The sequence below is a fragment of the Nostoc sp. genome (assembly GCF_036919575.1).
In the GTDB taxonomy this organism is placed as follows: Bacteria; Cyanobacteriota; Cyanobacteriia; order Cyanobacteriales; family Nostocaceae; genus Nostoc.
Map to the genome: position 1 here is coordinate 1 of NZ_JBALBY010000026.1, position 115343 is coordinate 115343.

A 115343-nucleotide genomic window follows, 5' to 3' on the forward strand; every position below is an offset into this window, starting at 1 on the left:
GGATTGTTAAAAACCAGGCGTAAGCGTCATCGAGAGATTGACGCTTACACCCAACAAATATGGGCTTTATCGTCTTAAGTTGACACCAATGAGCAGTGCTGTGCCCCTACAGCGCGTGTCAATTATTTATCTGGAAAAGTCTGTACCTTGCCATCAGGACTGAGAACAACTCGAATTCTGACATTTTGTCCGCGTGTATTGGCGGAAACAAAAGGTTTACCAACTTCAGGTATCCCAGCGCTATCAACGAATTCTCTTGCTGCCTTATTAAGGGGAAAAATTCGTTCAATTGTGCCGTCAACACTGACTGTCAAACTGTACTCTAATGCTTGTGCTAGTCCAGTGGGTGGTTGCCAACGATTTGTGAGGTATTTTCTAGCTTCTGCTACTTGAGGTGTGTCAAATAATGTGCCTGTGGCTACTTCTGTGGATGTGGGGGTTTTGCCTCCATCCCCTAATTGATCGATAAACGGATTATTATCCGCAGTTCTAGCAGTTCTAGAGGTGGGAAGTTGTGAAGCAGGTTTCTCTCCAGCAGAAGTTGGCTGTAGGGAATTGATTTTTTCCTCTAGCTGCTGTTGTGAGTTTAGTGAGGAGGGTTGGGTAGGGGTATTGCCACCATTATTATTGGGTATTGTACCAAGAGATGGGGGGACTGCTGAGATATTAGTTGGTAAGCTGTCCGTGCTAGAAGATAGTCTGGGTGGCAAATTCCGCCGCACAGGGAGATCACCAGTTTGGGGACTGGACGCTGTAAGGTTCTGTCCCAGATTTGGTAATAGGGCTATTTCCTGGCCTGGAATTTTGCTGGATGGCGCGTTAGCGAAGCTCGCCGGAGGCATCGCTCGATTGCTGGGAAGGGCTGAAATCGTTTTCTGAGGTATAGTCAGTGCATTATTTGGAAATAGAGATGGTGGTGTAGAAAAACTAGAACTAGGGGCTGTTAGAGGTGCTTGGGGCAAACTGGATGTGGGCAGTGGAGGAGTGGAACCTAGTAAGTTATCTGATGGAGTGCTAAGTCCGGCTTCCGGCGTGGGAAAGTTTAGTGAGGCTGAAGGTTGTAAAGCCTCCTTTACTGCTGCTGGATCTGCTGTTTTGGCTGTCTGCTGTTGCTTTTCCCTAATGTTGTTAGCATATTGCCAAGTAACAGGTAACAAACCTACACCTAATACTAATACTGCGGCAACAGGCGCCCAAGTCGGGAACCTTAGAGTCGAACTCGTGCTGTTGAGAGTTGGGAGTGCCATAACATCAGTCGAGTATTCATCTAAAGCACTTGCCAAATCAAATAGTTGCAGCAGACTGAGTTTAATTACGGGGCCAGATGAGTGGTTGGCGAGAGAACCAAGAAATAAATTGTGAGTTAAATAACTGCTTGGTTCTAAATGGATATTTGCCCCGGAAATCTGGGTACTAAAGGAATTTAATGTTTTTATTGAGGACTTTAATTCCGGCTCATCCAGTGCTGTGCTTGAGTCTTGGGTACCGGAGAAACTGACCCAAAAGTTTTCTGGAGACTGTTGGAGGAATTGCTGTACGTAGCTGGTGACTGCATCACATAAAGCTTCGAGTTGATCGCGATCGCCCCGAATTGGAACTCTTTTTTCTTCTGGTAGTCGGGGATCATCAAAACGTAGCTCAAAGCTTAGGTGCTTGAGGACAGTTTTCCCCATCCAACGAGACAGAGGTGAGCTTTGCGCGAATACTTCTAGCGTGCAAGTCGGGGGTGTGTAGCAACGAATGACAGAATTTGATAGAGGCATGGCAGGAACTGCAAGGAAGACTATTTGGGATTTTGCAAAAAAAGATAAGTTGGAACGGCGGATTTCTCCACTCAGAACTTTGTCAGGTTGCTTCCGTTATCCAAACTGGCGTGCAAGGAGGAAGCAGTGCTGATAGTGCATCGCCCAACAGCTAAGGACTATCAAAAGGGAATCCTGATCTAGCAAACAAATTACAAGCGAATTTTGGTTGAGGAATTTCAAATCTAAAATCTAAAATTTTGTCGAACGGTCTATAAGTGCTAGCCAGAGACGGCGATGCCCACCAGCAGCACTATAAAAAAGTAAATCTACAAGCAGTTTTAGTGCCAGGTTGGTTAGTAAATCCGTTGAGATTTGCTCGTCCTCTTCCATCCGCTCTTGGTAGGTGTTGCAAAAAGCATCAATATAATCTCCAAGTAAAGCAGCCTGATGAGGTTCCCGGTTATTTTCTGCCATTTGTTCCAACAAGCCGACAGCGCGGCGAATTAATTCCTGGTGCTGTTTGGCTAGGTAGCAAGTGATCAGAACAAGCGATCGCGCTTCTTCGATATCTAGCTTTTTTCGCCCTCCTTGACCTTTGCGTAGGGGATTTGATTGGCGCAGTCGCCATAAAGCTACGCGATCCGGCACTCTTGACTCTAAATTCAGATCAGTTGCCGCCGAAAGCATAGCCTCTGAACCAATCCCAGTTAAGGTTTCTAGCGCCAACAGCACCAAGTCTAATTGGGTTTTGATATTATCCCATTGAACTGTGTTTGGGGCTGGAAGCTTGATTAAATCCTCCCACTGGGAATTCGGAGTGACTGAGTTGGTGGCCGAGTGCATAACTTTTAGCATAGGTGATCAAGCTGATAGGGGATGTTGCTGTTACCCATTTTGAAACCAGACTCTCAAGCGTCAAGCTTGGTTTCCTATAGCTATGAGCCAGAGGCTTCAGCTAGATTTTTTCTATGTGGTAAACAACAGGTATCTTTGTCCTACTCTAGATGAAAATTTATTTTCGACAAAGTAGAAAATTTTCAATTCCAGTTAAGGTTTACCCGACTTTCGCTGCTAGCTCCGTACAATAGTATAAATAAACAATGTTAAGAATGGTAACAGCCAATGATCGCTAAGTAATTATTTAGAATACCTCCTAATTTATTTGCAGTTTTAAATTTTGAAATTTCTTGATGTTTTATTACTTAGTCTTAATCTATACATAATTACTCTAGAGATTTTTTGCCTGTTTGCTAAAGGCGCTTCTTGCTGCTGGTCATCTTTCCTTTGTGTGCAGCCTGTTATTTCAGCACAGACTGGGCAACATCAGCACGATTGATGCCTCAATGAAAATTTGATCAAGTCAGCGTTTGAAGATGTTGGCTAATTGATTTTTTCCAACTTAGTTGGTACTATAGCTCTAAACGCAAACCACGCACATATCAGAACTCATTTATAAACACTCTATAATCATTACCAGGCTATTTCTAATGGTAAGTTGAAGACACTTTCAGGAAGAGAATTTAGAGGATTTCCATAGAGAAGTATACTGTTCTTAAGTCCAGATAAATTCCCAATACTATCTGGTAATCCGGTTAGCTGATTGTTTGTAAGCTCTAACTTTTCTAACTTAGTCAGGGCACCTATACTCTGTGGTAATTGAGTTAATTTATTGTCATTAATAATTAGTTCTCTAAGATTTCGCAATTCACCAATACTCTCTGGCAAAGAAGTTAAAAATCCCCTTTCAAGCATCATAACTGTTAATTGGTGTAATTTGCCAATAGTATCTGGTAACTGATGTAATTTGGGATTGCGTCTGATTTCTAAAAAATCTAAATTACTAAGATTGCCTATAGTATTGGGTAGTGACTCTATAGCTGTAGATGTAATTATCAGTTCTTTCAAAGAACTAAGCTGTCCAATATTCTCAGGTAAATTCTCCAAATTAGCAAGCGGTCTCATTGATTCCATTAACTCTAACCGCCTAAGATTTTTGAGTTTACCAATAGTATTTGGTATTGTTTTCAATCGTGAGCAATCAGCAATGTGTAACACTTCTAAATTTGTAAGATTACCTATATTTTCAGGTAGATATTCTAATTCATATAAATCATAAATCTGAAGTTTTCTCAATTTAGTTAGTTTTCCAATTGTTGTTGGTATTTGTTCAATTCCATAAACTATATTGAGCGATTTACTATAAATTGTTAATTCTTCTAGGCTTGATATATCGCCGATAGAATCGGGAATAACAGAATCTCTATATCTATGAGAAAAACTCAAGTCTAATCTCTTGACTTTGGCTCTAATGGCACTTTCAATTACTGCTTCAGCTTCTTGTAGAGATTCTATTTCTATGTCTATATTCATATTAACTGCTATTACTTGACTGGACGCAGAAGTGTAATTTTGCCGATACTAGTCTCTTGACTAAGTTGTGCCACGTAGAGATATCCATTAGTGGGATTCTCAACCAAATCCAAGGGACTTGGGTTAAAACCAGTGAAGCCAGTAATACCCGTTTGGGAATTTACAATATCCAAGTTTGCGCCACCTGGTGTTAGTACAATGATGTCTCTACCAGCACTGAAGCGTGTCACCAGGAGTTTGCCTTGCAACTTGCCACCTAAAACATTACTACGGTATTCAATAATCCCATTTGGGGAAAAATGTTCTCCAAAATCAAAGGCAATACCCTTCCAATTCCGGTCAGGTAGAGTACCAATGGGATATTCATTTATCTGACCTGGGTCTGTACCAGCTGTGGGATTTCCTCCATTTAACACCCACTCACAACGCTGAGGATTGGGATGACCATAATAACCATTTTTAACAACGCGAAACAGATAATCTCGCTGGGTGCCTATACTACTAAGTCCAGGCACAAATGGACTAGTATAAGCCCCATTAGTAGCTTTATCGATCCGCTTTTGGCAGGCAACAGGTAGGGGGATAGGTGTATTTGGCGTATTTCCACCTGCTGCTGAACCATTCGCTGGTGCATACAACTGACCATTGCTGTGCCAAACCAGATCGTAGGCATTACGTATACCGCTAGCAAAGATAGTTACAGGCGCTCCCTGCTTAAAGGGGTTATAAGTACCTCCATCCTCCGTCTGAACGCTTAAAGGAAGTGAGGTGATCTTAGACAGGTCAACTCGTAATATAGCAGCACTTAACAACCGCTCAGGACGATTACTCCAGACATTGTTTGGTGCGCCAGTACTACTATTACTACCCTGCGACACATACAGCACATTTGGCTCATTGGGCTTAAACTGAATGCTGTTGGTTAGATGATCCCGGCTCGAACGTGGTAAATCAACCACGTAGTCTTGTACTGTCTCTAGGTTAGAACCGCTCAATCGGGTAATTTTACCACTCCACTCCGGTGCCTTACCAGTTCCATCCCAGTAGTAGTTGTTTGTTACCCATAGAATTAGGTTGCTAGCATTTGTTGATGAGGGATCAAAGTGCATACCAATGATAGTTCGGTTGCCACCATTTGCAGTCTGCAATGAGGAAATCGTTTGTGGCTTACCCAGGGTGCCATTAGCATTGATTGGGAAGCGCAAAATCTCACCTAGTAAGGTGGCAGCATAAAGTTTATTGTCAGGCCCAATGGATACTGTGGTGTAAGGTTTGGCAGGTACATTCTTTAGTGAGATTTGCTCAAAAGTAATATTGCTTCGAGATGGGGGTTTGGTGCCTGTTGTGAAACTGATGCTATAGGGTAAGAATTTAGCACCATTGCTGTCTCTAACCCCGTCGGTGATTTGTAACAGATATTTGGTATTATTCTTGAGATGATTTATCGGGGAGACTACAATTACATCTCCACCACCCGAACTATTGTAATTGGCTTCGACTTGTGTATTAGTGCTGCTATCGATCAGCTTGATAGTTGAGGCTGAAAGGGTATTAACCGCAATCCCACTGTTGGGGAGATTCAAGTCTGCTGTAATGGAGATATCTGGTGAAACATTTGTCTGACTATCAGTAAGATTAATCGTTCTGATCGAGGGACGTTTACTCCGTGCGATCGCAATATAGTTGAGCTTGCTATTCGTACCACCTTGAGCATCAATTGTCAGCTTGCCGTCGGTAACATTAACAATTCGGGTAACTGCGGTAAACTTTTTGGTTGCCGTCGGTACAAAACCGGAAATAGCAACCGTATCTTCTATATTGATATTGTGCTTATTATCTACAACATTAGCAGCATCACCGAGGCTATAGTACGAACCATTAGACAGGGCATATTCCCAAGTGGCAGGTAGTGTATTGAGTTGGATATTAACAGCAGTGGATGTAGTATTGCCTAAGCTATCTTCACGCACCCAACCAAAGCCCCGATTATCATTGTCGGCTTGACCAATGTCTTTAATATACCCAGATGGTAGAGGAGCGTTATTTAGTTGAAAATTAATCCCCAAAACAATTAATGCGAGTATTTTGGGTTTGATCTGATAAATCATATATACCTTAATACAGTTCAGTTAAGCATTTCTTCCTTCTCTTCCTTCTCTTCCTTTGCGACGGCAGTCGCTCATGGGGGAAACCCCCAAGACCGCGCTGCCTCTTCTTTGCGTCCTTTGCGGTTCGTTAAAAAAATTGACTTTGACAAAGAGTTTTAGCCTAACTAAACCGTATTTATATATACCTTACTGTTCTAGTTGCAGTTGAATATACAGTTAATAGCTTGATTTTTACTGCCAGGGTGCGAAGCAATCAATTGATATGAGCAATAGTGACACCGGTGCCGCCGTCTGCTTGTTCTGCTGGTTCGTAGTTGTTCACTCTGGAATGCTGTTGCAAAAAGGCGTGAACTCCTTGTCGCAGTTTACCAGTGCCGTACCCGTGAATAATCCAGACTGGGCCTGTAGCTTCCGAAATGGCTTTATCTAAAATGTATTCGGCATCAGCTACCCGCTTACCGCGTAAATCAATGGTGTTTTGCGAGGTGCGTATTTCTGGGACACTTTGGGGTGGTGGCGTTACTGCTGCTGGGGCTGGTTTGGGTTTGACGACTGGTTCGGGTTTTTGACCATCTAGAGATTCGACGTCTTGTAACTTCACAGTCATCTTCATTAGCCCAAAGCGAACACTTAACTCCCCATCTTCATCAGGAGCGGTGATCACTTCTGCTACCTGCCCTAGTTTGGGAACACGGAGGCGATCGCCTACCTTGGGCATAAACCCAGCTTTTGGTTTTGCTGGCGTTGCTGGCTGATATTGCTGGCCAATTTGATTCAAAGCATTGGTGGCTTGCTGGGCTTCTTGGGCTGTGGGCGTACCTTTCTGCAAGCGGCGAATCACTTGGGCAATTTCACTTTTTGCCTGAGCGATCGCTTGTTGGACTGCTACTTCTTGTGAAGCCCGTAAACTGCTTTCCCTCTCCTCCAAACTTGCGGCTTTTGCGGATACTTCTTTGTATAAACGTTCCGCTTGCTGCAACAAACTTTGGGCTTCCGCAGCTTTGGTTTCCTGGCGGCGACGTTGTGCTTCTAAGCCAGCAATCACCTGGTTAACTTCATCTGTGGCCTGTCCCACTTGGGTTTTCGCCTCTTCTACCACTTCTGGTTTTAATCCCAAGCGCAGGGCAATAGTTAAGGCGTTAGAACGTCCGGGGATGCCCCACAACAGACGGTAAGTAGGCGAGAGAGTACTTTCGTCAAATTCTACAGAGGCATTTTCAAACCGCTCATCTTCGTATTTCAGGGCTTTGAGTTCGCCGAAGTGAGTGGTGGCGATCGTTAGCTGGGCATGGTTGGCTAAATATTGCAACAAGGCGATCGCTAAGGCGCTACCTTCAACTGGATCGGTGCCGGCGCCGACTTCATCGAGTAAGACTAGGGAGTAGGGAGTGGGGAGTGGGGAGTGGGGGACAGAAGAAGAGGGGGGGAGTGGGGGAGTGGGGATTTCTAAATTTTGTTCTTCCCCATTCCCTATTCCCCACTCCCTACTCCCTCTCCCCAATGCTTCCAAAATCCGACTAATCCGGCGGATGTGTCCAGAGAATGTGGATAAACTTTGCTGTAAGGATTGTTCATCGCCAATATCTGCTAGCACTTGATCAAACCAAGGTATTTCTACTGGTTCGCGGGCGGGGACAAATAAACCTACTTTGGCCATCAATGCTGCTAATCCCAAAGTTTTTAAGGTTACAGTTTTACCGCCAGTGTTTGGCCCGGTAATCGTCACTACCCGAATTTGCGGACTAATCAGTAAATCTACAGGAACTACTGGTTGCCCTTGTTCGTGCTGTTGCTGCCACACTAATAGAGGATGTCGTAAGTTCCGCAAGGTAATGATTTCATTGTCTTTGCGATCGATAAATCGCGGCGGATTGGCTCCTAGCCAGTAACTATACCGTGATCTAGCGGTTGCCAGATCCAAAGTGGTAGCGATCGCTAACAACCTCTCTAAATCTGGTTTGACTGCGGCTACAAGTTCTGTCAAAAGGCGGCGAACCGCTTCTTCTTCGGCTTGCTCTCTTCTGATGATCTGCCGCAGTTGGTTGCCCAGAGGCACTACTGAATTCGGTTCTACGTACAGGGTGGCACCGCTAGTAGAGGTATCGTGGACAATACCGGGGATGGCATCTTTTTGGGGTGCTTTTACGGGGATGACAAAGCGATCGCTCCGTTGCGTAATCAGCTGTTCTTGAACTGCCCCAGCTTTTGCCTGCAAAATATTTTGCAGCTTTTGAGTAATTTGAGTGCGTAATCGCCGCAAGTCTGTGCGAATTTCTCCCAGTTTTTGACTCGCGCGGTCAGTTACCTGCGCCCGTTCATCAATACATCGGTGAATTTCTTGTTCTAGTTCTGGATAAGTCCGCAAGTCGGCAACCAACTCAGTCAATATCGGCAAATCTTCCTGATTGTCAATCACACGGCGCAAATTTCTGACACCAGCGAGGGTGGTAGCGATCGCTAATAGTTCATCCCCTGTCAAAATTCCGCCGCGTTCTGCCCGTTCTAGCGAATCGCCAATATCTTGAATTCCCTCAAATGAGAGTCCTGTGGTCAGGCGAGTTTCCAGTTGGTAGACTTCTTTGGTTTGCTCTAGCAACTGTTCGCTTTCGGTCTGAGAATCGGGTATTTTCAGATGACGCGCAGCTGTCGCTCCCAGCTTCGTTGCCGCAAAGGTGGCAAGGTGCTGGCAGAGGCGATGCCATTCTAATAGTTCTAAGGTTTCAGATTGGATCAAGGTTTCAACATCTAATCTGAATTTATCGTAACAATTCTAGCTTCTAGATGGACAAATATTAAAGGAGAAAATTTTGCTTTAGTCAATAGTCGAGAGCTGTTTTGCCCTTCATCTGCCTAAGCACCTATGTATTTAATAATACTTTAATATCAATTTAGTGGACTGTCATGGCTTTAATGTTGCAAAAAAATTGCTTTGTTGGGTGGAGGCTTTGCGTAACCCAACATCTTTTTAATGAAGTCGGAAGTCGGAAGTACAGTTTTGTAACGGGGATTTAGAAACTGACTTTTCACGGCATCTGGAAAACCTCACTTCTATTTCTCTCTTCCTTTAAGGAGAGAGACTTTGAATTTTCCCCCAACGCTAGTAGGGAAGGGGGCTAGGGGGTTAGGTCAATCGTTAGCTTTTCCACATAACGTGAAAAGTCAGATTTAGAAAGAGCCACAAAACTTAAAGCCGTGCTACAAGCACGGGGTTTTAAACCCAACATCTTGATAATCAGTTGGCTTGCGCTCCGCTCCACCCAACCTACCTCTACGTCTAATGGACTATTTTGCGTAGATAATCCACTACGTGCATTTCAAAAATCAAATACTAGTCCTATTATTTTCTGACACTTCAATATTAATTTAGTTATGATCTCCCAAAAAGTTAAACACTTTTCTTGACTCATAAAATCATATCATGCGGCTGTATATCTGAAAAAAATAGAGATTTTTAGTAACAGGACTTACGCAAACAATAGGCCGAAACCCTTATTTTCAGGTAGGGGAAATTCATGAATTGCCCCGACAACGTGTATTTTTGCGTAAGTCCTAACTTTGATCGAAAACAACACAAAAACTGATTAAGCAGCGACTATTTCCTGCACCAAAACGTAAGGCTGGACGATGAGAGTATTAAACCGCTTACTGCGATCAAGATTCCATTCTCCCACCTGTACTATCGTGGGTTTAGTAATCAATAGCTCATCAATCCACTGTTGCACTGATGGAATGCGATCGCTAGCGATCGCTACTCCAACATCCAGCAAGTTTAACTCAGGTGCCACCAAAATTACTGCGTCTCGTTGTACATGAGGAATTAGCCACTCCCATTCTGCCTCATCCAAAATTTCTGTTAATTCCGCTCTTAAATCCGACATCATTCCCCAATTTGTCTTGGCTAAAAAACTATTTTACATTAATAAGCCTACGGTAATTATCACACTGCCAATAATCACAATACTGAGCAAGAAAATGACACCAACAGCTACACTGTGGGGCAAAAAATGCCGCAGCCATTCTATAGGATAGCTGAGTAAAAAGGCCAAAATTGCAGCAAATGTAAAAATAACAATGACCGCTTCAAAATAAGCTAAAAGTTGTAAGCTGTTGCGCCTTTAATTTGCACTAATATTTTTTCAACATGGTTGTGGGGTGGGCAACATGAGCGCCCTGATAATGCAAGTTGTATACATAACAGCTTACAATTGCCCAGCCAGAAGCAACCAAAAGCAAAAAGCGGACTAACGCCAGATTATTTAATCGCTCCCAAAAGTTTTTGGCTTCAAAGCCGCTCATATCAATTTTGGATTTTAGATTTTGGATTTTGGATTAAAAGCATTTACTAAGTTGACTTTAAAGATAACTTATCGCCCTAAATCATGCATCTCATTAATTACTGTGGTACACTTTTGGGTCAACGCCTCTAATTCCTCTTTCTTAGTGGAACTGGGGGCATCAATCAAGTTACCAATCCTCACGGTGATGGGAACTGCGCGAGGTATTTTCGAGCCTTTTTCTAAAATCCCCTCAGTACCCCAGACACTTACTGGTAAGATTGGGGCTTTTGCTTTCGCCGCCAGCAGCAATGCGCCTCTTTTAGGGTCTGTAATTCGACCATCTGGGGTGCGGGTACCTTGCAAGAAAACACCCACAGCCCAACCGTTATCGAGATATTCTAGGGCGGAACGGATGGCAGTGCGATCGGCGTTTCCCCGACTCACCGGGTAAGCACCGTACAATTTAATCGCTTGTGCCAAAATGGGGATATTAAATAATTCTTCCTTAGCCATATACGCCACTGGACGACGTACACAGTTGGAGACAATCGGCGGGTCAAAGTAACTAGCGTGATTACTCACTACCAGCAACGGCCCTGATGGGGGGACATTTTCCGCACCATAAATTTGGCCCCGAAAGTACGCGTGAAGCATGGGGCTGACGACCGACCATTTAAAGGCGTGGTAAAGTGCCAGACTGATAAACGGTTCGCGGTTTTTGTCCACAGAAGATAATGCAAATCAAACTGAACTTAGCATAAGCGATCGCAAGTCCCAGAGCAAACGCAAAAAAGCTGTAGAGATGAATTCCTTTACCCATCTGGGAATACTAGATATGGAAATCGTCAGGATTTAGCAGTATGGTTACTATTCCCGGATATCAAGTTAGCGAAGAACTCTACAATGGTTCGAGAACCCTAGTTTATCGTGGGTATCGAGAAACTGACTCCTTAAGAGTAGTGATAAAGCTACTGAAAAATCCTTATCCCAGTTTCAGCGAATTGGTGCAGTTTCGCAATCAGTACACCATTGCCAAAAATCTCAACTCACCTCTAATCATCCAAACCTACAGCCTAAAACCTTACCAAAATGGCTATGCGTTGGTGATGGAAGACTTTGGGGGGATTTCTCTTAAAGAATGGGTAACAGGGGAAAGTCTACGAAATATCACTGAGTTTTTACAGATAGCGATCGCACTGTGCAATACCTTAGATATACTCTATCATCAGCGCATTATTCATAAAGACATTAAACCCGCGAATATTCTAATTAATCCCGAAACCAAACAAGTTAAATTAATTGACTTTAGTATTGCATCTTTATTACCACGGGAAACTCAAACGCTCATCAATCCCAATGTGTTAGAAGGGACACTCGCTTATATTTCCCCAGAACAAACAGGAAGAATGAATCGGGGGATTGACTACCGGACTGATTTTTATTCTTTAGGTGTAACTTTCTACGAATTATTAACGGGAGAATTACCGTTTCAATCAAACGACCCAATGGAGTTAGTGCATTGTCATATTGCAAAACTTCCACCAAATATGAATACACCTCACCCGCATAAAGCACCCTCTCCTTACCAAGGAGAGGGCTGGGGTGAGGTTTCTTTTCCTATTCCCGAAGTTCTCTGTGACATCGTAATGAAATTGATGGCGAAAAATGCCGAATCCCGCTATCAAAGTGCATTAGGACTGAAATTTGATTTAGAAAATTGTTTAACTCAACTTCAAGAAACTGGTGAAATTAAGAGTTTCCCAATTGCCCAAAGGGATGTGTGCGATCGCTTTATTATCCCTGATAAACTCTATGGAAGAGAAAGCGAAGTATCAACCCTACTCCAAGCATTTGAAAGAGTTAGCCTTGGGGCAACAGAAATGATGCTAGTAGCTGGTTTTTCAGGTATTGGTAAAACCGTTGTAGTTAACGAAGTTCATAAACCGATTGTTAGACAACGCGGTTATTTTATCAAAGGGAAATTTGACCAATTTCAGCGAAATATTCCCTTCAGTGCATTTGTGCAAGCTTTCCGGGATTTAATGGGGCAATTATTAACAGAAAACGATGCTAAAATCCAGCAATTTAAAACCAATATTTTAACAGCTGTTGGGGAAAATGGACAGGTAATTATTGAAGTCATTCCCGAATTATCAAGAATTATTGGTCAACAACCACCCGCTACAGAATTATCAGGAACTGCGGCACAAAATCAATTTAATTTATTATTCCAGAAATTTACCCAAGTATTTACTAGTGCTGAACATCCATTAGTGATGTTTTTAGATGATTTGCAATGGGCTGATTCGGCATCTCTGAATTTAATGCAGTTATTAATGGCTGATACAAAACATCTTTTCTTAATTGGTGCCTATCGTGATAACGAAGTCAACCCAGTACATCCGCTAATGTTGACTTTGAGTGAGATCCAAAAAACAGCAGCCACGATTAATACGATTACTTTAGCGCCACTGAGTCAAGGGCAAGTAAATCATTTAGTTGCTGATACGCTGAAGTGTTCAGAAAATTTAGCTTTGCCTCTTTCTATATTAATATCTCAGAAAACTCAAGGGAATCCATTTTTTGCTATACAATTTCTCAAGGCATTACACCAAGATGGATTAATTGAATTTACCCCCCCAACCCCCCCTTACCAAGGGGGGGCTACGGGGGGGTGGCAATGTGATATCACACAAATAAATCAGCAAGCGGTTACAGATGATGTCGTTAAGTTCATGGTATTACAATTGCAAAGACTGCCGGAATCAACTCAAAATGTGTTGCAGTTAGCGGCTTGTATTGGCAATCAATTTGATTTAGCAACTTTGGCAATTGTTTCGGAATCATCAGAAATTGAAACAGCTGCTAGTTTATGGAAAGCTTTACAAGAAGGGTTGATTTTACCGATTAGTGATATTTATAAGCTTTATCAAAATTCGTCATTGGTCATTGGTGATTTTTCATTAGAAAATAACAAACAAATGACAAATGACAAAGCGCAAAGGACAGCTTCATATAGATTTTTACACGATCGAGTACAACAAGCTGCCTATTCCCTTATTTCCGAAAACCAAAAACAACTGACGCACCTGAAAGTTGGGCAACGGTTACTCAGTGCCACACCCGAACAGCAGCGAGACGAGAAACTGTTTGAAATTGTTAACCAGTTGAATCAGGGAGCCGCATTAATTACTACTCAAACTGAGCGGCACGAACTAGCAATGCTCAATTTTGCGGCTGGACAAAAGGCCAAATCTTCAACCGCTTACTTAGCAGCAATGCAGTATTTAAACCGAGGCATTCAACTACTAACTACAGAAGGCTGGCAACATTGTTATGAAACGACCTTGGCTTTACATGAGTTAGCTGCCGAAGTTGCTTGTCTGAGCGGTAATTTTGAGCTAATGGAGCAATTTGTGGATGCTGTGTTGCACAATGCCCGACACTTGCTAAACACCATTAAAGTCTACGAAGTAAAAATTCTGGCCTATGTGGCGCAAAGCCAGCAACCTGAAGCGATTAAAACCGCTCTCACAGTTCTGGAATTATTCCAAATTGTGTTTCCAACCCAGCCCAGCCCAGCAGAGATTAATCAAAGTTTACAAGAAACCCAGTTACTCTTAAACGGAAAGCAACTAGAAGAATTGCTGAAATTGCCTGAAATGGTCGATCCTGAAGCCCTAGCAGCGATCCGAATTCTGGCAGCAATGACAGCAGCAGTCTATCAAGCGGTTCCGCCTCTCTTGCCAATGATCGTCTGCAAACAGGTTTGCTTATCGATTCAACAAGGCAATGCGAGTGTATCGACGCTGGCTTATGCTTGGTATGGCGTGATTCTTTGTATCACTGGGGAAATTGAGTTGGGGAATCAGGCAGGTCAACTGGCATTGGATCTCCTGGCAAAATCTAAAAGTCAGGAATTCAAAGCCAGCACGATTAACATGGTGTATCCGTTTATAAAGCCGTGGAAATATCCAATTCAAGCGTCTCTCGTTCCTCTGCTGGAGGGATATCACAGTGGTCTAGAGATGGGTGCTTTAGAATATGCAGCTTACTGTGCTTACAATTACTGTTCTCTATCCTTTTTCTTAGGCAAAGAACTAACTGCTTTGTCACAAGAAATGGCAGCTTATAGTCAAGCTTTGGCTCAACTTAAACAGGAAGTTGCTTACAACTATCTTAATGTTTTCTATCAATCTACTTTAAATTTAGCGTCAACTTCAGTCGGTCAAAGTAATTTGCCGTGGCAATTTCAAGGCGTAGTCTATAATGAAGCCACAATGCTACCCTTGCACCAAACTGCCAACGATCTTTACGCCATTGGTACGCTGTACGTCAATAAATTAATGCTTTGCTACCTGTTCCAAGAATGGGATGAAGCGATCGCGGTGGCAGACTTTGCTCAACAATATTTACATGGGGTGGCTGGCTGTTTCATGGTAGCAATTTTTCATTTTTATGATTCGCTGACCCAGCTTGCTGCCTTACCTCACACTTGTGAGGCGGAACGAGAAGAATTGCAGCAGCGAGTCCTTGTCAATCAGCAAAAACTGAAACAATGGACATATCATGCTCCCATGAACTTCCAGCATAAATATTTTTTGGTCGAAGCCGAAAAATGTCGCGTTTTCGGACAGAAAACAGATGCGATGGAACTTTACGATCGCGCGATTCAACTCGCTCAAGAAAACCAATATCTCCAAGAAGAAGCCCTCGCTAACGAACTCGCTGCCAAGTTCTACCTCGATTGGGGCAAAGAAAAAGTCGCCCTTGCATACATGCAAGAAGCTTATTATTGTTATGCCCGTTGGGGAGCAAAAGCCAAAGTCGAGGATTTAGAAAAACGTTATCCTCAACTACTGCAACCAATTCTGCAACAGCGACAACTTAACTTCAATCCTCTAGAAACCATTGCTTTTCGTGGGACTTCCTCATCTACTCGCACGAATACCACTGGCAGTACTAGTATTTCCAATATTCTAGATTTTACCTCTCTCCTCAAAGCGGCTCAAGCTATTTCCAGTTCTCTAGAATTAGATCAACTTATTGCCAGTCTCACCCGGATTATCCTAGAGAACTCTGGCGCGAAAAAAGCTGCACTAATTCTTCCCCAAGAAGATAGTTGGCAAGTACGAGCAATTACCTTTATTCAGCATGAGGAAATACAAACTATCCTCTATACACAATCAATAGACAATTGTCAAGATATTCCCGTAAATATTATCCATTACGTCAAAAATACCAAGAAAACAGTTGTTATAGACAATTGCCAAACAGAGATTCCTGGGTTAATTGGGGAATATATGCACTTCTCACAACCCCAGAGTGTATTATGTACCCCGATTATTAATCAAGGGCTTATGGTAGGGATTCTTTATCTAGAAAATCGACTGACTCAAGGGGTATTTACTAGCGATCGCCTTTCTGTGATAAATTTTCTTTGCACTCAAGCTGCGATTTCTTTGGAAAATGCCCAATTATATAATCATCTTCACGAGCGAGAAAAGTTTCTCAGTAGTATTTACGAAGGTGTTGGCTGTCTCGTCTTTGTAACTGATGTCCGCGATAATGGTAGGTTTGAATATACAGGATGGAGTAAATCCTGCGAAGTAGGGGTTGGTATACCTGCTTCGGAAGTGCTGGGTAAAACTCCGCAAGAATTAATGGCTGCTGATGAAGGTGCAGCAATGGAGCAAAAATATCTGCATTGTTTCCAAACCGAAATACCCGTTACCTATGAAGAATGTCTAACATTTAATCACCAGAAAACTTGGTGGTTAACCACACTCACTCCATTAAAAGATGAGACGGGCAAAGTTTATCGCCTAGTCGGGACAACTATTAATATTAGCGATCGCAAACAAATTGAGTCAGCGCTAATAGAAAAATCTCAAGCACTGGGAACAGCCTTAGAAGATTTACAACAAGCGCAATTACAAATTGTTCAGAGTGAGAAAATGTCTGCATTGGGTAATTTAGTTGCAGGGGTAGCCCATGAAATGAATAATCCTTTGGGATTTATTTCTGCTAGCCTCAAACAAGCTAAACCCACTGTTGCAGATATTGTTGAACATTTGAAACTATATCAACAAAGTTTACCAAATCCGAGTGATGAAATTCTTGCTCATGGTGAAGAAATCGACTTGGATTATATCTTAGAAGATTTGCCCAAGGCAATTGATTCAATGGTGATGGCGTGCGATCGCCTGAAAAATATTAGCACCAGTCTCCGCACTTTCTCCCGTGCTGATAAAGATTATAAAGTGCCGTTTAATATCCACGAAGGTATCGACAGTACGATTTTAATTCTCAAACATCGCCTGAAAGCTAACGAACAACGTCCAGCTATTGAAGTGATTACCAATTATAGCAATTTACCTAAGATTGAGTGTTTTCCTGGACAATTAAATCAGGTATTTATGAATATTCTGGCTAATGCTATTGATGCCTTAGATGAATCTAATCAGGGACACTCTTTTGAGGAAATTAAAGCCAATCCTAACTGGATTACAATTACAACCTCAGTCGAAAGTAATCTAGTTAAAATTGCGATCGCTGATAATGGTAAGGGGATGAATGAAGACATCAAACAAAAGATTTTTGACCACTTATTTACTACAAAAGGTGTGGGTAAAGGCACGGGGTTAGGATTAGCGATCGCCAAGTCTATTGTTGAAGAAACCCACAGTGGTAAATTGAGTTTTAACTCTGTTTTGGGTGAGGGTACAAAATTTATAATTGAAATCCCACTGTAAAGTCTTGGTATTGTTAGTAAACAGCTGCATATATTCGGGAACACTAAACCTACAAATCTTAAGAATTTAGCAGCATGGTTAGTACTTTTGTCATTATTCCCGGATATCAAGTAAGCGAAGAACTCTACAATGGTTCGAGAACCTTAGTTTATCGTGGGTATCGAGAAACTGACTCCTTAAGAGTAGTGATTAAACTGCTGAAAAATCCTTATCCCAGTTTCAGCGAATTGGTGCAGTTTCGCAATCAATACACCATTACCAGAAATCTCAACTCACCCCTAATCATCCAAACCTACAGCCTAGAACCTTACCAAAATGGTTATGCGTTGGTGATGGAAGACTTTGGGGGGATTTCTCTTAAAGAATGGGGAGTAGAGACGCGATTAATCGCGTCTGTACAGGAGTGGGGAGTGGGGGGAAGCGTAGAATCTCTAATGGAGTTTTTACAGATAGCGATCGCACTGTGCAATACCTTAGATATACTCTACCGCGATCGCGTTATTCATAAAGATATTAAACCTGCGAATATTTTAATTAATCCCGAAACCAAGCAAGTCAAACTAATTGACTTCAGCATCGCCTCGCTGTTACCACGGGAAACCCAAGAAATTCAAAATGCCAACTGTCTAGAAGGAACTCTCGCCTATCTCTCACCGGAACAAACTGGACGGATGAACCGGGGGATTGACTACCGCAGTGACTTTTACTCATTAGGTGTCACCTTTTACGAACTACTCACAGGACAATTACCATTTATCTTCGATGATCCAATGGAATTGGTGCATTGTCACTTAGCAAAAACTCCGATTCCAGTGCATGAGATAAATCCCAAGATTCCGTTAGTTTTATCTGAAATTATCAGCAAGTTGATGGCGAAGAACGCCGAGGATCGTTATCAAAGTGCATTAGGAATCAAGCATGATTTAGAGATTTGTCTAAGTCAATTCCAAGCTACTGTAAATATCGAATATTTTACACTAGGAGAGCGAGATATTAGCGATCGCTTCCTAATTAGAGAAAAACTCTATGGTCGGGAACAAGAAGTTAAACTGCTACTGAATGCCTTTGAACGCGTAAGTCTTGGTAACACCGAAATGATGCTAGTCGCAGGTTTTTCCGGCATTGGTAAAACCGCAGTCGTCAACGAAGTTCATAAACCGATTGTGCGCCAACGTGGTTATTTTATTAAAGGTAAATATGACCAATTACAGCGCAATATTCCCTTTAGTGCCTTTGTGCAAGCCTTTCGCAATTTGATCGGGCAATTGCTCTCAGAATCAGATGCCCAACTGCAAGCCTGGAAAAGCAATATCTTATCAGCTGTTGGGCAAAATGCACAGGTAATTATTGAAGTCATTCCCGAATTAGTCAGGATAATTGGTGAGCAACCACCAGCCTCAGAACTATCAGGAACAGCAGTACAAAATAGATTTAATTTATTATTTCAGAAATTCACCCAAGTCTTTATGCAGGCTGAACATCCATTAGTGATGTTTTTGGATGACTTACAGTGGGCAGATTCCGCATCGCTGCAATTGCTGCAATTGTTGATGCAAGACACAGAGTATTTATTGATATTGGGTGCCTATCGGGATAATGAGGTGTCACCGGCTCACCCCTTCATCCTCAGCGTAGATGAGATCGTCAAAACTGGAGCAGTGGTGAATACGATTATGCTGCAATCGTTAAGTCTAGTGGATCTGAATCAGTTGGTGGCAGATACGCTGAATTGCGAATTATTCCTAGCTCTAGCCTTGACAGAATTGGTCTATCAAAAAACCAAGGGTAATCCCTTTTTTGCGACGCAATTTCTGAAAGCGTTGCATGAAGATGGACAGATTAGTTTTGACTGGGAAACACGATGTTGGCAATGTGATATTGCTGAAGTTAAAGCTTTAGCAATTACTGATGATGTGGTGGAGTTTATGGCACTGCAATTACAGAAATTGCCGCTCCCAACTCAGAATATTCTCAAACTTGCAGCTTGTATTGGGGCGCAGTTTGATTTGCATACCTTGGCGATCGTTTCCGAAAAATCTCCAGAAGATGCGGCGACAGCGTTGTGGAAAGCATTGCAAGAAGGACTGATAATTCCGAATACGGAAATCTATAAGTTCTTTATTCAGTCTGACAATGCCTCACTTTCTGATGCAGCAGCTAATCCGATTTATCGGTTTTTACACGATCGCGTTCAACAAGCTGCTTATTCCTTGATTCCTGATCAGCAAAAGCAAACAGTCCATCTCAAAATTGGACAGTTACTTCAGAAAAACTTTTCCGAAATAGAACGAGAAGAAAAACTATTCGATATTGTCGGACATTTGAATCGAGGACAGGCATTAATTAATCAACAGCAGGAACGGGAAGCCTTAGCTAAACTCAACTTAAAAGCTGGCGGTAAAGCCAGAAGTTCTACTGCATACACCGCCGCCAGAATCTATCTCCAAACTGGAATTGATCTCCTAGAAGTCGATTGTTGGCTTCTTCAGTATGATTTGACCCTAAATCTCTATGTCGCGGCTAGCGAAGCCAGCTATTTGAATGGTGACTTTCAGGGTATGGAGCAAATGTCAGCACTGGTGTTGCAGAATGCCCAGACGATTTTAGACAAAGTAAAAATTTACGAGATTCAAATTATCGCCCTGACTGGCCAAGGCCAGATGTTGGAGGCGATCGCAGTTGGCAGAGAGGCTCTAGCACAATTGGGGGTAGAACTCCCAACGGAAGTAAACGAAGCCAAGATTGGCGTAGCCTTAGAAAACCTGAACCATCAACTAAGCGGCAGACAGCTTGAAGAACTGGTTGATTTGCCATTGATGAGCGATCGCACATCTCTGGCAGCGATGCAACTGTTAGGAGTATTGTTTAACCCGATATTGCAGGGAAATCCGCGTTTACTGCCTTTTTTAAGCACAACAATGCTACGTTTATCCCTCCAGTTTGGGAATGCGCCAGCATCTATGGTAGGGTATGCGATTCACGGGATATTGCTGTGTACTGTTTTCCAAGATGTGAAAACGGGCTATAGATTTGGGGAAGTGGCATTGAATTTACTAGATCGATTCAATTTACCGAAACTCAAATCTTTAGTTCTCTTCTTGTTTGGGATATTTATTCAGCATCGGCAGGAAGCTTTCTTAGCAGTATTACCAACCCTGAAAGCTGGCTATACGGCAGGTATAGAAACTGGCGATTTTCTCAACGCTGGCTATAACATAGGCGTTTACATAAATACTAAATTTTTCGCTGGAGGAGAATTAGACACCTGTGAAATTGAAGCAGCCAATTACAGTGCTGTGATGGCGCAGGCAAAACAATATTCTTCTCAAGGGTATTTAGGGATGCAGCAGCAGATGCTGAGGAACCTTAGGGAAACCGTGAGCCAACCAGATTGCTTAGTTGGAACTGCCTACAATGAAACGGTGATGCGTCCTAAGCACCAGCAGAACAATGAATTAACTGCGATCGCGGTTGGCTACCTATATAAATTATTGCTTGCATACATCTTTGGTTATTACAAAAACGGACTAGACTACATCGCTCAAAGCAAACCCTATCTGCTTTCGGAAGCAGGCGTGATTTCTATTCCCATTTTCCATTTCTATGGCGCTTTGACGCAATTGGCAATCTTTCCCATGCAGTCAGAAACTGAGCAAGCGGAAATTTTGGCTCAGGTAGAAACCGATCAAAGCACGCTGCATCAATGGGCGCAAAATGCTCCGATGAATTATCTGCATAAATGGCATTTAGTTGAGGCAGAAAAGTGTCGGATTTTGGGCAACAAAGCAGAGGCGATCGAACAATACGATCGCGCGATCGCCCTCGCCAAAGAAAACCAATTCCTCAATGAAGAAGCCCTTGCGAACGAACTCGCCGCTAAATTCTATCTCGATTGGGGCAAAGAAAAAATTGCTCAAGTCTACATGATTGAGGCGTATTACTGTTATGCCCACTGGAGAGCAAAAGCCAAAGTTGTTGATTTAGAAACCCGCTATCCGCAACTACTCGTCACAATTTTGCAAAAACAGCAACCATCTTTCAAACCGACGGAAACGATGATTTCTGTTTTCTCTCAGACGATGCAAACTTCGACATTCAGTAATACTAGCCTCTTAGAAGCCCTCGATCTAGCAACCATTCTCAAAGCCTCTCAATCTTTGTCGAGTGAAATTGAGTTGGAGAAATTACTTAAGACTCTACTTGAGGTGATACTTAAAAGTGCGGGAGCTGATAAATGTGCGTTGCTGATGCCTTCAGGATCGCGCTGGGTAATTGAAGCCCTCTCCCAACTCGAACAGCCTACCATTATCTTGCGATCGCGTAGCGGTGCGGATGCACTCTCGCTACCCTTTGATGATAGTCAAATACTACCCGTTACCCTAATCAATCGGGTCAAAAATACCCTCTCCTTGACGGTGATTGATAATGCAGGTATCGATCCCAGCCTAGCAGCTGACCCTTATATTATTCACCACTCGCCCAAGAGTGTTCTCTGTGCGCCAATTCTCAACCAAGGCAAGTTGATTGGCATTTTATATCTAGAAAATAACCTGACAGTGGGAGCATTTACGCGCGATCGCCTAGAAGTTTTGCACCTATTAATATCCCAAGCAGCAATCTCCTTAGAGAATGCTCGGTTATACACGGAACTAGAAGACAGGGTACAAGAACGCACCCAAGCTTTAAACCAAAAAAATGACCAACTGCAAGCAACCTTAAAAGAACTAAATCGCACCCAGACACAGATGGTGCAAACTGAAAAAATGTCAGCTTTGGGACAACTGGTAGCAGGAATTGCTCACGAAATTAACAACCCAGTTAGCTTTATTCATGGAAACCTGAATTACGTTCATCAATATACACAAGACCTATTAAGCATCTTAAATTCCTACCAAAATCACTATCCAAATCCACCGAAATCCCTGGAAACAGAACTAGAAAAACTAGAATTTCACTTCTTAAAAGATGATTTAGATAACATACTGAAATCGATGAGAGTTGGTTCTGAGCGGATTCGACAAATTGTCCTATCTTTACGTAATTTTTCCCGATTAGATGAATCAGAATACAAGGCGGTAAATCTCCACGAAGGCATTGATAACACCTTAATTATTTTACAACATCGACTTAATGCACAAGAAGGTCCAGCGATTGAAATCGTGAAAAACTATGGCGAATTGCCGTTGGTAAAATGCTACGCCAGAGAAATTAATCAAGTGTTTATGAATCTGCTTATGAATGCAATTGATGCGGTAGAGGATCGCAATCGTGGTCGCAGTTTTCAGGAGATTACTACCAACCAAAATCGGATTTCAATTAGTACCATAAAGACAGAACAAAACCAAGTACAGATTATAATTACTGATAACGGAGTCGGCATTCCAGAAGAGATAAAACTGAGCTTATTCGATCCCTTTTTTACCACTAAAGCTGTGGGTAAAGGAACAGGGTTGGGATTAGCGATCGCTTGTCAAATTGTTGAATCAACCCACAGTGGTAAATTGAGTTTTAACTCTGTTCTGGGTGAGGGTACAAAATTTATAATTGAAATCCCACTGTAAAGTCTTGGTATTGTTAGTAAACAGCTGCATATATTCGGGAACACTAAACCTACAAATCTTAAGAATTTAGCAGCATGGTTAGTACTTTTGTCATTATTCCCGGATATCAAGTAAGTGAAGAACTCTACAATGGTTCCAGAACTCTGGTTTATCGAGGGTATCGAGAGACTGACTCCTTACCAGTGGTGATTAAACTGCTGAAAAATCCTTATCCGAGTTTCAGTGAACTCTTGTCGTTTCGCAATCAGTACACCATTGCCAAAAATCTCAACTCACCTCTAATCATCCAAACCTATAGCCTCCAAGCCTATCAGAATGGTTATGCGTTAGTAATGGAAGACTTTGGGGGGATTTCTCTTAAAGAATGGGGAGTAGAGACGCGATTAATCGCGTCTGTACAGGAGTGGGGAGTGGGGGAAAGTGTAGAATCTCTGATAGAGTTTTTACAGATAGCGATCGCACTCTGCAACACCTTAGATATACTCTACCGCGAGCGGATTATTCACAAAGATATCAAACCCGCCAATATTTTAATTAATCCCGAAACCAAACAAGTTAAATTAATCGACTTTAGTATTGCATCTTTACTACCACGGGAAACCCAAACACTAATCAATCCCAATGTATTAGAAGGCACACTCGCTTATATTTCTCCAGAACAAACCGGGAGAATGAATCGGGGAATTGATTATCGGACTGATTTTTATTCTCTGGGTGTGACATTCTACGAGTTACTTACTGGTGTTTTACCATTTCAATCAAACGATCCGATGGAGTTGGTGCATTGTCATATTGCGAAACTTCCACCCCTAATACATGAAATTAACCCACAAATCCCGTCTGTAGTCTCGGGGATTGTCAGTAAATTGATGGCAAAAAATGGTGAAGACCGCTATCAAAGTACCTTGGGACTGAAATTTGATTTAGAAAATTGTTTAACTCAACTCCAAGAAACTGGTAGAATCGGGGGCTTTGAAATTGCCCAAAGGGATGTGTGCGATCGCTTCATCATCCCCGATAAACTCTATGGAAGAGAAACCGAAATATCAACCCTACTCCAAGCATTTGAAAGAGTGAGCCTTGGTGCAACAGAAATGATGCTGGTAGCTGGGTTTTCGGGAATTGGTAAAACTGCGGTTGTCAACGAAGTTCATAAACCGATTGTGCAGCAACGTGGCTATTTTATCAAAGGGAAATACGACCAATTTCAGCGCAATATTCCCTTTTCGGCATTTGTGCAAGCTTTCCGGGATTTAATGGGGCAATTGTTAACAGAAAGTGATGTACAAATTCAGCAATGGAAAAGCAATATATTAGAGGCTGTGGGGGAAAATGGACAAGTAATTATTGAAGTCATCCCCGAATTATCAAGAATTATTGGTATCCAATCAGCAGTACCAGAATTATCAGGAACTGCCGCACAAAATCGATTTAATTCAATATTTCAGAAATTTATTAGCGTTTTTACAACTAAAAAACATCCCTTAGTGATGTTTTTGGATGATTTACAGTGGGCTGATTCAGCTTCTTTCAAACTGCTTGAATTATTGATGGGTGAGGATAGCGGATATTTATTATTAATTGGTGCTTACCGTGATAATGAAGTGTCTCCAACACATCCTTTGATGATGACTTTGGATGAGAAGCATAAACTTGGTGCAATTATTAATAGTATTACATTGCAAGTTCTTAGTGAAAATACTTTAAATCAACTGGTTGCAGATACTCTAAATTGTATACACGATCTAGCGACACCTTTGACGCAGTTAATTTATCAAAAAACTCAAGGAAACCCATTTTTTAGTACACAGTTCCTCAAGGCTTTGTATGAAGATAATTTGATTGTATTCAACTCTGAACTAGGATGCTGGCAGTGCGATATTACCCTAGTTAAACAAGCTGCATTGACTGATAATGTGGTAGAATTTATGGCGCAACAGTTACAAAAGCTGCCTTTTTCAACCCAATGGATTTTAAAGTTAGCGGCATGTATTGGCAATCAATTTAATTTGATGACCTTAGCAGCTGTTTCTCAACAGTCAGAAAATGAAACTGCTGCCGCACTTTGGAAAGCTTTACAGGAGGCTTTGGTTTTACCGGAAAGTGAAATTTATAAGTTTTATATTCCCGATAAAGAAGTAATTTACCAACAAGAAATGTCCCATGTTGTTAATTACAAATTCTCCCATGACCGCATTCAGCAAGCTGCTTATTCATTAATTCTTGATCAAGATAAACAAGCAACACATTTACAGATTGGACGTTTATTATTATCCAATACTTCCGATGACAAACAAACAGATAAATTATTTGATATTGCCAATCAATTGAATATGGGAATTTCCCTGATCGCCGATGATATCGAGAAAAGTAAAGTTGCCCAAATCAATCTCAATGCTGCTCAGAAAGCGAGAAGGGCAACGGCATATTCAGCGGCTTTTAGTTATGCAGAAAAAGGGATGAGTTTGTTAGATGATAATAGTTGGCAGCGGCAATATAATATTACTCTTGGTTTGCATGATATTGCCGCAGATACAGCATTTCTGACGGGTAGGTTTGCAGAAATTACTCAATTGATGCAGGTAGTAAAACTTAATTCCCAAACAGTAGTAGATAACCTTGCTGTTTATGAGGCTCAAATTCAAGCTTATAGCGCCCAGAAGAATTATCAAAAGTCGATTGATACGGGTTTAGAATTTCTCCAATTGTTAGGGATTAAATTGTCATCGCAGCCAAGTAAATTACAAGTGTTGGCAGAATTAATCAAAACTAAGGTTTTATTGCGTGGTAATTCCTTAGAAAAGCTGTTGCAATTACCTGTGATGACAAATCCAGAAACTATTGTCGTACTGCGAATTAGCAATTTAATTTCCTATCCAGCATATTTCTGTTCGCAGCCATTAATGGCACTATTGGCATTTCTGGGTGTCCAAAAATCCCTTCAACAGGGTAATTCTATCTGGTCATCTAGTTTTTATACAATCTATAGCATTATTTTATCAAATTTGCAGGAATTAGAAGCAAGTTATCAAATGGGGCAATTTTCCCTCAAGTTACTAAATAAATTACCAAACCTCTACATTGAAGGAAAAATAAAAGTAAGCATAGCAATCTTCAGCCAATTTTGGCAACAACCACTCAGCAACAGCTTACACTTGATTCAAGAAGGCAAACAGGCAGCCTTGAATTGTGGAGATTTTGCTTTCGTAGGTGTGGGATACTTCAGTGAAATTAATGTAGGTTTATTCTTAGGAAAGCCACTTATTGAGTTGTTACCAATCTCTGAACTCTACCATCAAGCATTGACAACGGAAATACCCAATGAAGTGAGTCTACAACAAATTATTATACTGCGGCAGGTAATGCTAAATCTGACGGAGGCATCTCCCCAACCCCATATATTAGTTGGCACAGAGTGCGATGAAACACAGCTAATTCCCCACTTTCAAGCCAGTAATGATGCTGTCTTTCTTTCTACTATTTATTGCTACAAAGTACTTATTGCATACTTGTTTAGTAATATCTCAGCAGCACTTGACGCAGCAGATGCTTCCCTTCCCTACGAACAAGAATTAATTGGCATCAATGGTATTATATCTACTTGGTTTTATGATGCCTTAACGCGATTGGCTGCTTATCCTAACTCCTCACCTCAACTAAAAAAGCAGTTACTCAAACGAGTTACTAAAATTCAGCACAACCTAGAACGACGGGCGAAATTAGTTCCTACCGACATTAAACACAAATGCGATTTAATTAGAGCAGAACGCGATCGCATTTTCGGCAATAAACTTCAAGCACAAGAATATTACGACCTGGCAATATCGGGGGCAAAACAAAACGGCTATATTCAAGAAGAAGCTTTAGCAAACGAACTTGCGGCTAAATTTTACCTCGAATGCGGTAAAGAAAAAATCGCTCAAGTCTATATGCAAGAAGCATACTACTGTTATGCCCGTTGGGGGGCAAAAGCCAAAGTTACCGACTTAGAAAAACGCTATCCCCAACTACTCGAATTTCTCCTGAAACAACAAAAACTTAATCTCAATCTCAATCCCTTAGAAACTATTGGCTTTGGTGGGACTTTCTCATCTACTTACACGAATACTACTGGCGGCACCAATATTTCCGACGTTTTAGATTTTACCTCTGCCCTGAAAGCCGCTAAAGCTATTTCCAGTTCTCTGGAATTAGATACACTCATCGCCAGTCTCACCCGGATTATCTTAGAAAACTCTGGCGCGATCAAAGCTGTACTGCTGCTTCCCCAAAAAAATATTTGGCAAGTACGGGCAATTACTTTTATTGATCGTGAGGAAATACAAACGAGCCTCAGCCCAGAATCACTAGACAATTGTCAAGATATTCCTGTAAAAATTATCTATTACGTCAAAAATACCCAACAAACAGTGGTTATAGACAATTGCAAAACAGATATCCCTGGTTTAATTGGGGAATATATGTTGCAACATCAACCCAAAAGTGTATTTTGTACTCCGATTATTAATCAAGGGCATTTGGTGGGGATTCTCTACCTAGAGAATCAAATGATTCAAGGGGTATTTAACAGCGATCGCCTCAGTATAATTAACTTACTGTCTTCCCAAGCAGCAGTATCCCTAGAAAATGCTGGACTTTATCAACAAGCAGGAATTGCACTACAAGACTTACAACAAGCACAGCTGCAAATTATCCAAAGTGAGAAAATGTCTGCATTGGGTAACTTAGTTGCTGGGGTAGCCCATGAAATGAATAATCCTTTGGGCTTTATTTCTGCCAGCCTTCAACAAGCTAAACCCACCCTTACTGATATTGTTGAACACTTGAAACTCTATCAAGAAAGTCTACCAAATCCAGGCGATGAAATCAAAGACCATGCCGAAAAAATTGACTTAGATTATAGCTTAGAAGATTTACCCAAGATAATTGATTCAATGGTGATGGCGTGCGATCGCCTGGAAAATATCAGCACTAGTTTAAGAACTTTCTCCCGCGCTGATAAAGATTATAAAGTGCAGTTTAATATTCACGAAGGTATCGACAGTACGATTTTAATTCTCAAACATCGCCTGAAAGCAAACGAACAACGTCCCGCAATTGAAGTTGTCACAAATTACGGTAATTTACCTCAAGTACAATGTTTCCCTGGTCAATTAAATCAGGTATTTATGAATCTTCTAGCTAATGCTATTGATGCCTTAGATGAATCTAATCAGGGAAAGTCTTTTAAGGAAATTAAAGCTAATCCTAACTGCATTACAATTACAACCTCAGTTGAAAATCATCTAGTGAAAATTGCGATCGCTGATAATGGTAAGGGGATGAGTGAATCGGTGAAACAAAAGATTTTTGACCACTTATTTACTACAAAAGCTGTGGGTAAAGGGACGGGATTAGGATTAGCGATCGCTCGTCAAATTGTTGAAGAAACCCACAGTGGGAAATTGAGTTTTAACTCAGTTCTAGGTGAGGGTACAGAATTTATCATTGAAATTCCTTTGTAAATTTTTGCTCTTTTGGTAAACAACCTCACATATCCGGGAATACTAAATCTGGAAGTCTCAAGGATTTAGCAGCATGGTTAGCACTTTTATCAGTATTCCCGGATATCGCATCAGTGAAGAACTTTACAATGGTTCCAGAACCCTAGTTTATCGAGGGTATCGAGAGACTGACTCATTAAGAGTAGTTATTAAACTGCTGAAAAATTCTTATCCGAGTTTCAGCGAACTTTTGTCATTTCGCAATCAATACACCATTGCTAAAAATCTTAACTCACCTCTGATCGTCCAAACCTATAGCCTCCAAGCCTATCAGAATGGTTATGCGTTAGTGATGGAAGACTTTGGGGGGATTTCTCTTAAAGAATGGGGAGTGCGGAGAACCTTAGAATCTCTAATGGAGTTTTTAGAAATAGCGATCGCACTGTGCAATACCTTAGATATACTCTACCGCGAGCGGATTATTCACAAAGACATAAAACCCGCCAATATTCTCATTAATCCTGAAACCAAACAAGTTAAATTAATCGACTTTAGTATTGCATCTTTATTACCACGGGAAACGCAAGCACTAATCAATCCCAATGTATTAGAAGGTACACTCGCTTATATTTCTCCAGAACAAACAGGCAGAATGAATCGGGGGATTGACTACCGTACTGACTTTTATTCTCTGGGTGTAACATTTTACGAATTACTGACTGGGGAATTACCGTTTAAGTCAAACGACCCGATGGAGTTAGTACATTCTCATATTGCAAAGCAGCCACCCTTAGTAGATAAAATTAACCCACAAATCCCGTCTGTACTCTCGGAGATTGTCAACAAATTGATGGCGAAAAATGCTGAAGACCGCTATCAGAGTGCATTGGGGCTGAAATTTGATTTAGAAAATTGTTTATCTCAACTTCAAGTTTCTGGTGAAATTAAGAGTTTCCTAATTGCAGAACGGGATGTGTGCGATCGCTTCATCATACCTGATAAACTTTATGGACGAGAAACCGAAGTTCAAACCTTACTTGATGCATTTGAGCGAGTTAGCCTTGGTGCAACAGAAATGATGCTGGTAGCTGGGTTTTCGGGAATTGGTAAAACTGCGGTTGTCAACGAAGTTCATAAACCGATTGTGCGGCAACGTGGTTATTTTATCAAAGGGAAATATGACCAATTTCAACGCAATATTCCCTTTAGTGCATTTGTGCAAGCATTTCGAGATTTAATGGGGCAACTGTTAAGCGAAAGTGATGCACAAATTCAACAATGGAGAAACCAAATATTATCAGCAGTTGGGGAAAATGGACAGGTAATTATTGAAGTCATCCCCGAACTATCAAGAATCATTGGTGAACAACCACCTGCTACAGAATTATCAGGAAATGCGGCACAAAATAGATTTAATTTCTTGTTTCAAAAATTTACCCAAGTCTTTACCAGCTTAGAACATCCATTAGTGATGTTCTTAGATGATTTGCAATGGGCTGATTCAGCATCGCTGAAATTAATGCAGCTATTAATGGCTGATACAGGTTATCTTTTTTTAATTGGTGCGTATCGTGATAACGAAGTCAATCCAGCACATCCTTTGATGTTGACTTTGAGTGAGATTCAAAAAAAACAAGCAACGATTAATACGATTACTCTAGCACCACTCAGTAAAGGGCAAGTAAATCAATTAGTTGCTGACACCCTGAAATGTTCAGAAAGTTTGGCATGGACTCTTTCTCAATTAGTATCTCAAAAAACTCAAGGTAATCCGTTTTTTGCAACCCAGTTTCTCAAAGCATTGCATCAAGATAATCTCATTCAATTTGATTTTGAATTAGCCTGTTGGCAATGTGACATTGTACAGGTGACGACTCAATCAGTTACAGATGACGTTGTTGCTTTTATGACATTTCAATTGCGAAAATTGCCACAATCAACTCAAAATGTATTGCAATTAGCTGCTTGTATTGGGAATCAGTTTGATTTAGCAACTTTGGCAATTGTTTCAGAAAAATCGTCAATTGAGACGGCTACTGATTTGTGGAAAGCATTACAAGAAGGGTTAATTTTACCGCTTGGTGATGTTTATAAGTTTTATCTTGGGCAAGAAAGTCTTGCACTTACTCAAGAAAATCAAGAGACTGTTACCTACAAATTTTTACACGATCGCGTCCAGCAAGCCGCCTATTCTTTAATTCCCACCGATCAAAAACAAGCAACCCACCTGCAAATGGGACAACTGCTTCAGCAAAAGCTCTCAGAAATAGACCGAGAAGACAAGATTTTTGATATTGTCGGGCATTTAAATTTAGGCATAGAGTTAATCGCGCAACCGCAGGAACGGCAAACTCTAGCACAACTGAACTTGAAAGCGGGAACTAAGGCCAGAAGTGCTACCGCCTATGCTGCCGCAAAAGTTTATTTGCAAAGTGGGCTGGAGTTACTTCGGCCAGACTGCTGGGAAACTCAGTACGAATTAACGCTCAATTTGTATGTAGCCGCCGCCGAAGCCAGTTACTTGAATAGTGACTTTGAGGGCATGGAGCAGCTTGCCGCATTCGTCTTGCAGCAAGCACAAACGATTCTCGACAAAGTGAAAATCTACGAAATTAAAATCGCAGCACACACAGCTCGTAACCAAACATTGCAGGCGTTCGCCGTAGGTACAGAGGCACTGAAGCAATTGGGGGTAGAGTTTCCGACAGAAGCAGACGAAGCCCAAATTAGCAGTGGTTTACAGCAGATCGAGGAGCAACTCCAAGGCAAAGAAATTGCCGAACTGGTTGATTTGCCTGCGATGAGCGACCCCAATGCCCAAGCCGCCATACAACTGTTAGGAATGTTATTTTCACCGATTCTACAGGCAATGCCCGGATTAATGCCCATACTGAGTGCAACGATGGTGAGTTTATCAATCCAGTTTGGGAATGCACCAGGATCGACGGTGGGGTATGCGATTCACAGTATGGTGTTGTGTGCCTTTTTGGGAGAAGTGAAAACAGGCTATAGCTTTGGGCGATTGGCAATCAACTTGCTTGACATATTTAATGTCAAGGAATTCGAGTCTAAAGTTCTACTTCTGTTTGCGGCTTGGGTTCAACATCATCAGGAATCTCTCAAAGCAACGATGTTGACGATGAAAGATGGCTATGCAACTGGTATAGAAACTGGTGATTTTCTCAGCGCTGGCTATAACTCTCTCGATTACCTCATTGCCAAACTTTTTGCTGGGGTAGAACTGGACATTTGGGAACCCGAAATAGCAGCTTACAGGGCTGTCTTAGTGCAGGTAAAACAACATTCTGCCCAGACTTATTTGGATATCATGCAGCAGACTGTGCATAACTTGAAGGAAGCCCGTATTCTGTCGGATTGCTTAATTGGCAGTGCCTACGATGAAACGGTGATGCTTTCTAAGCACCATCAGGACAACGATCTCTCGGCGATCGCTATTGCCTACACTTACAAACTGATGCTTGCCTACTTTTTTGGTAACTACACGGCTGCCCTAGACTATAACACCCAAGGCAAACAGTATTTAATGGCAGTATCAGGGATGATTTTTATTCCCATTTTTCATTTCTATACAGCCCTGACGCATTTGGCACTCTTGTCCACACACCCAGAGTCAGAGCAAGGCGAATTTTTGTCTTTAGCCCAAACCCATCAAACCACTTTGCAACAGTGGGCGCAAAATGCTCCCATGAATCATCTGCATAAATGGTATTTAGTTGAGGCAGAAAAACATCGGGTTTTGGGCAATAAAGCCGAAGCAATTGAACATTACGATCGCGCCATCATTGGAGCCAAAGAAAATGATTATATTCAGGAAGAAGCGCTGGCTAATGAACTAGCCGCAAAATTTTACCTCGACTGGGATAAACAGGAGATTGCCCAGGCATACATGACGAAGGCTTACTATGGCTATGCTCGTTGGGGTGCAAAAGCCAAAGTCGCTGACTTGGAAAGACGCTATCCCCAACTCCTGACTCCTATTCTCCAACAAACTCGCACTCCTTTCTCGGTTAACGAAACCGTCTTCGCATTAGGAACAGTCACCTCCACTAGTTCTTCTAGTTCTTCGTCCAGCGTCTCCGATTCTCTCGATTTAGCTGCTATTCTCAAAGCCTCTCAAACTATCTCAGGCGAAATCGAACTCGAAAAACTGCTTTCATCGTTGCTGAAGATCGTCATCGAAAATGCAGGGGCTGATAAATGCGTGTTAATGCTCTTGCGAGACGATCGCCTGCTGATCAAAGGGTCAATTATTGAGGGTTCGGAGCCGGTTGTGTTGCAGCGACTTCCCATTGAGGACAGCCAGGACATTCCCCTCAGACTGATTTACAAAGTGAAGCACGACAGGCAGACTGTTGTACTACTTGATGCGACGGCTGATCTGACCTTAGCCAATGACCCGTATATCATTCGTCAGCAGCCTAAGAGTATCTTGTGTAGACCGATTTTACATCAAGGGAAGTTTCTGGGTATTTTATATCTAGAAAATAATTTAGCGACGGGGGCGTTCACAAGCGATCGCGTCGAACTGCTAAATTTACTCTGCGCTCAAGCGGCGATTTCTTTGGAAAATGCCCGACTTTATGAGCGATCGCAGAACTATGCCCAACAGTTAGAGCAGTCATTCGCCGAATCGCAGCAAAAATCAGAAGATTTGCAACAAGCATTGCAAGATTTACAACAAGCTCAATTACAAATGGTGCAAAGTGAGAAAATGTCTGCGTTGGGTAATTTAGTTGCTGGTGTCGCTCACGAAATGAATAATCCCCTCGGTTTTATTGCTGCCAGTCTCAAACAAGCTAAACCTACCTTTGCCGATATTATTGAACACTTGAAATTATATCAAGAAAGTTTACTCAACAAGAGTGAGGAAATTATTGACCACGCCGAAGAAATCGACTTGGATTATAGTTTAGAAGACTTGCCCAAGATGCTTGATTCCATGTCGATGGCGTGCGACAGGCTGAAAAACATCAGCACCAGTTTACGTACTTTCTCCCGCGCCGATCAAGATTACAAAGTACCATTTAACATTCACGAAGGCATCGATAGCACAATTTTAATTTTGAAACATCGTTTGAAGGCGAATGAACAACGTCCCGCGATTGAAGTTGTCAGCAACTACGGTAATTTTCCTCAAGTAGAATGTTTCCCTGGTCAATTAAATCAGGTGTTTATGAATCTGATAGCTAATGCTATTGATGCCTTAGATGAATCTAATCAGGGACATTCTTTTGAGGAAATTAAAGCCAATCCTAACTGCATTACAATTACAACCTCAGCAGCAGATAATTTAGTGAAAATTGCGATCGCTGATAATGGTAAGGGGATGAATGAATCAGTAAAACAAAAGATTTTTGACCACTTATTTACTACAAAAGCTGTGGGTAAAGGGACAGGATTAGGATTAGCGATCGCCAAGTCTATTGTTGAATCAACCCACGGCGGAAAATTGAGTTTCAACTCTGTTCTGGGTGAGGGTACAGAATTTTTAATTGAAATGAAGTTCTAAATAAAACAGGAGTCAGAATACAGAATTCACCAATTGTGAATACTCCACCCATAAAGGGATAGAGTTTTAAGGCGAGAATATTTTAATTTTTTTCGCGCCACTTGCGGGCAAGGTTTTAAACCAATATTCATTACCCAGTAGTACAGAATTCAATTCTGTTAGCGGTAGCGGGGCGTTTAGCCCATTCTGACTCCTGAGTTCTGAATTCTTCTTATAAATTAAACAGGCAAATTAGCAGCACTCTGGATATTTTCTAATATTAAATCAGGGCTAGTACGTTTAATCAAGCCAGTTAGAACTTTACCAGGGCCAATTTCTACTACTCGCTGAATGCCGTTGGCTGGTAATTGCAGAGAAATTTCTCGCCAGCGTACCGAACCAGTCATTTGTTTATTCAAGCGCTGCTTTAAAATCTCGGCATCAATAGACGGAATTGGTTCGACATTAGACAACACTGGTACAATCGCTGGCTGAAATTCCACAGATTCTAGAATGTCTTGGAATTCCGCAGCTGCTGGTGCGATTAAATGTGAATGAAATGCTCCAGAAACTTTTAGGGGAATAGCACGCTTTGCTTTAACTTGAGACAGCACCGCTTGTACAGCCTCAGTCGTGCCTGAAATTACTACCTGAGTCGAGCTATTGTCATTTGCTAACACAACATCAGGCGTTTGGGCAATGACTTTTTCCAACTGTTCGCGGTCAAAGTTGATCAAAGCCGCCATCATCCCACCGACGGCACTATCCATGAGTTCCGCACGACGCTTCACCAGATATAAACCAGCCGACCACTCAAAGACACCCGCAATATAAAGGGCAGTATATTCTCCCAAACTGTGACCAGCAACTAAATCTGGCTGGTGTCCTCGTTCTCGGAGAAGGTCAGCAAGAATGCTTTCTACCACATAAAGAATTGGCTGGGTGTATAGCGTCTGTGATAACTTTTCTTCTTGGTTTTGAGAGATTTCTGTTACAGACCAGCCCAAAATTTCCTCAGCTTGGGCAAATTTGTTTTTAGCGGCAGGTATATCTAATAAGTCTATTCCCATTCCCAGCGCTTGGGAACCTTGTCCGGGAAACACCCATGCAGTTTTAGTCATTAGTCATTGGTCATTAGTCATTGGTCATTGGTCATTGGTCATTGGTCATTGGTCATTAACAAAGGACAAATGACTAATGACAAAGGACAAAATATTCACCTTCCCCATTGAAAAATTGCCGCGCCCCAGGTAAGACCGGCACCAAAGCCGGATGCAGCAACGATGTCATTGGGTTTAATTTTACCTTGCCGTACTGCTTCATCCAAAGCTAAGGGGATGGAGGCAGCAGAGGTATTGCCATACTGGGCGAGATTACTGATAACTTTATGTTCTGGGACATTCAGGCGTTGGGCAACGGCATCGATAATTCGCTGATTGGCTTGATGCAACAGCAGCCAATCTATCTGGTCAACGCTGAGGTTGGCTTGAAATAAGGCTTTGTCAATGATTTCTGGCACTTTTTGGATAGCAAAGCGATAAACTTCTTTGCCGTTCATAGTAATGGGTTGATAAGTGCCTTTAGTGATATTTACACCGGGGAGCAGTTCTTGGGAAGCGCCTGTGTATGCAAGGTTGAGGTGATGGTTTAGAGTGCCATCACTTTTAAGTGCAAATCCCAATAAGCGATCGCTTTTGGCAGCCTGCAATACTACTGCCCCTGCACCATCACCAAACAATACACAAGTGCGCCGATCTTCCCAATCTACCCAGCGAGAGAGGATGTCTGCCCCGATCAACAGTACATTCTTATATACTCCTGTTCTAATGTACTGGGCTGCTGTAACCAGACCAAACACAAAGCCGGAGCAGGCAGCTGTCAAGTCAAAGGCTACTGCGTTGGTGGCTCCCAATTGAGCTTGTACTTGACAAGCACTACCAAATAAATCATCAGGGGTGGAAGTCGCTAGCAGAATCAAGTCTAGGTCTTCTGGTTTAATTCCCGCAGATGCGATCGCCTGACTGCTGGCGGCAGTAGCGAGTACACTCAAGGACTCAGATGGCAGCGCTAATCGCCGTTGACGAATTCCCGTTCTTGTGCTAATCCACTCGTCTGATGTTTCAACTACTTCACTCAATGTCTGGTTGTGTAGGGAAGTTGCGGGTACTGCCGAGCCACTTCCGATAATTGCCACGCCTAAATTTTGCACTCCTAATCTCCCCAGCTATCAGCTTTTTGTCCTTTGTCAGTTGTCCTTTGCAAATGACCAATGACCAATGACTAATGACCAATGACTAATGACCAATGACTAACCGCTCTCGCGCTCTAGGATATATTGGGACTGAATTCGTTGGATCACCTGGTTGTCAACGGCTTCTTTTGCCATGCGAATTGCATTAAAAATTGAAGGTGCTTGTGAACTACCGTGACCAATCAAACAGACTCCTGCCACGCCTAACAGCAAAGCGCCGCCGTGTTCGGCGTGATCCATGCGCTGCTTAACCCGCTTCAGGTTTGGTTTTAAGAGTGCTGAACCGATTTGACCGTGCAATCCTTGGGGTAATTCTTCCCGCAGAATTTGCAAAATCACTTCTCCGACTGCTTCGGCAAATTTTAACAATACATTACCCACAAAGCCATCGCAGACAATCACATCAAAGCGACCGGAAAGCACATCACGCCCTTCGGCATTGCCAATAAAATTAATTTGGGAATTTTCGCGGAGCATTTGGTGGGCGCGGACGGCTGCATCATTGCCCTTAGAGTCTTCTTCACCGATATTCAGCAAACCCACCTTTGGTTCAGTTGTACCCAAAACATACTGACTGTAAGCCGATCCCATGACGCCAAACTGCTCTAAAAACTTGGGACGGCAATCTACATTCGCGCCGACATCAAGTACTAGCACTGGCTTACCAGCAATAATCGTGGGAAAAACAGTCCCGATCGCTGGGCGGTCAATTCCCGGCAATCGTCCTAAGCGGAGTAAAGCTGATGCCATAGCTGCCCCAGAGTGCCCCGCAGAAAATACGGCATCTGCTTTTTGCTGCTTGACCAAATCCATGGCCACATTAATAGAAGCCTTGGGTTTGCGTCTAACTGCGTTTAAAGGCTCCTCATCCATTGCGATCGCATCCTTTGCAGTCACGATCTCCACCTGCCCTAAACTTGTTTTTGGCGGCAAAGCAGCTTCTATTTGTTGGGGATCACCAACCAACAATATATCTACACCCAATTCTTCCCTTGCTCGCAATGCGCCAGCAACGATTTCACCGGGTGCGTGATCCCCTCCCATTGCGTCAATTGCGATCCTTACGCGAGTCGATCCCATTGCTCACAGCTTCTAGAAACCTTACAAATTTTACCAGATGGCTTTGCCGAAAAAGCTTAACTTTCTGACCGCCAAATTAATTCTGTTACTATTGCAACAATTTTTGCTGGCAAGCTCAAGATAGCACGAATTGTTCTGGAGTAGGGAGTGGGGAGTGGGGAATGGGGAGTGGGGAGTGGGGAATGGGCATTGGGCATTGGGCATTGGGCATTGGGCATTGGGCATTGGGCATTGGGCATTGGGCATTGGGCATTGGGCATTGGGCATTACTTATTCTCCTTGTCTCCTCATCTCCCTCATCTCCCTCATCCCCCTCATCTCCCCCCACTCCCTACTCCCTACTCCCTACTCCCCACTCTCCACCACCCAATTAACTAGCATCCGAACGCCGTAGCCGGTTGCCCCTGCGCCGTTGTAACCATTTTCTTTATCTGTCCACACAGGTCCTGCAATATCTAAGTGTGCCCAAGGGGTTTGTTTGACGAATTGCTTGAGGAAAAGGGCGGCGGTAATTGCACCACCTGGACGCGGCCCTGTATTCTTCATGTCCGCAATACCAGACTTTAGCCCTTCAAAATATTTTTCTTCCATTGGCATCCGCCAAATCTTTTCCCCTGAAGTTTCAGCAGCTTTCTCTAGCTGGGAAGCGACAGCATCATCGGGAGTATATAAACCAGCAATATCTTCACCCAAGGCAATGAGGTTGGCACCAGTTAGGGTGGCTAAATCCACGATCGCATCTAATCCCAATTTGTCGGCATAAACTAAGGCATCTGCTAGGGTTAAACGTCCTTCAGCATCGGTGTTGTTCACTTCGATTGTTTTGCCGTTTGATGCTGTGAGAACGTCTCCTGGGTGCATGGCGCGACCGCTAATCATGTTTTCAGTCACCGCCGAGATAAAGTGAACTTCCGAATCTGGCTTAATTTGAGCAATGGCTTTTGCTGCACCCAAGATTGCTGCTGCACCGCCCATGTCAATTTTCATGGTTTCGATGCCGCTACCAGCACCTTTAATGTTGAGTCCGCCGGAGTCGAAGGTTACACCTTTGCCAATAATTGCTAGTTTCTTTTTGGGTGTACCTTCTGGCTTGTAAGTTAAGTGAATGAATTTAGGTGGCAAATCGGAAGCTTGGGCTACTCCCAAAAACGCACCCATGCCCAACTTTTCACAGTCTTCCCGTTCCAGAATTTCTATTTGTAAACCGTACTCGTTAGCGATCGCAATAGCCGTTTCAGCTAAAGTAATTGGTGTGACTGCGTTAGCTGGCGCTGCTACTAACTGCCGTGCCAAAATTACCCCGGAAACGATTTGATGGGCGCGGTTGATGGCGGCTTCTTGTCCACCGAAACCTAGTAAATCGACGGTTTCTATTTGTGAACCTTTGTCTTCTGGTTCTGATTTAAAGCGAATATCTTGGTAAAGTGCTAATTCCACACCTTCGGCGATCGCTTGGGCGCTTGCTGCTGGATCGTTATTCCATAATGGAAAACTAAATCCCAGAATTTTGCTTTTTTGCTTGTTTCCTACTCTGGCTACAGCAGCAGCAGCGCGGCGCAAAGTGTCTAGTTTTAGTGCTTCTGGTTTTCCTAAACCTACTAAAATCAATTTACGCACTGAGCTACCAGCATTTACACGGGTAAAGATTGTACTGTTGGCTTTACCTTTAAATTCTTCTTCAGCAATCAGTTCTTTTAGGACTCCAGAAAACTTTTGATCTAAAGTTGCTAGTTCTCCGGTTAACTCTACTGCATCTTCAAATAATCCAATTGCCAAACTATCGCCTGCCCACTCTAGCAAAGGCTGATCACTAGGTTGAATTGTCATGTTGGGATTTTGTGTAAATATTCCTTCTTGTACCAGTATTGCTTAAAATTCTTGTTTCATGGAGTGGGGAGTGAGGGAGATGCAAAGCAGAGGGAGCATCTCACTTTCGTAGAAAGCCTAAACCTCACCCCAGCCCTCTCCTTAGTAAGGAGAGGGAGCAGGAATCTTCTTTCTCCTATGGTGTAGTGTATTTACAAAACTGAGATGCTCCCCAAAGCAGAGGGCAGTAGCTATCATTTAACAAATTGCAGGATTTACGCAAAGAATAGCCGAAACCCTTATTTTCTGGTAGGGGCAATTCATGAATTGCCCCTACAGTGTGTGGTTTTGCGTAAGTCCTAAAATTGGTAGAAATAGGACTCGTGAATGAGGCTTTGATACTCGTGAATGAGGCTTTGATACTCGTGAATGAAGCTCAGAACTTCGTGAATGAGGCTTTGATACTCGTGAATGAGGCTCAGAACTCCGTTCACGAAGCTTTGATACTCGTGAATGAAGCTCAGAACTCCGTTCACGAAGTTTTGATACTCGTTCGATAATAATTACAAGAGTTGGGAAAATCTACCGTGTTAACTCAAGATAAAAAACTGCTTTTGATTGGTCAGGTAACAGATTTAAGCGGAATCCCCATCAGGACAATTCGTTATTACGAGAGTTTAGGCTTAATTAAATCGTCAAGACGAACAGAGGGAGGCTTTCGCCAGTTTTCATTGGACGTGCTAACTCGTCTAGCATTCATCAAAAGGGCGCAAAATCTTGGTCTTAGCCTAGAAGAAATTGGAAATATTCTTCAGGTTTATGACCAAGGACAAACTCCCTGTGGTGAAATTAAAGAAAAGCTCGAAGATAAGGTGTTGCAGATTGATCAACAAATTGATCAGTTGTTAACTTTACGTTCTGAAATAATGGGATTACTTTCAGGCTGGAAGAATATCAGCGACCACCATGAGGATACAATTTGTCCGATTATTCAAAATAAAACTTACAGCAGGAGTCAGGTGTAAGTCATAGGTGTCAACTTAACGTGAAAGTTAGTCTAGAAACAGCTTTTAGAGATTATCTCGTTTATCTCGTTCCCAGTCTCTGACTGGGAATGCATTCCGAGAGGGCTGCCGCCTCAAGACTTGCGGCAGAGCCGCGATGAGGTGCATTTCCAGCCAGAGTCTGGAAACGAGGTTTTAAAAGGCTTTTACGTTAAGTTGACACCAATGGTTGCAGGGGTTCCAAGAATTGTAGCGACTGCCGTCGCGTAGAGGGACGCAGAGAATTTGCTAGGAATTTTTGTTCTTTATAGGACTTACGCACGAGTTACGGAATAACGAACCGCAGAGGCGCAGAGTACACCGAGGAATCAGAGTTTCAGAGATATTTTGTGTAAGTCCTACTTTATTTAGGACTCAGAACTTTTGTAGAGAAGAAACCACCACAACTCTAGTCCAATTAATGTTAAACCACCGATCGCAACACCAACTTTCAAGCCCAAAGGTTGCTCGATGCGCTGAAATTGGCTGGTTTGCTCTGACGAGTGGGCTGGCATTTCTGCTAATGTTACACCTGATGTTGCAGTGAGAAGCACTAAAGCTGTAAGGCTTCCCCAAAGCATTTTTTTACTGAACATTTGCTAAATTAACCTGCAATTATGAGATAGCTTTTGGTTGAAAGTTACGCAATCTGAGGGCGTTACTAACAACAGAGAGCGAAGAAAGAGCCATCGCAGCCCCGGCGATAATTGGATTGAGTAACCAACCAAAGATGGGGAAGAGAATCCCAGCCGCAATGGGAATACCAATGACGTTATAAATAAAGGCAAAGAAGAGATTTTGCCTGATGTTATTGATCGTGGCGCGACTAAGTTGAATAGCCGTAACAATTCCTTGTAAATCTCCAGAAATTAGGGTAATATCGCTAGCTGCGATCGCTACATCTGTTCCCGTACCAATAGCAATTCCCACATCAGCCTGTGCTAGGGCTGGTGCATCATTTATGCCATCTCCTACCATTGCGACAAGGGAGTGGGGAGTGGGGAGTGGGGAGTGGGGGGATGAGGGGGATGAGGGGGATGAGGGGGATGAGGGGGAATAATAATTGTTTGCTTGCTCCCCCTGCTTCCTCATCTCCCCCTGCTTCCTCATCTCCCCCTGCTCCCTCATCTCCCCCTGCTTCCTCATCTCTCTTTGCAGGGATTGGATAATCGCCGCTTTCTGATCTGGCCGGACTTCGGCAAAGATTCGCTGGATGCCAACTTGTCTTGCGATCGCTTCGGCAGTTTTACGATTGTCTCCAGTCAACATTACTACTTCTAAACCTAACTTCTGTAAAGCTTTCACTACTGCTGTTGATGAAGGTTTGAGGGCATCAGCGATACCCATTATTCCTTGTAGTTCGCCATCTACAGCAATCAAAATGACTGTTTTACCAGCCGCTTCCCATGCATCTTTATACTGCTGGAGACTTATGGTGTTAATTCCAAGTTCTGTTAACCAGCGTTGTGTACCAATTTGCACAAGCTGATTTGAAACAACTGCTTGCACACCACTACCTGCGTTAGCCTGAAAGTTCTTGGCCTCTGCTAAACTCACCTCTTGAGATTGGGCGTATTTCACCACAGCTTCCGCTAAAGGATGCTCAGAATTATGTTCCACCGTTGCTGCTAACTGTAAAAGCTTGATTTCATTAGCATTAGCTGTACCGTTGACTGTTACAAAGTCTGTAACTGTCGGTTTCCCCTCAGTCAAAGTGCCAGTTTTATCTAGAACGATGATTTGAATTTTGTGTGCTAGTTCTAAGCTGTCCGCACCTTTAATCAAAATGCCATTTTCTGCACCTTTGCCCGTCCCCACCATTACAGATGTGGGGGTAGCTAAACCCAAAGCACAAGGACAAGCGATAATCAGTACACCTACGGTTGTCGTTGTTGCTAGGGTGAGGTTGCCTGTGAAATTAAACCAAATAACGAAAGTGGCGATCGCGATCGCAATCACAGCTGGTACAAACCATCCTGTCACTTGATCTGCCAAGCGTTGAATAGGTGCTTTAGAACCTTGCGCTTGTTGCACTAGTTTGACGATTTGAGCTAAAAATGTATCATTTCCGACTCGTGTCACCCGAAACTGAAATGCACCCGCACCGTTAATCGTCGCCCCAATCACCTCATCTCCTGGCTGCTTTTTGACTGGCAAACTTTCACCTGTCACCATCGCTTCATCTACCGTTGAAGCGCCTGCAATCACTTCGCCATCTACGGGAATCTTTTCACCAGGACGCACCAAAATCACATCGTTAATTATGACTTGAGCGATCGGAACATCAATTTCCTTACCATCACGGATAACTCTGGCATCTCTAGCTTGCAGTCCAATGAGTTTGCGGATGGCTTCAGAAGTTTGTCCCCTAGCGCGATTTTCCAACAACCGCCCCAACAAAATTAAGGTAATGACGATCGCAGCAACTTCATAATAAACATGAGGAATCAAGCCCTGAGCAATAAAAAATTTCGGGAAAACAGTGACAAACAAAGAATATAGATAGGCTGCACTTGTACCCAAAGCAATCAGCGTGTCCATCGTCGCCGTATGGCGCTTGAGGGTTTTCCAGCCATTTCGGTAAAAAGATCCACCACACCAAAATACGACGGGCGTTGTCAGCACTAACTGTATCCAAGGATTTTGCAGGAAGCTTGGAATTAAGGGTAAGTTCAACCCAGTCATCATGGGCAACGACCCCAAAAATAGGAAAATGCTGATTACACCTCCCACCAATACTTTGAGAGAGAGTTGGCGTTGTAATGCTTGCCTACCTGCTTTCTCGGCATCATCTTCTTCAGAGAGTATTTCTTCTTGGAGTGAGTAAGAAGAGTATCCCGCAGATGCGATCGCAGTTTGGATTTTCTCTAAATTGGCTAAAGAGCGATCGTACTTGATGGCGGCTTGTTCTACTCCAAAGTTAACGTTGCAGTCAATTACACCAGGAACAGAGCGAATCGCCTTTTCGATGTTAGTGGCGCAAGCGGCACAACTCATGCCTCGAAGTTTGAGTGTGAGAGTATCCATAACTAGATGAACCGCCGTGATTGGTGTGGGAGGATCTTAAAAATTAAGCAACTGGATAGCCAGCAGCAGCCAACGCTTCCTTAATTGCTGTTTCTGATGCTTGAGTTTGTACGCTGACAAGCTTGGTTGTTGGATCAGCCTGAATGCTAGCATTGGCATCGACTGCCTGAAGTGCTTTAGTGATGGTGCTTGCACAAACAGAACAAGACATATTGGGAACTGTGAGTTGGAGAGTCATAGATTTACGGGATAAAGTGAAAAAGCTAGCCAAACCAAACTGGATAACCCAGACGTATCCCTCACACGTCAGAAATAACTGGAAAGAGAGTCGCCTTGAATTCATCCTAGACTCTCCAGCCCACTAGAGAGTCTAGAGAATTTTAAAAGTTTTTCGCTAAACTTCAAATTTCTTTACAACTTTGGTTTTGCTGAATAACCGTTGCCCATCAAAAATACAACGTACTACAAAACACTTGTCATCCGATGAAAGTGTGTGTTATTAAGGCCATATAACCTGTTGTTTTCCCCACAATTCTGGGAAAATGACCCTCCGCACCACCTGAGACGCGGCTGCTGAACCCAAGTCTCCTCATCTCTTCACAACCAAAGGTCTTTTTTAAGACTTTATTTGGAGTTTTCATGCAGCCAAAAAATCTCAAACGTCTCCTGCGTGCCTTAGAGCGGCAGGGTTTGGATGTAACTTATAACGATCGCACTTATTCAGTCCGTCTAGTTAATTCTCCTGATGCCCCTGTAGCAGAAGTGCTACTGCCGTCAGACTTTCCCGTTGAAGCTAAGGCACTCAAGCAGTTAGCGAATTTGGCAAGCGTCCGCCACCCGTCAGGTGGATGTGTTTGTCGTGCCTGTGCTACGCCTGACTTTCACCCAGGTGACGCGGGTGTTGCCATTGGTTCAGTCGTAGAAACTGTGGGTCAAGTCATCCCCGGCGCTGTCGGTTCTGACATCAATTGTGGAATGCGCCTGCATGTTGTTGATTTGACAATCGACGAATTCCTAGCAAAGCGTGACCAATTCGTAGAACGGATGAAGGGGGATTACTTCTTCGGTACGCGTGATGTGACGATGACTGCTAATGCAATGCGATCGCTATTTCAGTACGGAGTTCCCGGTTGGTTAGATGCCATGTTAGATCAGCCTACGGGGAGTGTAGTCAAGTCTGATTTATCACAACTTGCCCAAGAGAGCGAACGCATCTTCTTAGATGGTTCAATGGATGGTGACTGGAAACTAGCGCCTGAAGAATTGGTTCCCGATGCTGGACTAGTACGCGATGGCGGACTGGCAACCATTGGCGGCGGTAATCATTTTGTAGAAGTGCAACGGGTTGATAAAGTCGAAAATCGCACACTTGCCCACGCCTGGGGAGTGCGCGAGGGACAGCTAGCTTTTATGATTCACTCTGGTTCTCGAAACGTGGGTAAGTATATTGGGGGAATGTGGCGAGATAAAGCTAAGGCGACTTGGCAAAAAGGTCTGAAGTACCCTGATTCTCAGATTTTTCCTCTCTCTACTTATTCTCACCCCGAACTAGTTGCGAGTTACCTGCAAGCTGAGGCCACTGCTGCTAACTATGCCTTTGTCAATCGCCTGCTGTTAGCGGAACTGTTGCGTCTGCATTTGCGGGAAGTATATAAAGATGTGGAAGCACCTCTAGTTTATGACTTGCCTCATAACATCACCTTACCAGAAGGTCAAGGATGGGTAACACGCAAGGGTGCTTGTCCCGCCCATGTAGGGCAACCAGTGATTATACCTGGTTCAATGGGTGCTTATTCTTATCTGATGGTGGGTAGAGGCAATCCAGCATTTTGTAATTCTGCCTCACATGGGGCGGGAAGAATTCGTTCTCGCTTCGATCTCAATCGCAAAGGTGCATCTGAAAGTGAGGCGGAACTGGGATTAACTGGGGTAGACTGCATTACCCTGCGTCAAGAACGCCGAATTGAAGAAGCACCCGCCGCCTACAAACCAATTCAGTCTGTGATTGATGTGCAGGTTGAGGCAAAAATGGTGGACGTTGTGGCGCGGTTGAGTCAGGTGTTGACGTTTAAGGCGTAGCTGCTAAATAAAAAGCCCCTGGTCAACGCCAGGGGTATCCATCTTTATTCCTTCATATTAGAATCGCATTTGTGAACCGAGAGTGAATCCGTAGTAATGCAATCAACGCATAAAATTGATGATTATTTTGCAATCAGCTAGTTATATTATGTCCGGGTAATTATAGCGGTTCTCAATTGCATGGAATACAGACCACTCGCAGGGGCACAGCAATGCTCATTGGTGTCAACTTAAGGTGAAACCCTTGCCAAGACGTGATATTGAGTTCATTCACTGACCATCACTCAACGCGTTACCCCACCCTAACCCTCCCCTTGTAAAGGGGAGGGAACTGGATTTTTTCCTGGGTTTCCAAGGGGGGATTAAGGGGGGTAAAACGACTGTGGAATAAGCATTTGAGCTTAAGTTGACACGTATGAGCATTGCTGTGCCCCTACCATGTGTTGCATCCGAACGAGAACTGCTATAGTTGTGATTCTCATAGTCATTGCACCCCAAACAGCCAAGGCTGCGCTTTGTCTCCCCTCCCCGCAGGCGGGGAGGGGATTAAGGGGTGGGGTTCTTCGGGTTTAATAAGTAATCAAGCGGACATGATATGTGGCGATCGCTAATAAGTAGACTTAAGTGTTTTTAGGTAGTTGCACAGTAAACAAACTACCTTTACCTATTTCAGAGGCCACCTGGATAGTTCCGGCGTGGGCTTCTACAATCCGGTGGGATAGATGTAATCCTAAGCCACTGCCTGAGCGTTTATTTCTACCTTGGCGAAATCGCTCGAAAATTGTTGCCTGATCTTCTGGCGCAATCCCATATCCTGTATCTTGCACCTCAATTGTTACCGAATCTGGATTTCCTGGATGAGGTGATGTTTCCAAAATGCGGATTGTGATGCCTCCTGTATCTGTAAATTTGATGGCATTTGCGATCAAGTTGTTTAGCACCCGCCGTAGTTCCAAGCGATCGCCCATAATAATACCAGCGTTTTGACTCAGTGGTTCTAATTCATTGGTGTCTATTTCTAGAGTCAAGCCTTTTTCACTAGTTAGAGGACTCAGTTCGCTGACTACTTCTTGAGATATCTCACGTAAATTGCATACTTCCCAATTCAACGTTTTTTTACCTGCCTCGAAGCGATAGACTTCTAAGAGGGTATTCACCATGTCCATCAAATTTTGATTACTGCGAATCATGACTGCGATCGCCTGTTTCATTTCTGGCGAAATTTTGCAGAATGTTTCCATCTCAAACAAATTCAACATGCGATCGGCGGCTACTAGAGGAGTTCGCAAATCATGAGTCAGACGGGAAACAAAATCTTCTCGTTGGCGGGCCATTTTTTGTTGTTCGTCTAGACTTTGCTTGAGACGCATCAGCGATCGCACCCTTGCCAGTAGTTCATCAGTATCAAATGGTTTACGAATAAAATCGTCAGCACCAGCATCCAAACCTTCGACAACGCTAGATTCGTGAAAGGCAGTAATCAGCAGAATTGGAATATAAGAGATTGCTGGGTTCTTCCGAATCCGACGTGTGACTTCATAACCATCTATTCCCGGCATCATCACATCTAACAGAATCAAATCGGGTGGAGATTGTTCAATTTGCCGCAAAGCTTTTATTCCATCTGAAGCTACATCAATTTCATATCCCTCACTTTCTAAAATTGCTTGAACCAAAATGAGATTATCTTGAATATCATCAACTGCGAGGATACGATAAATTTTATTATCTTCAACTTCAGACATGATTTATCAACTTTTACCTTTTTTTGGAACTAATTTTTCAGAAGAATTCAGAACTCAGAAGCCAGAATTCAGAATTGAATTCTGTACGACACAACGACCGGCTCAGTGCATCGCTGGGTAATGAATACTGGTGTTAAAACCTTGCCGAAGGGTGGGCGAAACAAAATTAAAATATTTTTCAAGAGTTAATACTCTATCCCTTTATGGGTGGAGAATTCTGACTTCTGACTTCTGACTTCTGACTTCTGACTTCTGAATTCTGACTTCTGACTTCTGACTTCTGAATTCTGACTTCTGACTCCTTGTTTATAGTTTAAATTTAGGATATCCGATTGATGCTTTACTGGCTTGAGAAGATGACTGATGATGATTTTTAGCAGAGCAAAAAACCCCGTCAGCATCTACCGGTGAAACTGGAGCATCGGCTGCTACAGTCGATAATGTGATTTGACGTGGCAATTCAATTTTAAACATTGAACCGATGCCCAATTTGCTCTCAAGAAAAATTTTCCCGCCCATCATTCGTACCAGTGAATCTATAATTGCCAAACCCAGACCTGTACCTGGATATTTGCGAGTGATAGTTTGATCGACTTGCCGAAATGCTTCAAAAATACGTTTAAAATTTTTGGGTGCTATGCCAATACCTGTATCCCCAACCAGAATTACCACTCGATTTTCAGCTAGTTCCTTAGCCTCAACCCAAATCTCACCAGACTCGGTGAACTTAATGGCGTTGGAGAGCAAATTTATTAAAATCTGTTTGAGACGAACTGGATCATTAAATACCAAAGTATTTTGCAAATCCGTTTGCACTAATAATGATAGATTTTTGGCATCAGCTAGGGAACGCATTTCACCAACAGCGAGATTTATTACCTTTGATAGATCAAATATTTCCGCCTTTAAGTCTAATCGTCCTGCCTCCAGCTTGGAAAAGTCGAGAACTTCATTCAGCAGCATCAGCAAATGCTTCCCATTATTCAAGATGCGCTCAATCATATCTGCTTGCTGATGCGTTAGTTGAGCCAACTTGGGACGCAATAGTATTTGCGAAAAACCAATAATCGCATTCATCGGCGTTCTGAGTTCGTGGGATATAGTTGCCAAAAAATCTGATTTTAGCTGTGATGCCTCCAATAGGTTGAAGTTTTGCATTTGAATATGTTGCTGTTGTCTCTCCAATTCTTGGTTCTTACGAATGAGTTGTTCATGAGTTTCTCTGAGCTGCTGGTTTGCTAAAGCCGCCTGCATTTCAGCCCGATAAACCCGAATCGCACTCCGCAAAACTTGTGTCAAGGTTTCTGGAGATATCCTAGACTTAGAGAGATAGTCTGTAGCACCAGCTTTCAATAATTGAACAGCAATTTGTTCATCTCCTTGAGCAGTTAAGACTACTAAAGGAACTTTAATTTCTGAAGAACGTAGCTGTTGAATCAAAGTTAGTGCATCCTGGTCTAGTAAGTGATAGCTGAGGAAAACACAATCATAGGTAGTAGTGCTTAAAGCAGAAAACGCATCATTGCCATCTCTTACTTCAGACAGTTCCATTTCAACACCTGCTTTAGTCAGGGCAGAACGGACTGCTATCCGGTCTACCTCCTCAGCGTCTACAACCAAAATTTTCAGCGTCTCTTCCATTGCGTTTTATTTTCGCCGCCAAACATAGGTTGATGTATAACATTTCTTTTTTCAGATTATCCAACTAAATAATATAAGATTTTCGGACATCTAAAATCTGTAACTTGATTGACTAAGGCATTTTGCACAATATCCAATACTTGTTGAGCGTTGTCGTCATCTCCACAAACTTAGGAAAGGTCAACCCCTTCGGGGAATTCAAAATTCAAAATTCAAAATTACAATCCCCATAAATAATAAATTTAGTTGCTCTATATCCTTGTCCTCCTTCGGTCAAAGGCAAATCTAGTCTGTTGTATCCTCAATCTAGTTAATTTACCAGAGTATTGAAATTAAACTCCTAGCAAATCACCAATGGCTTTCAAAAAATTAGCAATTAACAAACCGAAAAGTATTGATCTGGATACAGTAAATAGAGATGGATATAAAGTAAAATAAAATACTTTACTAAGCTTAAAACAATTATAAATGAGTGAGCAAGCGACCGTCCTCAGCCCTTGGTGAGAGTTGCACACGGTTATCATGTACCGTAAGTTTAAGCAGTTTTAACCATTAGGTTGGTTAGACTAGATGAAAAAGAAAGTAGTGCCTATACCTATTTGTGAATAGCCAAGTAATTCTACCTCCTGGAATTTCGACAATTTTCGTAAGCGATCGCCAGACCTGTGTGACTGGACTTCTACTGTTTGGAAAATTACCAACTCAAAGCTGAACTCTAACCAAGGCGGAACAATTTGGGATTCGTTTCAATATTTCATACTTTTTGTGCAAGTATCCATATATCTCCAGCTAGATTTGTCCTCTATCGAAATATAAAAAAATCGGATATTTATTATTTCTCTCGGTGGATGCAGACTTTTGGAAAGATCATCTATCTTTGGTATGGGAATATAAGAGATAGCACTTACAAAAGGTAATACATTGAAAGAGGCAAACAGCGTAAAAGTGAGTGTAGCGATGAATGAAATTAGCATTATTTTAATTGAAGATCACGACTTAACGCGAATGGGGCTACGAGCGGCATTACAGTCTCACAGTGCATTGAAAGTAATTGGCGAAGCAGCAAATGCTACGCAAGGATTAAAACTTTTAGAAACGGCAAAGCCAGATGTAGCTGTTGTAGATATCGGCTTGCCTGATATGGATGGCATCGAACTGACCCGTAAATTCAAACGCTACCAAGCTGAAACTGGGCAATCGACTACAAAGATTCTGATTCTGACAATGGATCATACAGAGGATGCTGTACTTGCAGCCTTTGCGGCGGGTGCTGATTCTTATTATATGAAAGAAACAAGCATCAGTAAATTAACGGAGGCGATCCAAGCAACTCACGCCGGTAACTCTTGGATTGATCCGGCAATTGCCAACGTGGTATTGCGGAAGATGCGGCAAGGTATTCCTGGAGAGAGCCAAAATTCTGATAAGCCGAAGACTGTAAAAATTGAGGCGCTAGCGTCAGAATATGAGCAAGTTTTGGAAACATACCCCCTGACTCAACGGGAATTGGAAATCCTAGAGTTGATTGTAGCTGGGTGTAGCAATGGGCAAATTGCGGAGAAACTCTACATTACAGTTGGTACTGTGAAGACCCATGTTCGCAATATTCTCAATAAACTGTGTGCCGATGACCGTACTCAAGCGGCTGTGAGGGCGCTACGTTCTGGGTTGGTGGCGTGAGGGAGAAATCAATTCAAAATTCAAAATTCAAAATTCAAAATTCAAGAACTTCTGCGTTCTGCCTCCTCTTTCCCAATGCCTAATACCCCTTCAACCCAATCGTTCTTGTAAACATTCCGCAATGCGTAGTGCGGCTCCCGGTTTACCCATGCGCCGCAGACCATTTTCGGCTATAATTTGCAAAATATCAGGATCTTTGAAGAGTGACTGTACGACCTTGGCAACTTCTGCTGGCTGCTCGACTAAAATCAAAGATGAGCCTAAATGACGACTTTGAGCTTCAGCAAAGGCAGGGTTATATTGTGGTCCATTACCGGGAATCGCGATCGCAGGTTTCCCTAAACCGATAAACTGTTCTGTAGCTGTACCTGCCATTGCGATCGCTAAATCTCCCAAATGCAAGCAATCATTATAGGCTTGTTGTGTCAGCAGTAGATAGGCATTTCTTTGTTTAAATGTCAAGGCATTTGGATCAGAAATTTGGATAGGAAATGCTGATTCAGTTCGCCAGCCTTGGGATTGCACACTTTGGGATAAAATATGAGAGTCTAAACCAGGAGCGATCGCACCTAAAAATACCACCGTTTTAGAAGTGTAAAAAACCGAATCTCGCTCCTGGAAACTTGCCATCAAAGCAGATACGGCAATCATAATTATTTCCCAGTTGGTGTATGCCTCTGGCGGACGGGAACCAGGAAGAAGAGTCACCATTAAAGGCCGAACTGTCTCTTGCTGTTGGCTATCCTGACTATAAAATTGTTGGCGTGAAAAGGTCGGTTCTAGACCATCCATCATGGGATTACCCAAATTCAAAGCTGGAATTGGCCATTGTTTTAATATTTCCGTCGTCAGCGCATCTCTAGGAAACACCGCCTGACAACGGCGACGACTCATCAACCAACGTTCCCAAGGATGGTAAACTGAACCAGAAAAGTTTTCCCAACGCGCACCTTTAGATTTCCGTGGTAACAATCCAGCCTCATCCCGGACGTAATATTCAGATTTGGCCGTACCCACAAAAGCATAATTAGCGCCACTGAAAGTTGCAAACAACAGTGGGACAATATCTCCCACAGCTAAAATCGCTCTTTTATTGCCTAATTTTTTTTGAGAACTTACCCAGCGGCGGACAGCTTTAATCTGGCTGAGGGTAAGTTGCAATAAACCACCGCGTACATCCCGCACCAATTGGCGATTATCCATATAAATAAAGCCGCCAGAAGGCATAGTGCGGACTGAACCGATGAGGGGAATATCCAACTGTTGATAAGCACGTCCTTCACCCACCAGAGGTAAAGCAAAGATTTCTGGTGGGTTTGATTGTCGTTGGAGTTCTTGCAAAATCCGAACTGCAATTACATCTTCCCCGTGACCATTACTTAATACAAGTAACCGCAAAGGAGAAGTTGCAGCTTGCGAGTTAGAAGCTAGGGATAAGCGAGATAGATTACTCATAAGAAAGAAAATATCAAAATTAACAGCGATCGCTTGGGCTACACTGTAAATGGTTTTTGGAACTTTCGGAAACTTTTGATCACAAGTTTTTGGAACTTTCGGAAACTTTTGATCACAAGATTAAGCTAGCTAACGGCGACAAAGGGCGCTTGATTTATATGGTTATTTATTATCAAGTCTTAAACTAAAGTTGACAAAAATAGTTGGTAAAACTCACTGGTGTGAGATCCTAGAGACAGTGAATAAAAGCTGAACAGAATGGAACAACATCAGAAGCCAACGGTTGTAATTACGGGTGCCTCTTCGGGCGTGGGTTTGTATGCTGCAAAAGCTCTTGCTGAGAGGGGATGGTATGTAGTGTTGGCCTGTCGGGATTTAGCGAAAGCACAAAAAGCTGCCCAAGCTGTGGAAATCCCCTACAACAGTTATACCAGCATACATATCGACCTTGGCTCCTTGGAAAGCGTTCGACAGTTTGTGAAGAACTTCCGAGCAACTGGCAAGTCCCTAGATGCTTTGGTATGCAACGCCGCAATTTATATGCCCTTAATCAAGGAGCCGTTACGCAGTCCAGAAGGCTACGAGTTAAGCGTTGCCACAAATCACCTTGGACATTTCTTATTGTGCAACCTTTTGCTAGAGGATCTGAAAAAGTCATCTTCAGAGCCAAGGCTGGTCATTTTAGGAACCGTCACGCATAATCCAGACGAGTTGGGTGGGAAGATTCCCCCGCGTCCCGACTTGGGCAATTTGCAAGGCTTTGCAGAAGGATTTAAAGAGCCAATCTCGATGATTGATGGCAAAAAATTTGAACCAGTCAAAGCTTACAAAGACAGCAAGGTTTGTAACGTGCTGACTATGCGAGAACTGCATCAGCGCTATCACGAGTCAACTGGTATCATCTTCAATTCTCTCTATCCGGGATGTGTTGCAGAAACGCCGCTATTCCGAAACCACTATCCTTTGTTTCAGAAAATCTTCCCATTATTCCAGAAGTACATCACTGGAGGATACGTGTCTCAGGAGTTGGCGGGAGAACGGGTTGCTGCGGTGGTTGCCGATCCTGAGTACAATCAATCCGGTGTCTATTGGAGTTGGGGAAATCGCCAGAAGAAAGATGGCAAGTCCTTTGTGCAAAAGGTTTCTCCTCAAGCCCGCGATGATGACAAAGCCGAGCGGATGTGGGAACTCAGCGCCAAGTTGGTTGGAATTGCGTGATGATACAGGATGCAATAATTTGATTTTTACTTGATAAATGACCTCTAAAAGTGAGATGAGTGATGGCAAAGGTAAAACGCAGTAGTGGAGAAGGTTTTGGCAAACCACCTAAACCACCTCGTATTGATGATTCGTTTGACTTTGAAGAACTTGTTAACGGCAAACAAATCTTGGTAGCCAACGTAATTACAGATGTAGCCAAAGGGATTGGAGATATGTTTAGACTCACCCATGTTAATTGTAAAGATGTGCGAGAAATTAAGCTAATGTACTTTTAATTTGCATAACCAGGGCGGGCAAGATGCCCACCCCACACTAGTTTTACTTCCAGGTAATATGCAACTTTTATGTCCAACAGCTTATCTAAACATTTCCTATGGAAACTGCCATGTCTTCTCTAAAGACCCATTCCCAAACCCTATATGAGACTGATTACTTGCAATGACTAGAAACGACTGTAGAAAAATTGCAAAGTAAACCCTCATGTTAATAGTGCATTAGACGTAGACGTAGGTTGGGTGGAGCGGAGCGTAACCCAACATATATCAGGATGTTGGGTTACGCAAAGCCTCCACCCAACAAAGCAATTTTTTTGCAACATTTTAGGCAAGAGAGTCCACACAAGACTACCGATATTTTTTCAGAAATCAAATATGATTCCTATATGCGAGATATTATCTAAACATTTCTTATGGAAACTGCCATGTCTTCTCTAAAGGCGCATTCCCAAACGCTATATGAAGCTGATTACTTGCAATGGATAGAAACGACTCTAGAAAAATTGCAAAGTCAGGATTACGCGAACGTGGACTGGGAAAACCTCATCGAAGAAATTGCTGACAGGGGAAGGAGTGAGCGTCGGAGTCTCAAGAGTAATCTGATTTTGACACTCCCCGCGATAAATCGACGGGGATTCTTGGCTCAATGAGATCACTTAACTTAGAGTCCTTGCGTCATCTAAGCCAGAGGTGAGACTCTCCCCAAGCGTTAACTTTCCGAGTGCCCCTCGGTAGTTGCATTGCTGCAAGTCCTGTTTAGTTTGAAACAAATAGTCTCAAAATTCTGAGTCGTCTAGCTCCTATAAATCTTTTACCTACTGCTAGGAGGAAACTAGAACAATGCAGTAGAACCGCATAGATTTAATTGTCAAGGTTCAGACTGCCGTTAGACAACAAGGTTTTTAGGCAGGTTGATTACCTTTCCTGCTAGAATTAGCGTAGCACATACAGGCTACAAATGAATAGACCAAAAGTATACAATCTGAGATTTTCAGATGAAGAGTGGGCAAAGCTTAAAGCTTATGCAGAATCTAAGCAGATCACTCCGGCTGAAATTCTGCGTGATTATATTAAGCGATTGCCAAATACAAAGTCGTCGTAGAACGACGGGGCTTTAAACCCAATTTTTCGGTAATTCTGGTGCATTTGCTCAAATGGCAATTCCAACCGGAAAAAAGAAGCGGTAGTTGGGAAGGAAGCATTATTGAACATCGTAGACGTGTCAAAGAAGCTCTAGATGATTCGCCTAGTCTCAAATCCGATCTTGAGAGCATTTTTGGTGAGTGTTATGCAGAAGCGATTAAGCAAGCAAAAGCTGAAACTGGTTTGTCAGTGGAATCCTTTCCTGTGGTGTGTCCATACCAGCTACCAGAAGTCACAAATGATGAGTTTTTACCTCACTAAGCACTGAATCGGGCTGTATGTGCCGCTTCACTCTCTCTACAGATATATATCTTTATTCCCTACTATTGACTTCTACCTAAAGAATGATATATAATAAAATTTGCATAGAAGGGGAGTAGCTGCTGGCTAAAAAAATAAAAAGCCAGTACATCTGAATCAACATACTGGGCGATAAAGCCCTGGTTCAGGTGGCAAATAATCAATATTTGAAAGCGAGACCTTCACTAAGTTCACACCGAAAAGTGTGAAACTTGGTGAGGTCTTTTGGTTCTCATCAAGCTTCACATCGGTAAACGATTCTTCAGGAGCTTGAGAGAGTGTTAACAGCTTTTACCGCAGCTTTATTATTAATTACAGTTTCAGAACTAGGCGATAAAACATTTTTTATTGCTGTGATTTTGGCAATGCACCACCCGCGGCGGCTGGTATTTATAGGTGTGACAGCTGCTTTAGCCGCGATGACAACCCTTTCGGTGCTACTTGGACACACGGTATCTTTGTTGCCAAAAGTTTATATTCATTACGCCGAAATAGCTTTATTTATTGCCTTTGGTATCAAGCTGCTGTATGACGCTAGTAAGATGTCTGCTGCTGCTTGTGATACAGAAGTTGTAGAAGAAGCCGAAGCTGCGGTGAAAAAAGCAGATTTGCAGCTACCAAAGCAAAAGACTTCCTTGGCAATTGTAATAGAAGCCTTTATGTTGACATTTATGGCAGAGTGGGGCGATCGCACGCAAATTGCCACCATTGCCCTAGCAGCAGGTAATAATCCAATTGGAGTCACAATAGGTGCAATTTTAGGACATGCCATTTGTGCTGCGATCGCAGTTATCGGTGGCAAAATGATTGCCGGACGCATTTCTGAGCGTCAACTCACCCTGATTGGCGGCTGCCTGTTTTTAATCTTTGGTGTCGTTGCAGCCATTGAAGGAGCGTGAGGAGATGAGGGGGATGAGGGGGATGAGGGGGATGAGGGGGATGAGGAAGAATTTACTTCCCCTGCTCCCTCATCTCCCCCTGCTCCCTCATCTCCCCCCACTCCCCACTCCCCACTCCCCACTCCCCATTACTTAGGCGTACTTTCCAATGAAGGCGCGGGAGATGCAGCAGGATTAGGAATCGGGGAAACCGTTGCTGCCTTATTAATTTCGTCTTTGTATTCAGCAGGTGCTAAAGCTGCGGCACGATCAAAGAAAGGTTTTGCATCTGCGTTTTTACCCTGTTGTTTCAGGAGCATCGCTTTTGCGACAACGGGGCGAAAATCCTTCGGATCTTTCTTAATTGCCTGGTCATATGCAGAGCTAGCTTGAGCATAGCGTTTCTGGGAAGCGTGAACAGAACCTAACAGCACCTGCACGGCTACTGTATCTACACTTCCAGGCTGAATTGTATTTATTTGCGATGCCTTAGAGAGGGTTTCTTGCAGCAACCCAATGGCTGCTTCGGGGCGTTGCTGACTGATCAACAGAGCCACCATTCCTTGCAAAGCTTTCAAATCGCCTGGTTTGGTGGACAAAATCGAACGATAAGCCTGAGCGGCTCCTTCGCGATCGCCAATTTGCTGTTTGGCTTGAGCCAGTAGCACTGAATATTCTGACTGTTCGGGATTCAGCTTGGCTAGCTTTTCTAAAGGTTCAATCACAACTTCGATATCAGCTGGTTTAACCTCACTTTTTTCTTTTTGACTCAGTAGTTGCAGCCGCCCCTGTAATAAGCCCTTAAGCGCAGTCTGATTTTCTGGTTCCCTTTGCAAAACCTGTTCGTAACCCCGTACTTCGTCTTCCAGTTTTGATTTTTGGTCAGCAGAGGACAAACTGCCTCTGGTGTTAACGCTATTCTGGCTTGACGGTGGCGTATTATTAAATGCTCCAATTATGGGAATCACCGAAACACCCACAAAAGCAAGAATTGCCAGCGCCAAGACGACTTGAACTATCCAGCGATTGCGTGTTTGAGTCACAGTTTTGTCTTTCTCCTAAACTCTAATGACATTATCATTTACACAAATCGTAAAGTTAAAAATTTCCAAAACTTTGCGGAATACCGCCAATTGCCTGTGAATTTTATAACAATTAACTATCCACACTGCTAAAGTAAGTGATGACTTTAGGAGGAGCCGTCAGAATTGTAGCTATGATATGCTTCCGAAACTAGTGTTGAGGCCCTAAATTACACATTTAGTGTATAAACACTAAATTTAGCGCCTTTAGGATTGTTTTAGAGTACTCTGGTGTGACTTTGTGAAAAGTAAATATACTTTCATCAGTCGCACAAATGCTCTTTCCAGCTGCCTTTGTAAAATCCCACAATGGGATGTGTCTCCGCCGCAAGGAGTTTTTATGAATTCCGACCTGATGCCGTTGCCTGAATCCTCCAATTCTTCTGCCTCTAACCAGGGCCAAACTAACATAGAGGCAGCCGCTAATGTTCACATAGCAGCCCAGTCCTCTAAACAAGTTGAAAATTCGCCTGTCAACCCCATTGAGACTGACTCAAATGGGAACTTGGTCAATCGACAGCAACCGATTCCGCCTCCCAGTGAGCCGATGCAATATCGAGCGATCGGGTTAGTCCGGGGTCGCTATCATGCTAGCAGCGAACAATTTACTCAAGGTACGCTGCTGACCGCAGATGGTGTAGAACTCAATGCCGTCCTCCTAGGCCGGATTATGAGCTTAGTCAAGAATCACCTAGACTTAGAAAAAGAACACTTGTGGGTAGTATATCCACGTACCAGACAAGAAAATGATACCTTGCACATCCAAATCGTCGGAGTTTGGGAGCCAGAAAATCTGGCTAAAAACTCAACAGATGACGACGAGTCAGATTTGGAGTTGCAAGAGTTAGAGACACCCGATGATGGCTTATCCGAAAACTCTGAATTAAGTACAACTGCCCTAATACCTTCATCAGAAGTTGCAGATGGTGGTTTTTCTGTTCGTGGTGAAGTAGTATACCAGTCTTTTGACGCTAAAAGCTTGGTAGTCAAAATTAGGCAGGCTCCACGGAAATCAACTGACAAACCCAAGTATTTTAAGTTGAAATTGAGGGGTGTGCTGACCACCAAAGCAGTAGGAAAGTTCTGGGACTTCCAAGCCAAGCGAGAAGCTGACGTTTTGGTAGTAGAAAAAGCTGAGGCGATCGCTGACTTGCCCAAAAAACGCAAACCACCATTCAAAGGTGGCCCTCGTGCTGGCGGTCCTGGTGGTGCTGGTGGGAGAAAACCATTCCCCCCCAGACGCAGTAGTGGCGAAACCCCTCGTCCCATCAAGAAAACAGGCGCAGGCGGCGACCCCTCTGTGGTGTCAAAACCTATACCAAAAACGCCCGCTCCTAAGCCGATCAAGCGACCAAAACCGACTCAAGATTAGGCATGGGAGCAGGGGGAGATGAGGGAGCAGGGGAAGTAAATTCTTCCTCATCCCCCTCATCCCCCTCATCCCCCTCATCCCCCTCATCCCCCTCATCCCCCTCATCCCCCTCATCCCCCTCATCCCCTTAAAAATCCGTCCGCCGGTCTTGGGGTAGAAAAGATCGCTCCATCGGAATTGGGGAAACTGGTTCTGTAAGGGTAAACGTACCTGCTTCGATCCACTTTTTCAACTCTAGGGCGACTTGCCTAGAAAAAAACAAACTCGCTAAGGGGGCAACGCGTACTGCTTTGCCCTCAATGGTGATCCGCCCAGATTTGAGTTGGGCGTAACTCACTAAACCAAAGGTGGGACGGACGCGCCGGGGAATGGAAAAATCCACTATTGGGGCTACTAAGTCTTGATCTTGCACGGCACAGTGTTCAATTACTTGTTCATTTAATACAGGGAGTGGTACACCAACGCCTAACATCAATGAGGGGCCATAACTTTTGAAGTAACACCCCCGCACCCAATGAGCATCCATTTGCTTGGCATCACCAATTAAAGCTAAAGTGGCGGAAGGCCCAATCGGTGTACGATTAGCTAAACGCTTTTGTAAGGGGAAGTGCTGAGTGCCTTCCCAGGCGACATAGCCAACACCGCCGCCTAAAAAAATTCGAGTACCTATACCAACGAGTTGCAAATCGGGATCGTTGAGTAAAGGGGAAATTGCGCCGGGGTTAGAATAAACGGCATTCCCCAGACGCGGTTGTAAAGGACCCAGATAGGTGAAAAGGGGGCGATCGCCACCATTTACACCAACAATAAAATTTTGATAAAGATTGCGCGGATTGAATAGATAAAACTGATTAATTGTGTCACTGGTAATTGTAGTTTCAAAATTTGCTCTGGGGTAACAATCCGTTACTTGTCCTTGCGCTTTTACGTGTATAGGTTTACCAGCGATCAAATCTTCGATTACATGACCGCCGCCGCGTTCTCGGACTTCTTCCCCGTCCATCGCTTCCATCGCAGAACTCGCACCCAAATATAAATCTACTGCTCCAAAACCAGAGTATGCTGGCACACCATCTAACCAGCAACGGCGAATTTTTATCGGCGGGTCAGTGTGTCCCAGATTGATAATTGCACCACTTGATTCCATCGGCTCAAAGGTGCCAGTGGTAATTACATCAACTTCTTTAGCAGCTTTAGTAACACCGATTTCTACAACTCGTGCTTTTAATTCTTCAGTTGTCAATACTACCGCACGTTGGCGGCTGATTTTCTCATTAATTTCTGCAATTGTTCGCATTATATCAGTGCTAGCGCTTCCTGCTGTGCTTCAAAATACTTACCTAAACTTGCCTAAACCTGTTTAGAGATTTCTTCCCGTGTCAACCAAGGATGTCGGCATCTTCTTGTCAACAGGCGTAAATTCCGGTTAAGCCAACCGTATTTTATCAAGAGGGGCATCCCTCAAATTTATGGAGGCATTCTGATCTCGATCTTGAATACTTCCACAACCACCACAGTTATAAACCCTTTCTGATAAAGGCATTGATTGAATATGCCCACACTTACAACACATCTTCGATGATGGAAACCATCTATCAACCAATTCAACTTTAGTCCCAAAGAAGGGTTGTTTATATGTGAGCATTCGCCTGAAATCATACAATCCAATATTAGCGATCGCATTTGATAACTTATGATTAGCCATCATCCCGCGCACGTTTAGATCCTCAATCCGAATGAGGTAGTAGTTGCGGCTAATATCCGTAGTAGTTTTCTGTAAAAAATCTTGGCGAATGTTGGCAATGTGCGCGTGAATTTTAGCTATCTCACCAAAATACTGTTTAGCCCCACAAGATGCTCTAAGACAAATGCGACGGTTGCCAAATTGCTTATTACGATTATGCCACTGCTGCTTACTTAACTTGATTTTCGCTATTTTCAACTGCGGTGGTGCTGTAATCGTTCTACCGTCTGACAAAGTTGCAAAGCACTTTATGCCAAGGTCAATCCCAACTAAGTCTACAGGATGAATTCTCGGCGGAATAATCTGGGCATCAAGAGTAAATGCCACGAACCATTTATCAGCAGTTCTGGACACAGTAAATGTCTGACTAGAACAGATAAATGGCACCGGACGTTTCAGGCGGAATTCTCCTAATCCAGGTATGTTGATTTTATTTCCTGGATACAATACTTGTCTGTTAGTAAATGGCAGAAAACATTCACCCTTGGCAGGATAAATACCAGCTTTTTTCAATACCGTGAAACTATCGCCGCGCTTCTTTGACTTGTACTTGGGAAACTCAGATTCACATGAACGCCATCTCTCAAAGGCTTTTCCTAAGTTACGAAATGCTGACGAATAAATGGCTGAGGGATACTGCTGCATCCATGAGTAAGCCGGATTCCTTTTTACATAGTTGGTGAATATTTTTTCTATTGCCGAGAGTCGTTTAGAATCACTTGCTTTGATGCATTCAAAACTCCAAGACTGGGTAAGCATCGACAATCCATAGTTGTAAACAAATCTCGCAAACCCAGCACATCCACTAAGTCGAGTTTTTTCCTTGTTATTCAGTTTTAACTCTAATTTTAGTGAATACATGATGACTTGCGTTGATTGTCTATATTACAATTAGTTTAGTCTACTAAGCTGGATTTAGTCAATGAGAAAAGGCAAAAAAGCTACACGTAATCAACCACTGTTTTATGAAGAGTTGAAAAAGAAGCATGGGATATGGGTAACAAATACAGCTTGGGAGATTTTAGTTATGCAGGCTGCCATTGAAGAAATAAGTATTAGTGAATTCCTAGAGAGATACGCCAGAAGCTTTATTCGTGAGGAACTATGAGTAAGTAAAAGGCAAGTTTTTGGCTATTTAATCTAACTCTTCCTTTTTGAAGGATATCTTGATAATAGGGAATGGGGAGTGGGGAGTAGGGAAAAGAAATTTTTATTGCTCCTTGTGAGCGCAGATCATGGAGTCTCTTGTATAATTTGCTCTCGAAATAGTTAACAATTTAGTACTACTGCCCAGTAGATTTGGCACGATTTTTGCATGAGAGTATTGTGACCTCTCCATAGCCCAATATATGCTTAGGCGTATTGTTAGCTGACAAAATATTACTAAAGATTTATGCAAAAACAGCGAAGACCGAGTAAGAAGAGTTTGCGATCGCTTGATTACTTGAATGTGTTTCTCGCAGATGTGCGCGATGGTGTTGGGCCATATCTGAGTATTTACCTAAAAGCTTCAGAAAATTGGAACCCAGCCCTGATTGGAATGGCGATGTCAGTTTCGACAATTGCCACAGTTATTGTCCAAACACCAGCCGGTGCATTGGTTGACAGGCTACGTCAGAAACGGATGTTGATTGTACTGGCCTCTGTGTTTGTTTCTATCGGCTGTATCGCTATCGGCTTATTCCCCAGTTTGCCTGTTGTCATCGGCTCTCAGATCATGATCGGGATTGCAGCAGCTATTTTCCCACCTGCGATTACTGCTATTACTCTGGGACTGGTAGGACATGAGAGATTAGATCGGCGGGTAGGTCGTAATGAAACATTTAATCATGCAGGTAATCTGCTAGCTGCTGTTCTCGCTGGTTTAGCAGGTTACTTTATTGCACGCAAGGCAATATTTTTCCTGGTTGCAGCTATGGCTGTGGGCAGTATTATTTCGGTGAGGATGATTCGTGAAAGAGAGATTGACCACGAACTAGCGCGTGGAGATGGTGAAGAGGGCGAACAAGAGGATAAAGAAAAACATCAACAGCGCTATGAAGGCATATTGCAATTATTAAGCGATCGCAAAATCCTTTTCTTTACTATTGCAGTAGTTCTGTTTCACTTTGCCAATGCTGCTATGTTACCGCTAGTTGGTCAAGAATTGGCGCAGGGTAAAGGGACAAGTGACACAGTTTATATGTCTGCTTGTATCATTGTCGCTCAGTTAGTAATGATTCCAGTGTCCAACTTGGCTGGGCGTTTCGCAAATGCAGCCCGAAAACCCATATTTCTGCTGGGCTTTGCCGTCTTACCGATTCGCGGAGTGCTGTATACGCTTTCAGACAATCCCTATTTTCTCGTTTCTGTGCAAATTCTGGATGGTATTGGAGCCGGGATTTTTGGTGTGCTTTCAGTGTTGATGGTAGCTGATTTGACTAAAGGCACAGGTCGCTTTAATGTTACCCAAGGGATGCTCAACACTGCCATTGGCGTTGGTGCTGGTTTGAGCAATGTATTAGCTGGGTTTGTAGTTAAAAATGCTGGTTATAATGTTGGTTTTTTGATTTTAGCAGCGATCGCAGTTGTAGCTCTAGGAGTTTTTTGGTTCTGTGTACCTGAAACAAAAACAGGAGTTAATAGAAAGGCATAACATCAAAATATCTAGCGAAATCATGATTGTTTTCAGATACATCATCATTGGGCTGACTTATATAGGTTTGGGTTTAGGATATGTACCTGGTTTGCGGATGAACCGAGCCAGTATTGCTTTAGTTGGTGCATCTTTGCTGATGGCATTCGGGGTATTAGACCTCAAAGAAGCATGGCAAGCTATAGACTATAAAACGCTGATTTTCCTGTTTGGCATGATGGTAATCAGCACAAACTTAGCTTACGCTGGTTTTTTCCAACTAACTCTTGATACAGTTACACACTTTACCCGTAGCCCTTTGGGTTTGCTGATTGTTTTAACTTTTGGCAGTGGAATTCTCTCGGCTTTTTTTCTGAATGATACCATCGCTCTAATTTTGACTCCTTTGGTTCTTGGTTTAACCCAAACTTTGAAACTCAATCCTATTCCTTACTTACTTGCCTTGGCGGGAGCAACTAATCTAGGTTCAGTGGCTACCTTAAGTGGTAATCCGCAAAATATTCTGATTGGTTCCTTCTCTAGTATCAGCTATCTCGATTTTGCTAAAGCATTGACTCCCATCGCATTAGTAAGTTTGTTGATTCAAATTGGGTTACTGTGGTGGCTTTATCCTGATGTTCGTTCAACTAAGTCTTGTCCGAGTGTAACCCCGGTGCGTTACCGCATATTTAAACCGTTACTTACTAAAAGCCTATTAATAACCGGAGGACTATTAATTGCATTCTTAATTGGAATGCCCCCAGCCCAAGCAACACTTGTAGCTGCTAGTTTACTGTTTATTACTAGGCGAATCAAACCGCAACGAGTTTTAAATAAAGTAGATTGGGATTTACTGGTGATGTTTTCTGGACTATTTATTGTGACTGCTGGAGTCGAAAAATTAGGAATATTGAATTTATTTAGCGGTTTAGTTCATACTCCCCTGAGCATATTAGGAGTTACTGCTCTCCTTTCAAATTTAGTTTCCAATGTTCCAGCAGTATTGTTATTACAACATTTACTTCCCCATCCAGACACAAAAACTTGGTTATTATTAGCAGCCGGTTCTACTTTGGCAGGTAATCTAACTTTGTTAGGTTCAGTTGCTAATTTAATTGTTGCTGAGGCTGTGGCAAAACTTGGTTATCAGTTGTCATTCTGGGAACATTTACGTTTTGGTCTACCGCTAACTGTCCTTACTCTCATCCTGGCTTATTATTGGATTTAGTTATTTGTCATTGGTCATTTGTCATTTGTCATTTGTCACTTATACTGAGCGTTGCCGAAGTATTAGTCATTTGTCCAGAACTTACGCAGAGGACACGGAGAAATCAGAGTTGGAGAGATATTTTGACCGTTTCAGCCAATGCTTAAACCCTGAAACAACCAAACCACGTTAACCAATTGAGAATTTTCTCAACTATTTTCGAGATTCCAAAAAACTTACCCTTGAAAGCCCCCAACCCCTCCCCGCAAGGCTACCGTGTACACACAAGTCGGAAATAGCTGATTAACCAGGGTTTTACCCCACCCTAACCCTCCCCGATATATTGGGGAGGGAACTGGATTTCTTGTTTCCCCCCTTTCCAAGGGGGGATTAAGGGGGGTAATTCGACTTGTGTGTACACCGTAGCCGTGAGTTGGGAGAGGGACAGGTGAAAGCGTAGCAGAACCAGGGTGAGGTTAAGCTGTACTTCACTAGATTAGGAAACGCTATAACATCGTGATGTCCATGAGAAACATCGTGATGTTCATGAGGAACATCGTGATGTTCATGAGAAACATCGTGATGTTCATGAGAAACATCGTGATGTTCATGAGAAACATCGTGATGTTCATGAGAAACATCGTGATGTTCATGAGGAACATCGTGATGTTCATGAGAAACATCGTGATGTTCATGAGAAACATCGTGATGTTCATGAGAAACGCTGTGCTTTAAGTTGTATTAAAGGCGAACTTTATCCAACAAACACGCAAATATTGGGCTTGGTTCCTCAACACAGCCTATAAAATAGCAGAATTTCTACGACGGGCTACGCTTACACAAAAACTTTACTTGGCACATCAGAAAATTAAATATAACTTTTTTACCAGAATAACCCTAGCCATATTGACAATGCTTAGATATTCATAGAGTATTTAAGTGATTTAACGGTTATAAAGGGACTGACAAGAAATAAATTATCCACCTTGTGGGGTGGGCATCCTGCCCGCCCTGAATATCGGACGGGTGAGGACACCCATCCCACAAAAGAATTTGGGATGTTTTTTTATTTGTCAGTCCCCTAACAAAAAATGAGGGCATAGCTAACTTGTCAAGTTGCCAATACCCTCACCTTGATAAACTAAGTTTTTGCAGTAGCGTATAAGTCTAAGTTACAGCCTGAGCAACTGCTGCCGAAAGTGACTCATTTACCGCTTGCTTCAACAACTCGGCTTTATCGGTCTGTTCCCAAGGCAAGTCTAAATCAGTCCGCCCAAAATGACCGTAAGCCGCGACGTCCTGATAAAAACGTCCGCCTCGTTCACTTGGTAAGTTGCGTAAGTTGAAGGTATGGATAATCCCGGCCGGACGCAGTTCAAAGTGCTGGTTGATTAATTCCAGCAAGGTTTCTTCATCCACTTTGCCGGTGCCAAAGGTATCCACTAGAATGCTTGTTGGTCGTGCTACGCCAATCGCATAGGATAGCTGGATTTCAACTTTGTCTGCTAACCCGGCAGCGACAATATTTTTCGCCACATAACGAGCCGCATAAGCCGCAGAGCGGTCTACCTTCGTGGGGTCTTTGCCAGAAAAAGCCCCGCCACCATGCCGTGAATAACCACCGTAGGTGTCAACGATTATTTTCCGTCCTGTCAAACCAGAATCTCCCTGAGGACCACCAACGACAAATTTGCCAGTGGGGTTGACTAAAAAACGTGTTTCCTCATTAGGCTTAATCTCAATGTCGCCAAAAACAGGTTCGACGACTGCTGACCAGAGGTCTTGTTTAATTTTGGCTTGTACTGCCGCCTCATCTGTGATTTCCCCAATAGTGGCTGTATGCTGGGTGGAAATCAGGATAGTATCAATGCCTACAGGTCGTCCGTCTTCGTAAGCCACAGTTACTTGGGTTTTGCCATCAGGACGCAGGTATGGCAGTTCACCAGTTTTGCGGACTGCTGCCAATCGGCGGGCAATGCGATGAGCGAGACTGATGGGTAAGGGCATCAGTTCTGGTGTTTCGTTGCTGGCAAAGCCGAACATTATACCTTGGTCGCCCGCGCCAATTTTGTCGAATAGTTCATCACTATCTTGCTCGCGGCTTTCGTGGGCGGTGTTAACGCCTTGGGCAATATCGGGTGATTGTTCGTCTATAGCCAGCAGAACGCTGGTGCTGTTAGCAGAAAAGCCATTATCGGCATTGGTATAGCCAATTTCGGCAATTTTCTTGCGGGCGAGATTGACGAAATTCACATTGGCTTTGGTGGTTATTTCACCAGTGATTAGCACCAAACCAGTGTTAACTACTACTTCAGCAGCAACACGGCTGCTGGGGTCTTGTGTCAGTAGGGCATCCAGAATGGTATCAGAAATCTGATCGCAGATTTTATCTGGATGACCTTCGGTGACTGACTCGGAGGTAAATAAATATCGACGAGACAAAGGAAATTCCTCCTGACTTGAATTTTTTTCGCTGACTAAATGTGGTATTTAGCTGGAACCAAAAGTGCATAACAGGTTGCTGAGGCTAATGACGAACCTCTTAATTTCTTAAGAAAGCTCTTACGCTGTACAGCTTGCTGTCAGCGTGTGGAGTCGTCACTTCAACTACCTAATTTATGAAATCATAACAATATTTATACTTCAGTAGTTAGGATCTTCTTAATATTGATAAAAACCACTAATTATAAGGTAAGTATCTGTAAAGAAGATAAATGTGTGTTAATTATTTTCTAGCTAAAATGTATTTAATAACACAAAAAAATGGGGTCACTTAGAAGCGCCCCCACAAACTTTGACACAAACACTGCTGCTTTTAAACCTGAACTGCTAACTTTGCTTCCGTAGCTGTCAACCGTTCATAAGCAGCACGCATCTTCAAACCTGTAAGCACTTGGAAGAAACCAGTTCCATTATTGGAACCTGGATACTCGCGGTGCTGGAGTAACAAGTGAGTTAATTCACCTTGATATTTGGTGGATGTATTGCTGAGATGGGTTTCGATATAAATTACTTCTTCCAAGTTATCAAATTGACCATCTACCTCTAATACTGAGACATAGCGACCGTAGTACACATCTGAACCGTAGTACAGTTGCATACCAGGGTAAGAACAGGTCAGCTTACGTCCACAGGGAGTCCAATTAATTGTTGAACCTTCATCAAACAGGTAGGTTGGCTCAAAGCCTTCCTTATCTTCCCGTTGGAGCATACGTACCCTTAAGACTCGGCGCTCCGTATCGTTTTTGATCAAGTTCGTGGGTAATACCTGGAGAACCACATCGGCAAATTCTCTTTGTGGTTCGATAAACTTTTCAAAGTCAGGTTTGCGGGAATTGATTTGCGCTAAGACATCTTCGTAGCGATGACCGCGTTCAGCCATATCTCGCTGAATTTTCCAGGCAATTTTGACTTCATCGCTAATGTCAAAATAAACACTGAAGTCGATTAGCGATCGCACCCGTTCATCATATAAAGGATGCAGCCCTTCAACAACTATAATCCGATTCGGCTCCACCCGCTCTGGCGGATCAAGCAAGCCGGTTTCGTGGTTGTAAATCGGCTTATCAATGCCTTGACCACTTTTGAGCGCTTTAATTTGCTCATACATCAGGTCAAAATTGTTCGCTCTGGGGTCTAGTGCTGTTATCCCAGTTTCTTTGCGCTGTTTGCGATCGAGCGAGTGATAATCATCCAAGCAGATGACTGTCATTAAATCTTCACCAAACAAATCTATCAAACGACGCAAAAACGTAGATTTACCGCACCCAGAGTCTCCGGCTACTCCAATCAGTACCACGCGTTCCGGCTTATTTGTCATAAATCTCCTCTACAATACTAAAGTTGTGTCAATAATTTTTCACACAGCAGATTCTGAAGCCAGGAGTTTACCCCTTTGGTTTATCCTGGGTTCTTGCTACCTAGCACAGTTATAAGACACCAAACGCGTAGACAACAAAGTAAGTAAGCTGCTACTCGTCGGACTAGCCTGAATGTTGGTGCCGGTAAGTATTTAATCCTAGTGGTATATTTGATTTTAACAGATGGGGGTATCCCATACAAGATTTGCCCTCAAGAAGAATTAGCGTGGTTCATCAATGATTTTGTTGATTTAGTTGTTAATTTAAAAATGGGGATCAGTATCGCCCATAAGTGTTGCAGCGCTGTCATTCTCCTAGTTTTGACTCTATATAATCAAGTCTATAAGGTATAATTTATTCTGGCAGCGAATTCTTTGACCTTCCTAAATTGTAATTCCGGCTTGACAATGCTTCAGATATTCCAAGCTAAAATCTATCCAACGAATGAGTCAACAACTTGCATTAGTCAAATTATTGGCTGTTAAATTTATAGATATGCTCAAATAGAAGTGTCGGCGTGATGGCAAGGTACTGATAAAGGTTGACAGATTTTTCACATCAAGTAAAACTGATTATGGTAACTATCTCCTTCATGGGGGTGGTAGTTAAAACAAGTCGCAAGTCGCAAGTCGCAAGTCGCAAGTAAGTTTTGTGACGGGGATTTAAGACCCCGACCCAAAAGGGGCTGGCTTTTAAAGCAGGGGACTTAAACCCCTAAACTTAGTTAACGAAAAAAAGATTAAATTGACTCATTATTAACATTCTCCACAAGACTTATCCTTTACCTTAGAAGATGAACAGGTGTGTTTTTTGCTATGGCTGCATGTCTTTGGTGAGTGTACTTAGCAAGGCATTAATTTAATGATGCCGTTTTTCCTTCAAGGCCAGTTTTGTGAAACGAAAATCCGGTAAACTAAAGCTGGCAAGGTAGGGGAATAGTTTTTTTTTGAAAAACGGTTAAGTAAATTATCGGAGTGGTAGAACGAATGTACAATCAAGGTGCTGTTGAGGGTGCTGCCAACACAGAATTAGGTAGCCGCGTCTTCGTCTATGAAGTGGTAGGTTTGCGTCAGAGCGAAGAAACCGATCAAACTAACTACCCAATTCGTAAAAGTGGCAGTGTGTTCATCAGAGTGCCTTACAACCGCATGAATCAAGAAATGCGACGTATCACTCGTCTAGGCGGCACAATTGTTAGCATCCAGCCCGTAACTGCTCTAGAGCCAGTTAATGGTAAAGCCTCATTTGGGAATACTACAAGCGTTGTCAGCGAGTTAGCTACATCTGGGGAAACTGCTAACAGTGAAGGAAATGGTAAAGCCACACCTGTAAATGCTCATAGTGAAGCCAAAGGCTTCGCTAAACCACCAGCTGAAGAACAGCTCAAGAACAAGGACAAGAAAGGCAACACCATGACTCAAGCGAAAGCCAAAAAAGACCAAGGTGACGTTCCTGTTAACACTTACCGCCCCAATGCTCCGTTTATTGGCAAGGTAATATCTAATGAACCGCTAGTCAAAGAAGGTGGTATTGGTATTGTTCAACACCTCAAGTTTGACATTTCCGCCGGGGATTTGAAGTATATAGAAGGTCAAAGTATTGGGATTATTCCACCAGGATTAGACAAGAACGGCAAGCCGGAAAAACTCAGACTATATTCTATCGCCTCAACTCGTCATGGCGATGATGTAGATGATAAGACAGTCTCACTGTGCGTCCGCCAGTTGGAGTACAAGCACCCGGAAACTGGCGAAACAGTCTACGGTGTTTGCTCTACACACCTGTGCTTCCTAGAACCAGGGGCAGACATAAAAATTACCGGACCTGTGGGTAAGGAAATGTTGTTACCCAATGACCCTGATGCTAATGTGATTATGTTGGCAACGGGAACAGGTATTGCCCCCATGCGGGCTTATTTGTGGCGTCAGTTTAAAGATGCGGAAAAAGCAGCCAACCCAGAATACGAATTTAAAGGATTCTCTTGGCTCATATTTGGCGTACCGACAACTCCAAACCTCTTGTATAAGGAAGAACTGGAAGAAATTCAACAAAAATATCCTAATAACTTCCGCCTCACTGCTGCCATCAGCCGCGAACAAAAAAATCCCCAAGGCGGTAGGATGTACATCCAAGACCGCGTAGCGGAACATGCTGATGAATTGTGGCAGTTGATTAAAAATGAAAAAACTCACACCTACATCTGCGGTTTGCGCGGTATGGAAGAAGGTATTGATGCAGCTTTAAAAACTGCTGCTGCTAAGGAAGGCGTAACCTGGAGTGATTACCAGAAGGAACTCAAGAAAGCCCATCGCTGGCACGTAGAAACATACTAAGTTAGTCATTAGTCATTAGTCATTGGTCATTGGTCATTGGTCATTAGTCATTAGTTTTAGACAGATGACGAAGGACAAAGGACAAATGACAAAATGACAAAGGAAGCAGGATAATCAGTAGGTAGGGCAAATGCTCTACCTACAATTGTTGTTGGTGAAATTGGGTGCAAAATTTGTGGGTGTGAAACTAGGAATACTGGGATTAGGCACTGTGGGGACGGGAACAGTGCAGTTGTTGCAAGATATAACTGGGCGTCACCCGTTGTTGCAAGAGATAGAAATCTATCGGGTGGGAGTCCGATCGCTAGATAAACCCCGTGCAGTAGAATTGTCTACGGAAGTCTTAACTACAGATTTAGAAGCTATTGTCAACGATCCGGCGGTAGATATAGTTGTCGAGGTGATGGGTGGATTGGAGCCGGCGCGATCGCTCATCCTGAAAGCTTTAAGTAATAATAAGCACGTAGTCACAGCCAATAAAGCCGCGATCGCTCGCTTTGGAGCGGAAATTTTCACAGCTGCCAATCAAGCCGGCGTATACGTCATGATAGAAGCCTCTGTGGGTGGTGGGATTCCGGTAATTCAACCCCTGAAGCAGTCTTTAAGCGTTAACCGCATTCACACTATAACCGGCATCGTTAACGGTACAACTAACTACATCCTGACGCGGATGCAAACAGAAGGCAGCAACTTCAGCGATGTCTTAGCTGATGCCCAACGTCTGGGTTATGCTGAAGCTGACCCCACAGCCGATGTCGATGGCTTAGACGCAGGCGATAAAATTGCCATCCTCGCATCATTAGGCTTTGGTGGACGCATCAACTTACAAGATGTTTATACTGAGGGGATTCGGCAAGTGAGCAAGACAGATATTGCTTACGCCGAGAAATTGGGATTTGTGATTAAATTGTTAGCGATCGCTAAACGTAATACTCCCTCATCGCCCCTTTCGGTTAGAGTTCATCCTACCTTGGTGCCTAAAGCCCACCCTTTGGCTAGCATTAACGGCGTTTACAACGCCATTCTTGTCGAAGGAGAACCCATCGGGCAAGTAATGTTTTTTGGCCCCGGTGCTGGTGCTGGTGCAACCGCCAGTGCTGTCACATCAGATATTTTAAATTTAGTTGCTGTCCTCAAAACCAATACAGCAGTTGCAAATCCCTTATTAGCTTGTGGACATCAGGAATATTGCCAAATTGCGCCAATGGCAGAACTGATAACTCGGTTTTACGCCCGTTTCCTCACGAATGATCAACCTGGAGTTATCGGTAAATTGGGTACTTGCTTTGGTAACTATGGCGTTAGCTTAGAGTCAATTGTCCAAACTGGCTTTCAAGGGGAACTAGCAGAGATTGTCGTTGTTACCCATGATGTGCCAGAAGGCAACTTTCGACAAGCTTTAGCAGAAATTCGGAATTTGTCAGCGATCGAAAGCATTCCTAGCATACTGCGTGTACTTTGAGATTAGTCTTTTAGCGATCGCTCGGCATTGAACCAGAAGTTTAGGTCTATTGCTAAACTAAAAAACAACCCTTACTCCTGCAAAGGTAGTCTTATGACCTCTGCAACCGACCCATCCACCGCCCTCACTCCTTTCCCCGACCATACGCAGCTACCAGAGTCTGATGGTACATTTGTGAAAAACTGGCAAGAGCATCCCCAAAGCATCTTACTCACTGACTCGATCACACCTGTCCTCAAACAATTACATCCTGATGGTCAATATTGTATAGGTCAGGACTTAGGTATTTACTGGCGCTTGACAGACCCGCCAGAACGAGGAGCAGAAGCACCAGATTGGTTTTATGTAGGAAATGTACCGCCCTTGCTCAATGGACAAACGCGAAGGTCTTATGTACTGTGGCGAGAGTATATTGCCCCTTTGATTGCCTTGGAATTTGTTTCTGGAGATGGTAGTGATGAACGAGATAAAACTCCTTGGAAGGGGAAATTTTGGATTTATGAGCAAGTAATTCATCCGGCTTTTTACGGGATTTATGAAGTGAATAAAGCCAGTATCGAAGTTTATGAATTAATTGGTGGACAATATCAGTTATTAGCAGCAAATGAACGCGGACATTATACTATTGCACCTTTGGGAGTTGAGTTAGGTTTGTGGCAAGGAGAATATCAAAACGCCCAATTACCCTGGCTGCGCTGGTGGGATTTGCAGGGTAATTTGTTGTTGACTGGCTCAGAAATAGCGGAACAGGAACGGCAAAGAGCCGATCGCTTAACTGCTCAATTGCGATCGCTCGGTATTGAACCAGAAGCCTATTAAATGCTCACACGCGATAGTTTCAAAAAATTGAGGATATATATATAACTGAGTGAACAAACAAATGTTAATACTAAGGAGTAAGCGCTGTGACAGATTTGAGTAACTACAATGCAGAATTAGCTGATGAAGAAATTTCAGAAGAAGAAGATCAAGAAGAAAAAGTTACTTTCCAGTATGATCCTGATAAAATTAACATTGTAACTAGGGAACCAACAATAGAGTTATTGCTTAAAAGAATCAATGAAGAAGCCCTTGATTTAGCACCTGATTTCCAACGTCATGCGGATATATGGAAAGAAGACGCCCAAAGTAGGCTTATAGAATCTATTATTATCCGTATCCCCATACCAGCATTTTATATAGATGCTACTAATGAAGATAAATGGTTAGTAGTAGATGGATTACAGCGTCTATTTGCACTAAAGCGCTTTATTCTCGACAAAAAACTCAAATTATCTGGATTAGAATATCTGACAAATCTGGAAGGTAAAACCTACGAACAAATTGATCGCAGATACCAACGCCGCCTTGAAGAAACTCAACTAACGGTATATTTAATTGAAAAAGGTACACCTCCAGAAATTAAATATAATATTTTCAAACGCATTAATACAGGAGGGCTTGCTTTGTCTCCTCAAGAATTACGCCATGCTCTTAATCCTGGTAAGGGAACAAAGTTTTTAACTAAACTTGCAGCATCTCCAGAGTTTCAGCAAGTCGTTCAACTTGGTAAGGATCGGAAAATGCGTATGGATGATCGGGAATTCATACTAGGTTTCTTAGCCTTTACTTTGACTACTTATAAGGATTATGCCGACAACAGAGATACTTTTTTAACTAAAGCACTATCTAAGACAAATAAACTCTCAGAAGCCGAACTACATAAGATTGAAAATAATTTTAAAAGAACAATTATAGCTACCTCGAACATCTTTGGAAAAGATGCCTTTCGGAAAATATCTAATTCTCAGAAAAGAAAGTTTCCTATAAATAAAGCTCTCTTTGAATCTTGGTCAGTACTTCTGAGTAAATTGAGTGATGTTCAAATGCAAATTTTAATAGATAGAAAGCAAAAATTGATTGATATATTCAAGAGATATATAGACAATGACAAAGATTTTTTAGAATCTATATCTCAGGCTGCCGAGAAAGTACAGTATAGATTTAGTACTATAGAAAAAATAATTCAGGAAGTACTTCTATGATAGGTTCCCTGGTACTCACAAATTTTAAGCCTTTTCAAAATCAACCCCTTACATTTAGACCACTTACACTTTTATCTGGACTTAACAGTACTGGTAAATCTTCTGTTTTACAAGCATTATTATTATTAAGGCAATCTTATCAAAAAGGTTTCTTGTCAGAAAAAGGCTTGGTACTCAATGGAGATTTAATTAATATTGGTACAGCTAAAGATGCGATTTTTGAAGGTGCATCTAAACAAGAACAACTAGTATTTGAAATACTTTGGAAAAATGGTACAAAAGGTGTATGGAAATTTAAATATGAAGAATATACAGAAAATAAACAAGAAGATATAGGAACTAATTTTTTAACTCTTGCTTCAGCCCCTGTAGATGATAACGTTTATCAATCGAGTTTATTTAATCAAGAATTTCATTACATTGAGGCAGAGCGTATTGGGCCTAGAAGTTTTAACAAAATCTCATATGAGAAAGTTCAAATAGGTAGAACACTCGGTGATAAGTGTGAATACACAGTAAATTTCCTAGCAGTTAATGCAAACACACCTATTTCTCACAGCCAGTTAAGTCACCCTAATGTAAAAAGTTCACGTCGACAATTCGACGATCCAGAAATACCATCACTAGCTCTAATTGATCAAGTTGAAGCGTGGATGGGAGAAATTAGCCCAGGTACACGCATTAATATTAAATCCAATCTAGATATGGATTTGATAAATATACAATACTTCTACGGTGATAATAACTTTTACCGTGCTACTAATGTTGGATTTGGTATTACCTATACTTTGCCAATTATCGTAGCAATACTTGCATCGGAACCTGATACACTCATTCTAGTTGAAAATCCAGAAGCTCATCTTCATCCTAGAGGACAAGCCAAAATGGGTGAATTGTTAGCACTGGCTGCTAGTTGTGGTGTGCAAGTGGTGATAGAAACTCATAGCGATCATGTTTTAAACGGAATTCGGCTTGCAGTTCATGGCGGCAAACTTAATCCCGAAGATGTGCAATTACACTATTTTCAGCGACAAGAAAAACAAGGACAAGCTCTTTTTACAGAAGTAATATCACCAAAAATTGATCGTAACGGCAGAATTGATTATTGGCCTGATGGATTTTTTGATGAATGGGAAAAAGATTTAATAACTTTACTTAAACCAAGAGATGTGTAGCAGATGGACTTGGAAATGGTATTGAATGAGTTATCTTTGCGAGTTGCTGCTAATGATATTCAGATGGCTAAACAAAGAATGTCAGAATTAATTCTGACCGCACGCGAAGCAGCAGAGCTAGGTGTTAAGCCAATAATTCGCACTCATCATGAGTTTTACAATACTGTATTAGCAGATAATTATTCGTTATCTAACTGGTTAGTAGATCAAACTGTAAATAGAGACGATATACGATTTATTCTGACAGCAGCAAAGACACCTTTTTTAGCAGATATTCAAGATTCAGATATTGAAAATAAAAATATACTCTCAGATTTTCTCTATGAAGGAGAAAAAAGCGAAGGTTTGGGAATTGCCTATCTACTTGAATCCTTAGCATTAAGCATAAACTCAGATCAAAAATGGGAATTTAATAGTATTTCGCTAGAATATACTTGGCTTGAAAATGATAATTTGAATTTAGATACAGTCACAGTTACTCATGCTAGTACCATAAAGAACGTAAAGGAAAATCTTTCTTGGATACAGGAACGGCTGAAAACAGGGGTTCGTGATGGTTGTAATTTATGGCAACGCAAAAAAGATTTATTTCCCTCTCTCAGCTTTTGTGAAAGTGTCGGTCAACAAATACAAAGCCTTGGCAAGGGTAGCCCGATGTTACGACAAATTGTCAGAAAGTTGTTTGAGCTAGAGAACTGTTGTAAAACTTGGACAGATGGAGATTTCGATTTAGACCTTGTTGCCAGTAAAGTTACTCCAGAAAGTGACTCTAGGCTTCAAAGTTTAGAGGATAAGCTGACCTTTAAGTGTCCTGATGATGTGTATCGTATATTCAGTTTGCACCTAAGAATGACTGGTGCAGGAGCTTGGCGGCTTCATTTTTCTACAGAATTAGGAATTGGCAAAATGATCATTGGGTACATCGGGCCAAAAATCCAATAATTTTAAAGCCAAATTAGAAAAAGCGATCGCCTTTATCTATCTTCCAAAAATTTAAGTCCAAAAGTCTTGGCAGCCTGAGCCTAGTTTTACAGAAAAACTGCGATGTCTCACAATAAGTGCGATCGCTCGGCGTTGAACCAGAAGCATAATCTTGACCAAAAATCAACTATTTATTCACATCCAGCAACCGCGAAGTTTCTAACCGACTCATCCACTTCTCTAAATAAACTCGATTACCTATTTTCTTATTTGGATCTTTAGTATCCAAAGGATAAGGCATTAGTCCCAAAATCGTTGCTGTCGTCACGCAAAACATCGATTTTTGGAAACTTATGCAAATTTGTACCCGCAAATCATCTTCACCCCGAAGACTGCGACGATAAATTTCGTGCAAATACTCTGGAAGATAGTGACGCATATCCTGCATCAGCAAGGTGGGAGGAATACCCGCGCCGCCGATGGGCAAAGGATCGGCATACAATGCGCCATATTGAAATCGGGTTTGATCTGGGGGAATTTGATATCCTTGGGCGTTGTATGAAACTGTACCGTGGAAAGGAGTTCCCCGGAAGAATACTGCTTCTACATAAGGTATTGCTGTATCTGCTAAGAAGGTCAAACCAACACTTTTGGGAATAATTTCATAGACTTCATCCCGAATTTTGACGGCGTAGGTAATTGGGTTTGATGCATTCGCCACTAACCCTGCTTTAATGTGGTCTACAACTTGGGAAATCGATTTGATTTCGCCTTGGTCGTAGCGGTCTGATAAGCTGAGGAATATATCAGCCATTACTCGCCAGAATTGACCTAAACCGGTGTAGTAAGCAGAGACGCGCAAGTGTTCTGTTAAGAAATCTGGAAACAGTTGGTTAATAACCGGAATTAAGGGATTATTTTTAAATTTTGCGGCGATAACGGCTTGCGCTCTTTCTTGAAATTCTTGTGTATCTAAATATGTATCTAGTCCGCCGCCACCGTGCCACATCATAGCTTTCAGGCAATATTCGGCATATTCAAAATTAATTCGCTTATGCCACCAGTGACGGAGTAATTTCTGAAAAGAAACCTCTCCATTAAAGTATTTAAAAAATGGGAAAAATACTAAAAACTGATGCTCGGCAATATAGTTAAGATTTTTTGAGTAGGCATCTAAAACTACGCCATAGCTTTTCAGAATGCCAACAACTTCCAGCACATTCTCTGGACTATCGGGGAGTAATGCTTCTCCTTTTTGCAGACGTTCAATATACTCAGCTAAGGGATTGTGAGTAGCTTTCTTTTTAATAGTTACCATTGCCATCTCTCCAAAAGGCATTAGTCATTTGTCATTTGTCATTTGTCATTAGTCATTTGTCATTAGTCATTTGTCATTGGGCATGGTTATTCTCTTTGTCCCCAGTTCCTAATCCCCAGCCCTGATTGCCTTATCCAAGGACACCGTTGCTACTACGTTTTGGGTATTCACCATTGCTGTAATTGTTGGTTCAGTCCAGCGTACTAACCAACCAGGTTGAATGCCGAAAATCACAATCAGCACAGCTAAAATTGCAGCTGGGGCGCGATCGCTCCAATACACACGCGGTAAGTTAATAACTGATGCAGACAAGCGTCCAAAAAAAGCGCGGTTGACGAGAATTAAGAAGTAAACGGCTGTTAAACCTGTACCAAGCATGCACAGCAGGGTTTGTACTGGAAAAACTGGAAAACTTCCCCGATAAACTACGAATTCGGAAATAAACCCGACCATTCCCGGTATACCAGCGCTGGCCATGACTCCGACAATCATCAAGCTACCGATTACTGGCATACCCCGTTCTGGGTTCAGCAGTCCTTGGATCACTTCTAAATCGCGGCTTCCGGCTTTTTTATACACAACCCCCACCAGCAAAAATAGCATTGCGGAAATCAAGCCGTGGCTAATCATTTGCATCACAGCACCCAACACACTTAAAGGTGTGGCCGCCGCCGCCGCTAACAGCACGTAACCCATGTGTCCAATGGAACTGTAGGCCACCATTTTTTTCATATCGGTTTGAGCGATCGCGCAGGATGAACCATACAATACACTTACCACTGCCCAAGTCGCTAACCAAGGAGCCACATAAGCCCAAGCTTCTGGTAACAAGTTCATCCCAAATCGCAGTAAGCCGTAAGTTCCCAACTTCAACAGCACCCCAGCCAACAGCACGGAAATCGGTGTGGAAGCTTCAACGTGAGCATCTGGCAACCAAGTATGGAACGGAACTAAGGGAATTTTAATCCCAAAACCGACCAAAATCCCCGCTAGCAGTAAAAGCTGTGTCGCTAAAGGTAGAGTCGTTGCGTTCAAGGTTGCTAGTGCAAAGTTAGAGGAACCACTCAGCCAAACCATGCCGAGGAAACTTGCTAAAATCAGAATTCCCGAAACGGCTGTATAAATGAGAAATTTTGTTGCAGCATAACCCCGTCTTGCGCCACCCCAAATGGCTATTAATAGATATAGCGGAATTAGTTCCAATTCGTAAAACAGGAAAAATAGCAGTAAATCCTGTGCCAGAAATGCTCCAGTCACCCCAACACTTAATAATAGTATCAAAGAGTAATAAAATTTCGGACGCTGTAGGGATTCATCGCTGCTGTAGATAGCAATGCAAGTTAACAATCCATTCAAAACTAGCAATGGCAAAGATAAACCATCTATCCCAAGGTTATAGTTCAAGCCTAAAACATCTACCCAAGGGAGAGACTCGGCAAACTGTTGAGTGATTTCTGCTGGATGAAACTGAATTGCTAGTACAATTGTCCACAAGAAAGCGATAATGGCAAAGACCAAAGCCACCCCACGAGCGAATTTCCCATTGATGCCAGAGGGCGAGAAACCTATTAAAGCTGCGCCGATTAATGGCACTAGAATTAAGACACTAAGCATAGGTAGATATGGAATTGGGAATTGGGAATTGGGAATTGGGAATTGGTCATTAGCAAAGGACAAATGACAAATGACAACCCCCACTAGTTAACTTTATTTGTGCCGACAGTTTAAAAAGGCAATTTATCTAGTAAACCCGATGACCAGCTGATGAAAAAACCCAGGATGCTGACAACTGCTAGGATGGTCAACATATAGCCCTGAGATTGGCCAGAAATGCTGTACTTTAAAGTTTGTCCGCCGAGAATTGTGGCAAATCCAACCAAGTTTACGAAACCGTCAACCAAGTAGCGATCGCTCCAAGCTGAAACTCTAGATAGCAGTGCTACTGCACTTACCACCGTTAGAAGATAAACTCGGTCAATATAAAAATCATAACCTAACAAGTCTTGCAGAAATCTCCACGCCAAGATTCTCGATCTTGACCAAGCTTTATGTAGATAAACTGTAGACCCTACACCTACTCCCACTACGGTAGAAGTAAACAATGCTAATGCTACATACCAATTAATACTTTCCCAATCGGGTAGTAAGTACCATTGCTGTAGCATTAGAGGTAGAAGTAGAGTAAACACTGTGAGAATCACCATTGGCAAGGCCATCTGCCAACCAACTTCTGGGGTACGACGGGTCTTTTGTTGCGGTTTCCCCCAGAAGACTAATCTAAATACTCTCGTCAAATTCAATGCTGTCAAGCCATTGACTAATACTAAAACCCCAATCACCCAAGGGCTAATATTCACAAAACCGTCAGCCCATGCTAGCATTGCCCAGAAGCTTCCCAGTGGTAGCACTGTTACCATTCCCGCTGAACCGACTACAAAGGCAGTGGTGGTGGCTGGCATTCGTGACCACAAACCACCCATTTCTGTTAAGTCTTGGCTTTGGGTAGTCAAGATGACTGAACCAGAACTCATGAATAATAATGCTTTAGCGATCGCATGAGTTAACAGCAACATCAAGGCTACACCCCCTTGCTGCAAACCCACGGCCAAAAACACTAAGCCCATGTATGCACTGGTAGAATGAGACAGCGATCGCTTAATGTCAATTTGAGCTATAGATACTAATGTTGCCCCAATCGCTGTCACCGTGCCCATAACTACCAAGGTATTCAAGGCAACTGGCGACAATGCTAACAATGGTTGCAGTTTATACAATAGATAAGCCCCACCAGCTACTACTAGTGAGTTTCGCATTACCGAAGCGGGGTTGGGTCCTTCCATTGCCTCATCTAACCACAGGTGCAGTGGAAATTGAGCGCATTTACCAGCTGGCCCAGCAATTAACGCCAACCCCAGCAACGTCGATGTCATTGGGCTTAAATTAGCTGTTTGCGCCCACTCATATAAATCCGAAAAGTTCAAACTACCGGCTAAGGTGGAAAGTGTCACCACACCCATCAGCAGCAACAAGTCTCCCACCCGTTTAGTCCAAAACGCATCCCGCGCCGCCGTCACTACTAAAGGTTGAGCATACCAGAATCCCACCAGCAAATAAGTCGAAAGCGTCAGCAATTCCAAAAGGGCATAGCTGAAAAACAAAGAATCACTGATTGCTAGACCACTCAGCGCCGCTTCAAAAAATCCCAGCAGCGCAAAAAAACGCGCCAACGACCAGTCCTTTTCCATGTAACCCAGAGCGTAAACTTGTGCCAAGAGGCTTAATCCCGTAATTAAAACTGTTGCCCCAATACTGACTGCTGAGAGTTCCAAGCTAAAAGATAAGTCTAAATCCGCAGCTTTGAACCAGGTAACTAGTAACTTTTCTGGTTCTCTATCCCAGATATTTTTAAATACAAACAGGCTATGGGCAAAAGCTAAAACACTCGTCAACAAGTTGATATATGCCGCAGGTCTTGGCCCTGTTCGCTGAATTATCCCTATTCCCCACGGCAAGGTCAAAATTGCGCCGAATAAGCTATAAAATGGCACAAACCAACTTGTTGAAAATAGAAATTGATCCATTTAAATTTCCCTTTACGACTCAGCCTTAATTTTAAAAAAAGCTTTCAAAAAGTTATGATTTATTTAATAAAATTAATTTACCCAAACACCGATGTTTTTTTTGCTATTGTTTCAACTAAATTTCCGGAAGTACTTTTACTTAACCTTACCCTATTAAATATAAGTAAAATATAACTTTACATAAGCAAAAGCATTTACTTGTCTTAACATTACCGACCTTTTTACATTTGTATTTATACTTTGATCAAAGTACTTTATAGGATATATTTGAAAAAATTATATATTTTTCACCTAGTCCTTGTACATAGACTAAAATTCGAGGAAAGATAGAGACAGCAAAACATACAGCCTCTACTTGTCCCTCGCCAGATGGGATTACCCTGAGTTATGAATGTCATTTTGTAAATGCGATAAAGAAATTATAAAGCATAAGTGGCCCTTCTAGGAATTAGTCAATTTTAATTGCCCAGAAGCGCAGATAAATTTTTGTTAATTTTTTTAAAACTTTCTTATCATAAACTATTATAGTATTTTATATTGCCAGGGATGCCAAGCTTTCCTATGCTTAATTTGGAAGTGTTTTCTTAGCTCTAAGATAAAGCTCTCCCCGTCAAAAATTTCAAACAACAGTACTGATTAGATTCATTTTGTAGGAGTTCTGCGATGCCAATTGCAGTTGGTATGATTGAAACGAAGGGCTTTCCAGCAGTAGTAGAAGCTGCTGATGCGATGGTGAAAGCCGCCCGTGTCACTTTAGTAGGCTATGAAAAAATTGGTAGCGCTCGTGTCACCGTGATCGTTAGGGGAGATGTATCGGAAGTGCAAGCTTCTGTAGCAGCTGGGGTTGAAGCGGCGAAAAGAGTTAATGGCGGTGAAGTGTTATCCACTCACATCATTGCTCGTCCTCACGAAAACCTGGAATATGTCTTGCCGATACGTTACACAGAAGCTGTGGAACAATTCCGTACTTAAAAGCTGTTTAAACAAAGTAATTAACGCTTTTTACCTGATTAAGCATCACTTTTGTCCAGGACTAAAAACTTTGAATTTGAAATAGGGATTAAAACTAATGTCAATTGCAGTGGGAATGGTTGAAACGCTAGGCTTTCCAGCAGTAGTAGAAGCTGCTGATGCAATGGTGAAAGCTGCCCGCGTCACTTTAGTAGGCTATGAAAAAATTGGTAGTGGTCGGGTGACGGTGATTGTCCGGGGTGACGTTTCGGAAGTGCAAGCTTCCGTCGCCGCAGGTGTTGAATCTGTAAAGCGGGTTTTCGGCGGACAAGTGCTGTCTACTCACATCATTGCTCGTCCTCACGAGAACTTGGAATATGTCCTGCCAATTCGTTATACCGAAGACGTAGAGCAGTTCCGGGAAAATGTGAATGCAATTCGTCCTTTTGGTAGAAGACCGTAATTTGTAATGCAAGTTGCCAAAGTTCGCGGCACAGTAGTTAGCACCCAAAAAGATCCAAGTCTCAGGGGTGTGAAACTACTGTTGTTACAATTAGTGGACGAAGATGGAAACATCCTCCCACAATATGAAGTAGCAGCAGATAGTGTGGGAGCAGGAGTAGATGAGTGGGTACTTGTCAGTCGTGGCAGTGCTGCTCGTCAAGTTCTTGGAAATGAACAACGTCCATTAGATGCAGTAGTGGTGGCGATCATAGATACCATTCACGTTGAAGATCGCCTCATTTACAGCAAAAAAGATCAATATCGATAGTCATTGGTCATTAGTCATTAGTCATTAGCTCTCGACAAATGACAAATGACAACTGACAAATGACAATATAGGAGGAATCTCGCGATGGCAGTTCGCAGCACGGCGGCACCCCCAACCCCGTGGTCAAGGAATTTAGCTGAACCCAAAATCCATGAAACTGCCTTTGTACATTCATTTTCCAATCTGATTGGGGATGTACGGTTAGGTGCAAATGTAATCGTTGCTCCGGGGACTACGATTAGAGCGGATGAAGGCACACCTTTTTATCTTGGTGAAAACACGAATATTCAAGATGGTGTTGTCATTCATGGGTTAGAGGAAGGTCGAGTAATTGGCGATGACCAAAATAAATACTCGGTATGGATTGGTAAAAACGCTTGCATTACCCACATGGCTCTAATTCACGGGCCAGCTTATGTCGGGGATAATTCCTTCATTGGCTTTCGCTCTACAGTGTTTAATGCCAGGGTGGGTGCAGGTTGCATCGTGATGATGCACGCTTTAATTCAAGATGTAGAGATTCCCCCTGGGAAGTATGTACCTTCGGGAGCGATAATTACCAACCAGCAGCAAGCCGATCGCTTGTCAGATGTGCAAGATGAGGATAAAGAATTTGCTCATCATGTGGTTGGGATTAATCAGGCGTTACGAGCTGGTTATCTCTGTGCTGCGGATAGCAAATGTATAGCACCCATTCGGGATGAAATTGCTAAATCTTATACAGGTAATGGTATTACTGTTTTAGAGTTGGAAAGGAGTAGTGAAGTGTCGAGCAATAGCTTGGGTGCAGAAACAATAGAGCAGTTGCGGTATCTATTGGAGCAAGGATATAAGATTGGTACGGAACACGTAGACCAAAGACGGTTCCGCACGGGTTCTTGGACTAGTTGCCAACCAATTGAACCGCGATCGCTGGGTGAAGCGATCGCAGCATTAGAAAGCTGTGTAAGAGAGCATAGCGGCCAATATGTCCGGCTGTTTGGCATTGACAAAGGTAGACGGCGCGTATTAGAAACCATCATCCAACGTCCAGATGATGATGTTAAACCAGCTACCAGCTTTAAGGCTCCGGCTAGTCGTGGTAATGGCAGTTATCGCAGCAGTAATGGTAATGGTAATAACTCTAGCAGTGGCAAAGTCAATGGTGAAACTGTAGAGCAAATCCGCCAACTCTTGGCAAGTGGTTACAAAATTGGTATGGAACACGTAGATGAACGTCGCTTCCGAACTGGTTCCTGGACTAGTTGCAAGCCAATTGAAGCAACTTCCATAAATCAAGTAATCTCCGGCTTGGAAGAATGTATCGAAAGCCATCAAGGTGAGTATGTGCGTTTAATCGGCATTGATACCAAAGCCAAACGGCGGGTATTAGAAAGTATTATCCAACGTCCAAATGGTCAAGTAGTCTCCTCTGGCAGCCAGAAATCATTTACTACTAGTGCAGCGCCGTCAGCAACAGCTACCAGTACCCGCTTGAGTACTGAAGTAGTAGAACAGCTGCGGCAATTATTGAGTAGTGGATATAAAATTAGCATTGAACACGTAGATGAACGGCGGTTCCGTACAGGTTCCTGGACTAGTACCGGTCAAATTCAAGCCTCCTCAGAAAGAGAAGCGATCGCAGCCGTAGAAAAGCACCTCGGCGAATATCCAGGGGAATATGTCCGCTTAATTGGTATTGACTCCAAAGCCAAACGGCGGGTATTGGAAACGATTATCCAACGTCCAAATGGTCAAGTAGCCTCCTCTGGCAGTCAGAAATCATTTACTACTAACAATGCACCCTCTGCGACTGCTACAGCAACAGCTACCAGTACCCGCTTGAGTACTGAAGTAGTAGGCCAACTTCGACAATTATTGGCTGGCGGCTCTAAAATTAGCATTGAACACGTAGACCAACGGCGATTCCGTACAGGTTCCTGGACTAGTAGCGGTCAAATTCAAGCCTCCTCAGAAAGAGAAGCGATCGCAGCCCTAGAAAAGCAACTCGGTGAATATCCAGGGGAATATGTGCGCTTAATTGGTGTTGACCCCAAAGCCAAGCGTCGGGTATTGGAAACGATCATTCAACGACCATAGTAGATAGTAGGGAGTGGGGAGTGGGGAGTGGGGAGTAGGGAATTTTAATATCCACCATTCACCATTCACCATTTACCATTCACCATTCTGGCTTCCGAGGTTAAAATTTCCATGTCTGTGCCGCCACTGCGCCTCAGCAATAACTTTGACTCTTACATTAGTGGCGAGGTGATTATTCATCCAAGCGCGGTACTTGCACCTGGGGTGATCCTGCAAGCGGCTGCAAACAGCAAGATCATCATTGGGTCAGGGGTCTGTATTGGTATGGGAGCAATTCTCCAAGTCCATGAAGGAACCCTAGAGGTAGAAGCAGGCGCAAACCTGGGAGCCGGTTTTTTGATGGTTGGCAAGGGCAAAATTGGAGCAAATGCTTGCATTGGTTCGGCAACAACAGTTTTCAACTATTCGATTGAACCTGGACAAGTAGTTCCACCTGGATCGATTTTAGGAGACACCAGTCGGCAAATTGCCCAAACAAAGCAACTTGAACCATCCACAAATAACCCAGCTTCTACAAATGCACCACCGCAGAAGGAAGAGGAAAATGGCTTAGGTGGAGTTCAGGAAAAGGTAATTTCCTCAACTAACTTCTCAGCTGCCGCTTTTGTGGATTTCAAACAAAACAAGTCGATTTCTTATTTTAAATCTCCCGCCACTTCAGAAAGACAGTCTCCTCCCGTGGAGGAACCCGCCAATGATGCTGACTCCAGCTTGGGCGAAGCCGCTCAAGAGTCTACAGAACATAACTCAAACCTCAGTCAGCCAGCCACAGAATCGCCTAACGGTTTTGGGACTCAAATTTATGGACAAGGGAGCATAAGCAGACTGTTGACTACATTGTTTCCTCATAGACAATCCTTGAACGACCCAAACTCTGACAATCAGTCCGAGTAAGTGTTAATTGTAAGTTGTCGGCTTTTTCCGTATCTTGGAGAATTCATCATGGAAACATATAATCAACGGTCTATCAATACCATCCAGGGAGCGCATCGTCAAGAGACTTACGAGGATACTGCTTTGGGTTTAGTTTCTACCCGCAGCTTTCCAGCGATCGTTGGTACGGCGGATATGATGCTGAAATCGGCGGGAGTTCACCTAGTTGGGTATGAAAAAATTGGTAGCGGTCATTGTACTGCGATCGTCCGGGGTGGAATTGCTGACGTGCGTCTGGCGGTAGAATCAGGTGTGCAAACGGCTGAACAGTTTGGTCAGTTGATTTCTAGTTTGGTGATTCCTCGACCTTATCCCAACCTAGATATAGTGCTTCCCATCACAACCCGTTTCACTAAATTGATGGAGGAGGGCAATTACAGCCGTCTGAGTAATCAAGCAATTGGTTTGGTAGAAACGCGAGGATTTCCAGCGATGGTAGGAGCGTGTGATGCCATGCTGAAAGCTGCTGATGTTCATTTGGCAGCTTATGAAAAAATTGGTGCGGGTTTGTGTACAGCGATTATTCGCGGTTCCGTAGCAAATGTGGCAGTAGCAGTGGAAGCGGGAATGTTTGAGGCAGAACGCATTGGGGAATTGAATGCAGTGATGGTAATTCCTCGACCGCTAGATGAAATGGAGCTAACCTTGCCATTAGCAAGTTGCTGGATAGAAAAACACCAACCGTTAAACTTGCCTGTGAATATTAAAGAACAAGTTGCCGAAATCGAGGTGCTAAGATTACCAGATTTAACCAAGCTAAATACAAAAGTTACGGAAGAATTATGGAATGATGAATGATGAATTTTGGAAAATCCTCATTCAGCATTCATCGGGAGATAGAAGGCATCTTACGCTTTTGCTGTTCTGATAATAGCTTCTGCAATCCATAAGTAAAATACCTTTATTTTAATAGAAACAATAGAGTTTTGTCTATAATAGAACTCGTAACTTTCTGTGAGCATTGCTATATCATTTGCCAGTGTTCAGCAATACTAGTTTTATATCTATTAATCGCTATATACAGGAGAATCACCCTTGAACCAAGCGACGCTGCACCAGTTAAAGGTGTTCGAGGCGGCGGCACGGCACAGTAGCTTTACTCGCGCTGCGGAGGAATTGTTTCTCACCCAACCTACCGTTTCGATGCAGATCAAGCAACTAACCAAATCGGTAGGGTTGCCATTATTTGAGCAAGTGGGAAAGCGGTTGTATCTGACGGAAGCAGGACGGGAATTATTTGTCACTTGTCAGCAGATTTTTGACAATATAGCCCAGTATGAAATGAAGGTGGCAGATTTAAAAGGGCTAAAGCAGGGACAATTACGCTTGGCAGTGATTACAACAGCAAAATACTTTATTCCACGTTTGTTAGGGCCGTTTTGCGAACTTTATCCAGGGATTGATATCTCGCTGCAAGTAACGAATCACGAACAAATTTTGGAACGGATGAGTCAGAATCTGGATGACTTATATATTATGAGTCAAATTCCAGACAATATAGATGTGACTTGTGAACCATTTTTAGAAAACCCTTTAATAGTCTTTGCACCGACTAATCATCCGTTATCCAAGGAAAAAAATATTCCCATACAACGCCTGTCTAACGAACCTTTTATTATGCGGGAACCAGGTTCAGGAACTCGTCGCGCCGTCCAAAGACTATTTGAAGAACAAGGGGTAACGGTAAAAGTCAAGCTAGAATTGGGAAGTAACGAAGCAATTAAACAAGCGATCGCAGGTGGTTTAGGAATTTCTGTTTTATCCCGTCATACTTTACTATTAGACGCGCCACAGTTCAGCATTTTAGATGTGCAACACTTTCCCATTCAGCGAAATTGGTACATGGTTTACCCATCTGGCAAGCAGCTATCTATCGTCGCTCGTGCCTATTCTGAGTATCTACTAGCTGCGGCAAAAAATATTGTACAGCAAAATGGTGATAGTGCTTATAGTAAGTTTGAACCAATTGAGGGGTAAAATAATTCGTAATGACGCTCTCTACGAGACGCTACGCGTAGCTAGCTTCTCCGCAGGACTACGCGGACTAGCTAGCAAGGTGAGTGTCATACCTTCAAGCAATAACGAAAGTTTTACCACGATTCTGATTACCCTGATTTTTGCATATATCTCTTTGATCACCCTGCTTATCCTTCGCGTGTTTGTTTGATAGCTTAGTGATTAAACTTAGTGATTAAACTTAGAGAATCATAGTTTTTAAAAGTAGTGGGAGCATCTTGCTAAGATGCTAGTAGTAGCAGGCAAGAAACCCAGACGACTCCAGGGTTTCTCTGTTGTATAAATTCCAAAATAATATTGGTGGGACTAGAAGATCAAAAGTTTTTTAAAATAAAAATTATGCTGTAAACTCCTTTGATTTATACAGAGGGAATCTAGAGGATATACACCATGAACAAAATTAAACAAAGAATTTTCATAGAGGAATTGCAAGCTCCAGTTTACGAGGAACTTTCAGATTACAAGACAGTTAATATTGTGGGCGCACTAAGAGGTTGTTTGAAAAGTGTTTCCCTGTGATTTTAGGCACTTTTAGATCCCCCCTAACCCCCCTTAAAAAGGGGGGAACCGGAATCAAAGTCTCCCTTTTTAAGGGGAGCCACTGCGTTGGGCGGCTCTGCCGACTTGAAGCACGTGGCGTGGATTTAGGGGGATCTAAAATTTTTGATACCGACAAGAGGAGTTTTCAAACATCCTCTAAGTAAACTTACATAAAATATGTTGGATTTGCCGTAAAAATACCCAAAAAAGCACTTTCGCAATATTCAGTTAAAACACCAATGACAAATCATGTAGGTATTTTTTATTCTGAAGTTGTAATTAACAAGAAATCGAACAAATGTTCACAACTTGTTACAGCTAGCTGCCAAGTTGCCTTCTGTATCGGGTTTTACCAACTGCTAAGAAAGCTCATGTCTCAAGGGTAACGCCCAATTAATTGCCCGTTATAAATTTTCCCGCCCACCTACTTTACCGCCGTAGGCATCGCCTCAGCAGTCAATAGTCATTTTGACACTCCCCATCCCCTCATCTCCCCTCGTCAATATTTAGATGCGTTCGCCCTGGGGTTGACGGTTACACCGGGAAGCATTGACAATTAACCAGGAGGCTCAATTAAAAATGGGGGAAAACTGGCAGTGGTTAACCCGGAAATACCATCTTGGCGCAAAACAGTACAAAGCGAGATTGTAGCTGTTACTGTGTATTCTGACAGAGCGCTGGTTACACGGCGGGGTGTAGTTGAGTTAACAGGAATTGAACAGGAATTAGTAATTACACCAGTGCCAGTGACTCTAGAAACTGAGTCTGTCAGAGTTAGCGGTACAGGTACGGTAGGGGTGCGCTTGGTGGGAGTTAGTAGCGATCGCATCTACACTACTGAACCTGTAGCGGAGCGAGTAGCACATTTGACAAGGCAAATTCAGCAATTAGAAGCAGAAAAACGCCATCTGCAAGCCCAAGTGGATGCTTTAGCCTTACAGTCTAGTTTTATCGAAGGCTTACGGGAAAAAACAGAAGAACCCTTTTCACAGAGTTTGTCTCGGAAAAATCTCAGCCTCAGCGAAACTTTAGATTTCCTCAACTTTCTCGGAAGCCAGTATAGTGAGTATGCGATCGCATCTGGAGAGTGCAAAACCCAACAGCAGGAGTTAGACAAACAACTGCAAGCACTCCACACCTCATTGCAAAAAATCCAAACACCCCATCCTAAAGAAAGTTTTAGCTTAGTTGTAGCGATTGAAGTTACGGGTGAAGGCGAATTTGAATTAGAGCTATCATACTTAGTGAATCGCGCTAGTTGGACTCCCCTTTATGACTTGCGCTTTAACACTACCAGCGATATTGTGCATCTGAGCTATCTTGCAGAAATCACCCAAAGCAGTGGCGAAGATTGGATTGATGCAAATCTCACCCTTTCTACTGCTAAACCAGGATTAGGTACACTTCCACCCAAACTTGAACCCTGGTATATTGATGCGCCACTTCCGCAAAGAGTGCGAGAACGACGATCTCGACTAGCTGCCCAGCCGCCACTACTGCCTAGCATACCAGAACTGCCTGCTTCTGCTGCCAGAGCGGATTGGCAAGAACAAGACGAAGTTACAGAGGATAGTCTTATCCCAGCAGAAACCGTTGCAGCAGAAGTATCCAAAGAAGGGAGTGTAGTTACCTTTAAACTGAATAGTGGCGGTAACATTCCCAGTGATGGCGCACCCCATAAAACTACAATTTTCAACGATGATTATCACTGTAACTTTGATTATGTGGCAATACCACGCTTGGTAAGCTTTGCTTATTTGCAAGCTAATGTGAAAAATAGTCCCAACGGTGCGACTTTGTTACCAGGTAAAGCGAATATTTTCCGCGACAACATTTTTGTCGGCACTACTGGGTTAGATAATATTGCACCAGGACAAGAGTTTAAACTAAACTTAGGAATTGACGAAGGTTTAAAAATTGAGCGCGACTTAGTTGAACGTCTGGTAGATAAAAGATTAATTAGCAACCAGCGCCGGATTACTTATAGTTATCGGTTGATAATTACTAACTTACTCGATAAAGAAGTAAATCTGAAACTAACTGAACAATTGCCAGTTAGCCGCAACGAGCAAATTAAGGTGCGCCTCAGTCGCAGCAACCCACAAATTCAACTTGGTGAAATGGGAATCTTAGAATGGCAGTTAACTCTGCCACCACAGGAGCGACGAGAGATATATTACCAGTTTAATGTTGAACATCCGCCTGACTTAACAGTCGTTGGGTTAGATATTTAGCTTAAACAGTAGAAGCATAATACCCGGAACCCCACCCCGCCAAAGCTACGCTTTAGCTCCCCTCCCCGCCGGCGGGGAGGGGTTGGGGGTGGGGTTCTTTTATTCAAAACGCAGCCTCCACAACTGTCCCCACCAAACACGCTTTATTCAAATTAACGCCGCTCAAATTTGCACCTTCTAACTCTGCACACAACAAATTCGCTCCCGTCAAATTCGCCCCCGCCAAATTCGCCCCCCGCAAGTCAGCTTCTTCCAGGTTTGCTTCACTCAACAAAGTCCCTCGCAAATCAGCGCGACTCAAGTCTGCACCTTTGAGATTTGCCCCTGTCAGGTTTGCACCGCGCAAGTCAGCACCGCGCAAGTCAACCCCTTGCAAGTTCACATTTATCAAATTAGCACCACTCAAGAAAGCACCCACCAACGACACATCACTGAGTCTTGCTCCCATCAAGTTAGCGCCACGCAAATTGCTACCCCGCAAGTCAGCACCCGTTAAATCTGCTTGCATCAGGTTTGCTCCCATCAAATTCGCTCGCAAGTCAGTTTCTTGGAGGTTGGCTCCCATAAAATTTGCCCCCTCAAAATGCCCACCTTCGAGTTTAGAACCAGCGAAATTAGTACCGACAAGGGTAGCACCAGCAAGATTAATCCGGCTTAAATCCAGTCGTGAGAGTTCCTCGTCTTCTAAATTTGCCCCTGGAAGTTGTTTGAGTTTTCCTAATCTAATGGCTTCAATATTCATGTAAAGTAACTATTAATCTCCTCACTTATCTTGCTGTGGCTATCCCATTGGGAATCAAGTATCCAGATACCGGCGCTGACTTTGGGTGTCATCAAGGGTAAGTCGAGTCCCTGTTGTAAACCCATAACTAATAAAGCTAGGGTATCTACAAGTTTAGGATCAAAGCGGGTAGATTCTTGCTGTTTGCACTCATCTAAAGCTTGAGTAAATATTTGTTCCCGGCTTTGATTTGACGATTTTCGCTGATTGACTCGCCACTGAAAGTCTGCCAATAATGCCAAAATTCTCGACTCTAAGGGAATTTCATCTCCAGCTAAACCTGCTGGTTCCCCTACGCCATTCCACCACTCGGTTTGGTGAGTGATAATTTGGGCAACGGCTCGCAGTCGTGGCATGGTTCGCAATACTTGCGCCCCTGGTATTAAAGGACAACTGGGAGCATCTTGTTGGTAGCGTGTGGGTATATTACCAGAAGTGAGAACGCTTTCGGCATTTTGTAATGGATCTATGCGATGCAACAAAGCCGCCAGCCGCAATCTCTTTATCTGCCATGCGGGAAGATCCAAAAGCTGGGCGATCGCTTCAGCAAGTACAACTACTTCCGCAGCTGCCATTGGATTGTTGACATCTGCCATATCCATCAGTTGCGCCATTCGCAAAAAGGCTTGGATTTCGTTAGAAACCAAGTTGCGATCCAGCGTTTGTTTCTGAAGCGCTGTGGGGATAGATAAATTATCTTGCCCAGTCTGGAGATAATCTACTACACGGGAGACAACTGCACCCAAATTTTGGGATCTGTCCATTGAAGGTACAATTTGCTCTTTATCGGCTGTGAGTTTTTTCGCCAGTTCTGGGTTGTATTTTTTGATGTGAGCGATCGCTATTTCTGCTGTCTCTTGCACTAACTCCGGCTCAAATGTCCACAAGCCATAGAATTTGCGCTCTAAGTCTGATGTCGGTACTCCAGTGCTACCATAATCAGCTTCTGATAATTCTTGACAAATTACCATCGCTGTGTAATTAGGCGATAAAATAATTAAGTGCCACTCTTGTGCTACTGGATCGATTCGATCTAATGCCACTAAGTCTACATTGGGTAGCTGGCTGGTGGGATGTTCAGCAAAGCCAGATTCAGCAGCAGCCATAATCACAATTTCGCGGCTGCGCTGGGCGATATCTGCATATCGTTGAGCTTCTTGTAGATACCATTTACCCCGTTGGAAGGCTGAGATGACCAGGGGTGTACCGTCGTCGGTTAAAATATGGTCTTCTAGAGCGTGGCACAGGGCAACTAAGGTATTTTTGTAGTAAACACCGAATCGAATTGGCCTGGTGGTGTGGCGATGGGCTGATTCTAGCTGTTGTAGGATTGAACCTTCTAACATGGGATTGGGTGAAAATAACCGCAGAGGGGAGTGAGTAGGGTAGGAGGGCAGGTGAGAGACAAGCAGATAAAATTTGCTCTTGTGTGATTGAGCGAATTTTATCAAACAGCTGCTAACTGTTTTTCTTTCGTCTCTATTGGTGCTGTAAGTGCTGCTTCTAAGTCGGCACAACCCAGTTTTTCTTCTAAAATTTTCATGACTTCGCGTCCGAAATCGTTGGGGTTTTGTTGCCAAGCTTGCAAGCAGACTTCACCAAAGAATGAACCAAGGGGTTCGGGATTCCAAAGGAGTTTTTTGGCTGTCCACGGCATCAAACTCATTGGATCATACCCTGGTTTGAGGATACCTTCTTTAAAAGCGTATTCTTCTAGATGAGTATGGGGTTGTAGTCCAATAAAGAAAATGGCAGGTTCGACTTTATCAGCACCAAAAATCCGTTCTAGTTCGCGGTGGTAGGCGATGGTTTGGCGGATGGTTTCGGGACGTTCGTCAATCACATTAAAGGAGTAGTTGACGGAAACTAAGTCGTTGAAACCAGCTGCTTTTAAATCGCGGCAGTTTTGCAAGACGTTTCGCAGGTTATACCCCATCCGCATTTTCCGCACGAGTTCTTGAGAACCACTGGTAATCCCAATTTCAAAGTAGTTCATCCCAGTTTTAGCCATCAAGTCGCACAACTGGGGTGTCAAATTGTCGGCTCTAATGTAAGCTGCCCAGTGGATATCTGTCATACCAGAATCGACGATTTTTTGCAAGAGTTCTATGGCATCGTCGATAAATTTTCGCGCTGGGATGAATTGGGCATCGGTAAACCAGAAGTTGCGAATGCCGCGATCGTATAATTGGCGCATCTCAGCAACTACTTCATCTGCTGGGTTGATGCGTACTTGTTTACCTTCCACAACAGTGTAGACGCAATAACAACAGTTGTGAGGACAACCACGCTTAGTTTGTACACCTATATAAAAATCTTGCTCTTGCAGGTAATAGTTAAATTCCGGCCAGATGCTTTCGATATAGTCGTAGTTACAAGCTGTTTTTTCTATTGGGGTGGGTTGTTCGTGAATTAGCCGTTCCCGTGGTTGAGTTTCTCCGACAACGTAACAGCGTTCATCTCGAAAATCTCTGCCACTTAAAAGTTTTTCTAGCAGAGTTTCGCCTTCACCCACAGAAATAATTGCCCCTTGAGGTAAGCTTTTACCCAACTGTTCATAAAATACACTAACTGCACCACCACCTACAACTACACGAGCATCAGAATTATATTTTTGGGCACGCTTTAAACCGCGTTTGATTAAGCCCTGATTTTGCCACAATTCTACATAGTAAGCGATGAAGATTCGTAAACCGCCGAATCCACCACGTAGTTTTAATAGAGGATTCTTCGCGTAGTAAAATTCAAAGGCGTTTTGTAGTGGATTACCACCACGCCCACCAACTGGGGCATAAATTTGAATATCTCGCCAAGAAAATACTAACAGTGTCGGTTTAAATTCATCGATACAGCGATCCAAGGCGGTAGCGTAATCTAAAGGTGGCACTGTTCCCAAATCAAAGATCCGCTGTTCGATATTCGGAAACTGTTTGTGAACGTGATCGCTCAGGTAGACAACCCCAATGGGAAAGATAGGGTTACAAGGAAGGCGAACGTAAAGAATTCGATTTTCCATCATAGGTATTTTGACTTCCATCTTGCCAATCTTTGGGGAAAGCGAGATAAATCCAGTTTTAAAGCGTGTTTTTGTTTTGGCTACTCTTAATCTCTGATAATCTTGCTTGACATTGAAGCCGATTATTGATAGGTGCGAAACTTGTGTTCACAGATGTAGGAATCAATAAAATTGCTTTGCATACCAAACGCCGGGTATCAAGAGAGGCTTTATGAAGAAATTTTTCATATAGCTTTACGATAACATTGAGTTTATTCATTAAGCGATGATCCCAGGCTTTTAATCGTGGGATAGATGAAACACAAAAATACACTCCTGAACTAGGCTGAAGCTAATGGGATCTTCACCATACCTACCCCTGTAATTATCTGCCCTCAAGAAGTTAAAGGTTTTTTGCCAGAGATTAAAAATTCAAAGATGTTCCCATAGTGTAAAATTGTGGGAAAAGCATAAATATTTACAAAGTTTTTATAACCTCAGATATATCTTTAGGTAGAAAAAATCTAGAAATAGTTCAGTTGGTATTCGCAGTTACAACAACTGGGGATCAGTGAGTGCTAGGCTTGGCTAGTGTAATGTAAAATTGTGGCGTAAAGCTCCTCAGCAGTTATGGCTCAAATATTAGATCCTCTACCACCTGAGCAATCGGGGAAAATTCTCTGCTGCTACATTAATGCCACGAGCAAAATACAGGTAGCTCGCATCTGCAATATCCCCAACTGGTACTTTGAAAGGGTTGTTTTCCCAGGACAACGTTTAGTCTTTGAAGCTCCGCGAAAAGGTCAAATGGAGATTCATACAGGGATGATGGCAAGTTCAATTTTATCCGATAAGATTCCGTGCGATCGCCTGATGCTCAATGAACCCAGTACTTATGAGTTTGATACAGACTCATCATCTGGAAAAGACCCTATTAATACCCAAGCAATAATGCAGCAGATTAATACAAAAATCGGAGATACTACAAAACCCTTACAAATCCTTGGTTTAGCATCGGTTGATTAAAAAAACAATTTTACTAAATTTAAGGGTTGCTAATTCAGCAGCCCTTTTTGTTTATTATTATTTATTGGGCATTGGGCAATTCAATTTTGGATTTTGGATTTTAGATTTTGGATTAAAACAAGTCCCAAGTCCCAAGTCCCAAGTCCCAAGTCGCAAGTAAGTTTTGTGACGGGGATTTAGCTGAGGCATCAAAACGCGCTGCTTGATAGAAGCAGGGGACTTAAACCCCCAAATTTTGTTAAATTTCAATCTAAAATCCAAAATCTAAAATCTAAAATTCTCACTCTCCCCCATCTCCCCCATCTCCCCCATCTCCCCCATCTCCCTCATCTCCCTCATCTCAACTACAATCAATCTTATGAATCTGCCTTCATTTCTTTGGTTGTGGAAAATAGCCGCTTGGTCGATGGGATTGTCCCTGCTGGCATATCTGATGTTAGCAGTCACCGGCGTTTGGATGTTTCGGGCGAGAACTTCGCATCAATTCCCTTTTATTACCCCATTTCTGGGCGGAAATAAGGAGGTGCGATCGCTCCACTATACAATGGGCATCAGCATGGTAGGTTTAGTACTACTATTGCTAGCGATCGGCATTGTTGGCACTTTCGGTCACTTTGGTTCTTTAGGTCACTCGTCACACCTAATCGCTGGATTGATAGTGGTAGCATTAGTTTTACTCTCTGCTTTCAGCGCCACGCAAATTAGTGCCAGAAAACCTTGGGCTAGACCTTTACACATCGGCGTAAATATTATTCTGTTTGTTGGATTTGCCTGGGTATCCCTTACTGGTTGGATTGTAGTGCAAAAGTATTTACCGTGAACTACCTTAGAATGAAGAAAAGCATTGTAATTGAGCCGTGACAGCAAACTCAGCCAATATCTCAGCTTCTATTTTTCGTCTGTCTCCTTTGATTCGGATAACGCTGCTGAGTCTATACATAGCACTGACAGTCCCATTACCCTTCTTATCGCAGGTAACAGCTGCACCCGTACCCCCAGGATTATTGTGGCTAGGGATTAGCATCGGTTTAGTTGCCTTGTATGCAGTATTGACTGAACAAGTAATGGTAGATGACCAGGGAATTCAGGTTACTTACCCCGTCTGGGTGCCTCGCTTTTTTCGTAAAGGCTGGTTATTACCTTGGTCAGAGGTGAAAGAGTTAAAACCCCGCACCACTGGTCAAGGAGGGCTAGTTTATTACTTCCTCAGCCAGGATGGGAAAGCTTATTTACTACCGATGCGTGTAGCCGGATTTGCTCGTTTCGTGCAAATTGTGCAAGCAAAGACAGGTATTAATACCACTGATGTTCGCCCTTTAGCACAGCCGTGGATGTACTTGATTCTACTGGGATTTACGCTACTGTTATTCTTGGTCGATGGCTGGGCGATCGCTACAGCTTTAACTACTCGACAATTAATATAGAATGGCGCATTGGGCATTGCTTATTTGTCCCCCATCTCCCACGCTGCGACAAGCTAAAGCTATATCTCCTCCAGTCTTTTTTTTGAATTTTGAATTTTGAATTTTGAATTGATTTCTCCCCACTCACCTTGAATAATGTCATACTCAGGCTAGAGCAAGTTAATCTGTTTACAAAGCTGAAAACCCAACTTCCCGGCAATCAGCAGGGATACCCCATATTGCAGGATATTTCTTTGGAGGTATTCCAGAGCGATCGCATTGCCATCTTGGGATCAGTTGGCGGTGGTAAAACTTCGTTATTATACCTCCTCAACCGCCTAATTGAACCCACGAGTGGCAAAATCTATCTAGAAAATCAAGAATATCGCCAAATTCCTGTCATCCAGCTACGCCAAATGCTTGTACTTGTACTGCAAGAGTCAAAGCTGTTGGGGATGACAGTTGGGCAAGCCTTGGCTTATCCTTTAGTTTTGCGTGGTTTGCCAAAACAGACAATTGAGCAACGAGTCAATCACTGGACAGAACAACTGCACATTCCCAATGAATGGCTAGGGCGAACAGAGGTGCAACTTTCTGCGGGACAACGACAACTAGTAGCGATCGCTCGTGCCTTAGTCATCCACCCTAAAATATTATTATTAGACGAGCCAACGTCTGCTCTTGATCCTGGTACTGCTTCTAATCTGATACAAGTCTTAATCCAGTTAAGTCAAACTCATCAAACTACGATTCTGATGGTAAATCACCAACTGGAACTAGCCCAGATGTTTTGCACTCGGTTATTACACCTACAGCAGGGCCATTTATTGGCAAATCAAAGAGTCCCTGAGATAGACTGGGTTCAATTACGAGAAAGCTTAATTCAAGCAGAAGCTCAAGACGATTTTGGATTTTAAATTTTGGATGAGTCAATCGTCATTGAGCAGGGGGCATGAGTTATTCTCCTAATCCCCCCACTCCCCACTCCCCACTCCCCACTCCCATTCACACTTGACTACTACTAAGTGTCGAACGTTGATTATTAAATCTCTCTCTACCTAACTTTGTTGTTTGTGACTGTGAAATATTGATATTCAAAATTTCCATGTTAAAACGATATCCTACATTGCGGATAGTTTGAATCAAATTGGGTTGCCGGGGATCAAGTTCAACCTTTTTACGAAGTGACAAAACGTGAGTATCAATGGTACGAGGGTTATCGATAGCGTCAGGCCAAGCACGACGCAGCAATTCCGACCTACTCAGAGGCACTCCCCCAGCTTGTGCCAAAACATACAGCAAACTAAATTCTTGGGGCGTTAAGTCGATGAATTCACCCTGGAAGCGGACACGGCGCTGAACTAAATCGATTTGCAAAGTGCCATAATCCAAATAAGCTGGTGCAGTAGGTGTGCGCTTCCGGCGAATCAGTGCCTCTACCCGTGCCAAAAACTCTTGCATCCCAAAAGGTTTGCTCAGATAATCATCTGCACCCGCCTTTAAACCGGCGACGATATCACCTTCACTATTACGGGCAGATAGCATCAAGATTAGAGGCTGCTGCTGACGATGCAACCAACGACAAAACTCAATGCCATCACCATCAGGCAGGTCTGCATCCAACACAACCAGTGTTGGTTGATGGCTTAAAAATACTTCCCTTGCTTGATAAATGCTGGCAGCTTGATGCACACGGTATTCAAGTTGTTGCAAGTGCCAACCCAACAACGACCTCAGATGGGGATTCCCCTCAATGATTTCTATACAAACCGAACCCACGGTGGCAAGACCCCTTAGCGTCGATAGACTCTCAAAGTAACAAGCCTATCTCTAAGGTTTTGTAGCCTTTGTTACTTCAATTGCGATTAGCTTTACATTTCCTCATAAAAAGAGTGGCAATATCTTTAATTTGTGCCTTGCGGAAAGGCGATTAGAAATATTATTAAATTTTTATTAAATTTATCGAAAGTGTTGTTAGACTTATTAAAAGTTCTTTTAGCTTAACATTTTGCTCTTAGATGGTGTAATGTGGCAAATACAGCGCATTTCAAGGAAAGTGAGGTACACAACCAAAGTCTCAAACCCTGGTGTGAAAGCTGTTTTACTTCTGAATTCTGACTCCTGAATTCTGAATTCTGCTCTATCTATAACCCAACCAGCGAACCGTTACTACAACAGCTTTTCAACCTGATGGTGGAAGCGGATTTTTTCGCAAAAATTAGTGGCCACATCCCCGAATATAACATCAATACAATGGGGCTGTTGAGGATGAAAATCATAAAAATAACTTAGCAGCTAACTAGAATCTATGTTTTCTGGAATAGGATTAAAGTAGCGTGTAGCTGCTAGGAGGGTACTACCCAAAGTAGATGTGTTGACTTTGAGTTGATGCCAAAGTGAAATTAGACTTCACATTTGAGCCTGAATCATTTACAATTCTCATTCCAGAGAGATTAATACAGCAGTTATGCTCCAAGACACACAAACCATCCGCTATTACCAAAGACTCACCGACGCCTTCGCCGAGTTATGGAATCGCGGTTATCGCACGGATGATATGCGGATGTATTTGGATGGATATCTAGCCGCACTGCGACATGGCAACATCATTGAACCTTTTCTGATTCATCGCTTAGAAGAGGAAGCCAGCCGCTACTTGTACGATGGATCAAATTTTGCAGTCCCGCAACCACAGCCACAACCGGATTACTACTAAGTACCATTTACCTGGTCATTGATAGTAACCGTTAATTACCGCAGATAATTATAGCATATTATCTGTATTGGTCAACGGGTTGCCGTGGTGTGAGATTTTGGAAATATTATATTGATAAAACGCATCCCCTCAGCCCTATATTGGTCTTGCCAATGTGACTGAGGGGATTGTTGAATTGAAGAAGAATTCAGAAGTCAGAATTGAGGAATCAGAATCAATCAGTCGGGGATTGGGACCCCCACTTCGGCAAAGCTACCTCGACTGCGCTCGGCACAAGTCATATCATGTCCGGGTAATTAGTTATGATTCCCATACTCATTGCACCCCACCCCTTAATCCCCTCCCCGCTCTTCGGGAGGGGAGACAAAGCGCAGCGTTGGCGGGGTGGGGTTCTTCGGGTTTAATAAGTAATCAAGCGGACATAATATCAGTGACCGCCACTGAATTGTTGCACCACCAAATCTACGATTTGGTGAGGGTCTTAAACCCGTCTATTCATCCGTTTTTTCGGTCAAAATTCATTCTGAATTCTGACTCCTGACTCCTGACTCCTGACTTCTGACTCCTGACTCCTGAATTCTGTTTCGATAACCTGAAATCGATTCAAAGACAGGTGAAATATTTTTGTCAGCAACCTATTAAAATAATTCGTAATTGAATTCTTAACTACGAATTACGAATTACGAATTAGTTACGAAGCCAATGCTACTTCTACCTTTTCCTGCAATTCACCTTTTTGGTACAGCTCAATCAAGATGTCAGAACCGCCAAGGAATTCACCATTAATATACACTTGGGGAATTGTCGGCCAGTTAGAGTATTCTTTAATTCCCTGACGGATTTCAGAGTCTGATAGAACATCGACCGTCTCGAAGGGAACTCCCAAAGTATTGAGAATCTGCACAACGTTGTTGGAGAAACCACATTGGGGCATTAACTTGTTTCCCTTCATGAAAACTAAAATCTTGTTCTGTTCTAGCAAGTTATCAATTTTCTGTTTGAGTTCTGGTGTCATGATATTTGTATTTCCTATGTTGCATTCAACGATCGCGGGTGAGGAGTTAAAAATTCATAACTTATAACTCCTAACTCTATGTTTACGAAGCTGTTGTTGCTTGCCAAGCTTCGGGAGTATATGTTTTTACTGCCAAGGCATGAATCGCTTCAGTTGACATAGCTTGCCCCAACGCACCATAAATTAACTGGTGTTGCTGCACCAGTCCCTTACCTGCAAAGTGCGATGAAACAACTGTTACCTGATAGTGGTCCCCGCCACCAGTCAAGTCTTGCACCTGAACCTGGGCGTCTGGCAGTTCCGCCTTGATCATTGCCTCAACCTGCTGCGGACTAATCATCGCTATTCCTGAAACAACTTACTTTTCTATTATTAACAGATATAGACCAAATACCTGTGCCAACTTCAGCTTTTGGCAAGGCTGGGGATAAATGCGCCTCTGAGGTGTATTTTCGAGAACGCTCAGGTTTTGGCTACGGCGGATAGTTCTATCCTAACACTGGGGCGTTTCAAGGTGTTGTTCAGGGAGAGAAAGATGTGAAAGATGGGGGAAATGGGGAAAACAGGCAACAAAAATTTAATTTATTTTTTTGGAGATGAGGAAGATGAATTACCAGCTTCTCTGGGATAGGGAGAATCAACAAAACCTAATTCAAATAACTGTTTATAGGCTTTCTTGCCTAAATCCCGCGTCGGGTTTTGACTCTTAATTATTTGAATCAACAACGGTACGGCTAATTCTGGCTGATTTTGTGCGCGATGTACCAATGCTAGCTGAAAGGTGGCTTCATCTCGTTTTTGGGCTGTTAATAGAGCTTTTTGACGCTGAGAATCAGAAACCCTATTGTCAATTCCCGAAAAGCTAGAGTTTAACTCTTGATAAAAATTAGATAACTGATTATAAACCTGACGTGCTTCTTGCAGTTTCTTAACAGCTAAGGGGTAGTTTTGAGCAGAAACGGCTTGGTCTGCCTCTTTGAGTAAGCGATCGCCGCCTTCAATGCTCAAAATGCTGTTACTTTGGGTTATGGGGCGAAGGTTATTGGGATCGTTGGGATCAATAGGTTGTGGTTGGCTGGTAGTGCCTGGTGACTGTGATACCTGAGCATTCACAGGTGATAGCAGGCTGAGGACTGCTATGACTGATAGAAAAGTACGGTGCATCAAGGTAACAGCGGCAGCAGTGTTCATGGGATCAAGTAGTGCGACAACTAGATAAAAAAGTTATGGAAACTTCGGGTATCTTAACTCTGTTTTGGTCTTGGACAAAGCAAAGCTACATCCTAAGTATCTCTGATTTAGACTAAAAATCGCTTTAATAGAGTTCCCATTACCCTTGTATAGTAACTAACTTAAATCCTTCTGATCAGCGATACCTACGGACGAGATCAAGAATTAGTGATTTCTGCAAATGCGTGATTAGTAATTTTTGTTTCTTGATGGCTTAATTGTTGCAGTGCCTTTACTAAATCAGCTGTGATGCTTTTGGCATCTTGTTTTATACAGCCACTCATGTAATCCCTTACTCTGATTGGGGAGCCAATGTGAATACTCACATCCGTACCCCAATTTGGATAAGGTTGGCTGTAATTAATCCCTATGGGGATGATTTTCACTCCCAGCCCGGAATGACTAGATTCAGCACTCAAAGCAAGACGAGCAATTCCCGGCTTTAACTGGTGAACTTGGCGATCGCGAAAAATGTTACCTTCTGGAAATATGACGAGGTTTTTTTTCTGCTGAAGTAGCTCAACTCCATGTCGCAGGGTGCGGATTGACGGATGCTTAGAATTTACAGGAAACCCCCCCAAACGTCGGACAAACCAGCCTTGCAAACCTTGGCATTCGTCAATAGTCACCATAAATCGCAAATCTTGTTCTGTCAGACAATCAACGGTGGCGTAGGGTACGAGTAAGGCATCCCAACGCGCCCGATGGGTAGGGGCGAGAATCACAGGCCCAGTTGTGGGGATATTTTTTTGTCCGGTTATTCTAATTTGCCCAAAGAATAATGGTAATACGCAGTGACGCCCAAATAAATATGCCAGAGGACTTAACCAAGGAGAAACCCTTGAGGTAGTATGATCTACCTGAGGATTTGCTGGTGTGTGCTGGCAGGTATCGGATGAAGAGTAAAATTCCATGATGACGGATGCAGCTGATTTACGCGTAAAATTTAACGAAAAGCCTGATTAGTTACACCGTAGATTCTCTTGCGTCAATTGTGTCGTACTAGATGGACAGTTTTACCTCTGTCCGTTAGTTTCCCCTACGCCGCTTAGTGGCAAACCAAACCTGTAATTGCTGACGACAAGCTGACTCTAGAATACCTCCGATTACCTGGAGACGGTGATTAGAAGCAGCACTATCGGGTATGTTAATAACTGTACGAATTGCGCCAGTTTTTGTATCGTCTACTCCATATACAAGTAGTCCTAGACGCGCTTGCACAATAGCACCTGCACACATCGGGCAAGGTTCGAGAGTTACGTAGAGGGTGCATTCATTAAGATGCCAATTTTGTAAAGTTGTTGCAGCTGTCTTGAGAGCGAGAATTTCCGCATGAGCGGTAGGATCTTTGTCACGCTCTTTTCTGTTTTCTCCTTCTGCTAGCAATTTGCCTGTTGAATCAATGATAACAGCACCTACAGGGACTTCACCTGCATCACCTGCTGCTTTTGCTAATTTTAGGGCATAAGTCATCCATTGTTGATGTATAAGATATTCTGTATACTTAGTTAGCATATTCTGATGAATATAAAAACTTCAAAATTCAAAACATTACAGCTATTTTCAGGTAAATAGACCACGCGGTAGGGGCACAGCAATGCTCATGCGTGTCAACTTAAGCTAAAAATAGCTTAACTGTTAGCTTCCTCACCCGCCCAGAAATAAATTTCAGGGCTAATAGCTAAAGTCTACTGAAGTAGACTAAAGATTTTTAGGAATATTTAGTCTACTTCAGTAGACTTTAGCTATTAGCAAGGAACTTCAGTTCCTTGCGGGACATGACTTTTACGTTAAGTTGACACCAATGAGCAATGCTGTGCCCCTACGACAGATGTGGTTCAAATACATGATTTCTGCTGTAAGAAATAAGAATTAAATAACATACAATTTATGTCCCTGGCTTACCTCACCCTCAATCCCTCTCCGATATATTGGAGAGGGAAGCTAGATACAGAATGAAGTTTTGCATTTTATTTAATCCACCTTCCTAAGTTAAGAGGCGGCAGCCCTCCCATCAGGCATTCCCAGTCAGAGACTGGGAACGAGACAAGGTAGGCAAACTTTCGCCACGCACGGCTAAACAATTTAAAATCAAAAGTTGCCCAACATAGCATCACTAAGCCAGCCGTTGGGGGCTAATTTGATTTCTAAATAGCGGTTTGGGCTAAAAGGGGATCGAGTTGACTTTGTGTGTCTAGCTGATAGAGGTCATCGCAGCCGCCAATGTGCTGGTTATTAATAAAAATTTGTGGTACACTGCGGCGTCCGTTAGCGCGTTCTGCCATTTTAGCTCTGGCTGCTTCGTCGCCGTCGATTTTATATTCAGTAAAATTTACACCTTTCCACCACAGCAGTATTTTGGCACGAATGCAGTATGGACAAGTTTGCCATGTGTAAAGTTCGACATTGGCTTTGACTCGCTCTGGATGGCGATTTAAGAGGGGGTTAAGAAAGTTCAGCATATTTTCTCAAGCAAGGTTTTAACTATATCTTTAGCCTAGATCATTGCTGGCATTGCTTACCGCATTGGGGCTGGAACCCACTTTTGGAAACTTTCTAAATGATTCCAGTAAGACAAATATCCAGTCAATGCCCAAATTAGAGCGGCTACTATCAGCACTGCTACGCCAATTAGCCGCCAAGTTCGGTTGGTTTTCCAATGGAGAGTTGGGGCTGCAAAAATACCACCTAATCCAGTTAAAATAAAGCCGATTCCTGACAAAAGCGGTTGCTTGGTCAAATTCCAGTTGAGGATGCGGATACCAACTACGATCGCAACTACGCCAGCAAAGAAGCCGTAAACTGCTATTGTGAATAAATCCCAACCTTGAGCAAGAGAAACCGCAGCCGCAACAAACAAGATACCAAATAAGACACTTGTTTCACCGAAGGCAATGTTGAAGCTACCGATTACTGGCCAGGTGAAGATCATGTGTAAACCAGTTGTGAGTGCGATGTCTGGCGACAAGCCGCTTCGCGTCTACGCGCCTGTAATTCCAAATCCCGGAATCCACTGTCTTTGATTAGAACTATCTATACCCCGATACACGTAGTCAGCCAGTAGAAATAATCCAGCTACCATATTGATCAACATTAGTGTGATGTAGTCGATAAACACGATTAACCTCTTAAATTTGACAAGCTAAACCACATCTATTTTGAGAACCATAGTTTTTAAAAGTAGTGGGAGCATCTTGCTCCCTGCTCGTAGTAGTGGGAGCATCTTGCTCCCTGCTCGTAGTAGTGGGCAAGATGCCCGCACTACTCCTCTGTTTCAAAATGGACGAGGTTTATTTACTCTGCGCCTTGGTTTTCGCTTATTCTTGAGTTTTTAGTGAATTTACCAGCTTATTTATTTATTATTTTATACCTGAAGATAGATACTGAAGAAAAGCAAGGTTCTAAGTTGATGTGCAGCTAAATTGTATAACACGAAAACCCAAAAATATTGTAGTGCGGGCAACATGAGCGCGTCCAATATACAAATTAAATACGCAACAGCTTAGATATGCACTGCTACCCATTTGTGCCAGTTTGTAACCAGTTAGCAGTAAAACTTAACTTTCTTCCAGGTGTATCCGCCCTTTGGTAGACTTGAAGTCTGAAATAGCCAGATAAAACGACGTAAATTCAAGCAGTTGAGAGGGTGGACTCTGTGGAAAATACACTTGGGTTAGAGATTATTGAAGTAGTAGAGCAAGCCGCGATCGCTTCCTCAAAGTGGATGGGGAAAGGCGAAAAAAACATTGCTGACCAGGTAGCAGTGGAAGCGATGCGGGAGCGGATGAATAAAATCCACATGCGCGGTCGCATCGTCATCGGGGAAGGCGAACGCGACGACGCGCCAATGTTATACATCGGGGAAGAAGTTGGTATCTGTACCCAACCAAATGCCGAAAGTTTGTGTAACCCTGATGAATTAATTGAAATTGATATCGCTGTTGACCCCTGTGAAGGTACGAACTTGGTAGCTTATGGACAACCTGGTTCGATGGCTGTGTTGGCAATTTCTGAGAAGGGGGGATTATTTGCTGCTCCTGACTTTTACATGAAGAAGTTAGCAGCACCTCCCGCAGCTAAGGGTAAGGTAGACATCAACAAATCAGCAACGGAAAACCTGAAGATTCTCTCTGAGGTTTTAGACCGGAGTATTGATGAACTTGTTGTCGTAGTAATGAAGCGCGAACGTCACAATGATTTAATTAAAGAAATCCGTGAGGCTGGAGCTAGAGTCGCCCTAATTTCAGATGGTGATGTCGGTGCAGCAATAAGCTGTGGTTTTGCTGGAACTAATATCCACGCGCTGATGGGTATTGGTGCGGCTCCTGAAGGTGTAATCTCGGCAGCAGCAATGCGTGCTTTGGGTGGACACTTCCAAGGTCAATTGATCTACGATCCAGAAGTAGTAAAAACAGGTCTGATTGGAGAAAGCAAACAAGCCAATATCGATCGTTTAAAGTCTATGAATATCAATGACCCCGATAAGGTCTATGATGCTCATGAACTGGCATCTGGTAAAACTATTCTGTTCGCTGCTAGCGGCATTACCACTGGTAATCTCATGCAAGGTGTGCGTTTCTTCAAGGGCGGGGCGAGAACTCATAGCTTGGTAATTTCCAACCAGTCGAAAACTGCTCGATTTGTTGATACAATTCATATGTTTGGTGAACCCAAGATTCTCCAACTGAATTAATTTTTAGGGAATGGGGAATGATAAAAGTAGGGGCGAAGCATTTGGAAATGAATCTTTCTATAAATGCTTTACCCTTACAGTAGTTAGTAGTTAGTAGTTAGTGATTAATTGTTGGTTGGAAAAACTATCAACCAATAAACAAAAATTCCCTATTCCCTATTCTCACTCAATACCCTATTCTCAACTACCAACTAGTAACTACGATTTAGCAAATGAATATAGCAGTGGTGGGGTTAAGCCATAAAACAGCCCCAGTAGAAGTTCGGGAAAAACTGAGTATTCCAGAACCACAAATTGAAAGTGCGATCGCTCAATTGGCTAGCTATCCCCATATTGACGAAGTTGCAATTCTTAGCACTTGTAACCGCCTGGAAATCTACATTGTTACCAGTGAAACAGACCAAGGTATTCGAGAAATAACTCAGTTTCTTGCGGAATACAGTAAATTGCCTGTGCTTTCTCTGCGACAACACTTATTTATGCTGCTACATGATGATGCAGTGATGCATGTCATGCGGGTAGCTGGTGGTTTAGATAGCCTCGTACTCGGAGAAGGTCAAATTCTGGCTCAGGTGAAGACTACTCACAAACTGGGGCAGCAATATAGCGGTATAAAAACCATTTTGAATCGATTATTTAAACAAGCGCTAACAGCTGGTAAGCGGGTTCGCACTGAAACTAGTATTGGTACTGGCGCTGTCTCTATTAGTTCGGCTGCTGTGGAGTTAGCACAGATAAAAGTGGCAAATCTAGCTGCTTGCCGAGTGGTGATTTTGGGTGCTGGTAAAATGTCGCGCTTGCTGGTGCAACACCTACTTTCTAAAGGTGCTGTGCAAATTAGTATTGTAAATCGTTCCCGCGATCGCGCCCAAGAATTAGCGAAGCAGTTCCCTCAACAACTGATCCAAATTCATCCCCTATCAGAAATGATGCCAGTGATTGCCGATAGTGATTTGGTGTTTACAAGTACTTCGGCAACAGAGCCAATACTTGATCGTGCCAAATTGGAAATGGTTTTAGAAGTTCAGCGATCTCTGATGTTATTTGATATTTCTGTGCCGCGTAATGTTCATGCGGATGTAAATGAATTGGAAAATGTGCAGGCGTTTAATGTGGATGATTTGAAGGCAGTAGTAGCGCAAAACTACGAAAGCCGTCGGAAGATTGCACAGGAAGCCGAGCGACTTTTAGAAGAAGAAGTGGAAGCTTTTGATATTTGGTGGCGCAGTCTGGAAACTGTAACCACAATTAGCTGTCTGCGAAATAAAGTCGAAACCATCCGCGAACAAGAATTAGAAAAAGCTTTGTCGAGATTGGGTTCGGAATTTGCAGAAAAACATCAAGAGGTGATTGAAGCATTAACACGGGGAATTGTCAATAAAATTTTACATGATCCGATGGTGCAATTGCGATCGCAGCAAGATGTGGAAGCTAGACGGCGCTGTATGCAAACTCTGCAAATGTTATTTAACCTCGATGCAGAGGAACAGTTTAGTTAAATTGAATAACAAAATCCCCGACTTCTTTGAGAAGTCGGGGATTTTCGCTTTTCAATTAGATATACTTCTAATTAGATAGATGTCTAATTAGAAGTTAGTTATGCAACCAGAGCAATTTAACATCTTACTGCGCTTTTTCAAGGCATTAGCGGATGATAGCCGATTGAAGATTGTAGGCATTTTGGCGAATCAGGAGTGCAGCGTCGAAGAATTGGCGGTGCTACTGCGGCTTAAAGAACCGACGGTATCCCATCATTTAGGCAAACTTAAGGAGCTAAATTTAGTGACAATGCGCCCTGATGGTAATAGCCGTCTATATCAATTGGATAGCGAGGCTTTGCAAAGTATCAGCAAGGAAATTTTTACACCTGAGAAAATAGCATCTTTGATAGAGGATGTGGATACTGAGGCTTGGGAAAGCAAAGTGTTGAAAAACTATTTTGAGGGCGAATCTCTCAAGGAAATCCCCGCTAGTCGCAAAAAGCGCTTAGTAATTCTCAAGTGGTTGGCAAGTAAATTTGAGATTGGGGTTCAGTATCCAGAACGCACAGTTAATGATATTCTCAAACGCTACCATCCTGATTGCGCTACCCTACGGCGAGAGTTGATTGGTTATCAGTTAATGCAGCGAGAGAATGGGGTTTATTCGCGTACAACATAAGATAGAGGAATGGAAGTAAAGTCAGAATATTAAGTTGCACATCGCGTTAATTCATAATTAAAATCTTTGGTAAGTCAACTTAGTTATCAGATCAATTTTTTTGTGGATTACTCTAAGGGTATTAAAGTATGAAAATAAACAACAAGTTTACATATAGATACTTTGTCCTATTTCCGTTATTGGTGGCGCAGGCTGGATTAGCTCAAAACCAACAACAATATCTGATATCGCAGCTAAAGGTTCCTGAGAACTTGAAAGTACCAACAGGACAGACGCTTGTGCAAAAAGTAAGTGCTAATGGGACGCAAATTTATCAGTGTAAGGCTAAGGCTGACAATCCCAACGAGTTCGAGTGGACTTTAAAAGCACCACGGGCTAATCTATTCGATGACAAAGGGCAGAAAATCGGCAAGCACTATGCTGGCCCTACTTGGGAAGCAAATGATGGCAGTAAGGTTGTCGGTCAAGTGAAATCGCATGCCAACTCACCAAACCAGAGTGCCATTCCTTGGTTGCTCCTTGAAGCAAAATCAAATGAGGGTAATGGTATATTCAGCAAAGTGAAATACATCCAACGGGTAAATACTGTCGGAGGTAAAGCGCCTACTACAGGATGTGACAAAACTCACACAAATTCTCAATTATCAGTTAATTACAGTTCTAACTACTACTTTTATGAGGCGGTGCCTTAACTTACAGCAGAATTCAGAATTCAGGGGTCAGAATTCAGAAGTAAAACAGCTTTTACACAAGGGTTTGAGACTTTGGTTGTGTACCTCACTTTCCTTGAAATGCGCTGTAATATTTATATGTTTTTGAGCAGCCTAAATCCTCAGAAGATATAGGCACCTCTAAGAGGGTGTTTTAAAAGTATTGGGCGAATATAATAGAGCCTCCGGCACGCTGACGCGTAGCTTGCTTCGACCTAGGAGTACGCTACTACACAAAACTTAGTCCACCTCCGTGGAAAACATGCAAATTCAAGGGATTGTTAATAAAATTTTACATGACTTGATGGTGCAATTGCGATCGCAGCAAGATGTTGAAGCCAGACGGCGCTGTATGCAAACTCTGCAAATGCTGTTCAAGTTAGACGCAGAGGAACAGTTTGGTTAAATTAAACTTTCAGCAGTTTCTTCCTCGGTAAAGATAGGATGCCACAATTCAGCAATGGGCAATTCCCAACCACGAAAAAGTTCTGGTAAGCTGTTCCACATTTAAATTACACCACAATAACCGCACAATCGTAGGTTGTATCTTTATGCAGTTAGAAACACAGAAATTCTATTACACACCTGAAGAGTATTTAGAAATTGAAGAAAAGGCAGAATATAAAAGCGAATACCGTGATGGAGAAATTGTACCGATGACGGGTGGCACTACAAATCATAATAAAATTGCAGGCAACTTTTATGCTTATTTGAAGTTTGGTTTGAGAGGCAAGAATTATGATGTTTATATTGGTGATGTGCGTTTGTGGATACCCCGTTATCGGCAGCATACATATCCCGATGTGATGGTGGTTGAGGGACAACCTATTTATACAGGAACCAGCACAACAACGGTTATGAACCCAATGTTAATTGCTGAAGTTTTATCTAAATCGACTAAGAATTATGACCAAGGCGATAAGTTTCTTTATTATCGCTCTATTCCAGAATTCAAGGAATATATTTTAATTGACCAATATCAATATCATGTGATGCAGTATGTAAAAACTGCGGAAAGTCAATGGTCATTTACTGAATTTGAACATGAATCTGCAACCTTATCACTGCAAACGGTTGATTTTCAAATTGAATTGCGCGACCTTTACGAGCAAGTCAATTTTGCAGAAAATAACGAAGATTGAAGAAGAATTCAGCTATTCTGAATTCAGGAGTCAGAATTAATCATCTAAATCAAGCTCAAAGAAAGATGCTGCGGGAGCATCCCAAATGTGTAAATTTATTTTTTTGTAGTGCGGGCTTCTAGCCCGCTTCCTGGACATTAGGGAGCAAGATGCTCCCACTACAAATTTTATTTTGGCAAAATTGGGATGCTCCCGATGCTGCCGCTTCAATATCATTCTGAATTTCTGCAAACTTTTGTGGCGTAATGCGTTTATAGCTAGCTGTAATACCCATAATATGTACTCCAATCTAATGACTTTAGGCATGGGGTCAATTTAAAATCTAAAATCTAAAATCCAAAATTGTTTGACAATTAAGCCACTTTTAAAGACTTACCTAATGTTTGTGGATCTGGTAAAGGCTGACCATCTTCTAAGTAAGATTCGATTAACATTTCTAAGACTTCCTGAGCATTTTTTAAAGCCTCCTCATAAGTGTCTCCATGAGTACAAGGCTGCATCACATCCGGGAAATCAGGTAATGAAACTACATAACATTCATCTTCATTTGACCATTGAATTAATATTGTATATTTCATGCTTCTGGTTCCTCCTTTTCCTCTACTTCTATCTTATTTAATTCTTCTAGTGCTTCATTAACTAACCTGCTTTTCTAAATATGGTTTAGCGTCACTACCATCTTTACCAGCAATGATAATAGCTTTAGATAATTTTGGATGTATCCATTTGCTATGACTTCCCTTTGCCGGTTTATAGGTAAACCCCGATCGCAGGAATAAACTTTTCAGTTCTCTAATTTTCTTGGGCATATACTAATTTGCCTTTTACCCAAGATTATTTAGGCATTTCATATAAGTTTATTTTCCCAAATACGCCTCTAAAACTTTGGGATTAGTTTGAATCTCTGCGGGTGTACCGTCAGCTAAATTCTGTCCTTCGGCAAGTACCCAAACCCGATCGCACAAGGACATAATCACATCCATATTGTGTTCAATAATCAGAAAGGTCATCCCATCTTGGCGATTCCAAGTGATAATGCGATCGCAAATATCATCAATTAATTTCGGATTCACCCCGGCTGCGGGTTCATCCAACAAAATTAACTTGGGATTAGTCATCAGCGCCCGTCCCATTTCTAGCAGCTTGCGTTGTCCACCAGACAAACCACCAGCATAATCGTGTGCTTTTTTTGCCAAACCCACTGATTCTAATAGCAACATTGCTCGCTCTTGGAGTTGCTTTTCTTCCTTAGCGACAACGTGCGGTTGCAACTGCACCTGCCAAAAACTTTCACCCGTTTGTTTTTGCGCCGCCAGCAGCATATTTTCTAACACCGACAACCGCGAGAGAGTCCGTGCAACTTGAAAAGTGCGGATTACTCCCTGTTGGGCGATTTGATAGGGTTGCAAGTTGTGAATCGGTTCGCCGTCAAAAATCACTCGTCCCTTATCTGGGCGGATGAAGTTTGAGAGTAAGTTAAATAAAGTAGTTTTACCAGCACCATTGGGGCCAATCAACCCCGTAATGCTGCCTTTAGGAACTTCGATTTTTGCATCATTAACTGCTTTGATACCACCAAAGCTTTTAGAAAGTCCAGTGGCTACCAAAAGGGGAAGTGGCGATGACTGGTTATTTACCAAGAGTGAGTTCCTCCTTTTTCCCTAGAATACCTTGAGGTCGCCAAATCATCAGTACCATCAAAATTAGTCCGATTACCATGATCCGAAATGCACCCAAACGTGCTTCATCAAGGGAAACGATTCTGGGTAAGACTTCCCGCGTCAGCGCATCGTAAGCAAAGAAAATCACCGCGCCTAAGATTGTGCCAACATTATTCCCAGAACCACCTAAAATCACCATGATCCAAGTGTCAAAGGTGATCTGCGGTTGGAAATTATCAGGGTAAATTGCACCCAGTTGCCAAGCCAAGAAAGCACCAGCGATCCCCGCGATCGCACCTCCTAACATGAGAGATTGTAATTTATACCAAAAGACATTTTTTCCCAGTGCCTTGGGAATTTCTTCATCTTCGCGGATCGCTTTGAGAATTCTACCCCAAGGCGATCGCACCAAAATTTCTAACCGCCAGTATACAAATGCTAAAACCAGCAGTAACACCAGCATTAGACCCGCTTTTGGGTTGTAATTATACAATCCGATCACCCCAGAAATATAAATCGCTGCTGCCAAAACTGCTAACACAATTCCCACACCTAAGCGCGACGCAAATTCTTGTTTGCTAGTTATCCTTTTGCCTAAATCAGTAGTACGAGATATTTGGCTGGTACGAATCCATCGCCATAACGTAAAGAAAGTTACAGCAGCGAGTAGCGTTAATAACCCAATCATCACAAATTTGACAAACAAATTCGGCTCTGTAGATAGGGGTATGCGATAACTTTGTACGCCAAAGGCCCCAGAAATCCAGGTATCACCTACAGGTAATTCCTGGTTATTTACCACTAAACGAATTAGTTCCCCTGTACCAATGGTGACAATTGCTAGATAATCTTCCCGCAAGCGTAGAGTTGCAAAACCAATTATCAAACCCAACAAAGCGGCGACAATTGCCCCAGCGATTGCCGATATCACTAGGGGGACGCCCTTTAAACTTAACAATATGGTTGTATATGCTCCCAGGGTCATGAAAGCAATATGACCAAAGTTAATTAACCCGGTAAAGCCCCATTGCAAATTGAGTCCAAGTCCGAATAGAGCGAAAAGTGCTGTAGAAATTGCTAAGAAAATGAGATATTCAACCATGTTAATTTAGTCATTAGTCATTAGTCATTAGTCAATCGCCAAGCTCAGAGGTTTAAGCGCCAAGCTCAGAGGTGCGATCGTTAAGCTCAGAGGTTTAAGCGCCAAGCTCAGAGGTTTAAGCGCCATGTTCTCGGAAACTTGCTAGCTCTCTTTTCTGGTACTAGAACAGCAATTCAGTAATCCTGGAAGAACCTCTCCCCCAACCCCTCTCCGAAGCGGAGAGGGGAGTCAAACTCCCCCTTCCCTACAAGGGAAGGGGGCTGGGGGGTTAGGTTTTTGATTACTGAATCGAAGCTCTAGGCAATAAATTTTAGCGTAACTTAAGCGTTGTTAATTTTTTGGGAATACTATTTATTGTTGGTGTTGGGTTGTAGGGAATAATTAACGTATGAATTTGCTGCGACTTAGAATGCATCACTTAATCGAGCAGTTAGGCGATGACGATTTGCAAGACATTTGGGACGTTCTCGAAGCTTTATATTATGACTTTTATATGCTCAAAGCCATAGAACAAGTCAAGCGATCGCAGCAACCGTGGGATATCTTAACCCATGAAGAAGCGGTAAGACTGTTGATGTTTTTCTGATTCAGCAGCGCTTTTAGTAAGTAAGTGGGTCAAATTAAATATAAAACCTCACCCTGCCTCCGGCTTCCCTCTCCGAACTCACGGAGAGGGATTGAGGGTGAGGTTTTGCCTCCGGCTTCCCTCTCCTTAGTAAGGAGAGGGATTGAGGGTGAGGTTTGATCTTATGTTTAATTACGCCTACCTACTTAGTGCTGTTAGCGGAGAGCTGTTGTTTAGCCCGTGCTGAGTAGTAGCCCATAATTAAAGCTAAGGGATTAGTTAGGAAGAAATTTGTTTATTATTTATTTAGAGCTAAAGCCAGAGGATTTTAGATCCATGTGCTGAATTGTAAGTCTTAGTACTACTTCTTGACTCAGCACTTTCAACTCACCACTCTTTTGGTGTCGTCCCTCAAGTTTTAGTTAGGTAACGCCTAGTGACTCTAGAAATACGCTATGCAAGGTCTTTTTTGCTAGACCTGAAGAATTTAGAACCTGCTGCATACGAGCGGGTGCATGATTTTGTCTTTGTTGAGTTAGCCCAAAAGTGGCAGCTGAGTGATTTAAAAGAACTACGACAGCTTAATAGTGAAGGCATTTTTCACCGCTTCACCCTCGATAATTATCTGATTGGTATAGAAATCAGGGGTGAAATTGTGAAATTTCTGCGTGTCATCCCTATGCCAGATGTTTAACCAGAGGAGTTAAGCGAATACTTAAAACTGTAAACAGTATAAGGCTAGGCAGGGATTGCTATAACCTTACATTAAACTGGTTTTTGAAAAACACTTTATTTGAGATTTCCCTATGGATGCTAGGGCACTTTGGCAACGATACCAAAACTGGTTATATTTCCACGAGGGATTAGGACTGTACTTAGATGTGAGTCGAATACGGTTCGATGATGCCTTGGTGGATTCGTTGCAGCCGAAGTTTGAGAAGGCGTTTGCGGATATGGCTCAACTAGAAAAGGGTGCGATCGCAAATCCCGATGAAAACCGCATGGTTGGACATTACTGGCTGCGAAATCCTGATTTAGCGCCAACTCCAGAACTCACACAAGAAATTGTCCAAACCCTAGAACAAATCGAAGCCTTTGCCGAAAAAGTCCAAACAGGTGCCATTCATCCTCCCAGAGCCAGCCGCTTCACGGATATTATCTCCATTGGCATTGGTGGTTCCGCCCTCGGCCCCCAATTCGTGGCTGAAGCCCTCGCTCCTGATTTCCCGCCCCTGAAACTTCACTTTATCGATAACAACGATCCGGCAGGAATCGATCGCGTTCTCAATCACGTCCGAAATAGCCTCAACAGCACTTTGGTATTGGTAATCTCCAAATCTGGGGGAACGCCAGAACCTCGCAACGGCATGATTGAAGTTAAAAAAGCCTACGCTGGACACAATTTAGAATTTGCCCAATATGCGGTAGCGATTACCAGCGTTGATAGCAACCTCGACAAGCTAGCCAAAGATGAAGGCTGGCTGGCCAGATTTCCGATGTATGACTGGGTAGGAGGACGCACCTCAGAAATGTCTGCTGTGGGGCTAGTACCAGCAGCATTGCAGGGCATTGATGTTCGCGCCATGCTAGATGGTGCAAAAGAAATGGATGACGCTACCCGCGTCCCAGATGTGAAAAATAACCCAGCGGCCTTACTCGCCTTATCTTGGTACTTTGCTACCAATGGAAAGGGCGAAAAAGATATGGTTGTCCTACCTTACAAGGACAGCTTATTTTTATTCAGTCGCTATTTGCAACAGCTAGTGATGGAATCCTTGGGCAAGGAAAAAGACTTAGACGGTAAAACTGTCCATCAAGGCATTGCCGTTTATGGCAATAAAGGCTCAACAGATCAACACGCTTACGTCCAGCAGTTACGGGATGGTGTAGCGAATTTCTTTGCTACCTTCATCGAAGTGTTGGAAGATCGTCAGGGGCCATCCACTGAAATAGATCCGGGAGTGACATCAGGCGATTATCTTTCCGGTTTTCTCCAAGGAACCCGACAAGCGCTTTATGAAAATCATCGTGATTCAATTACAGTCACGATTCCCCAAGTTAATCCCCGAACTGTCGGGGCATTAATTGCTTTGTATGAACGCGCTGTTGGTTTATACGCCAGTTTAGTCAACGTCAACGCCTACCATCAACCAGGGGTAGAAGCTGGCAAAAAAGCTGCCGCCACCATTCTGGATTTGCAAACACGAGTGGTAGCAGTGCTACAAAAAGAAAAAACTCCCCTTTCTCTTGACGAACTCGCTTCTAAGGCAGGCGCATCAGAGCAAGTTGAGGCAATTTACAAGATTTTGCGTCATATCCATGCCAATCAGCGAGGTGTGGTTTTGCAAGGTGATCTTCAGAAACCCGGTAGTTTGACGGTTTCTGCTAGCTGATAGCTCTAGTTTAAATATCACATTTTGTCCATAATTGTTGTATCAGCAACAATTTTTTATTGTGAAGCATTCTCGAACAGAATTCAGGAGTCAGTCGTCAG

Annotated in this window: 89 protein-coding genes and 3 pseudogenes; 48 read left to right on the forward strand and 44 right to left on the reverse strand. The window is 42.8% G+C overall.

What is annotated here, in order from left to right; translation table 11 throughout:
• Positions 1-122 precede the first annotated feature (122 nt).
• The 8 genes and pseudogenes from V7K27_RS08140 to V7K27_RS08175 all read right to left on the reverse strand — a co-directional run bounded on the left by V7K27_RS08140 (position 123) and on the right by V7K27_RS08175 (position 11226).
• Positions 123-1763 (reverse strand): DUF4335 domain-containing protein, encoded by a 1641-nt coding sequence (locus V7K27_RS08140; protein WP_334946042.1) that lies wholly within the window; start codon positions 1761-1763, stop codon positions 123-125.
• A gap of 231 nt (positions 1764-1994) precedes the next feature.
• Positions 1995-2600, reverse strand: a complete 606-nt coding sequence (locus V7K27_RS08145; protein ID WP_334946044.1) for a DUF3038 domain-containing protein — start codon at positions 2598-2600, stop codon at positions 1995-1997.
• Between the two features lie 615 nt (positions 2601-3215).
• Complete coding sequence (locus V7K27_RS08150) at positions 3216-4115, reverse strand: leucine-rich repeat domain-containing protein (protein WP_334946046.1); 900 nt, start codon at positions 4113-4115, stop codon at positions 3216-3218.
• 11 nt (positions 4116-4126) lie between these two features.
• Positions 4127-6223, reverse strand: coding sequence for an Ig-like domain-containing protein (locus V7K27_RS08155; protein WP_334946048.1), 2097 nt, complete (start codon positions 6221-6223; stop codon positions 4127-4129).
• A 253-nt stretch (positions 6224-6476) separates the two neighbouring features.
• A complete protein-coding gene (locus tag V7K27_RS08160; protein ID WP_334946050.1) occupies positions 6477-8957 on the reverse strand; it encodes an endonuclease MutS2 in 2481 nt (826 codons plus the stop codon).
• Positions 8958-9804: 847 nt separating this feature from the next.
• Positions 9805-10101, reverse strand: coding sequence for a DUF2288 domain-containing protein (locus V7K27_RS08165; RefSeq protein ID WP_334946280.1), 297 nt, complete (start codon positions 10099-10101; stop codon positions 9805-9807).
• A gap of 42 nt (positions 10102-10143) precedes the next feature.
• Positions 10144-10519: pseudogene (locus V7K27_RS08170) on the reverse strand (hypothetical protein); the annotation flags it as partial.
• A gap of 68 nt (positions 10520-10587) precedes the next feature.
• Positions 10588-11226, reverse strand: coding sequence for a lysophospholipid acyltransferase family protein (locus V7K27_RS08175; protein WP_334946052.1), 639 nt, complete (start codon positions 11224-11226; stop codon positions 10588-10590).
• Here V7K27_RS08175 and V7K27_RS08180 point away from each other — a divergent pair.
• From V7K27_RS08180 to V7K27_RS08200, 5 genes are all read left to right on the forward strand, one after another.
• A complete protein-coding gene (locus V7K27_RS08180) occupies positions 11219-11356 on the forward strand; it encodes a hypothetical protein (RefSeq protein WP_334946054.1) in 138 nt (45 codons plus the stop codon). The genes V7K27_RS08175 and V7K27_RS08180 overlap by 8 nt on opposite strands.
• 4 nt (positions 11357-11360) lie before the next feature.
• Positions 11361-17255, forward strand: coding sequence for an AAA family ATPase (locus V7K27_RS08185; protein ID WP_334946056.1), 5895 nt, complete (start codon positions 11361-11363; stop codon positions 17253-17255).
• 74 nt (positions 17256-17329) lie between these two features.
• A complete protein-coding gene (locus V7K27_RS08190; RefSeq protein ID WP_334946058.1) occupies positions 17330-22816 on the forward strand; it encodes a trifunctional serine/threonine-protein kinase/ATP-binding protein/sensor histidine kinase in 5487 nt (1828 codons plus the stop codon).
• Positions 22817-22890: 74 nt separating this feature from the next.
• Positions 22891-28320, forward strand: a complete 5430-nt coding sequence (locus V7K27_RS08195) for an ATP-binding sensor histidine kinase (protein WP_334946059.1) — start codon at positions 22891-22893, stop codon at positions 28318-28320.
• Positions 28321-28393: 73 nt separating this feature from the next.
• Positions 28394-33829, forward strand: coding sequence for a trifunctional serine/threonine-protein kinase/ATP-binding protein/sensor histidine kinase (locus V7K27_RS08200; protein WP_334946061.1), 5436 nt, complete (start codon positions 28394-28396; stop codon positions 33827-33829).
• 218 nt (positions 33830-34047) lie between these two features.
• Here V7K27_RS08200 and fabD read toward each other — a convergent pair whose 3' ends face one another.
• The 3 genes from fabD to plsX all read right to left on the reverse strand — a co-directional run bounded on the left by fabD (position 34048) and on the right by plsX (position 37139).
• On the reverse strand, positions 34048-34929 hold the full coding sequence (fabD, locus tag V7K27_RS08205; protein WP_334946063.1) for an ACP S-malonyltransferase: 882 nt from the start codon (positions 34927-34929) through the stop codon (positions 34048-34050).
• Positions 34930-35024: 95 nt separating this feature from the next.
• A complete protein-coding gene (locus V7K27_RS08210; RefSeq protein ID WP_334946065.1) occupies positions 35025-36017 on the reverse strand; it encodes a beta-ketoacyl-ACP synthase 3 in 993 nt (330 codons plus the stop codon).
• A gap of 99 nt (positions 36018-36116) precedes the next feature.
• Positions 36117-37139, reverse strand: a complete 1023-nt coding sequence (gene plsX, locus V7K27_RS08215; protein WP_334946067.1) for a phosphate acyltransferase PlsX — start codon at positions 37137-37139, stop codon at positions 36117-36119.
• Positions 37140-37300: 161 nt separating this feature from the next.
• Here plsX and V7K27_RS08220 point away from each other — a divergent pair, with 161 nt between their 5' ends.
• On the forward strand, positions 37301-37513 hold the full coding sequence (locus V7K27_RS08220) for a hypothetical protein (RefSeq protein ID WP_334946069.1): 213 nt from the start codon (positions 37301-37303) through the stop codon (positions 37511-37513).
• Here V7K27_RS08220 and V7K27_RS08225 read toward each other — a convergent pair.
• Positions 37485-38966, reverse strand: coding sequence for a leucyl aminopeptidase (locus tag V7K27_RS08225; RefSeq protein ID WP_334946071.1), 1482 nt, complete (start codon positions 38964-38966; stop codon positions 37485-37487). The genes V7K27_RS08220 and V7K27_RS08225 overlap by 29 nt on opposite strands.
• A 566-nt stretch (positions 38967-39532) precedes the next feature.
• Between V7K27_RS08225 and V7K27_RS08230 the strand changes: the two genes are divergently transcribed.
• Positions 39533-39970, forward strand: a complete 438-nt coding sequence (locus V7K27_RS08230; RefSeq protein ID WP_334946073.1) for a heavy metal-responsive transcriptional regulator — start codon at positions 39533-39535, stop codon at positions 39968-39970.
• A gap of 386 nt (positions 39971-40356) precedes the next feature.
• Here V7K27_RS08230 and V7K27_RS08235 read toward each other — a convergent pair whose 3' ends face one another.
• Genes V7K27_RS08235 through V7K27_RS08245 form a run of 3 tightly spaced genes read right to left on the reverse strand, consistent with a single transcriptional unit; the run spans position 40357 to position 43253 of the window.
• On the reverse strand, positions 40357-40584 hold the full coding sequence (locus tag V7K27_RS08235) for a hypothetical protein (protein WP_334946075.1): 228 nt from the start codon (positions 40582-40584) through the stop codon (positions 40357-40359).
• A 19-nt stretch (positions 40585-40603) separates the two neighbouring features.
• A complete protein-coding gene (locus tag V7K27_RS08240) occupies positions 40604-43015 on the reverse strand; it encodes a heavy metal translocating P-type ATPase (protein ID WP_334946077.1) in 2412 nt (803 codons plus the stop codon).
• A gap of 43 nt (positions 43016-43058) precedes the next feature.
• A complete protein-coding gene (locus V7K27_RS08245; RefSeq protein ID WP_334946079.1) occupies positions 43059-43253 on the reverse strand; it encodes a heavy-metal-associated domain-containing protein in 195 nt (64 codons plus the stop codon).
• Positions 43254-43654: 401 nt separating this feature from the next.
• Here V7K27_RS08245 and V7K27_RS08250 point away from each other — a divergent pair, with 401 nt between their 5' ends.
• Positions 43655-45094: an RtcB family protein gene (locus V7K27_RS08250; protein ID WP_334946081.1), complete on the forward strand. Its 1440-nt coding sequence runs from the start codon at positions 43655-43657 to the stop codon at positions 45092-45094.
• A gap of 620 nt (positions 45095-45714) precedes the next feature.
• Here V7K27_RS08250 and V7K27_RS08255 read toward each other — a convergent pair.
• Both V7K27_RS08255 and V7K27_RS08260 read right to left on the reverse strand, forming a co-directional pair.
• Positions 45715-46839, reverse strand: coding sequence for a hybrid sensor histidine kinase/response regulator (locus V7K27_RS08255; RefSeq protein WP_334946083.1), 1125 nt, complete (start codon positions 46837-46839; stop codon positions 45715-45717).
• Positions 46840-47145: 306 nt separating this feature from the next.
• The gene (locus V7K27_RS08260) at positions 47146-48480 is read right to left on the reverse strand and encodes an ATP-binding response regulator (RefSeq protein ID WP_334946085.1); all 1335 of its coding nucleotides are present in this window, start codon (positions 48478-48480) and stop codon (positions 47146-47148) included.
• Between the two features lie 957 nt (positions 48481-49437).
• Here V7K27_RS08260 and V7K27_RS08265 point away from each other — a divergent pair.
• Positions 49438-50160 (forward strand): response regulator transcription factor, encoded by a 723-nt coding sequence (locus V7K27_RS08265; protein ID WP_334832339.1) that lies wholly within the window; start codon positions 49438-49440, stop codon positions 50158-50160.
• A gap of 90 nt (positions 50161-50250) precedes the next feature.
• Here V7K27_RS08265 and V7K27_RS08270 read toward each other — a convergent pair whose 3' ends face one another.
• Complete coding sequence (locus V7K27_RS08270; RefSeq protein ID WP_334946087.1) at positions 50251-51615, reverse strand: lipid-A-disaccharide synthase-related protein; 1365 nt, start codon at positions 51613-51615, stop codon at positions 50251-50253.
• A 258-nt stretch (positions 51616-51873) separates the two neighbouring features.
• Here V7K27_RS08270 and V7K27_RS08275 point away from each other — a divergent pair, with 258 nt between their 5' ends.
• The 6 genes from V7K27_RS08275 (at position 51874) to V7K27_RS08300 (ending at position 55453) form a co-directional block, all read left to right on the forward strand.
• On the forward strand, positions 51874-52833 hold the full coding sequence (locus V7K27_RS08275; RefSeq protein WP_334946089.1) for a protochlorophyllide reductase: 960 nt from the start codon (positions 51874-51876) through the stop codon (positions 52831-52833).
• A 62-nt stretch (positions 52834-52895) separates the two neighbouring features.
• Positions 52896-53111, forward strand: a complete 216-nt coding sequence (locus V7K27_RS08280) for a hypothetical protein (RefSeq protein WP_334946091.1) — start codon at positions 52896-52898, stop codon at positions 53109-53111.
• Positions 53112-53524: 413 nt separating this feature from the next.
• Complete coding sequence (locus tag V7K27_RS08285; protein ID WP_334946093.1) at positions 53525-53761, forward strand: DUF29 family protein; 237 nt, start codon at positions 53525-53527, stop codon at positions 53759-53761.
• 308 nt (positions 53762-54069) lie between these two features.
• A complete protein-coding gene (locus V7K27_RS08290) occupies positions 54070-54213 on the forward strand; it encodes a hypothetical protein (RefSeq protein WP_334946095.1) in 144 nt (47 codons plus the stop codon).
• Entirely contained in the window at positions 54189-54515 is a 327-nt protein-coding gene (locus tag V7K27_RS08295; RefSeq protein WP_334946281.1) for a DUF29 domain-containing protein, read from the forward strand. Before V7K27_RS08290 ends, V7K27_RS08295 begins: the two co-directional genes overlap by 25 nt.
• Positions 54516-54832: 317 nt before the next feature.
• The gene (locus V7K27_RS08300) at positions 54833-55453 is read left to right on the forward strand and encodes a TMEM165/GDT1 family protein (RefSeq protein ID WP_334946097.1); all 621 of its coding nucleotides are present in this window, start codon (positions 54833-54835) and stop codon (positions 55451-55453) included.
• Here the strand turns inward: V7K27_RS08300 and V7K27_RS08305 are convergent.
• Positions 55384-55575, reverse strand: a complete 192-nt coding sequence (locus tag V7K27_RS08305; protein ID WP_334946099.1) for a hypothetical protein — start codon at positions 55573-55575, stop codon at positions 55384-55386. The genes V7K27_RS08300 and V7K27_RS08305 overlap by 70 nt on opposite strands.
• Positions 55576-55581: 6 nt before the next feature.
• Positions 55582-56475: a tetratricopeptide repeat protein gene (locus tag V7K27_RS08310; protein WP_334946100.1), complete on the reverse strand. Its 894-nt coding sequence runs from the start codon at positions 56473-56475 to the stop codon at positions 55582-55584.
• A gap of 379 nt (positions 56476-56854) precedes the next feature.
• Between V7K27_RS08310 and V7K27_RS08315 the strand changes: the two genes are divergently transcribed.
• Positions 56855-57886 carry a hypothetical protein gene (locus V7K27_RS08315; protein ID WP_334946102.1) on the forward strand — a complete coding sequence of 344 codons (1032 nt, stop codon included), beginning with the start codon at positions 56855-56857 and terminating at the stop codon, positions 57884-57886.
• A gap of 2 nt (positions 57887-57888) precedes the next feature.
• Positions 57889-58017 carry a hypothetical protein gene (locus V7K27_RS08320; RefSeq protein WP_334946104.1) on the forward strand — a complete coding sequence of 43 codons (129 nt, stop codon included), beginning with the start codon at positions 57889-57891 and terminating at the stop codon, positions 58015-58017.
• Here V7K27_RS08320 and V7K27_RS08325 read toward each other — a convergent pair.
• Both V7K27_RS08325 and V7K27_RS08330 read right to left on the reverse strand, forming a co-directional pair.
• Positions 58014-59183, reverse strand: a complete 1170-nt coding sequence (locus V7K27_RS08325; RefSeq protein ID WP_292772747.1) for a homocysteine biosynthesis protein — start codon at positions 59181-59183, stop codon at positions 58014-58016. The genes V7K27_RS08320 and V7K27_RS08325 overlap by 4 nt on opposite strands.
• 129 nt (positions 59184-59312) lie before the next feature.
• Positions 59313-60491 (reverse strand): RNA-guided endonuclease InsQ/TnpB family protein, encoded by a 1179-nt coding sequence (locus V7K27_RS08330; protein WP_334946106.1) that lies wholly within the window; start codon positions 60489-60491, stop codon positions 59313-59315.
• Between the two features lie 61 nt (positions 60492-60552).
• On the opposite strand from V7K27_RS08330, the gene V7K27_RS08335 reads away from it, so the two are divergent.
• The 3 genes from V7K27_RS08335 (at position 60553) to V7K27_RS08345 (ending at position 63472) form a co-directional block, all read left to right on the forward strand.
• A complete protein-coding gene (locus V7K27_RS08335; RefSeq protein WP_334946108.1) occupies positions 60553-60738 on the forward strand; it encodes a hypothetical protein in 186 nt (61 codons plus the stop codon).
• 285 nt (positions 60739-61023) lie between these two features.
• Positions 61024-62265, forward strand: coding sequence for an MFS transporter (locus V7K27_RS08340; RefSeq protein ID WP_334946110.1), 1242 nt, complete (start codon positions 61024-61026; stop codon positions 62263-62265).
• A gap of 22 nt (positions 62266-62287) precedes the next feature.
• The gene (locus V7K27_RS08345; RefSeq protein WP_334946112.1) at positions 62288-63472 is read left to right on the forward strand and encodes an anion transporter; all 1185 of its coding nucleotides are present in this window, start codon (positions 62288-62290) and stop codon (positions 63470-63472) included.
• A gap of 1146 nt (positions 63473-64618) precedes the next feature.
• Here the strand turns inward: V7K27_RS08345 and metK are convergent.
• Positions 64619-65893, reverse strand: coding sequence for a methionine adenosyltransferase (gene metK / locus V7K27_RS08350; protein ID WP_334946114.1), 1275 nt, complete (start codon positions 65891-65893; stop codon positions 64619-64621).
• A gap of 373 nt (positions 65894-66266) precedes the next feature.
• On the reverse strand, positions 66267-67271 hold the full coding sequence (locus tag V7K27_RS08355; protein WP_334946116.1) for a phosphoribulokinase: 1005 nt from the start codon (positions 67269-67271) through the stop codon (positions 66267-66269).
• A gap of 1026 nt (positions 67272-68297) precedes the next feature.
• Here V7K27_RS08355 and petH point away from each other — a divergent pair.
• The 6 genes from petH (at position 68298) to V7K27_RS08385 (ending at position 75247) form a co-directional block, all read left to right on the forward strand.
• The gene (gene petH, locus V7K27_RS08360; protein ID WP_334946283.1) at positions 68298-69644 is read left to right on the forward strand and encodes a ferredoxin--NADP reductase; all 1347 of its coding nucleotides are present in this window, start codon (positions 68298-68300) and stop codon (positions 69642-69644) included.
• 175 nt (positions 69645-69819) lie between these two features.
• A complete protein-coding gene (locus V7K27_RS08365; RefSeq protein WP_334946285.1) occupies positions 69820-71106 on the forward strand; it encodes a homoserine dehydrogenase in 1287 nt (428 codons plus the stop codon).
• A gap of 93 nt (positions 71107-71199) precedes the next feature.
• On the forward strand, positions 71200-71925 hold the full coding sequence (locus V7K27_RS08370) for a Uma2 family endonuclease (protein ID WP_334946118.1): 726 nt from the start codon (positions 71200-71202) through the stop codon (positions 71923-71925).
• A gap of 86 nt (positions 71926-72011) precedes the next feature.
• Positions 72012-73130: a DUF262 domain-containing protein gene (locus tag V7K27_RS08375; protein ID WP_334946120.1), complete on the forward strand. Its 1119-nt coding sequence runs from the start codon at positions 72012-72014 to the stop codon at positions 73128-73130.
• Complete coding sequence (locus tag V7K27_RS08380) at positions 73127-74305, forward strand: AAA family ATPase (protein WP_334946122.1); 1179 nt, start codon at positions 73127-73129, stop codon at positions 74303-74305. The genes V7K27_RS08375 and V7K27_RS08380 overlap by 4 nt, the downstream gene beginning before the upstream one ends.
• A 3-nt stretch (positions 74306-74308) precedes the next feature.
• Positions 74309-75247 carry a hypothetical protein gene (locus V7K27_RS08385; protein ID WP_334946124.1) on the forward strand — a complete coding sequence of 313 codons (939 nt, stop codon included), beginning with the start codon at positions 74309-74311 and terminating at the stop codon, positions 75245-75247.
• Between the two features lie 13 nt (positions 75248-75260).
• On the opposite strand, the gene V7K27_RS08390 is transcribed toward V7K27_RS08385, so the two are convergent.
• The 4 genes from V7K27_RS08390 to V7K27_RS08405 form a co-directional block, all read right to left on the reverse strand.
• Complete coding sequence (locus V7K27_RS08390) at positions 75261-75413, reverse strand: hypothetical protein (protein WP_334946127.1); 153 nt, start codon at positions 75411-75413, stop codon at positions 75261-75263.
• A complete protein-coding gene (locus tag V7K27_RS08395; RefSeq protein WP_334946287.1) occupies positions 75414-76544 on the reverse strand; it encodes a CO2 hydration protein in 1131 nt (376 codons plus the stop codon).
• A 108-nt stretch (positions 76545-76652) separates the two neighbouring features.
• Positions 76653-78158, reverse strand: a complete 1506-nt coding sequence (locus tag V7K27_RS08400; protein WP_334946129.1) for an NADH-quinone oxidoreductase subunit M — start codon at positions 78156-78158, stop codon at positions 76653-76655.
• Between the two features lie 110 nt (positions 78159-78268).
• A complete protein-coding gene (locus V7K27_RS08405) occupies positions 78269-80125 on the reverse strand; it encodes an NAD(P)H-quinone oxidoreductase subunit F (RefSeq protein WP_334946131.1) in 1857 nt (618 codons plus the stop codon).
• Between the two features lie 663 nt (positions 80126-80788).
• Here V7K27_RS08405 and V7K27_RS08410 point away from each other — a divergent pair.
• The 8 genes from V7K27_RS08410 (at position 80789) to V7K27_RS08445 (ending at position 89650) form a co-directional block, all read left to right on the forward strand.
• Positions 80789-81097: a carbon dioxide-concentrating mechanism protein CcmK gene (locus V7K27_RS08410; protein WP_190891121.1), complete on the forward strand. Its 309-nt coding sequence runs from the start codon at positions 80789-80791 to the stop codon at positions 81095-81097.
• Positions 81098-81194: 97 nt separating this feature from the next.
• A complete protein-coding gene (locus V7K27_RS08415) occupies positions 81195-81539 on the forward strand; it encodes a carbon dioxide-concentrating mechanism protein CcmK (protein ID WP_196515968.1) in 345 nt (114 codons plus the stop codon).
• Between the two features lie 6 nt (positions 81540-81545).
• On the forward strand, positions 81546-81848 hold the full coding sequence (locus V7K27_RS08420) for a EutN/CcmL family microcompartment protein (RefSeq protein ID WP_229460483.1): 303 nt from the start codon (positions 81546-81548) through the stop codon (positions 81846-81848).
• An 84-nt stretch (positions 81849-81932) separates the two neighbouring features.
• Entirely contained in the window at positions 81933-83927 is a 1995-nt protein-coding gene (locus V7K27_RS08425) for a ribulose bisphosphate carboxylase small subunit (RefSeq protein WP_334946133.1), read from the forward strand.
• A 111-nt stretch (positions 83928-84038) separates the two neighbouring features.
• Positions 84039-84821 carry a transferase gene (locus V7K27_RS08430; RefSeq protein ID WP_334946135.1) on the forward strand — a complete coding sequence of 261 codons (783 nt, stop codon included), beginning with the start codon at positions 84039-84041 and terminating at the stop codon, positions 84819-84821.
• Between the two features lie 48 nt (positions 84822-84869).
• Complete coding sequence (locus V7K27_RS08435) at positions 84870-85658, forward strand: BMC domain-containing protein (RefSeq protein ID WP_334946136.1); 789 nt, start codon at positions 84870-84872, stop codon at positions 85656-85658.
• A 237-nt stretch (positions 85659-85895) separates the two neighbouring features.
• Positions 85896-86837, forward strand: coding sequence for a LysR family transcriptional regulator (locus V7K27_RS08440; RefSeq protein WP_334946138.1), 942 nt, complete (start codon positions 85896-85898; stop codon positions 86835-86837).
• A 1175-nt stretch (positions 86838-88012) separates the two neighbouring features.
• The gene (locus V7K27_RS08445) at positions 88013-89650 is read left to right on the forward strand and encodes a mucoidy inhibitor MuiA family protein (RefSeq protein WP_334946140.1); all 1638 of its coding nucleotides are present in this window, start codon (positions 88013-88015) and stop codon (positions 89648-89650) included.
• 103 nt (positions 89651-89753) lie between these two features.
• Here V7K27_RS08445 and V7K27_RS08450 read toward each other — a convergent pair whose 3' ends face one another.
• The 3 genes from V7K27_RS08450 to V7K27_RS08460 form a co-directional block, all read right to left on the reverse strand.
• Complete coding sequence (locus V7K27_RS08450) at positions 89754-90392, reverse strand: pentapeptide repeat-containing protein (protein WP_334946142.1); 639 nt, start codon at positions 90390-90392, stop codon at positions 89754-89756.
• Positions 90389-91777, reverse strand: a complete 1389-nt coding sequence (locus V7K27_RS08455; RefSeq protein ID WP_334946144.1) for a DICT sensory domain-containing protein — start codon at positions 91775-91777, stop codon at positions 90389-90391. Before V7K27_RS08455 ends, V7K27_RS08450 begins: the two co-directional genes overlap by 4 nt.
• A 101-nt stretch (positions 91778-91878) precedes the next feature.
• Positions 91879-93468 carry a photosystem II high light acclimation radical SAM protein gene (locus V7K27_RS08460; RefSeq protein ID WP_334946146.1) on the reverse strand — a complete coding sequence of 530 codons (1590 nt, stop codon included), beginning with the start codon at positions 93466-93468 and terminating at the stop codon, positions 91879-91881.
• A gap of 588 nt (positions 93469-94056) precedes the next feature.
• Between V7K27_RS08460 and V7K27_RS08465 the strand changes: the two genes are divergently transcribed.
• From V7K27_RS08465 to V7K27_RS08480, 4 genes are all read left to right on the forward strand, one after another.
• Entirely contained in the window at positions 94057-94452 is a 396-nt protein-coding gene (locus V7K27_RS08465; RefSeq protein ID WP_334946147.1) for a DUF1830 domain-containing protein, read from the forward strand.
• Positions 94453-94810: 358 nt separating this feature from the next.
• Entirely contained in the window at positions 94811-95272 is a 462-nt protein-coding gene (locus V7K27_RS08470) for a DUF4079 domain-containing protein (protein WP_334946149.1), read from the forward strand.
• Positions 95273-95309: 37 nt separating this feature from the next.
• Entirely contained in the window at positions 95310-95876 is a 567-nt protein-coding gene (locus V7K27_RS08475) for a hypothetical protein (protein WP_334946151.1), read from the forward strand.
• Positions 95877-96004: 128 nt separating this feature from the next.
• Complete coding sequence (locus V7K27_RS08480; RefSeq protein WP_334946153.1) at positions 96005-96772, forward strand: ABC transporter ATP-binding protein; 768 nt, start codon at positions 96005-96007, stop codon at positions 96770-96772.
• An 88-nt stretch (positions 96773-96860) separates the two neighbouring features.
• On the opposite strand, the gene V7K27_RS08485 is transcribed toward V7K27_RS08480, so the two are convergent.
• Positions 96861-97634: a response regulator transcription factor gene (locus tag V7K27_RS08485; protein ID WP_334946155.1), complete on the reverse strand. Its 774-nt coding sequence runs from the start codon at positions 97632-97634 to the stop codon at positions 96861-96863.
• 688 nt (positions 97635-98322) lie between these two features.
• Between V7K27_RS08485 and V7K27_RS08490 the strand changes: the two genes are divergently transcribed.
• A complete protein-coding gene (locus V7K27_RS08490; RefSeq protein WP_292837705.1) occupies positions 98323-98571 on the forward strand; it encodes a DUF6761 family protein in 249 nt (82 codons plus the stop codon).
• Between the two features lie 691 nt (positions 98572-99262).
• On the opposite strand, the gene grxD is transcribed toward V7K27_RS08490, so the two are convergent.
• The 7 genes and pseudogenes from grxD to V7K27_RS08525 form a co-directional block, all read right to left on the reverse strand.
• Positions 99263-99586: a Grx4 family monothiol glutaredoxin gene (grxD, locus tag V7K27_RS08495; RefSeq protein WP_334946157.1), complete on the reverse strand. Its 324-nt coding sequence runs from the start codon at positions 99584-99586 to the stop codon at positions 99263-99265.
• Positions 99587-99668: 82 nt separating this feature from the next.
• The gene (locus V7K27_RS08500) at positions 99669-99926 is read right to left on the reverse strand and encodes a BolA family protein (RefSeq protein WP_292763501.1); all 258 of its coding nucleotides are present in this window, start codon (positions 99924-99926) and stop codon (positions 99669-99671) included.
• Between the two features lie 242 nt (positions 99927-100168).
• Positions 100169-100777, reverse strand: coding sequence for a hypothetical protein (locus V7K27_RS08505; protein ID WP_334946159.1), 609 nt, complete (start codon positions 100775-100777; stop codon positions 100169-100171).
• 197 nt (positions 100778-100974) lie between these two features.
• Positions 100975-101730 (reverse strand): lysophospholipid acyltransferase family protein, encoded by a 756-nt coding sequence (locus V7K27_RS08510; protein WP_334946161.1) that lies wholly within the window; start codon positions 101728-101730, stop codon positions 100975-100977.
• A 115-nt stretch (positions 101731-101845) separates the two neighbouring features.
• Positions 101846-102331, reverse strand: a complete 486-nt coding sequence (gene tadA / locus V7K27_RS08515; protein WP_334946163.1) for a tRNA adenosine(34) deaminase TadA — start codon at positions 102329-102331, stop codon at positions 101846-101848.
• 632 nt (positions 102332-102963) lie between these two features.
• Positions 102964-103278: a glutaredoxin 3 gene (grxC, locus tag V7K27_RS08520; protein WP_334946164.1), complete on the reverse strand. Its 315-nt coding sequence runs from the start codon at positions 103276-103278 to the stop codon at positions 102964-102966.
• 56 nt (positions 103279-103334) lie between these two features.
• Positions 103335-103934: pseudogene (locus V7K27_RS08525) on the reverse strand (DUF981 family protein).
• 537 nt (positions 103935-104471) lie between these two features.
• On the opposite strand from V7K27_RS08525, the gene glpX reads away from it, so the two are divergent.
• The 6 genes and pseudogenes from glpX (at position 104472) to V7K27_RS08555 (ending at position 109521) form a co-directional block, all read left to right on the forward strand.
• Positions 104472-105509, forward strand: coding sequence for a class II fructose-bisphosphatase (glpX, locus tag V7K27_RS08530; protein WP_334946166.1), 1038 nt, complete (start codon positions 104472-104474; stop codon positions 105507-105509).
• A gap of 212 nt (positions 105510-105721) precedes the next feature.
• Positions 105722-107008 carry a glutamyl-tRNA reductase gene (locus V7K27_RS08535; RefSeq protein ID WP_334946168.1) on the forward strand — a complete coding sequence of 429 codons (1287 nt, stop codon included), beginning with the start codon at positions 105722-105724 and terminating at the stop codon, positions 107006-107008.
• A 100-nt stretch (positions 107009-107108) separates the two neighbouring features.
• Positions 107109-107669 (forward strand): DUF2087 domain-containing protein, encoded by a 561-nt coding sequence (locus V7K27_RS08540; protein WP_334946170.1) that lies wholly within the window; start codon positions 107109-107111, stop codon positions 107667-107669.
• Positions 107670-107797: 128 nt separating this feature from the next.
• Positions 107798-108361, forward strand: coding sequence for a DUF3455 domain-containing protein (locus tag V7K27_RS08545; RefSeq protein WP_334946172.1), 564 nt, complete (start codon positions 107798-107800; stop codon positions 108359-108361).
• Positions 108362-108650: 289 nt separating this feature from the next.
• Positions 108651-108785, forward strand: a pseudogene (locus V7K27_RS08550) (glutamyl-tRNA reductase); the annotation flags it as partial.
• A gap of 145 nt (positions 108786-108930) precedes the next feature.
• Complete coding sequence (locus tag V7K27_RS08555) at positions 108931-109521, forward strand: Uma2 family endonuclease (protein WP_334946174.1); 591 nt, start codon at positions 108931-108933, stop codon at positions 109519-109521.
• Positions 109522-109639: 118 nt separating this feature from the next.
• Here V7K27_RS08555 and V7K27_RS08560 read toward each other — a convergent pair whose 3' ends face one another.
• From V7K27_RS08560 to V7K27_RS08580, 5 genes are all read right to left on the reverse strand, one after another.
• Positions 109640-109795: a hypothetical protein gene (locus tag V7K27_RS08560; protein ID WP_334946176.1), complete on the reverse strand. Its 156-nt coding sequence runs from the start codon at positions 109793-109795 to the stop codon at positions 109640-109642.
• Between the two features lie 79 nt (positions 109796-109874).
• Positions 109875-110099, reverse strand: coding sequence for a type II toxin-antitoxin system HicB family antitoxin (locus V7K27_RS08565; RefSeq protein WP_334863250.1), 225 nt, complete (start codon positions 110097-110099; stop codon positions 109875-109877).
• Between the two features lie 57 nt (positions 110100-110156).
• The gene (locus tag V7K27_RS08570) at positions 110157-110330 is read right to left on the reverse strand and encodes a type II toxin-antitoxin system HicA family toxin (RefSeq protein ID WP_334946178.1); all 174 of its coding nucleotides are present in this window, start codon (positions 110328-110330) and stop codon (positions 110157-110159) included.
• A 48-nt stretch (positions 110331-110378) separates the two neighbouring features.
• Positions 110379-111161, reverse strand: coding sequence for an ABC transporter ATP-binding protein (locus V7K27_RS08575; RefSeq protein ID WP_334946180.1), 783 nt, complete (start codon positions 111159-111161; stop codon positions 110379-110381).
• A complete protein-coding gene (locus V7K27_RS08580; RefSeq protein ID WP_334946183.1) occupies positions 111151-112284 on the reverse strand; it encodes a branched-chain amino acid ABC transporter permease in 1134 nt (377 codons plus the stop codon). The genes V7K27_RS08575 and V7K27_RS08580 overlap by 11 nt, the downstream gene beginning before the upstream one ends.
• Before the next feature lie 388 nt (positions 112285-112672).
• On the opposite strand from V7K27_RS08580, the gene V7K27_RS08585 reads away from it, so the two are divergent.
• The 3 genes from V7K27_RS08585 (at position 112673) to V7K27_RS08595 (ending at position 115242) form a co-directional block, all read left to right on the forward strand.
• The gene (locus V7K27_RS08585; protein WP_334946185.1) at positions 112673-112870 is read left to right on the forward strand and encodes a hypothetical protein; all 198 of its coding nucleotides are present in this window, start codon (positions 112673-112675) and stop codon (positions 112868-112870) included.
• A 415-nt stretch (positions 112871-113285) separates the two neighbouring features.
• Positions 113286-113543, forward strand: coding sequence for a cytotoxic translational repressor of toxin-antitoxin stability system (locus V7K27_RS08590; protein ID WP_334946187.1), 258 nt, complete (start codon positions 113286-113288; stop codon positions 113541-113543).
• A gap of 112 nt (positions 113544-113655) precedes the next feature.
• A complete protein-coding gene (locus V7K27_RS08595; RefSeq protein WP_334946188.1) occupies positions 113656-115242 on the forward strand; it encodes a glucose-6-phosphate isomerase in 1587 nt (528 codons plus the stop codon).
• Positions 115243-115343 lie beyond the last annotated feature (101 nt).

What these genes read in the sequence shown, in the direction of transcription:
- V7K27_RS08275 (WP_334946089.1), top strand. Translation starts at nt 51,874, where the DNA reads ATGGAACAACATCAGAAGCCAACGGTTGTAATTACGGGTGCCTCTTCG.
- V7K27_RS08380 (WP_334946122.1), top strand. Translation starts at nt 73,127, where the DNA reads ATGATAGGTTCCCTGGTACTCACAAATTTTAAGCCTTTTCAAAATCAA.
- V7K27_RS08320 (WP_334946104.1), top strand. Translation starts at nt 57,889, where the DNA reads ATGGGAGCAGGGGGAGATGAGGGAGCAGGGGAAGTAAATTCTTCCTCA.
- V7K27_RS08400 (WP_334946129.1), bottom strand. Translation starts at nt 78,158, where the DNA reads ATGCTTAGTGTCTTAATTCTAGTGCCATTAATCGGCGCAGCTTTAATA.
- V7K27_RS08560 (WP_334946176.1), bottom strand. Translation starts at nt 109,795, where the DNA reads ATGGGTATTACAGCTAGCTATAAACGCATTACGCCACAAAAGTTTGCA.
- V7K27_RS08395 (WP_334946287.1), bottom strand. Translation starts at nt 76,544, where the DNA reads ATGGTAACTATTAAAAAGAAAGCTACTCACAATCCCTTAGCTGAGTAT.
- V7K27_RS08425 (WP_334946133.1), top strand. Translation starts at nt 81,933, where the DNA reads ATGGCAGTTCGCAGCACGGCGGCACCCCCAACCCCGTGGTCAAGGAAT.
- V7K27_RS08430 (WP_334946135.1), top strand. Translation starts at nt 84,039, where the DNA reads ATGTCTGTGCCGCCACTGCGCCTCAGCAATAACTTTGACTCTTACATT.
- V7K27_RS08185 (WP_334946056.1), top strand. Translation starts at nt 11,361, where the DNA reads ATGGTTACTATTCCCGGATATCAAGTTAGCGAAGAACTCTACAATGGT.
- V7K27_RS08410 (WP_190891121.1), top strand. Translation starts at nt 80,789, where the DNA reads ATGCCAATTGCAGTTGGTATGATTGAAACGAAGGGCTTTCCAGCAGTA.
- V7K27_RS08585 (WP_334946185.1), top strand. Translation starts at nt 112,673, where the DNA reads ATGAATTTGCTGCGACTTAGAATGCATCACTTAATCGAGCAGTTAGGC.
- V7K27_RS08330 (WP_334946106.1), bottom strand. Translation starts at nt 60,491, where the DNA reads ATGTATTCACTAAAATTAGAGTTAAAACTGAATAACAAGGAAAAAACT.
- V7K27_RS08325 (WP_292772747.1), bottom strand. Translation starts at nt 59,183, where the DNA reads ATGCGAACAATTGCAGAAATTAATGAGAAAATCAGCCGCCAACGTGCG.
- V7K27_RS08570 (WP_334946178.1), bottom strand. Translation starts at nt 110,330, where the DNA reads ATGCCCAAGAAAATTAGAGAACTGAAAAGTTTATTCCTGCGATCGGGG.
- grxC (WP_334946164.1), bottom strand. Translation starts at nt 103,278, where the DNA reads ATGCTGAACTTTCTTAACCCCCTCTTAAATCGCCATCCAGAGCGAGTC.
- V7K27_RS08415 (WP_196515968.1), top strand. Translation starts at nt 81,195, where the DNA reads ATGTCAATTGCAGTGGGAATGGTTGAAACGCTAGGCTTTCCAGCAGTA.
- V7K27_RS08290 (WP_334946095.1), top strand. Translation starts at nt 54,070, where the DNA reads ATGAATAGACCAAAAGTATACAATCTGAGATTTTCAGATGAAGAGTGG.
- V7K27_RS08225 (WP_334946071.1), bottom strand. Translation starts at nt 38,966, where the DNA reads ATGACAATTCAACCTAGTGATCAGCCTTTGCTAGAGTGGGCAGGCGAT.
- V7K27_RS08540 (WP_334946170.1), top strand. Translation starts at nt 107,109, where the DNA reads ATGCAACCAGAGCAATTTAACATCTTACTGCGCTTTTTCAAGGCATTA.
- V7K27_RS08280 (WP_334946091.1), top strand. Translation starts at nt 52,896, where the DNA reads ATGGCAAAGGTAAAACGCAGTAGTGGAGAAGGTTTTGGCAAACCACCT.
- V7K27_RS08335 (WP_334946108.1), top strand. Translation starts at nt 60,553, where the DNA reads ATGAGAAAAGGCAAAAAAGCTACACGTAATCAACCACTGTTTTATGAA.
- V7K27_RS08465 (WP_334946147.1), top strand. Translation starts at nt 94,057, where the DNA reads ATGGCTCAAATATTAGATCCTCTACCACCTGAGCAATCGGGGAAAATT.
- V7K27_RS08460 (WP_334946146.1), bottom strand. Translation starts at nt 93,468, where the DNA reads ATGGAAGTCAAAATACCTATGATGGAAAATCGAATTCTTTACGTTCGC.
- V7K27_RS08385 (WP_334946124.1), top strand. Translation starts at nt 74,309, where the DNA reads ATGGACTTGGAAATGGTATTGAATGAGTTATCTTTGCGAGTTGCTGCT.
- V7K27_RS08420 (WP_229460483.1), top strand. Translation starts at nt 81,546, where the DNA reads ATGCAAGTTGCCAAAGTTCGCGGCACAGTAGTTAGCACCCAAAAAGAT.
- V7K27_RS08505 (WP_334946159.1), bottom strand. Translation starts at nt 100,777, where the DNA reads ATGAACACTGCTGCCGCTGTTACCTTGATGCACCGTACTTTTCTATCA.
- tadA (WP_334946163.1), bottom strand. Translation starts at nt 102,331, where the DNA reads ATGCTAACTAAGTATACAGAATATCTTATACATCAACAATGGATGACT.
- V7K27_RS08595 (WP_334946188.1), top strand. Translation starts at nt 113,656, where the DNA reads ATGGATGCTAGGGCACTTTGGCAACGATACCAAAACTGGTTATATTTC.
- V7K27_RS08250 (WP_334946081.1), top strand. Translation starts at nt 43,655, where the DNA reads ATGCAGCCAAAAAATCTCAAACGTCTCCTGCGTGCCTTAGAGCGGCAG.
- V7K27_RS08565 (WP_334863250.1), bottom strand. Translation starts at nt 110,099, where the DNA reads ATGAAATATACAATATTAATTCAATGGTCAAATGAAGATGAATGTTAT.
- V7K27_RS08510 (WP_334946161.1), bottom strand. Translation starts at nt 101,730, where the DNA reads ATGGAATTTTACTCTTCATCCGATACCTGCCAGCACACACCAGCAAAT.
- V7K27_RS08145 (WP_334946044.1), bottom strand. Translation starts at nt 2,600, where the DNA reads ATGCTAAAAGTTATGCACTCGGCCACCAACTCAGTCACTCCGAATTCC.
- fabD (WP_334946063.1), bottom strand. Translation starts at nt 34,929, where the DNA reads ATGACTAAAACTGCATGGGTGTTTCCCGGACAAGGTTCCCAAGCGCTG.
- V7K27_RS08545 (WP_334946172.1), top strand. Translation starts at nt 107,798, where the DNA reads ATGAAAATAAACAACAAGTTTACATATAGATACTTTGTCCTATTTCCG.
- V7K27_RS08195 (WP_334946059.1), top strand. Translation starts at nt 22,891, where the DNA reads ATGGTTAGTACTTTTGTCATTATTCCCGGATATCAAGTAAGTGAAGAA.
- V7K27_RS08270 (WP_334946087.1), bottom strand. Translation starts at nt 51,615, where the DNA reads ATGAGTAATCTATCTCGCTTATCCCTAGCTTCTAACTCGCAAGCTGCA.
- V7K27_RS08260 (WP_334946085.1), bottom strand. Translation starts at nt 48,480, where the DNA reads ATGGAAGAGACGCTGAAAATTTTGGTTGTAGACGCTGAGGAGGTAGAC.
- V7K27_RS08455 (WP_334946144.1), bottom strand. Translation starts at nt 91,777, where the DNA reads ATGTTAGAAGGTTCAATCCTACAACAGCTAGAATCAGCCCATCGCCAC.
- V7K27_RS08315 (WP_334946102.1), top strand. Translation starts at nt 56,855, where the DNA reads ATGAATTCCGACCTGATGCCGTTGCCTGAATCCTCCAATTCTTCTGCC.
- V7K27_RS08355 (WP_334946116.1), bottom strand. Translation starts at nt 67,271, where the DNA reads ATGACAAATAAGCCGGAACGCGTGGTACTGATTGGAGTAGCCGGAGAC.
- V7K27_RS08245 (WP_334946079.1), bottom strand. Translation starts at nt 43,253, where the DNA reads ATGACTCTCCAACTCACAGTTCCCAATATGTCTTGTTCTGTTTGTGCA.
- V7K27_RS08235 (WP_334946075.1), bottom strand. Translation starts at nt 40,584, where the DNA reads ATGTTCAGTAAAAAAATGCTTTGGGGAAGCCTTACAGCTTTAGTGCTT.
- V7K27_RS08405 (WP_334946131.1), bottom strand. Translation starts at nt 80,125, where the DNA reads ATGGATCAATTTCTATTTTCAACAAGTTGGTTTGTGCCATTTTATAGC.
- V7K27_RS08490 (WP_292837705.1), top strand. Translation starts at nt 98,323, where the DNA reads ATGCTCCAAGACACACAAACCATCCGCTATTACCAAAGACTCACCGAC.
- plsX (WP_334946067.1), bottom strand. Translation starts at nt 37,139, where the DNA reads ATGGGATCGACTCGCGTAAGGATCGCAATTGACGCAATGGGAGGGGAT.
- V7K27_RS08165 (WP_334946280.1), bottom strand. Translation starts at nt 10,101, where the DNA reads ATGTCGGATTTAAGAGCGGAATTAACAGAAATTTTGGATGAGGCAGAA.
- V7K27_RS08190 (WP_334946058.1), top strand. Translation starts at nt 17,330, where the DNA reads ATGGTTAGTACTTTTGTCATTATTCCCGGATATCAAGTAAGCGAAGAA.
- grxD (WP_334946157.1), bottom strand. Translation starts at nt 99,586, where the DNA reads ATGACACCAGAACTCAAACAGAAAATTGATAACTTGCTAGAACAGAAC.
- V7K27_RS08240 (WP_334946077.1), bottom strand. Translation starts at nt 43,015, where the DNA reads ATGGATACTCTCACACTCAAACTTCGAGGCATGAGTTGTGCCGCTTGC.
- V7K27_RS08150 (WP_334946046.1), bottom strand. Translation starts at nt 4,115, where the DNA reads ATGAATATAGACATAGAAATAGAATCTCTACAAGAAGCTGAAGCAGTA.
- V7K27_RS08370 (WP_334946118.1), top strand. Translation starts at nt 71,200, where the DNA reads ATGACCTCTGCAACCGACCCATCCACCGCCCTCACTCCTTTCCCCGAC.
- V7K27_RS08340 (WP_334946110.1), top strand. Translation starts at nt 61,024, where the DNA reads ATGCAAAAACAGCGAAGACCGAGTAAGAAGAGTTTGCGATCGCTTGAT.
- V7K27_RS08535 (WP_334946168.1), top strand. Translation starts at nt 105,722, where the DNA reads ATGAATATAGCAGTGGTGGGGTTAAGCCATAAAACAGCCCCAGTAGAA.
- V7K27_RS08580 (WP_334946183.1), bottom strand. Translation starts at nt 112,284, where the DNA reads ATGGTTGAATATCTCATTTTCTTAGCAATTTCTACAGCACTTTTCGCT.
- V7K27_RS08265 (WP_334832339.1), top strand. Translation starts at nt 49,438, where the DNA reads ATGAATGAAATTAGCATTATTTTAATTGAAGATCACGACTTAACGCGA.
- V7K27_RS08470 (WP_334946149.1), top strand. Translation starts at nt 94,811, where the DNA reads ATGAATCTGCCTTCATTTCTTTGGTTGTGGAAAATAGCCGCTTGGTCG.
- V7K27_RS08220 (WP_334946069.1), top strand. Translation starts at nt 37,301, where the DNA reads ATGGGGAGTGGGGAGTGGGGAATGGGCATTGGGCATTGGGCATTGGGC.
- V7K27_RS08435 (WP_334946136.1), top strand. Translation starts at nt 84,870, where the DNA reads ATGGAAACATATAATCAACGGTCTATCAATACCATCCAGGGAGCGCAT.
- V7K27_RS08345 (WP_334946112.1), top strand. Translation starts at nt 62,288, where the DNA reads ATGATTGTTTTCAGATACATCATCATTGGGCTGACTTATATAGGTTTG.
- V7K27_RS08500 (WP_292763501.1), bottom strand. Translation starts at nt 99,926, where the DNA reads ATGATTAGTCCGCAGCAGGTTGAGGCAATGATCAAGGCGGAACTGCCA.
- V7K27_RS08555 (WP_334946174.1), top strand. Translation starts at nt 108,931, where the DNA reads ATGCAGTTAGAAACACAGAAATTCTATTACACACCTGAAGAGTATTTA.
- V7K27_RS08140 (WP_334946042.1), bottom strand. Translation starts at nt 1,763, where the DNA reads ATGCCTCTATCAAATTCTGTCATTCGTTGCTACACACCCCCGACTTGC.
- V7K27_RS08255 (WP_334946083.1), bottom strand. Translation starts at nt 46,839, where the DNA reads ATGTCTGAAGTTGAAGATAATAAAATTTATCGTATCCTCGCAGTTGAT.
- V7K27_RS08285 (WP_334946093.1), top strand. Translation starts at nt 53,525, where the DNA reads ATGGAAACTGCCATGTCTTCTCTAAAGGCGCATTCCCAAACGCTATAT.
- V7K27_RS08450 (WP_334946142.1), bottom strand. Translation starts at nt 90,392, where the DNA reads ATGAATATTGAAGCCATTAGATTAGGAAAACTCAAACAACTTCCAGGG.
- V7K27_RS08155 (WP_334946048.1), bottom strand. Translation starts at nt 6,223, where the DNA reads ATGATTTATCAGATCAAACCCAAAATACTCGCATTAATTGTTTTGGGG.
- V7K27_RS08200 (WP_334946061.1), top strand. Translation starts at nt 28,394, where the DNA reads ATGGTTAGCACTTTTATCAGTATTCCCGGATATCGCATCAGTGAAGAA.
- petH (WP_334946283.1), top strand. Translation starts at nt 68,298, where the DNA reads ATGTACAATCAAGGTGCTGTTGAGGGTGCTGCCAACACAGAATTAGGT.